A 112,642-nucleotide genomic window follows, 5' to 3' on the forward strand; every position below is an offset into this window, starting at 1 on the left:
GTGCGGAACTCGACGGGCTCGATCGGGCCTTCGCCAGGAAGAATCGGTTTTGTCGTCATGGGGCATCCCTACAGCGCGGCCCCGAGGCTCTCAAGCCCGCCATGGGCCTCGCGCTGCCGCTTTATGAAAACCGTGCTATTTGGGCGCAAGCCCTGTGAATAATGCGCCGATGCCATGGCTGGTGCATCATTCGCCAACAGATTGATTTCCCACGAAACAGGACCGATGCGGATGGCGGCGCTGGTGCCGGATTTACCCAAGGTTGAACTGCAGATCGTCGAAATGACCAACCAGGTTCGGCGCGAGCAGAACCTTCACGCCCTGCGCGTCAATGCGATACTCGCCAAAGCTGCACGCGCCTATGCCGAGCGGCTTGCGCGCAGTGGACAGTTTTCCCACACCGCCGACGGCGGCAACCCCGGCAAACGCGCGGAAAGCGCCGGCTACAAACCGTGCGCGGTTGCCGAAAACATCGCCATGGACCGTAACAGCCAAGGATTCGATACCGGCCAGCTCGCGATGCAGGCCGTCGCCGGCTGGATGAATTCCGCTCCCCATCGCGCCAATATCCTGATGCCATCGGCGACCGAGATCGGCGTTGGCGTCGCGAAGTCCTCCGACCCCGTGCCGAAATTCATCTCCGTCGAGATGTTCGGGCGTCCTGCGAGCGAAGGCGTTAAGTTCGAGGTCGTCAATGCCTCGGCGGCGGTTGTCGCCTATGGGTTTCTCGGCAAGACGCGCGACCTCAAACCGCGCATGACCATCACCCAAAGCTCCTGCGGCATGGGCGAAATCACCTTCACGACGCCTGCCGGATTTCTGTCGACCGGCAGCGAAATCGCACGCTTCAAGGCCGAGAACGGTAAACGCTACATTCTGAAAAGCGGCGTGAACGGCACGATCTCGGTCGAGATCGGCATCAACATCAAGTCGCGCTGATTCCTGTAAAGCCACGCAAAATCCGGGATCTGGAACATTTTGCTTCGCTGAGGCGTTCTGCTGGCCGGAATTGACAGCAAGCGAGGTTTCAAAATGGATAGCGCAAGGCTTGGCAGCATCGCATTGGTCGTTGTGCTTTTCGCCCTGCTCGTTGGCGGCGTTTACGCCTATCAGCGCTCGCAGACGGAAGTCCTCGTCGATAGCCCGGCAGTCCGCGTCGAAACGAACAAGGCGACGGGCGAAACAACCGTCGACGCACCATTCGCGCATATCGAGAAGGACAGCAGCGGAACGCACGTGCAGGCGCCAGGCGTCGACGTCAATGTTCCGAAAGACCCGCCGCCAAATCCGTAAATCATCTTTACCACGCGTTTGTGCACGCCGCCCTTTCTCTCGGGCGGCTTTTTTTTTGCTCAAGCGACTGAGCGCTTACGCGCGCCTTCGCTCTTTAATGCCACCGTTATGATAACGTTGAATGCGCCAGTTGTCGGCTTGGCCGTGCATGCTAACATCGGCTGGAGTAATAAAATCGATCGTGTTGCAACCGGCGCATAAGGCAAATCGTGCGAGCAATCATTCGCCTCATCCAGCGCTTGACGATCCTCGCGCTCGGCATTGTCTGCATTTGGCTGATCGTCGACGTCTTCAAGTTCGTCGACCGCCGGGCGCCGACGATACTTGCGCTATGTCTGACTTACGCCCTGGCAGCCTACATCATCCTGCCGCGCGCCGTCTGTACCGGACTGAAGGTCCTCCAGCGCAATCACGTGCCACGCTTCACCGTCACCGGAGATGGACTTCCCGGCGATCCCGTCAATCTTGCGCTCGTCGGCACATTCGATCAATTGCGCGGCGCCTTTGCGAAGGCCGGATGGATTGAAGCCGCTCCATTGAATCTCGCCAGTTCGTGGCACATGGCGCGGGCCTTCGTTCTGAACCAGCCCTACCCCGCTGCACCATTCAGCACTCTATACCTCTTTGGCCGGGGTCAGGATGTCGGCTTTCAGAAAGCGATCGGCGACAGCCCGCGCAAGCGCCATCACGTTCGCTTCTGGGCACAGAACGACGAAGCTCAGAACGGCTTGACCCTCATGACGCATGACCGACGCGCCCTTTGGGTCGGGGCCGGAACGCGCGACACCGGCTTTTCGCTGACCCGACTTACATTCCAAATCACGCATGCGACGGATTCGGATACCAACGCTGAGCGGGATTTCATCATCGACGAACTGACACGCTGCTGTGTGATCCGCCACGCGACACTATTCCAACCCGGCGACAAGCTCGCACGCGTCAATCATTACATTGCTGACGGCGAGATTGCCGTCGCCGAAATTGCCGTCCCAGCTTCACCGTCTGAGTTGACCGCCGACAGAGGTGAGACGCAACGGCCCTAAGCCATTTCAACGCCAGGGCTCGTAGAGATAGGGATCGTCATTATCGTCACCCCGGCCATCGTAGCCTCGGCGCTCGTAACGCTGCGCACGCTGCCTGCTCGCGGCGGACTTCACGTTCGCTGGCTTCGAACTCGCCGCCGATGCGACCCGGCCGTCGAGCGAACGGACCACGGTCACTTCTGTTCCGACGCGCACGAGCGACGCCAGATGCAGCACGTTCTCGTTCAACATGCGGAAGCAGCCTGAGGACTCCGCCCGTCCGATCGACTTCGGCTCGTTCGTGCCATGAATGCGATAGAGCGTGTTGCCGAGATAGATCGCCTTTGCACCGAGCGGATTGCGAATTCCGCCGAGCATACGCGTCGGCAATTCCGGTTTGCGCCGGCGCATGTCGGCCGGCGGATACCAATCGGGCCAATCCGCGATGCGCGACACCTTTTCCTTGCCCGACCAGCCGAAGCCCTGGCGTCCGACACCGATGGAATACACATAAGCCGACGTTGAACTCAGCACATAGTAAAGTTTGCGCTTGCCCGTATCGATGACGATCGAGCCCTGAGCATAGGGACCGCTGAACGCCACGACAGGCGGCGCAACCGCTTGAATATAAGGTCGGTTACCGCCGTTCGTGCCCGGCGCTTTGCTGAGCTGCTGCTCTTCGTCCGGCTGCGGCGCGGCATCCCAGGCGCCATAGCCATCGCGATCATTGGAGCGGCGATCGTCGAAATAGCGCCGGTCATCGTAACGATCGTCGCGCCGGTCGCTGAAGTCGCGCCCGCCGTTGTAACGCGGATCGTAGCGACGGTCGTCATTCTCGTCGAAGCGCCGATAGACGCGAGGCCCGCCGTAGCGATTGTCATCGTAGTTGCGAACGTCGCGATCATCGTCTTGATCGCCGTAGACCTGCGCGCGCCCGCCGTCCCACGGGTCCTGCTGTTGTGCAGAAGCGAGTGTTGACCACGTCATCGACAGCAACAGTGCAGCAACGGTTGAGATGAGCGTTTTCATGGCACCCCGCGATGGTCATTCCGACAGTGCCCACAACAAGCCTGCGAGCCTATCGTTCCGTGGGGTGTATGTCGCGCCCGAACGCGACTTTCGCGTGGCGAATCGATGGCATGGCGCAGCCTGCGACATTACAAATTGAAGGCGCGGACTATCGGCGGTTACCGCGACGATCGCGCCAGCACGTCCATCAACTCCGCAACCTTGCGCCGCTGCTCCGCAGCGTTTCCGCTCGCGATCGCATGCTCGACGCAGTGGGCGACATGATCGCGCAGCACTTCCTCCTCGACGCGGCGTAGCGCCGCGCGCACGGCGGAAATCTGCGTGACGACATCAATGCAATAGCGATCGTCCTCGACCATCTTGGCGAGGCCACGCACCTGTCCCTCGATACGGTTCAGGCGTTTCAGACACGAGGATTTCATCGACTTGTGCATGGCTTGACTCATACCCTATAGGGGTATACGTGTCAAACGATAGGTATACCCCTATAGGGTATCGAGCATACGGAACTTGCAATGGCAGCGGACCACAACGGATCGGACGGACAGCCGGGACACGCGGAGCAGGGCAAAAGCTGCTGCGGTTGTTGTCATGAGCCCGCGCCGGCAAAGGCAGATGTTAAGCCCGAGCATTTGGAAAAAGACCCCGTGTGCGGAATGAACGTCGATCCGCACACTACCAAGCATCGCGCCGACCATGCCGGACGCACGTATTATTTCTGCGCCGCCGGCTGCCGCACGAAATTTCTCGCCGATCCTGATAAATATCTCAGCCCCGCTGAAGCCGCGGCCGAACCCGTGCCGGAAGGCACGATCTACACCTGCCCGATGCATCCCGAAATCCGGCAAGTCGGCCCCGGCCCCTGCCCGATCTGCGGCATGGCGCTCGAGCCGGACATCGTCACGGCGGACGCTGGCCCCAATCCCGAACTCGCCGACATGACGCGCCGTCTCTGGATCGGCCTCGCGCTCGCAACACCTGTCTTCATTCTCGAGATGGGCAGTCATCTGTTCGGGCTGCATCATCTCATCAATCCGACCGCCTCCAACTGGCTGCAGTTTGCTCTCGCGACCCCGGTCGTTCTGTGGGCGGGCTGGCCGTTCTTCGAACGCGGCTGGAAATCGATTCAAACGCGCAACCTCAACATGTTCACGCTCATCGCCATCGGCACCGGCGTCGCATGGACCTACAGTGTTGTCGCAACCTTTCTTCCGGGTGTCTTTCCACCGGCGCTGCGCGGCCATGACGGCGCGGTTCCCGTCTATTTCGAAGCCGCCGCCGTCATCACGGTCCTTGTCCTCGTCGGCCAGGTTCTCGAACTCCGGGCGCGCGAGCAGACCGGCGGCGCCATTCGCGCGCTGCTCAATCTGTCTCCGAAAACCGCGCGGCGCTTGACTGCGGGCGACAGCGAACAGGAAATCGAAATCGACGCCGTTTCCGTCGGCGACCCTCTGCGCGTGCGCCCCGGCGAGCGCATCCCCGTCGATGGCGAGGTGATCGACGGCAAGAGTTTTGTCGATGAATCCATGGTAACGGGCGAATCCAATCCCGTCGGCAAAGCAACCGGCGCCAAGCTCATCGGCGGAACGATCAACGGCAGCGGCACGCTGGTCATGCGCGCGACCGGCGTCGGCCGCGACACGATGCTGGCGCGCATCGTGCAAATGGTCGCCGAGGCGCAGCGCAGCCGTGCTCCGATCCAGCGCCTCGCCGATCAGGTCGCAAGCTGGTTCGTGCCGCTCGTCATTGCAGCGGCTGCCCTGGCGTTCATCGCCTGGGCAACCTTTGGACCGGAGCCGCGCTTTTCATATGCTCTGATTGCAGCCGTATCCGTGCTGATCATCGCGTGTCCCTGCGCGCTCGGCCTCGCGACGCCGATGTCGATCATGGTCGGCGTCGGACGTGGCGCGCAATCCGGCGTACTGGTTAAAAGCGCGGAAGCTCTCGAGCGCATGGAAAAGATCGACACGCTCGTCATCGACAAGACCGGAACGCTGACCGAAGGCAAGCCGAAGGTGACCGCCGTGCGCGCGGCATCATCCATCAGCGAAACCGATCTCCTGAAGTTCACGGCAAGCCTCGAACACGCGAGCGAGCATCCGCTCGGCGCCGCCATCGTCGCGGCGGCCAAAGAGCAAAACATAGCGCTGGCTGCCGTCTCGGACTTCGACGCTCCATCCGGCAAAGGAGTGACTGGCGTCATCGAGGGACGTCGCGTCGTCGTCGGCAACCGCCGCATCATGGCCGAAGCCGGAATAGATACGGCTGCGTTCGATGCCGAAGTCGAGCGTTTGCGAAGCGACGGCGCAACGGCGGTTTACGTCGCTCTCGACGGCAAAACTGCGGGCGTCATCGCCGTCGCCGATCCGATCAAGGCGACGACCGCATCTGCGCTTCGCAAGCTCGCCGACAGCGGCGTCCACATCATTATGCTGACCGGCGACAACGTCACGACGGCGAACAGCGTTGCCGCCAAGCTCGGCATATCGGACGTCAAGGCCGACGTGCTGCCGGAAGACAAAGCGAAGATCGTCCAGGAGCTCCGGCGCAATGGACATGCCGTTGCCATGGCGGGCGACGGCGTCAACGATGCGCCCGCGCTGGCAGCCGCCGATGTCGGCATTGCAATGGGAACCGGAACCGATGTTGCGATCGAAAGCGCGGGCATCACGCTTTTGAAAGGCGATCTCGAAGGCATCGCGCGCGCGCGGCGCCTGTCGGAAGCGACGATGGCGAACATCAGGCAGAACCTGTTTTTCGCGTTCATCTATAACGCCGCCGGCGTGCCGATTGCGGCCGGTGTTCTCTATCCGGCGTTCGGGCTTCTGTTATCACCGATCATCGCGGCGGTGGCGATGTCGCTGTCATCGGTCAGCGTCATCACGAATGCGTTGCGCCTTCGCCATACCGACATCGGCTGAGCGGCCGTCTCTGCCTCACACGGGATCGGGTTTGAATGACGCCGCAGCAGACACCGGAGCCGTTCCGGGTCTGCCGAGCGACAGTACGAGCAACGCCGCGACGAGGCATGCTGCGCCCGCTACGTAGAATGCCGGCAGATACGTTGACAATTCCGTGCGTGTCAGGCCCGCGCCATACGCAGCAGCCGCAGCGCCGAGCTGGTGGCCTGCAAAGATCCATCCGAACACGACGTTCGTGCGCTCAGTCCCGAAATAACGCGACGTGAGCTTCACCGTCGGCGGCACGGTTGCAATCCAATCGAGGCCATAGAACATCGCAAACAATGACAAGCCGTAAAAGGTGAAATCGGTGAACGGCAGATAGATCAGCGACAGCCCGCGTAAGCCATAATACCAGAATAGCAGCCAGCGATTGTCGAAGCGGTCGGACAGCCAGCCCGATCCGATCGTACCAAAGAAGTCGAATATGCCCATCATCGCAAGCACGCTCGCGGCTTGGACCGGCGCTAGGCCGTAATCACCGCAGAGCGCGATGAAATGCGTCTGGATCAAACCGCTTGTGCTGAGCCCGCAAATGAAAAACGTGCCGAACAGCACCCAAAAGACTGCGCTTCGCATAGCGTCCTTGAGCACGAGAAGCGGCGACGCTAGAAGCGTTCCCATGCCGCCGCTATGCTGGAATTCAGGCACGATTTCCGTGGCGCCATAGGGCGCTAGGCCAATGTCGGACGGCCGATTGCGCATCAGCAGCAGCACGAGCAGCGTCGCTAGAACCAGCATCGCACAGACGAAACAAAGCGCCGTACGCCAGCCATAGGCTTCCGTCAGCTTCGCAAGCAGGGGCAGAAACACGAGCTGGCCCGTCGCCGTGCTCGCCGACAGCAGTCCCATCGCGAGCCCGCGCCGTTCGGAGAACCATTGCGTCGCGACCGTGGCGCCGAGCACCATCGCGGTCAGTCCCGTGCCGATGCCGAGCCCGACACCCCAGAACAGCACGAGCTGCCAGACATTCGTCATCGCCAACGACGCAACGAGCGTCGTTATAATGATACCGAGCGCCAACAGCACGATGCGGCGAACGCCAAAGCGATTCATCAGAGCGGCCGCGAACGGCCCCATCAGCCCGTAAAGCAGAAAGCGCAGGGCAAGCGCCGAGGAGATCTCCGAGGTCGTCCAGCCGAACTCCCGTTCGAGCGGCACGATGAACACGCCGGGCGCACCGACCGTTCCGGCCGTGACCAGCATCGTCAGGAACGTAACTGCGGCGACGATCCAGCCGTAGTGCACGTTTCTTCGCGCCAGCGCGGTTGTTAGTGACCACGACGTCATGTCAGTTCACGATCACTCATGTCAGCAATCCCGGCGAATGCGTACGCGTCCTCAAGCTGTCTCAACGCAACCCCTCAGCCACCATTTCGAACGACTGGAGATCATACGTTTTCGCCAGGACATCGAGCAGCGCAGGCGGTTTCCCGTCAATTTCCGTCTGCTCCCATAGCACTTCGAACGTCAGACGCCTGCGGTTGTTACCGGCATCCGATTCGCCCAGGAAATTCGCGCGGTATCCGGCCGTCCGCAACGTATCGTAAAACTGCGAGAGCGTTGGGGCATCGCGCGTGCCCGCGATGACGACATGCGCCCGGCGCTTGCGCGCAACCCGCACATCCACCCATTTGAACCCGATGAGCGTCAGGAGAATGAGGCCCGTCCCGACGCAACCGAGGACGAGATTGCCGCTGCCGAAGCACAACCCGACGACGGTCACAGCCCACAGCGTCGCGGCTGTCGTGACGCCCGAAATCGTATTGCCGTGTTTCAGGATGGCGCCGCCGCCGATAAACCCCATCCCAGTCAGGATTCCGAGCGGCAGACGCATCGGATCCATGGTGGCGAATGACACCGGCGTCTTACCGCCGACTTCGAGCATCGCGTTGGCGAGGATCATCGCGAGCGACGCCGCCAGCGCCGCAAGCACGGTGGTCCGGAACCCCGCGCTATGCCCACCCGCTTCCCGGTTAATGCCGATCAAAGCGCCCGCGACAACCGTTAGAAAAAGCCGAAGCGCGATATCGATGGCACTCGGATGAAGCGGCATTTCCATTCCTGAAGACTCCGGAAACTAGCAAGAAAAACGATGAGCTTATCCGCTCCGCGCCGGTCCCGAAAGCCGCTATTGATCGCCATTTCAACGCCCTGCGCAACTGCGGTATGCTGAAATTCATACTTGCCGAGCTGACCATTGAAGGTTTGGATCACGCGCAAAATCAAAGGGCTTGCGAAATGCAGATCGGACTTATCGGCTTGGGGCAAATGGGCACCGGGATCGCTGACAATATCCTCAAGGCCGGACACGAGCTGACAGTGTACAATCGAACGCGCTCGAAGGCGGAAGCATTTGCATCTCGGGGCGCCAAGGTCGCGGACCGCCTTGCCGACGCCTGCCGTGGCGACGCCGTCATCACGATGCTTGCCAACGACGACGCCGTCGAAAGCGCCGTCTACGGCGAGGGCGGCGTGCTCGCGAGCCTGCCGAAGAGCGCCGTCCATATCTCATCGAGCACGATCAGCGTCGCGCTCTCGACGCGCTTGGCCGCACACCACGCAGGCCGAGGCCAACGCTACGTCGCGGCACCTGTTTTCGGGCGGCCCGAAGCGGCAGCAGCAGCCAAGCTGTTCGTCGTTGCCGCGGGCTCACCCGAAGCAGTCAAAACCGTGATGCCGGTTTTCGATGCCATAGGGCAGCGAACATTCACGGTTTCGGAAGACGCCTCCGCTGCAAACATTATCAAGCTCAGCGGCAACTTCCTGATCGCCTCTGTCATCGAGTCGCTCGGCGAAGCGATGGCCCTCGTTGGCAAGGCTGGCATCGACAAGCATCAGTATCTCGAACTGCTGACATCGACGCTGTTCGGCGCGCCGGTCTATAAGACATACGGCACGCTGATCGCGGATGAAAAATTCTCGCCCCCTGGATTTGCCGCGCCTCTCGGCCTGAAAGACGTTCGTCTGACGCTTGCTGCCGGCGACGATCTTCGCGTGCCGCTTCCCCTCGCGAGCCTTCTGCGCGATCGCTATCTGACGCTGCTCGCCAACGGCGGGGAAAATCTCGACTGGTCGGCCATCGGCGCATTGGCGGCGAAAGACGCGGGCTCGAAATAGCGGCCTCGAGTGCGCGTCAGTGATTGGCCGGCATTTCGCTTTGGAGCGCGGAATTCGCGGGCATGCGCGGAAAGCGACGGTGCTCGACGAGGTTTCGCCCCAGAGAACCCGCATAGCAGCCCCAGCGGAACGCACTCCACAGCGCCGTCTGCCCGAGAGTGCTGCGCTTCGCGAACAGCGACGTCTTGAGCGAATGGGCGTCACACGCTGTTTTCAGCGGATCGCGATAGAACGCGGCTATCTTGTCGGCATCCATTCCTGGCGTCGATAGCCAATTCGGGACATGAACGTTGCAGAGACGCTCGGTATCGAGCAGGGCCTTGCTCGCGCCCGTGCCGCTCACCGGGCAAGCCGTCGAAAACGCGTCGCCGACGAGCGCGATACCCGGTTGCGCCGCATTCTCGGTGGCGATCAAATCGACCGGCCGGATCTTGACCGCCCCGCGCACGCGCAAGCGGCCGGTCAAACGTTCGAGACGCGGCAACGCCTCCGCAATCGCTTCCATCGGACTGATGCGAAGCCGCCTGACCCACGGATCATCGAGATCATGATAGGTGAAGATATTGACCCTGAGACCCGACGCCAGCGGAAACAGAGTGATGTACGCGACGCGATGCGACGGATCTTCGCCGAAATACGTAAGGGAATCGAACGGCAGATTTTCCGAGTCCGCATCGAAACCGATCGACAGCGAATGACATTTTGAAATTTCACGCCGGTGCATATCGATGCGGTCGAGAAATCCCGCACCAAGACCGGTCGCCCCGATGATGAGACGCGCCGAAATCTGGTCGCCGCTGAGAAGCGTCAGTGTCTGGCGTTCCGGCGTCAGCGAGAGCGAAGCGACCTTGTTGTGCACGAAGACGACTTCGGACGGGATCAAGCGACGGATGCCGTTGACGAAGTCGCCGTAGGCGATGCCGTATTCGACGATCGGCTTGATCTCGGCGAGACGTCCAAGGCGCGCGACCCAGACATTCTCATACCGGCGCGCGGCCGGTAAAATTTCATCGAGCACGCCAGCTTTAGCGAGCGAGTCGGCGTGCCGGTCTTCGATCTTCTCGCAGCGGAAATCGGGACGCGCGTGCTCGAACGGGTCGATCAGCGCCACCGAAACGCCGCGACGCCCTAGCATCGTCGCAGCAAGAGAGCCCGCCAGGCCCGCCCCCACGATCGCAACGTCGGTCTCAACCACGGGCTATTCCCCAGATTCTTCCAGGGAGAAGCTACGCCCCCAAAAGTTACGCGCAGTTTAAGACGGTTGCAGCGCGCACATGACAAACGCGCATGGTTGATAAACTCTTACCGCCCCAAGCGGACTCGCCGCTTCCGGCCGGCTATGCGAAGCACCGTCGGACGCGGCAATCATCAAAGCGGAATGTTGTCGTGTTTCTTCCAGGGATTTTCGAGCGTCTTGTTGCGCAGCATGTTCAATGCCCGGCAGAGCCGTTTGCGCGTCGTTGACGGCTTGATCACTTCGTCGATGTAACCGCGCTCGGCGGCGACGAAGGGATTGGCGAAGCGGTTCTTGTATTCTTCGATCCGCGCCTCGATCTTTTTCGCGTCTCCAAGCTCGGAGCGATAGAGAATCTCCGCCGCCCCCTTCGCACCCATGACCGCGATCTCGGCCGTCGGCCAGGCGTAGTTCACATCGCCGCGAATGTGCTTCGAACTCATCACGTCATAGGCGCCGCCGTAAGCCTTGCGCGTGATCACGGTGACTTTAGGAACCGTCGCCTCGGCGTAAGCGAACAGCAGCTTCGCGCCGTGCTTGATGAGCCCGCCGTATTCCTGCGCCGTACCCGGCAGGAACCCCGGCACATCAACGAAGGTGACGATCGGAATATCGAAGCAATCGCAGAAGCGCACGAAGCGCGCCGCCTTGCGCGATGCATCGCTGTCGAGCACGCCCGCGAGCATCATCGGCTGGTTCGCGACGATGCCGACGGTGCGGCCTTCCATGCGCCCAAAGCCGGTCACGATGTTCCTGGCGAACGCTTCCTGAATTTCGAAGAAGTCGGCCTCGTCGACGACTTTGAGGATCAGCTCCTTGATGTCGTAGGGCTTGTTCGGATTGTCCGGAATGAGCGTGTCTAGCGAATAGTCGATGCGCTCCGGCGTGTCTTCCGTCGGGATTTCGGGAACGCCCGTCTTGTTGCTCGACGGCAGGAAGTCCATCAGCCGGCGCATCTGCAGGAGCGCCTCGACGTCGTTCTCGTAGGCGTGGTCGGCGATCGACGATTTCGTCGTGTGAACCTTGGCGCCGCCAAGCTCTTCCGCCGTCACGGTTTCGTTCGTCACCGTCTTCACGACGTCCGGACCGGTCACGAACATGTAGCTCGTGTCTTTGACCATGAAGATGAAATCGGTCATCGCCGGCGAGTAGACGTCGCCGCCCGCGCACGGCCCCATGATGAGCGAGATCTGAGGGATGACGCCGGAGGCAAGTACGTTGCGCTGGAAGACCTCGCCATAGCCGCCGAGTGCGTCGACGCCTTCCTGAATACGCGCTCCGCCCGCGTCGAACAGGCCGATGATCGGCGTGCGGTTCTTGAGCGCCATGTCCTGGATCTTGGTGATCTTCCGGGCGTGCGTTTCGCTCAGCGACCCGCCCATCACCGTGAAGTCCTTGGCGAAGACATAAACCGTTCGGCCGTTGATCGTGCCCCAGCCGGTCACGACGCCGTCGCCAGGAACCTTCGTCTTTTCCATGCCGAACTCGGTGCAGCGGTGCTCGACGAACATGTCGAACTCCTCGAACGAGCCCTCATCCATCATCAGTTCGATGCGCTCGCGCGCCGTCAGCTTGCCCTTCTTGTGCTGCGAGTCGATGCGGGCCTGGCCGCCTCCCAGACGAGCATTGGCGCGCCGCGTCTCAAGCTCCCCGATGATGTCTTTCATGAAATTGCCACCCTGCCTTGCCGTGATGAATGCGCTGGCTCTCTAGCACGGCCTCGGGAGAGCGCAAATGTTGGAGAAATCGCGGCCAGCCTGCCGCATCTGAAGCGATCATTAATAACGGAAAGCGGTCCGATGTGGCGTTTACGCTGACGTTTGCGCCGCGGCAAGTTGGCGCCCGAACTCGCCGATCTTAACCTCGAGAAACCCCGCCCCCGCGATCGGCTCGATGGCGGCGGCATGGGCGCGCGATGCGGCCCAAGGCAAGGTCTGGCCCACAAAATCAACGATCGAAACGGCAATGACGCGCTTGCCGCCCGCCTGCTTCAGATGCCGTTCCGCTTCGGCACGCGCCGCGAACACATGCAGCAAGTCGCCCGATGGCGCCCACGGCCCGGCTGGCGTCAGGATGGGGCCGGTTTCGTCGCCAACGAGAAAAACCTCGCCCCGCCCGCTCGCCGCCGAGGCGTAGTACGGAACGGCTTCCGTCTTCAGGCGGATCAGCAGATCCACCGGATCAACCTCGGCTTCGATCGGATCGGAAACCCAATCGGTCCCGGCGAACCCTTTGCCCTTGGCGATGCCGGGCAGGATTTCGACGGCGAAGGTCACGAGACCAATGTCCTGCAACTCGTTGTTGCCCGCCAGTGCCTCGGCCCAGCGTGTCGCTTCGATCGGGCTCGACCAGAAAAGCTGCACTGTCCGACCCTTGACCTTCTGCGACGGTACGGACGCGGTTTCCTCATCGGCGAACGTCAGCACACGCCCTTCGCTGACCGCCCGGCGAATGAAGCGGTCGCGTTGCGCAAGTTCGGGAATGCGCGGCCTGTGCAGCATTGGATCAGCCTACGCTCCTGCGAATCATTTGGCATAATTTTCGATGAATTGCTTACGGAGAGCAACCGTTGAGAATGAAGGGCAATTGACCGTTGTACAGCCGGGATACGCTCAGATGAGCGCATCCGAGGCCAAGGCCCTTGATCCGGCTGCACCCGCGACCTATGTTTGGCGATCACTGAACAATAGGAGTGGCTCGGACGCGATTCCGCCAGCCGAAATCTCGTGATCGAGCTACTGATTGTCCTGGTACTGATTGGCCTTAACGGTCTTTTTGCGCTTTCTGAATTGGCTATCGTTTCAGCCCGCCGCCCACGCCTGAAGGCGCTGGAAGCTTCAGGCCGCGCGGGCGCCCAAAGCGCTCTCGCGCTATCCGACGATCCAGGCCGGTTCCTGTCGGCCGTCCAAATCGGCATCACTCTCATCGGCATCATTAATGGCGCCTATTCCGGTGAGACGTTCGGCGAGTACGCGTCGGAATACCTGTTGAGCCTCGGCCTGAGCCCATCGCTGGCGCATCCGCTAGGATTTGGCGCCGTCATCGCGATCATCACCTATCTCTCGGTCATTGTCGGAGAACTGGTTCCGAAAACCTTGGCGCTTCGCAACGCCGAAGGCATCGCCTGCGTCGTCGCGCCGATCATGACCGGCTTTGCCAGGTTTGCGAGCCCTATCGTTGGGCTGCTCGATGCGTCGACGCGTTTCGTATTCCGCATCTTTGGGCTTTCGCCGCAAAGGGAAAGCCGGGTTACCGATGAAGAAATCAAGACTGTCATCGCCGAGGCCGAAACCGCCGGCGTTCTCGAAAGCGGCGAAGGCGATTTGATCTCGGGCGTCATGCGCTTGGCGGACCGCGCCGTTGGCGGCCTGATGACGCCGCGCACGGACGTCGATTGGATCGATATCACAGCGTCCGACGACGTCATCAAGGCGCGCTTGATTTCGACACCGCACTCTCGCTTGCCGGTTGGCGAAGGCTCTGCTGACAAGCTGATCGGCGTTATTCAGACGCGCGCCCTGCTTTCGGGTCTTCTCGCGGGCAAGCCCTTCGAAATCGGCGCTTACATCCGCAAAGCACCCGTCATTCCCGAAACCAGCGACGCATTGGGCGTTCTGGCCGTCTTGCGCGACGCCGAAGTTCCGATGGCCCTCATCCACGACGAGTACGGAGACTTTGAAGGTCTGGTGACGCCCGGCGACATCCTCGAAGCCATCGCCGGCACATTCAAATCCGATACCGAAGGCCTCGATCCCTACGCCGTCGAACGCGACGATGGATCATGGCTTCTCTCTGGCGCGATGCCCGTCGATGAAATGGCCGATAAGATCGGAATCCCTCTTCCTCCCAACCGCTCTTACGAAACCGTCGCCGGATTCGTCCTCGCCGTTCTCCAGCACATCCCGAAGACGGGAGAACATGTCGACATCAGCGGTTGGCGGTTCGAGGTTGTGGATCTCGACGGCCGCCGCATCGACAAGGTTCTGGCGAACCGCCTTGCTAAAGTACGCAGGCGCGTCCCTTAGAGTGCTTCCGAAAAAGTGGAAGCCGGTTTTCCGATAAGACGCACGACAAAATAAAGACCGAGAGCCGATCCGCGTTTCAACGAAAAGCAAAAAGGCTCTAGGCTTGCAGAAGCTCCAGCCACTGGCAGGCGGCATCGAATTCAGCGCGACGGCCATGGCGCCGGGCGGCGGCTTCCGTGTCCTCGCCCCAGACCGAGATCTGATAATTCTCATCGACATGCGCCGCTCCCCACGCCGCATCGGCCGATAAACCTCCGCGTGCGAGTGCCAGGGCCAGCAGCGCAGAACCGGTCAGCGTCGTCAGAACATGCAGCCCCGTCAGACGGAACGCATCGTGCGGCGTCAGCGCATTTGCGACGGCCTCCAGCGCGGCGTCAGGCTGCTGGACGTGGACGACACCGGGCACGACCCTGAATGTGGCGTGGAGTGTGCTGTCCGCCCAGGCGACGACCGGATTCCAGTCACGGGATTGAAGCGCAACAAGCTCGTCGGGCGCCTCGGCGCGATAGCAGATGAGATCGCTGCCCGCGTAGGCGACGATATCGGCCGCAACCGCATCCAATGTTTCGCTGACGGCGTCGATGGCGGTGTTGGCGAAGCGCGTCAGCGGCATTCGCGACGGATCGACCAACTCCTGCTGCGCCTGCCATTCTCGCGCGATGGCATCGGCCAAGGCTTTTGTCGGAACAGCGAGCGCACGCTTCTTCGGCGTCTTGACGGCCCGTCCATCGAGAAAAATCTGGAACGGCGACGCATCACCCGCGCTCGCGTCCTTATAAAAACGGCGTGCGAGAGGTTTTGCGAGGCTGTCGCTGATGGCGCCGCGCGGACCTCCGGACGCTCGCTCCAGATCCGCGCGATGGCTATCGTCGCCGTTACCGTTTGACTCCGTGCCGCTCATGCCGCGCAGCTCTTGCTGCCGAGCGCGATGTCGATCGCATCGGGAAGATCGACAAAGCTCTCGACAATCCGGTGCGCACCGGCGTTCGTCAGCTCCGCAACGCTGTGATAGCCCCAGGCGACGCCGATTGCCGAAACGCCCGCAGCGCGCGCCATATCGACGTCATACGTCGTATCGCCGACCATCACCGTATCGGCAGGCTCGACCCCGGCGTCGAGCATCGCTCTCAACAGCATAGACGGATGCGGCTTCGACGGATGATCGTCCGACGTCTGAATGGTCACGAAACTCGATTGCCAGCCTTCCCGCTCGCACATCCGCTCGACGCCGCGCCGTGACTTGCCGGTCGCAATCGCAAGCAGATGATCGTCGCGCGCTGCCAAATGCGCGATCGTTTCCTTGGCCAGCGGAAAGAGGATGTCGGCATCCGACGGATTGCGGTCGAGTTCGCGGAACGCCGCCTTGTAGGCTTCTGTCAGTTCAACGCACGTCCCGTATTCCGCCTCAGGGGCCAGCGCCGAGCACGCTTCGAGCAGCGACAGGCCGACGACGGCAAGCGTCTGCTCGCGCGTCGGCGGGATCATGCGCAGCGATTTGAAGGCATGCTCCATCGACAGGACGATCCCGGCCTGGCTGTCGACGATCGTGCCGTCGCAATCAAAAACGATGAGTTTCATGACTGCGTTCTAGCACGCTCCAATTACGCCGCAAATTCCGCGACGCGCAGGATCGCGACGGGCGACGCCACGCCGCGCCGAGGGTCGTTCCCCGGCTGGCTTTGCGTTCAGGGCCGGCCGATCCGGTATTGCAGCCAAAGCAGCGTCAATCCGATCAGCGGAATGGCGATATCCATATAGAACACCACGCCCGCATTGCCCGGCGCGAAGTTATGCTGCGTGATCATTTGATAGGCATGACCCGCCGCCGCACCGAGCATGAACAAGGCCGGTCCGACGACCGCCGCCAGACGAAGATCGAAACTTCGGAATGCCGCGATAAAACCGACGGCGGAAAAGCCGAGGCTGGCGGTCGCCACTTCAAACTGGAACGGGCTATCCGCCCAGCCAATGAAGGAGGCCACCATGTCTCCAAAGAAGGCGTGCATCACAAAATTATAGAAATAGCCGACGCCGATTGACCAGAAGACGTACCAAGCCAGCAGCTTTTCGACCACGTTAGCGGCCGACACCGGTTTCGGCGCACGCGCGATGGCAGCCAATGCAAAGACAAACCCGACGACGAGAAACGTCAGTGAAAAATTCGCCAACACGAAGCGGATGATGGAAGCGATCGCGTCAGCCATGTCTCACCTCCGCGCGTTGCGAGAGCCCGGCAGACCGGGCGTCATCCTTCGAACATGTTGATGTCGAAGCCGAGCAAGTCCCACGTTGCCAGCATATGTGCTGGCAGCGGCGCCGAGACATCGATGGTCTTGCCGCCCTTCGGATGCGGAATAACGAGGCGACGGGCGTGCAAATGCAGCTTCTTCTCGATGTTCTCAGCCGGCATGTGAACGTCGCCTTCGTACTTGTTATCGCCGACGATCGGATGCCCGATGAGATGCATATGCGCACGAAGCTGATGCTGACGCCCGGTGACCGGCTTCAGCGAAACCCACGACGCCTTGTGCGCGGCGCGGTCGACGACCGAATAATGCGTCGTCGCGTGCATGGCCAGCTCCTGCTCGCCGGGCCGTGCCTTGCGCACACGGTCGCCGTCGGGGCCTGACGCTTTAACCAGCGCCGCCTCGACCTTGCCCTGCGGCGGCTTCGGAACGCCTTTGACGAGCGCCCAATAGGTCTTGGCCGCCGAGCGCGTCTGGAATGTGCGGCCGAGCTTTGCGGCAGCCTCCCGCGTCTTGGCGACAAGCAGCACGCCCGTCGTGTCCCGGTCGAGGCGATGCACGAGACGCGGACGTTCGCCACCGAAACGGTCCGCCATGCCTTCGAGCATACCGTCGATGTGCTTCTTGGTGCCGGTCCCGCCCTGCACCGCGAGACCGAACGGCTTGTTCAGGACGAGCACATGCTCGTCCTCGAAAAGGATCATTTTCTCGATGGCGTCGCGGTCGCCCTTCGAAACGCCGAGCGCCGGCCTGCCTGTCGGGCCTGGCTTCTTCGGCTCGCGCACGATCGCCGGAACGCGGATTTCCGCCCCCGCGCTCAGCCGGTCGTTGGCCTGCGCCCGCTTGGAATTGACGCGCACCTGCCCCGAGCGCAGCAGCTTCTGAAGATACGTGTACCCGACCTCAGGAAAATGCACGCGGAACCAGCGATCGAGGCGCATATCGGCCTCGCCATCCGCGACTGTGATTGTCTCGACGCTCATGGATATGGCAGAGCCCGGAATTCGCCCCGAGGTCAAGCGTGGCATCCTCGACCGGAGCCGCGATCAACGCCTTTTTTTGCGGCTCGATACACGCCGAGAATACCGCTGGAGCGTGCATAGGGTTAACGCACGGCCACCGTCACGGTCGAGACAAAATCGTGGCCGACCCTGGACGCTTGTAATGCGTGTCAGGGGGAGTTCCGGCGATGGCTGATATGCGAGGTGTTTTGATCCTCGGCGAAGGCGCTGTTCTGAAAGGCGAAGTCAAGCAAGGTCGCCGCGTTGAAGTCTGGGGCTACGTGGAAGGTGGCGTCACGGCATCGGAACTCGTGGTTCAGGAAGGCGGCAAGGTCTTCGGCAACGTCAAGGCCGACACCGCAGAAGTCTACGGAACACTGCAGGGCGACGTCCGCGTGCAGCAGCTCTTTTCGCTGAAAAGCACCGGCACCGCGGCGGGCAAGATCAGGTACGGCCGCCTCGCCATGGAGAAAGGCGCCGAGCTTTCCGCCCATGTCCGCAATATCCCGCCGGCGATCGCGGGCGACCTCGACCTGACCGTCGACAAGGGCCGCTCGGTCCGCATCACACTCGCCGATTTGAACGCCGTCGACCCGGACGACAAGCCCGAGGACCTGACATTCTCGGTCTCGAACGCCAGCGGCGGCTTCGTTTCGCTGGCCGCAACCCCGAAGGCGCCTGTCGCGACCTTCTCCCAGGCCGACCTTGCAGGCGGCCAAGTCTATTTCTCCCACGACGGTTCCGAGGGATCCAAAGCCCATTTCGACGTCGCTGTGACGGATGCCGCAGGCGCCAGCTCCGGCCCCGCCATGACCGTGAATGTCGCCGTCCGGACGTAGCGCCCGCGCCTTCCACCATCGCGCCCCGTCATCCGTCGAGATGGGGACGGCAGAGGGCGGGCGACGCTTCGCGTTTGGAACGGCGCGCACGGCCCTCTATATATGCGCGTCATGACCAATCTCTTTGAAGCCGCGGGACTGGAAAAAAGCGCGCCGCGTCCGCTTGCCGATCGCCTGCGCCCGAAAACTCTCGATGAGGTCGCGGGCCAGGACCACATCGTCGGCCCCGAAGGAACGCTGACCCGCATGCTGAAAAGCGGCCGTGTGCCGAGCCTCATCTTCTGGGGGCCACCGGGTTCCGGCAAGACGACGATCGCGCGGCTGCTCGCGAATGAAACAAACCTCAACTTCGAGCAGCTCTCGGCCATCTTCTCCGGCGTCGCCGATCTGCGCAAAGCCTTCGAACGCGCCAAGATCATGCGCGAGCAGGGCAAGGGCACGCTGCTCTTCATCGACGAGATCCACCGCTTTAATCGCTCGCAGCAGGATTCCTTCCTGCCTCACATGGAAGACGGCACGATCACGCTCGTCGGCGCAACGACCGAGAACCCATCATTCGAGCTCAACGCCGCGCTTCTGTCGCGTGCCAGCGTGCTCGTCCTCAATCGTCTCGACGACGCGACGCTCGAAACGCTTATGCAGCGGGCCGAGGCTGACGTCGGACGCCCTCTGCCCCTCGATGCCGACGCGCGCGAAGCCTTGAAAGGCATGGCCGACGGCGATGGCCGCGCCATTCTCAATCTCGCTGAAGATGTTTTTGCGGCCGTTGCGCCGAAGGGCAAAACGCTCACCCGCGATGCGCTCATCAAGCTCGTGCAGCGGCGTGCGCCACTCTACGACAAGTCGCGCGAAGGCCATTACAATCTCATCTCAGCGCTGCATAAAGCCGTTCGCGGCTCCGATCCCGACGCCGCGCTTTATTATTTCTGCCGCATGCTCGACGGCGGCGAGGATCGCCTGTTCATCGCCCGCCGCGTCGTTCGCATGGCGGTCGAGGACATTGGCCTTGCCGATCCGCAGGCGCTCATCGTCGCCAACGCAGCCAAGGAAGCCTTCGATTTTCTCGGCTCGCCGGAAGGCGAACTGGCGCTCGCCGAGGCCGTCATCTACATGGCGACCGCGCCGAAATCGAACGCCAACTACGTGGCCTTCAAAGCTGCGATGCGCGCCGCCAAGGAACACGGATCGCTCTCGCCGCCAAAAACGATCCTCAACGCGCCGACGAAACTCATGGAGGAGGAAGGCTACGGCTCCGAATATCTTTACGATCACGATCAACCGGAAGCCTTCTCAGGCCAGAACTATTTTCCCGACGAATTTAAAAGACGTCCGAAATATTACGATCCGCCCGAGCGCGGCTTTGAACGTGAAATCAAGAAACGTCTCGACTATTGGGCCAAGCTCCGCGCCGAACGCAACCGCCGAACCTAGTCGGTAGTAAGGATGGTCATCATGGCTGAGCCTCACGCAACTGCCCCCTCGCCGACCCTGCACACGGTTTCGATCTCCGACCTTCGCCCGACGCAAATGACCGTCGGCATGCGCGAGGTCGAGGAGAAGCGCAAAGCGTGGCGCGGCCTCGACATCAAGAAATCAGCAGGCTTTCTTGGCCGTCACATGATCCCCGTCGTGCGCGGCCCGAAGGACAGGCTTTACGTCGTCGACCATCATCATCTGTCGCGCGCCCTGCACGACGAAGGCGTCGACGAGGTGCTGACGTCGACGCTGGCCGACCTGCGCACACTCGACAAGGATGAGTTCTGGCGCTTTCTCGACAATCGCGGCTGGATGCATCCCTTCGACGCCGACGGTGTTCGCCAGCCGCGCACGGAACTGCCCAAGACTGTCGCCGACCTCGAAGACGATCCCTATCGCAGCCTCGCGGGCGAATTGCGTTTCGCAGGCGGCTACGCCAAGGACGCAACCCCCTTCAGCGAATTCCTCTGGGCCGACGCGCTACGCCGCCGTGTCGAGACGAAAACCGCGAAGAATGATCCCGAAACCGCGCTCGAGCAGGCGCTCGCCTTCGCCAAGAGCAGCACCGCCTCATACCTTCCAGGCTGGTGCGGCCCGCATCAGCGATCGTAGCGAAACGGCGGAGGCCCGGACGATCGCGCCTCCGCGAATGATGTGCAGGCTCACGCGAGCTTCACGTCGTCATGGAACTGGTTGCTGACGAGCGTCGGTTTCACGTAACCGGCACGGATCGTGAAATCTCCGAAATGCTCGCCCTTCTCGCGGTCTTTCGCGAAGTGCTGCAAGATGGGCTCGAGCAGCGCCAGCGCTTTTCCTTCGTCGACATCTTGCGCATAGAGCTTGTTCATCCGCGCTCCGTCGAACGCCGCGCCGAGATAGAGATTATAGAGACCGGGCGACCGGCCGACGAACCCGATCTCGCCGAGATACGGACGCCCGCAGCCGTTCGGGCAGCCGGTCATGCGCACGACGATTTCTTCGTCTGTAAGACCCGCCTTGTCGAGAAGGCTTTCGAATTTCGTCAGGAAGTGCGGCAGGTAGCGCTCGCTTTCGGCAAGCGCCAGGGCGCACGTCGGCAACGCCACGCACGCGATGCTGTTTCGCCGCGCGCCGGATAGGGACTTCGGCGCCACTCCATGCTCGGCCAAAACCTTCTCGACCTTGGCCTTGTTGCGCGCGCCGATGTTCGCGAGGATGAGGTTCTGGTTGGCCGTCATCACGAAATCGCAGACGTCGAGATCAGCGATCGCCCGCATCGCGCTTCTCAGCCGATGCCCTGGCACGTCCTTGATCCGTCCGCTTTCGACGTAAAGCGTCAGGTGCCACTTCTTGTCTTCACCCTGGACCCAGCCGATATGATCGCCGTTGCGCGTGAACGTATAGGGCCGCGCGGGCGCAAGATCGTAGCCGAGCCGCTTGTTGATCTCGGCCTTGAACTTCTCGAGCCCGTGATCCTCGATCGTGTACTTGAGGCGGGCGCGCGCACGGTTCGAGCGATTGCCCCAATCGCGCTGGATCTTGAGGATCACTTCCCCGACCTCGATCGCTCTATCATGGCTGCAATAGCCGAGCACGTCTCCGAGACGAGGAAACGTCTCCGGCACGCCATGCGTCATACCCATGCCGCCGCCAGCCGTCACGTTCCAGCCGACGATCTCGCCGTTCTCGACGATGGCGATGAAACCGCAATCGTGCGCGAAGACATCGACGTCGTTGTCCGGCGGCACGGCGAACACGAATTTGAATTTGCGCGGCAGATACGTCTGACCGTAAATCGTTTCCTTCTCCGGCTTCGTCGTCTCCTTGCCGGGAATGCGCTCGCCGTTGAGCCAGATATCGCTGTACGCTTCCGTCTTCGGCAGGAAATGGAGACTCGTGCGCTTAGCGAGTTCATATGCCTCGCGATGCACCTTCGAGAGATACGGATTGGCGATCGACATGACGCCGCGCGTCACGTCTCCGCAAGCCGCGATCGAGTCAAGTCCGGACGCATAGATCGCCTGCATCGCGCGCTTGAGATTCGACTTGATGATGCCGTGAAACTGGAACGTCGCGCGCGTCGTGATGCGCAGTGAGTTATTCCCGTAAGTCACCGCGATGTCGTCGAGCTGGCGCCACTGCGAGGCCGTCACCAGTCCGCCCGCGATGCGCAAGCGCACCATGAAACTGTAGGCTTTGTCGAGCTTCTTTTTTCCACGCTCGCCGCGAACGTCACGGTCGTCCTGCATGTAGGAGCCGTGGAATTTGATGAGCTGCGTATCGTCATCCGCGATCGCGCCCGATTCAACGTGAACCAGTCCTTCACTGATCGTGCCGCGAAGAAAGTGGCTGGCTTCCTTGATATCTTCCGTTTTCGATGGCTTGCCGTCTGTCATTGTGATCTCCGCGGAGCGAAATTTGCCGCGCACAGTCCTCTGCTGCAGTGTGATTTCGATCTCAATAAACGTCGCGCTGATAACGCCCGGCCTTGGTCAGCTCCTTGAGCCTGGCGCGGCCGGCGTCTTCATCGCCCTTTGCGGCTTCGGCAAGGATTTTGACGAGCGTCTGATCGACGTCCTTCGCCATGCCCTTCTCGTCGCCACAGACATAGAGATGCGCGCCGTCCGCTAGCCAGCCGGCGACCTCGGCCCGGCGTTCCCACAAACGATGCTGAACGTAGATCTTCTCCGGCTGGTCGCGCGAGAACGCGACATCGATCCGCGTCAGGTCGCCGGAGGAGAGATAGTCCTGCCACTCGAGCTGATAGAGAAAATCGTTCGTGAAGTTGCGTTCGCCGAAGAACAGCCAGCTCTTGCCCTTGGCGCCTGTCGCGACCCGTTCCTCGATGAACCCGCGATAAGGGGCGACGCCCGTTCCCGCACCGATCATGATGATCGGCGTATGCCCGTCTGGCGGCAGACGATAGTGCCGGTTTGGCTTGACGTAGATCCTGGCCGTCGATCCGGCCTTGCGACGCTCGCCGAGAAAAGTCGACGACACGCCTTTGCGCACCTTGCCGTGCGATTGCCAACGCACCGCGCCGACAAGAAGGTGAGCTTCGCCCGGATGCGCCTTGAGGCTCGAGGCAACCGAATACAACCGCCCGGGCAATGGACGAAGCAGACCGACAAGTTGGTCCGCCGTCAGCTTTTCCGGATATGTCTCGAAAAGGTCGACGAGCTGCCGGTCGGCTGAGAACTTCGGATACGCCTCGCCCTCGAGCAGCGCCTTGACGTCGCTGCGCCCGGTGAGCTTGGCGTAATTCTCGACCGCCCCGCGCGACAGTGTCGTCACGTCGTAGGACTTCTGCAGCTTGAGCAGCAGCGCCGCATCCGACGACAACCCAACCGCCTTCAGAACCTCATCGACAAGAACGGGATCGTTCTCAGGAACGAGCCCAATCGCATCGCCCGGCTGATAGCTGAAGGCCGGATCTTCGAAGGCGAACTCCGCATGCCACGTTTCGCGCGACGACCCAGTGCCGTTCAGATTGACTAGGCCCGCGATCTCGGCTTCCAACGGATTTTCAGCTGTGTAGCGCGGTTCGTCGTCGTCGCCGGCCGGCGCCACCGCACCGCCGAAATCGACATGCACGACAGTGCCGCCCGCCGGGGCATCAGGCGGAGCCAGCTTCGTGAGGGATTTTTCGGTCCACTCGACGGCCTGCTTGGCATAATCTAAATCGAGGTCGGCCCGGTCCGCGACGCGAACCCCGCCCAATTCCTCGAGCCGCGCATCGATCGCCTTGCCGGTGGCGCAGAACTGCGTATAGGCGCTATCGCCGAGCGCCAGCACCGCGAAGCGGACGCCGTCGATCCGAGGCGCGGCATCACTCATCAGTGCCTGATAAAAGTCGACGGCCCGGCTCGGAGGATCGCCCTCGCCCCAGGTTGCCGCATAAACGACGAGATTTTTCGCCTTCGGTAGCGACGACAGGTCGGCGTCCGCCATGTCGAAGACCTTGCCGTCGAGGCCATGTTTCTGCGCTGCTTTCTTCGCCTTAGCGGCAAGAGCCTCGGTATTGCCGCTCTCGCTGGCGTAAAGGATCGTCAGCGGCTGCCGCGGCTTCGCGGCCGGAATGCCAGGCTGCCCCGTCCCGCTGCCCTGCGCTGCTTCAAAACCCGCAAAAAACCCGGACAGCCACGCGCGCTGCTGAGGAGTTGTCTTGGCAACAACTTTATTCAGCGTATCGATGTCTTCCGGCGCAAACGGTGCGTTGTGCGGAAGCAGTGGAATGGCAGTCACCGCAGGTTCTCCTCGTCAGACTTGGCGGATGCCGGACGGCGCTGCAGCGCACATTCGAGCAACCGGAAAATAACCATGGCCAGCAAGACTTTCCGTGGCTTACAGGCTGGATATAAAAAAAACAGTCCATTGCAATGGAATCGCGAGAAGCCCGAAGCTCACAGTCACCGGGAAGCTTCCGCGCATCCGTTTAAGCGTATTCTACGTCTCATTGGAAGATTTTTCTACACCTATGCGGCATTCAACCCCGAATATAAGAATAATATTCTAACATACCAGTCATATTTCTAGCGATGTATATGGCTTCTAAGTGGCCCGGGATTTGCCGGCTGACCTGGAAATCAAGTTGCCCTCGTGCCACCGGCATACGAGGTCGGCATACGCGATAGCTTGCAAGTGGTCGCCGCGATCCGACTTGCGACGACAAAAATCCGAGGCGGTGGAACACCCGACGACATTGCGTTGCGACAGCACTCACACGCAGACGTGATAGACATTGATTTGAAAAGTTCTAGCGCAGGGTGATCTTTGCTAAGCAACCCGGAGCGATCTTGACTTTGGTCGATCGATCCGCAGATTGGGCACGCACAAGAAACGTGCCTGCACCAATCGGGTGGGCCCTCGGCGGGGCTTGCAGGACTGGAAGCAGTTACCGCTTTGGAGGAACCACTATGAAAATCTGGACGAAGCCCGCTGTGCGCGAGCAGGAAGTTGGTCTCGAAGTGACGAGCTACCTTCCGGCCGAAATCGACCTCATCTGAGGATCGGTTTCTTCGGTCTCACAACACTGGTGAGATAACGGCGCGGCGGTCGGTGGGGCTCATCGGCCGCCGTAATCTTATCCTTGCAAACTTCGATGCGCAGCCGCTTCGGCGAGACGGCGAGCGCAACTGCACCGGTATCCATGATCATCAAAGTGCTAGGGTCCGCCGCTGGGGGTGGATTCCCGCAATGGAATTGCAATGGCGCGCAGTCGGCCAAGGTTCGGTCCGGCGCGGCCGGATATAAGGCGCGGCTGCAATCGTCCCTTGCCGTCTCGAGCGACGGTAAGAGCTGGGCGTTGCTCAATGCCTCCCCCGACATTCGCCAACAGATCAATGAAACGCCCGAGCTGCACCCCGACGCAGCAGGCGCGAAACGCAATTCGCCGATCAAGGCCGTCGTCGTCACCAACGCCGACGTCGATCACATTGTTGGATTGATCGGCCTTCGCGAAGGCCAGCCGTTTTCGATCTACGGCTCAGACCTCGTGCTCGCGACGCTGAAGGCGAATTCCGTCTTTAATGTCTGCAATCCTGAGATCGTCCCGCGCATCGAATTGCCGTTCGACGAACCGACCGAGCTTCACGGCGCCGGCCTCGATCTCGGCCTGACGGTCGAAGCCTTTCCGGTCTCCGGCAAGATCGCGCTCTTCCTGGAAAAAGGCGGCGCGGACGCAAACTACGGCAGCCGCGACGGCGACACCATCGGCCTCAAGGTGACGGATCGAAAAACCGGCAAGGCATTCTTCTACATTCCAGGATGCGCCGAAGTTGATGCGCCTTTGGCTGATCGCATCCGCGATGCCGAACTCGTCTTCTTCGACGGCACGCTCTACGTCGACGACGAAATGATCGTTCAAGGATTGTTGAACAAGACCGGCAAGCGCATGGGCCATATTTCCGTGTCCGGTCACGAAGGCTCTATCGCAGCTTTGAGCCATCTCAAAGTTCAGCGAAAAATTTACGTTCACATCAACAACTCAAACCCGATCCTGGATGAAAATTCGGAAGCTCGAAAAGCTGTCGAAACGGCCGGGTGGGAAGTTGGTTTCGATGGAATGGAGGTCCGCTTATGAATCCGGTCAGCGTTGGAAAGAGAGCATCAGAGCTTCGCGGCGACGAGTCGCCGATGTCGGTTGCCGAATTTGAAGCGGCCATTCGCGCCGTCGGACCGGAGCGCTATCATGATCTCCATCCCTTCCATCACATGCTTCACGGCGGCAAGCTGAACAAGGGACAGGTGCAGGCCTGGGCGCTCAACCGCTTTTGCTACCAGTCCGCCGTTCCGCGCAAGGACGCCGCGCTGGTGAGCCGGGTTTACGACCGCGAGCTGCGCCGCGAATGGACGCATCGCATTCTCGATCATGATGGTCTTCTCCCCGATGAAGAAGGCGGCATCGAACGCTGGCTCGTGCTGACCGACGGACTCGGCCTCGATCGCGAGTACGTCATCTCGCGCCGCGGCGCGCTTCCCGCGACCGTCTTCGCCGTCGAAGCCTACGTCACGTTCGTGCGCGAGCAGCCGCTGACGATCGCCGTCGCTTCCTCGCTGACTGAGCTTTTCGCGCCGAAGATTCACAAAGAACGCATCTCCGGCATGCTCGAGAATTACAGCTTCATCGACGACACGGTGATGACCTATTTCAAGCGCCGCCTGACGCAGGCCCCGCGCGACGCCGATTTTGCATTGAACTACATCCTGAAGAACGCCCGCACGCGCGACGAGCAGCAAGCCTGCATCGACGCCGTGCGTTTCAAATGCAATGTTCTCTGGGTACAGCTCGACGCGCTTTACCACGCTTACGTCGACGGACACATTCCTCCGGGAGCCTTCCGCCCGGAAAGTTAATCGAGGCTTAGGTATGAACGCAGAAGCACCGCGCAAGCGCGTGATGGTTGTCCCGGAGTCCAAGCCGGGACTGCCACCGCACATCAAGCTGCGCCACGATGCCGGGCGCGGTCGATGGCACGTGCTTGCTCCCGAACGCGTGTTCGAACCCGACCCCATCGCTATCGAGATTTTGAAGCGCTGTGATGGCGCAACGACGGTCGAGGAAATCGCCAGCGAGCTCGCAAAAGAGTACAATGCACCGCTGCAAGAGATCCTCGCCGACACCATATCCATGTTGCAGGAACTCTCGGATAAGGGCGTCGTCAAAGCCTAAGGAAATCTGGGAAAGAACGGAGCCGATGTCATGAACGAAATCGCACCGTTGGAGCAGTTTTCAGCGGCCCCCGTGGCCGAGGTTTGCGCACGCGCTCCGGTCGGCTTGCTCGCGGAGCTGACGCATCGCTGCCCGCTCCAGTGCCCTTATTGCTCGAACCCGCTGGAGCTTGACCGCGTCAATACCGAATTGACGACGGCCGAGTGGCAGGACGTCATGCGCCAGGCCGCTGAGCTTGGCATTCTGCAGATCCATCTCTCGGGCGGCGAGCCCACGCTTCGCAAGGATCTCGAGGATATCGTCGACGTCGCGGCGAAGGCTGGTCTCTACACCAACCTCATCACGGCCGGCGTGACGCTGACCGAGGACCGCCTGAAGAAGCTGCAAGACCTCGGCCTCGACCACGTCCAGCTTTCGATCCAGGATGTCGATGACGCCAACGCCGAGCGCATGTCGGCCTATAAAGGCGGCCTCGCGAAAAAGCGCGAAGTCGGCAAGTGGGTGCGCAAGCTCGGAATGCCGCTCACCATCAATGCACCGATCCATCGCCACAATATCGAGAACCTGCCGAACATCATCGACTTTGCGGTCGAGATGGGCGCCGGTCGCATCGAGGTCGCGAACATCCAGTATTATGCCTGGGCCTTGAAGAACCGGGCGAGCCTGATGCCGACGCGCGCGCAAGTCATCAAGAGCGCCGAGATCGTCGAGGAAGCCAAGGAACGCCTGAAGGGCATCATGGTCTTCGATTTCGTCGTGCCCGACTACTACGCGAAAACGCCGAAGCCGTGCATGGGCGGCTGGGGTCGCGGCGTCATGAACGTCACCCCGCAAGGCAAGGTGCTGCCTTGCCATGCCTCTGAAGGGATCCCCGGGCTCATCTTCGATAACGTCAGGACTCGGCGCCTCGCCGATATCTGGCTCAACGGACAAGCATTTGAGAAATATCGTGGCACGAGCTGGATGAAGGAGCCCTGCCGCAGCTGCCCGCGCGCCGAAATCGACTTCGGCGGTTGCCGCTGCCAGGCCATGGCCTTCACCGGAGACGCCGCCAATACAGACCCGGCTTGCAAATTTTCCCCTCACCATGCCGCGTTCGTGGCGGTGGCCGAGCAGGAGAGCGCGGAAGCAACCCCGCCGCAGTTCGTTTATCGGCGCATGGGTCCTTCGAAATCGACGCCGGAGAAATAGTGATCAGGAGCGCCGCTCACGGCAGTTAACTTCGCTCAGTGCGTCATTCTGTTCGTCTGGCGTTCAGAAAAAAAATGCCATTCTTCGCGCACTAAGTTATGAGTTGCAGCGTTTAGATGACGTTGCTTAAAGGCGAAACGGGAAGGAACCTCAAAATGCGCAAGTGGATTTTGGCGGCCGCCATGATCACCGCAGTGCCGGTCGCAGCCGTAGCTGCAGACGCGGACGCGGGCAAAACGGTTTTTAACAAGTGCAAAGCCTGCCACCAGGTCGACAAGAACGCCGTCGGTCCCCACCTCGGCGGGATCGTCGGTCGGAAGGCTGGCTCGCTCGAAGACTACAAATATTCGGATGCCCTCAAGAAGTCGGGCATCACCTGGGATGAAGCCGCTCTCGATAAGTGGCTGCAGGGTCCTGCCAAGGACGTTCCGGGCACGAAGATGATCTTCGCCGGCATCAAGGAGCACGAGGATCGCGAAAACCTCATCGCGTATCTGAAGACTCTGAAGTAGGCTTCGGTGGACTGATCGACGCAAGCGCCGCAGAGGAGTTTCTCCGCGGCGCTTTTTTATGTCCTCGCACGTACAAAATGTCCGCGCCTCGAACCGCCCTGCCTAGCTTCGACGGCAACGCGACGTCACGGCTCACCGAGCGGCCGCACGTCGCTGGCGTCAAGCCTCGAGAGCATCTCGTCGATCGACGCTCCGCCGATCCTCACATCCGGCGCGACATCCCTCAGCGGCACAAGCACAAACGCTCTCTCGGCGATCCGTGGATGCGGCACGATGAGATCCGGCTCGTCGATTTTTTGATCGTGATACGTCAGGATATCGACGTCGATGTTGCGCGGTCCCCAGCGCTGCGTGCGAATGCGCGCCATGCCGTTTTCCACCGCCTGACATCGGCCCAGCAGACCGCGCGCCGTGACGTCGGTCTTGATCGCGATGCAGGCATTGACGAACCAGTCCTGGTCCGTCACCCCCCACGGCGCGGTGCGATAGAAACGCGAGCGCGCGACGACTTTGACGACGCCATCCGCAGTCAGCCGTTCGATGGCTTCCTCGATGTTGCGAACTCTGTCGCCCATGTTCGAGCCGAGCCCCAGTGTTGCATCGAGTGTTGCATCGGGTGTTGCATCGAGCGGCAAACCGCGCTGGCGTTCAACCGTCGGACGTGGCTCAGATTGCGACATGCAGCCCGCCGCTCAATCATACTTGATATATGCGAACCGTTGATCGCTATGCGGCGTACCTTCGAGGCCCTTGCCCTCTTTGCCCGGCTGCCAGTGCACCACGTCCTCGATCTTCTTCGCCAGTTCGAGATCCTTCGCCGTGATGCCTTTGGCCGAATGCGTCATCAAACGCACTTCCACCCAGGCATAGGAAGCCGTGATATCAGGATGATGCCAAGCCGCTTCGGCAAGGTGTCCGACGGTGTTGACGACCATCAGCGTTCCCTTCCAGCTTGCCGTCTTGTAGGTGCGGCGGATCCAGCCGTCCTCGAGCTTCCAGGCCGGTAGATTGGCCTGCAACCAAGCCTTAACATCGACTTCAGACATCGCTTTTTCACGTTCCGCACTCATCTTGCCCTTATTCTCCTTTTGTCGGACAACTCGACCCGGAGCCTAGCGCTCCTTCCCCCGCCAACGCAAACCCGATGCAGCTGCTTGGAAACCACCAAGGAAAGGAATTCCGCTTCGTGAGTCTCTCATCCGCGTCTTCGGCAACGATCCGCGTCAGGGCTCCGGCTCGGCTGCATCTTGGCTTCCTCGACTTGAACGGCACCATCGGCCGGCGTTTCGGCAGCATCGGTCTCGCCGTCGATCAGCCGGAAACCGATCTCACGCTAAGGCGTTCGGCTCAGCACGAAGCGCATGGACTGGAAAGAGCGCGCGCCTTGGCGCTTGTCAAAAAATTCGCAGGTAATGAGAAGGGCAGCGGCTTCGCGGTCGATGTCCGCAAAGCCATCCCCGCCCATGCCGGCCTCGGCTCCGGTACGCAACTCGCGCTTTCAATCGGCGCCGCGATCGCGCGCATGCAGGGACGAACGCTGTCGCCGGAAGATATTGCGCCCCTCGGCGAACGCGGCGCGAGATCCGGCATCGGCCTCTCGGCGTTTGCGTCAGGCGGCTTCATCGTCGATGGCGGCAAGGGCTCCGATGACAAGCCTCCGCCCTTGACCGTTCGCTGCGACTTCCCCGACGCTTGGCGCATCATGCTGATCTTTGAAAAGGACAGCGCCGGCGTTTCAGGCGAAGCCGAGACGACGGCTTTCGCCGACCTGCCGGAATTCCCGCAAAGCGCCGCCGCGCACATCTGTCACCTCGTATTGATGAAACTTATTCCGGGATTGAAAGAGACTGACCTTTCTGCGTTCGGCTCGGCACTGACGGAAATTCAACAGATCGCCGGGGGCTACTTCGCCAGCAAGCAAGGCGGCAGCGTCTGGACGAGCCCCGCCGTCGGACGGCTGGCGCACCGCATGCGCGACCTCGGCGCGCAAGGCATCGGACAGAGCTCCTGGGGGCCGACCGGGTTCGCTTTCGTGGACACCCCGGATGCTGCACAACGCCTCTATGATTCTTTAGTCGAAGAGGCTAAAGGCGACGGTCTCAGTATTCTCGTTGCGCGAGGCCGCAATACCGGCGCCAGCGTCGAAATCATTTAAAGCCAAAGAAACGGAGCTTGATAAGTCTATGAGCGAGGCAACCCCAATTCTGCACATGCTGGCGCCGCAGAAGCACATGAGCCCCTTCGACGTGAACATGGCTGCCGACGCTGGCTACAAGGTCATCGTGCCGTACATCAATGTCGAGCTGAACGAGGTTACCGGGCTCATCCAGGACGCCATCTTCTCGCGCCCCCCGAATTACGGCGTGCGCACCGGATTCTTCATGGGCGGTAAGGATGCGCTCCTGGCTCTCGACATGATTGAAGCCGCGAAGAAGGCAATGGTGCCGCCGTTCGAATGCTCCGTTTTCGCGGACCCGGCCGGATCGTTCACCACGGCAGCCGCGATGGTCGCCTGCGTCGAGAAGGTTCTGAAAGATAAGTTCAACACGGGATGGAAGGGCGTGAAAGTCGCGGTCTTCGGCGCAACCGGTGTCGTCGGTTTCGCGTCCTCGATCATCTCCGCTCTCGAAGGTGCCGACGTGCGTCTCGTCGCCCATCGCGGCGTTGACCGCGTCATCAAGAGCGCCAAAATTTCGAAGGAGCGCTTCGGCGTCGATCTCGAAGCCGTCGCCGGTGAAACACCCGAGCAGAAAGCCGACATCATCGCCAACGCCGACGTCATCTTCGCGGCTGCGGCTGCGGGCGTGCAGGTCGTCTCGGGAGAGCACAAGAAGCTCGCGAAGCATCTGAAGGTGATCGCCGACGTCAACGCCGTGCCGCCCGCGGGCGTCGAGGGCATGGAACTGTTCATGAACGGCGACAAGCTGCCGGGCTGCGATGCGCTCGGCGTCGGCCCGCTCGCGATCGGCGACATCAAGTACAAATGCGAATCCGGTCTCTTCAAGCAGATGCTGGCGTCCGACAAGCCGCTGGCGCTCGATTTCCGCCATGCCTACGCGAAAGCGAAAGAACTCGTCGGCATTTAAGAATGTGGCTGGCGAAGCGGTCCTGATCGCTGCGTTCTCCGGGCGGGCTCTCGCGCAGTCCGCCCGTCGAGCAGGCTACGTGCCGCTCGTCGCCGACGCGTTCGGCGATCTCGATACCCGCGACTCCGCCGCCGCCGTTCACGTCATTGACGGCGCGATGGCGGCGGGTTTTCGAACCAGACCGCTGATCCATGCGCTTGATGCGCTAGCGCAATCCATCAGCATACCGCCCATCGGTCTCGTTCTCGGATCAGGCTTCGAGGACAAACCGCGCCTCATCGCGGCGCTCGGCCATCGCTACCGGCTGATCGGCAACGAAGCCGCGACGTACAAAGCCTGCAAAGACCCGGCGGTCTTCTTCGCCAGGCTCGACGAACTTGGCATCGCGCATCCCACGACGCAGCCTTGTCCTCCCGACACGACCAAAGGCTGGCTGACGAAACGCGTGGGCGGCAGCGGCGGCCGTCACATCCGCAGTTGCGACGCGGCGGCAGGCGAACGCCGCCGTCGCTATTTCCAGAAGCAGATTTCGGGCGATCGTCTCTCGGTCGGCGGCGTGTTCGGTACGGAACACGCGCACCTCGCGCTGTCGCGCCAGTGGATCGCGCCCTCGCCCGATCAGGCGTTCCGGTTCGGCGGCGCGGTATCGATGCCGGACGTTGCTCCAGACCTTCGCAGCAAGCTCGAAAGCGCGGCGCGCGACGTCGCGTCTGCGTTCGGCATCGTCGGCATGGCGTCATTCGATTTCATCATATCCGGCGGCACACCGCACCTGCTGGAAGTCAATCCGCGGCCCGGCGCATCCCTCGATGTGCTCGACGATGAACAAGGCGCGCTGTTTCGCGCCCATATCGCGGCATGTCTCGGCATCTCCCAAGCTGACGATCCGCCGCTCACGCCCAAAACGGCTCGCGCCATGGCCATCCTGCACGCCGACCGAGGTTCGTTAACACTCGGATCGACACCATGGCCCGCCTGGAGCGCCGATCGCGGCCAGCCCGGAACATACATCCCCAAAGGAGCCCCGATCGCCAGCGTTTTCGCCGAGGCCGCAAGCGCGGATGCGGCAGAAGCCCTCGCCCGGACGCGCTTGGCTGAGCTTGAAGACCTGATATACGAACACACCCAATCCTGACGCCGACTGGAGCTTCCAAGCAATGACGTATGCCAAACAACCGAGCGTGTCCGCGCGTGCCGCCAAGCTCGTTGACGCGATGGTCGCTGACGCCGACGCGCTCCGCATTTCCGTTTCAACGGGCAGCCACGGCGAACGCATCATCGATCTGGGCGCCAACGTCGTCGGCGGACTCGAAGCCGGACGCCGTCTCGGCGAAGTCTGCATGGGCGGCCTCGGCACCGTCGCCTTCACGCAATCCTCAGGATTGACGAACTGGCCGCTCGGCGTTGTCGTCAGCTCCAATCACCCGGTCATCGCCTGCCTCGGCAGCCAGTACGCGGGCTGGACGATCACGGATGAAGCATCGGGCTTCTTCGCCCTCGGCTCGGGTCCGGCGCGCGCCCTGTCGCGTGTCGAGGAGCTTTACAAAGAGCTCGGCTACGTCGACAGCAATCCGCAGACGGCCCTCGTGATCGAAGGCGACAAGGCGCCGCCCGCCGCGGCAATCGAGCATATCTCGAAGCATTGCGGTATCGATCCGAAAGGCTTGTCGATCCTTTACGCGACGACGTGGAGCCTCGCAGGCACCGTGCAGATCGCCGCGCGCGTTCTGGAGGTCGCAATTCATAAGGCACACGCTCTGCATTTCCCGCTCGAGAACATTCTCGACGGCACCGGCACGACGCCGATCGCCCCGCCCTTCCCGGATTTCGTCAAGGCGATGGGCCGCACCAACGATGCCATCATCTACGGCGGCCGCATTCATCTCTTTGTCAAAGGCCCGGACACCGACGCCAAGCGGCTGGCCGACAACCTGCCGTCGAATACGTGCAGCGCCTATGGCAAGCCATTCGCCGAGATTTTCGCCGACGTCAAAGGCGACTTCTACAAGATCGATCCGATGCTGTTCTCGCCGGCCCAGGTCATCGTATCGAATGTCGAAACCGGCAACTCTTTCCACGCAGGCAAGCTGGCGCCGGAGATCGTCGATGCGAGCTTCCGTTGAGGCTGAGGCTGACATGCGTCTTCCAGCCGGCTCCGCAGAGCGGAGTGGGAAGGCGCAAACAGAGACTTTGCATCTCGCACTGCTGATCGAAGAGGGACGCGGCGAGTGGCATGCGCGCCGCATCGTCCGTTCGCTCGAAGCCATGGGCGCGCGCGTCACGGTTTCGTCGTTGCCTCATTGCGCGTTCGATACCTCGCTCGCCTCCGGCATCGATATCCCAGGCTTCGGCGGCGCGCTCCCGGACGGCGTTTTCGTCCGCTCGATTTCCGCCGGCACACTCGAGCAGATTACGTTTCGCTTGGGGCTCCTGCACGCGCTGCGCGAAAGCGGCGTCCGCGTCTGGAACGATGCGCGCGCCATCGAACGCTGCGTCGACAAATCCCAGACGACATTTCTGCTGCATAAAAACGGAGTCGCGACGCCACGCACGCGCGTTTGCGAGACGCTTCCGCACGCACTCGAATATACCGAAGGTCTCGTTCGCCCGCTGGTCATGAAACCGTTGTTCGGCAGCCAGGGGAAAGGCATCGGCATGATCGCGTCGCAAAGCGAGCTGCCGTCGCCCGAGTCTGTTGACCAGATGTACTACATGCAGGATTACATCGCGCCGAAGGACGGCATCTTCGAAGACTGGCGCGTTCTCGCCAGCCGCCATCGCATCATCGCGGCGATGACGCGACGTGGAACGAACTGGGTGACGAACATCCATCAAGGCGGCAAGGCGCGCGCCCATCTCCCCGACGAGGAAATGGCGGCGATCTCTATGTCTGCCATGCGCGCCGTCGACGCCGATTACGCCGGTATCGATTTGATCCGCACGCCCGCCGGCCAGTTGCAGGTTCTCGAAGTCAATTCCAACCCCGCCTGGCGCGGCTTGCAAAGCGTCGCTGACGTCAACATCGCCTGGGCGATCGCGGAAGACTTTCTGAAAACCGTCATCGCGCATCGGGCATCTCTCGGACTTGCCGCACCGATGACGCTCGCCGCCGCGTCATGACGGCGGCTCTGACTCCGAAAAAAATCTCAGCTGTGTTCCTCGCCGCTTGCCGCGCCGAACTCGACGCGCTGAAGCCGGGCAATGTTCATCGCCACTCGGCCGGGCATGGAATGGACGTCGCGCATTTCGAGCGCGCCGGTGAAGCCGCCGCCGGACCGATCGCCGATCCGTCTCTGAGCGTTGGAAAACGCATTCTCAGCGCGACCGACGCCAGCGTCGCCGCGACCGGCCTCAACACCAACCTCGGCATCGTGCTTCTTTGCGCGCCGCTCGCCAAGGCCGCAGGCGAAACGACGTTTGCAATTGGCCTGCGCCGCCGCCTCGACATGATCCTCGCCGCGCTCGATGAGCAGGACGCATCCGACACGTTCGCGGCAATCCGCATTGCCAATCCCGCCGGCCTCGGCCACGTCGACGAAGGCGATGTCCGCGATAACCCCGAGCACTTGACGTTAATCAAGGCGATGTACCTGGCGGCGGAACGCGATCGCATCGCCAAAGCCTACGTCACCGCGTATTCCGATATCTTCGATTTCGCGCTGCCCGTTTTGCAGGATGCCCGCAGACTTGCGAGCGATTTCAATCTTGCAGTTACGACGCTGCATATGTCGTTGCTGGCGGAATTTCCTGACACGCATATCTCTCGCAAATACGGAGACGCAGCGGCCGCCGAGGTGCGGCAAGACGCGCGCGCATTGAAAGCGCAATGGTCACCTGTTGCGACTGCGAAATCGATTTCGGCTTTAATAGAATTCGACGCAAAAATGAAATCAAAGGGCCTCAATCCGGGCACGACCGCAGATTTCGTCGTCGCCACGCTCTTCGTCGCAGGGCTAATCGACCGGAAACCAGCGTGAACCTGCCAAAGTCCTACTAAAGGACTTGTCTCGGTCGATAACCTGAGGCTAATACAGGCCCGTGTCCGCAAAGGATCGCGGATCTGTCCAACACGGCTGGCGCTGGTACTCATGACACCTGGGCACCGACGTTCTTGGATATTCATCGCCCGAGCAGTTCAGCGAAGTCCCGGCTTCTGACGGGGGAGAGTTGGTGCTCGTATCGTTTTATTCGTGGGAGGAACCCCCCTTATGGCCAAAATCAACAAAGTCATGGTTGGCGAGTCGCTCGTCGGCGACGGCAATGAAGTTGCTCACATCGACCTCATCATCGGGCCGCGCGGCTCGGCAGCCGAAACGGCTTTCTGCAACGCGCTGACCAACAACAAGGACGGCTTCACGACGCTTCTCGCCGTCATCGCGCCGAACCTGGCCTGCAAGCCGAACACGATCCTTTACAACAAGGTCACCATCAAGGACGCCCGCCAGGCCGTTCAGATGTTCGGACCGGCTCAGTACGGCGTTGCAAAGGCCGTTCAGGACTCGGTTGCCGAAGGCGTGATCCCGGCCGCTGAAGCCGACGATCTCTACATCTGCGTTGGCGTGTTCATCCACTGGGAAGCCGCAGACGACGCGAAGATCCAGGACTACAACTACCGCGCCGTGAAGGAGTCGATCGCACGCGCCGTCGCCGGCAAGCCGACTGCTGCCGAAGCGACCGCTCAGCGCAACTCTGCGACGCACCCCTTCGCTGCTAAGACTTGAAGCGGAAACCGTCCTCAGCAGGTCGAAAACAATAATAATTCTGCCCCTCCCATGAAGGGGGGTCTGCTGCAGCGATTGGGTAGACTGCTCTCGGGCCGTTACAGCGGTTAAGATAAGAACCGGAGCCGCACAGTACCGCGGTTTCCAGGTTCGCTGGAGCGGCTGCCAACCGTCAAAATTCTACCGGCCGGCGATCTCCTTGAGGTCGCCGGCCGAAATTTTTTGAGCATGCAGAATGGATGCGACGAGCGCGCCGGCGGCGCCCGCTTTCCCGATGCGATCGAGATCGGCGCGGTCCCGAATGCCGCCCGCCGCATAGACCCGCCGCCCGCCTGCTCGCGCCGCGATCGTTTCAAGAAGTCCGATGTTGGGTCCGCCCTCGCTCGCAATGCGATCGAGCGTCATCACGATCACACGTGTCGGCCACAGCGCAGCATTGGCCAGGAGCGCTTCCGGCCCCATGAACTCTTCGCCGCGAAAATCGAGCGACAGCACCGTGCGCGCCGGCGCCTCAGCCGAAATCTCATGCCACGCCTGCACGCTTTCCAGGCTTTCCGAGCCGACGACGAGCGTCGCGACCGGCGCCGCGAGAACAGCCCGCGCCGCACTTCGCGACCCCGTACCGGCATCGATCCAAAGCTCAGTGTGCGGCATAGCCTGGCTCAACTCCGGAACGAGATGCGTGTTCCGCCCTCGCCCCTCGATACCGTCGAGATCGGCGACATAGGCCCTGCGGAATGGATAAAGCGATCGCAGGCCGCGCGCGACGTCGCTCGGTTCCGGCGTTGCCGCCAACGGCGTTTCAATGGGCAGATATGCCGCGCGCTTCCCCTGGATGGCGCGCACGACCTTTCCGCGCGACACGTCGATAACCGGAATGATGTCCACAGCTTGCCTCCTCGCCGATTGAGTGTATCACGAGGTCTAATGGCGAGGTGAAGACGATATGACGATTGTCGCCGGTTATGATGTCGGTGGCGCACATTTGAAAGTTGCGCGCATCGAGAATGGCGGTCTCTCCGCAGTCCGGCAGATCGCATGCCCGCTATGGCAAGGACTCGATCATCTCGATGCCGCGCTCGCGAGCGTTGAACCGATCGTCGGCGGCGCGGCAACCCATGCCATCACGATGACAGCCGAGCTGACGGAAATTTTCGCCAGTCGTGAAGAGGGTGTCATCGCGCTGCTTGAGCGACTGCGGCAACGCATCTCCGGCGATCTCAGGATATTTGTCGGCCTCAAAGGATTCGCCGATGTGCAGGCGGCGCGCGGCGATCCGTTATCGGTCGCCTCCGCGAACTTTCTCGCGACCGCCCGCCTCGTCGCCCATCGGCAGCCGCAAGCATTGCTGATCGATTTCGGATCGACGACGACCGACATCGTCGCATGCGACCGGCCACAGGGCTTGAGCGATGCCGAACGCCTGCAGACAGGCGAGCTTGTCTACACCGGCCTGACGCGAACGCCGGTGCCGTCAGTCGCAACGCGTGCGCCGCTCGCAGGCCAATGGCAGGGACTGGCACGCGACACCTTCGCGACAATGGCGGACGTGCGGCGCATTCTCGGCGAGCTTGCCGATGACGTCGATCTTCACGCGACCGCCGACGATCGCGGCAAATCTCTACCGGAAAGTCTTGCACGCTTCGCACGCGGCTTCGGACGCGACGCCGACATGCGCCACCTGTCGACGTGGCGCGCCTCCGCCGCCTATGTCGCCGAGCGCCAGCTGCGTTCTATTCATGATGGCGTACTGCAGGTTCTCTCGCGCCCGGGCCTCGCGGCAAAATCTGTCATCGCCGCCGGCATCGGCGCGCCGGTCGTGACGCAGATCGCATCGCGCCTGAATTTGCCCGTCACCGATTTCGGAACTCTCATCGCTGCGCCGGACGACCTTGGCAACTGGGCGACGCGCTGCGCACCCGCCGTCTCCGTCGCGTTGCTGCAAGCGACGACATCCTGAAACAAAAACGGCCGCGGCAATCGATGCCACGGCCGCTCGAAGTCATCACGTCAGAGCGATTAGTCCCGCTCGCGCTCCAGCCGCACGATGTCGAACGTGCCGGCTTCGAGCTTCAGATCGTACTGATGGCCGTTCTCGCGGCGTGCATCTTCGATCTTCCAATAGCCGTGATCCCATTTGACGTAACGCCAGGAAACGAATCCCATGCGGTGCAGGCGTTCGGTGACGACACCCGGATCGTCCCGCACCACGTCGTGGCCCGCAAGAACCGGGGTGGACATCGCGACCGCCACGGCGGCGACTGCGAATGCCCGGCGCGCAAAGCGAGAGACTTCATTCATCGAACTCTACCTTCTTTTGGAAATTCTGGTCGGGAGGGGCATGCTGACAACCGTTGCAGTGCAGCATGGTTCCCGAGTCATGACGCCAAGAACGGCACGAGACAATATCCCATCGGTACACTCGCGATCATTCGACACCCTTAAGTTGCGCCACCAAGTGATGAGTCTCAAAGCCAGTCGCCCGTTTCAACTCCTGATACTGGCGCATTGCGCGATCGCGATTGACGCTCCCCGATTTGGTCGCCGCGATGAGAATATTTTTTGCTGTGTGCTCGGTTGAGACAAATTCGATCACCTTAACTTTGTATCCCGACGCTTCGAGCAGCAGCGCTCGGGCTGCATCCGTGACGAGATCGGCTTGGCGCTGTTTCAGCAGCGGATATTTGGTGATGCCGGCTAGGCCCGCGTTCGCACCGCTGATTTGCGGCGCGAGTTCGTGCTGACAGCAGGGCGCCGCGAGGATCATTTTCGCATTCGCTCCGATGCCGAGCGCCATCGCATCGTCGGTTGCCGTATCGCAGGCATGCAGCGCGATGACGACGTCGGCGGCGGCGCGCTTCTCCCCGGCTTCGGCCGCATCGAAAGAAAGACCTGAGAACGCCAATGTGCGCGCAAGATCGTTGCACAGTTTCACGAGATCGCCGCGCACCTCGATGCCGGTCATCCGGCAATCCAGTCCGAGCGTGGTGGTCATGTGATCGTAAAGCGCAAACGTCAGATAGCCTTTCCCCGATCCGATATCGAGGATCGACAGCCGCCCCTTGGCGTCGCTTCGATCGCTTTCCTTCAACAACCCGTCGAAGATTTCGATGAACCGGCAGATCTGGCGATACTTGCCCTGCATCGTCGGCTTGACGCACCCGTCCGCGTCCGAAACCTGCAACGCCTTGAGATAAGGCCGGTCCGGCGGTACGAGATACGATTTGGCGCGATCGTGTGCGGCGGGTGCCGACGCGTTCAATGTCGGCTTGCCCGACGTCAGATGCGGCTCGCGCTTTCTACTGTACGTCAGCGTCACGTCACGGTCCGCGGCAAACAGCGTCGCGCTGAGATACGTCTCGCCAATCTCCGACTTGATGTAATTGATGCCGTCGTTGATCGAAAACGTCTTGGTGTCGTCCTTGCGCGCGAAGCTTGTGACGAGCTTCAGATGCGGAATATCCTTCAAGGCGACCAGCGTCGCGACGGCCTTTCCCGGATCGCCCTCGCCCCGGAATTTGCCGAGCGTCAACTTGATGAATGTCTTGCCTTCGAGCGCTGCGGCAAGCGCCGCGATGAACTCGGATTTCTGGGTGTCCTTGCGCGTCATGGGGCGTCGTCGGATTTATCGAAACGGGCCTGCCGCCAGGCGTTGATTTTTTCCATCAGCCATTCCCAGGCTTCTTCTTCGCGCGGACCGGCAGTCTTCGCGATCGCGATATCGAGATACTTCAATTCGTTTTCGACTTTCTCCGGCGGCAGCATGTTGAGACGCGTCGTCAGCACCGCCAATTCGAGCACGGCGGCTTGCGCGCGGTTGAACCCTTCCCAAATCTTGTGCGTCTCGCTGTGCACGATAGCGCACGCGAAACGCGGCCGCTGTTCGTGTTCGATAATGCGCTCGACTTTCATCTCCCAGTGCGACACGCAATCGGCAAGGCGATGACCCTTGATCGTCGTCGTCGCTTCGAGCGGCCAGAGCTTGCGACCCGTGACGCCACCAGCAAAAACGCGCACATCGTCCGTATGGCTTGCGACCGCGAACGGATGCGCGCGCAAATTCTCGAGTGTACGCGACGGCTTGAATGGCGCGATGATCCAGTGCGGCCCATCCTCGATCAGCCCGAGCGGCGCGATGTAGGGGTCGCCCGCAGCATCGACGGTGGTGATGATCGTTTCGACGATGCGCGGCATCAGCGCTCTCCTTCGCCATCGAGGATCGTGCGCAACCGCGCGTCATCCAAGGGCCCTAAAATGGACCATGAAAGAGCGCCGCGCGCAACGATCGACGGAAAGATCGGATCGACAACGCCACGGCGGGCCAAGTCATCGAGCTCGGCGCCGGGCTCGACATCGATGGATTTGAGAAGCACGAGGGGCGCGCCGAGAAGTTCCGCGAGCCGCGCCGCCAGACTATCCGACGTCGCCGACCAGCCGGCGGGAACGGCAGCATCACCAGAGATCGTGCGCAGCGGCGCCCAGACCGGCACCTTGCCGTCACTCAGCACATCGGAAATCTCGGCAAGAGATTGTGCAACCACGAAACGTTCGTTCTGCGTAACGATCAACTCGCCCATCTGATGCATCGCCAGCATCGCCAGACGATGCGCCAGCGCCTCGTCGAATTTCATCGTCGGCTGAAGCGCACGGATACTGTCGGCGAACGGACCGCCGCCCGGAACGACGACGACCGGCACGCGCGCCGCCGCGATCAGCGCAAGAACCGACGGCATGCGGCCCGTTTCCGCGAGGCTGCCGCCGACCTTGACGACGAGCGGAGAAACGCTCCCCGCCGGTTTCTCAACCACGGCCGAACTCGCGCGCCGCTTCCCGCGTCGCGGGGCGGATGATCTCGACGCCGCGCAGCGGACCGCGCTCCAGCTTTTCAAGCATCACGCGCACCGCGATGATGCGCGCATCCGAAAGAACGTTTTCGGCAATGCGCTCGGCGAATGTCTCAACGAGATTGATATGCCCGCCACGCGCAAGCGCCACGATAAAGTCGATGATGTCGGCATAGGACGGTACGTCCGCCATGTTGTCGTCGACAGTGAAGACGTCGCGCGCTAGGCGCGCCTCGACGGTAAAGCGCACGCGCTGCGTGACGCCCTGCTCCTCCGCATAAACGCCGACATTGCAATCGACAATGAAGTCACGCACAAAAATGCTGTCGCCGATCTGGCGGGATTTGGCGGCGGCTCGTCTGAGCTTGGCGGATTTATCGTCGCGAACGGCCTTCGCGGTCTTTTTCTTTTCCGTCATGCTACCGATTTCTCCCGTGCCGTCTCGATGGTTTGTACACGGTCGATTTCGCGTCGGATAGCGGCGACTCGTGCCGGATCAATTTTGCTCGCGCGGCCCGTCTCGCAAAGCGCACCGCGAAAACCCAGCACATCCGGAGCAAGGCTCGCGAGCGTCGCGATGTCGTCCCTCTTGAGCGACCCGGCAAGGCCCGACATCAATCCCGATTTCCGCGCCGTCAGCACGAACTGCGCAAGTCCGCCGACCGGCATCACCGTGGTCAAACGCCCGGCCGACTTGTTCGCGGTGTCGAGCATCACACCCGCGAAACCGTTCGCCGCGAGATACGCGATAAGATCAAAGTCGGGAGCTTGATCGGCCATCAGCACGGCGACAAGACGGGCGCGCGCGAGCGTCATCCGGCCGAGCGCCGCAATCGCGGGGCGCGCGTCGTCATCGCCGAAAAACCCGATCTTGACGATGTCGACGCCGGTCGCGGCCATCGCGGAAACGGCTTCGACGAGAACGCCGGGCTCCGGCGCCAGATCGCCGACGGTCGCGCTCACTGGAAGCCGGCCGGCGACTTCGACGGCGACGTCGCGGACAACGGCGAACGACAGCGCCCCCAGCGCGCCCGCCGACGGGTCCTTGCAATCAATCAGGTCCGCGCCGCCCGCGAGCGCCAAGCTCGCTTCCTCGGCGCTCGTCACGCTTGCCAGAAAGGCAGGACGCCGCCGTATCAAAGCATCAATCATTCAATCGTCCGAGCTAATGAAACCGCAGACCGGTGGATCAGGTGGCGAAGATGCGGCTCTGCTCCTGGAGCACCGCTGCCCGGTCGTGGCGCTGAGCATCCGTCAGGCTCACGGCCGCATCCTGGGCGACACTCGCCTGTCCCGGCGCGAGGCGCAAGATGCGCGTCCCGAGTTGTATTGCCTCGGATCGGTCATGGGTGACGAAAATCACAGTCGTCGGCTGCCGCCGCCAGAGATCCATTAACAGCGCCCTGAGGCTCGCCGCCGTCGGATCGTCGAGCGACACGAACGGCTCGTCCATCAGCAGGATTTTGGGTTCGAGAATGAACCCTCGTGCCAGCGCCGCCCGCCGCTGCATCCCGAGCGACAGCATTTCGGGATAGGCGTTCTGCGCCTCGCTCAGCCCGACCCGCTCCAGCATCGCCGGAATTTGCGCATGTCGTGGATCGCCGTCAGGAAGCGCGAGCGCGATGTTTTCATAAAGCGTTCGCCACGGCAAAAGGCGCGGCGTTTGAAAAATGAACGTCACGCCGTCTTTCGCAGGCCCGAGATCGACGGCCCCGTCGTAGTCCTTGTCGAGCCCGGCGATGATGTTGAGCAGCGTCGACTTCCCGCACCCTGATGGTCCGGTGATGACCAGGAACGAGCGCGGCGCCACCTCGAACGCAATGTCCTGCAGCACAAGCTGCGCTTCGCGATCGCCGACCGCCGGAAAAACTTTGCGCTTGATCACGACGCGGATCGCTCCGCCTGCGTCTTGTCCGTTCAGCGGCGCCATGCATTCATCCGGGTTTGCAGCGGTTGCAGCACCGCGAATTCGATAATTTGCACGATCAGGATGAAGGCCAGCGCGTAGGCCAGGATCGTGCCGACGTCAAATTCCTGGAACGCGATCGCGAGACGATATCCGACACCGTTCGAACGTCCGAAGGCTTCGACGACGAGCACGATCTTCCAGACGAGCGACAAGCCCGATCGCGCGGCGGCGGCAAAGAATGGCGCGAGTTGTGGCAACGTCACGTGCCGGAGCGTCTTCCAGTTCCCGAACTTGTACATCACCGCCATCTCGGCAAGGTCCTTCGAGAGGCTGCGCGCCCCCTCGCGCATGTTGACGGCGACGTTCGGGATTTTGTTCAGCGCCACGGCGAGGATCGCGGCGACATCCGTCAGCCCGAACCAGATGTAGCAGAGCGTGATCGTGACGAGCGCCGGCAGGTTGAGAAACAACGTCAGCCACGCATCGAAAAACTTATCGGCGGTTTTGTACTTGCCGAGCGCGAGGCCGATCGCCGTTCCGATGAACATCGAGAAAATGAAGGCGATCGCAACGCGCATCAAGGTTGCCGACGTATGCTTCCAGAGGTCGCCGTTCTTCGCTTCTCTGAGCATGATGTCGAAAACGGCGAGCGGCGTCGGCAGATACCTGTTCTGAAGCACGACCGCGAGCACGTGCCAGAAAAGACCGAGAACCAGCAGCGATCCCGCCATCCAGGCGAACCGCTCGATTGCCGAATTGAAGCCGAGGGCGCGCGCCGGCCTAGGTATGAAAGAGGTTTTGGTCGAAACGGGTGCCATCGCCTACGAGTTCCGCGTCTCCGAGTTCAATGAGAAGATTCGTCAGCTTTTCCGCAGCTGACGTCTCTGCTGGTCCCCAGGCTCCGGTAATGCCCGAACGGTAATAATCCCGGATCGCCACGAGTTCAGCATCCGAAGCCGGTTTGATCAGCGGCCGCAGCCGCTCCCACGCGGCGTCGGACTTTGCCAGTACCGCATTCGCATCGGCAACTGCACTCAAAAGAACGTCAACGGGAACGCTTCTGTCCGCCACCGCCTTCTCGGACCAGATGAACCCGACGAGCGCCGGTGTCGGACTGACCCCCAGACCTTTGACGACGTCCGCCATCGAGAGAACTTCCCGGGCGCCATCGGCACGCAGGCGCGCCGCATACGTCCAGAAGTTCAAAACAGCGTCGAGCCGCCCGCTTTTGAATTCGGCGCTAACAAGCGGCGCCGCGCCAAAAACCGGATCGGCGACATTCGCGATATCCTTGCCGATGACCTTGCGCGAATAGGCTCTGAGCAGGATCCAGCTTTTGTCGATGCCCGTCCCGGCAACGCCGATCTTCTTGCCGACGAGATCGGCAAAGGATTTGATCGGACTGTCCTTCGGCACCATCAGGCTGCCGAGGGCCGCCGAATACGGAGCAAACTTCAGGTCGTCACCCCTGGCGCGCTGGCGCAGCGCCCAGGTCCAATCGCTGACGATGACATCGGCGCTGCCCGAAAGAAGCGCAATCGGAGCCGCCGGATTGTTCGCGACTTCGACGACCTCGAGATCGAGCCCGTGCTTTTTATCGATGCCTTCGGCGCGCATCGTATCGATGAGCCAGCTCACCGAGCCGAATTTGACCGACGTCAGACGCACCGGCGTAGCGGCTCGCGCGAGACGCGGCAACACGCTCGTCGCGGTCAGCGCAAGCCCGGCGCCAAGCGCTTGCCGGCGAGTGAGAACGATCATTTCTGTTCGGCCTCGGCGTTGAAACGGTTCTTCCATAGATAACGAACGCCGCGCAACCACATATCGTCGGTGTTACCGCTGATCGCAGCTGACATGGTTTTTGTCGGCTTACCCGTCGCCGAGTCGCGAACGATGATCTGCAGATTGAGCGCGGCGCTCGACAGCTTGTCGACGTAACCGGTGACGGCGATGTCGGCGCCAGCATCCTTCGCAATCGGCGCTTCACAGCCGTCACATTTATAGAAGGGCGACGCCGCATCAATCGCTTTGGCCTTCGACGAAAGGTCCACGACGTCAAAGCGGTCGTCTTTCTGCATCAACGATCTCAGCTCGTCAGCCACGAGTTGCAGCCGCCGCAAATCTTCAGGGTCGTTCTGCGGAAACATCTCGCCGTCCTGTTGCGCGTCGTGGAAGTCGAACGGAAAGACTGCGGCCTTCGTGGTAGCCAGAGCCGGGGTAACCATCAGAACCACGGCAAAAGCCAAGAAAAGACGCTGCATCATAGGCGGTTCGGTCCATTTCGATTGCAAGCCGGGCTCTGACGTGGGCCAGGCTCGGAGGGTGGGTCATTGCGCTCGGCCGAAGCGCTCCATCTCATACGTGCTCGTTCCCCCTAGCGCATTGCAAGAGGTTCCTTCGGCGTTTAGCAAAAACGCCCAGTAACAAACGCGCGAGCCAAGGGCGCCGACCTTGACAAGCCGATGCTACGGCCCCTTTTACAGTAATACAGTAACACCCGGATCGATCGGCGGCCGGCCTCGCGCTTACCTGGCCGGAAAGTCAAACTGGAGTTGGATCCTTGGTTTTCCCAACAGCCTGCTCTGCCATGCGAACGCAGTCGTGGAGGGCCGCAGCCTCGAGCATTCTTGCGGGATGTATGGTGATCGCCAGCCCCGCAGCTGCTCAGGATGCTGCGCCGCAACCGGCTCAACCTGCGGCAGCCCCGGCCCCTCAACAGCAGTCCGCCAATACGGATGCGGATAAGAAAAAAATCACGATATCCATCCTTTACGCCAAACAGGACCGTACCGAGGAGGAACTGCCTCTTTCGATGCTCGACCTCCCTGCGGCGGACGACGGCATCGCAGGAGCCAAGCTCGCGATAGCCGACAACAACACCACGGGCCGCTTCCTCAATCAGGCATACAAGCTCGACATCCTTAATGGCAGCGTCGACGATCTGATCCAAGGTGCGACTGAAAAAGTCGACGCAGGCGACAATTTCATCATCGCGGATATGGAGCCCGATGCTCTGCTGAAATTCGCCGATGCGCTGAAGGGCAAGAACGCCCTGATCTTCAATGTCGGCAACCCCGACGACCGGCTTCGGGAAGAGGATTGCCGCGCCAACGTCCTCCACGTTGCGCCGACGCGCTCGATGCTGACCGATGCGCTTGCTCAATACTTGGTCTGGAAGCAGTGGCGGAATTGGCTCCTCGTCTACGGCCCCACGCCGGAAGACAAGCTGCTGGCGGATGCCTATCGGCGATCGGCCAAGAAGTTCGGCGGCAAGATCGTCCAGGAACTCGAGTTCAAGCAGGACACCGGAAGCCGTCGCGCCGATGGCGGTTACGAGCAGGTGCAGCAGCAGATCCCGACATTCCTGCAGAACGCCAAGGATCACGATGTCATCATCATCGCTGATGAAAAGCATCTTTTTGCCGATTATTTTCCATTCCGGACATGGGTCCCGCGCCCCATTGCAGGCTCTGCTGGGCTGACGGCGGCAAGCTGGCATCCGGCGCTCGAATTCTGGGGCGGCACGCAATTTCAGCACCGCTTCCGCAAGCTGAACAGCCGCCTGATGCGAAACATCGACTACGATGCCTGGGTTGCGACGCGGGCGATTGGAGAAGCCGCGACACGCAAGCACGCCGGTGATTTTGAATCGCTGCGCGCCTTCATCAAGTCTCCGGACTTCGAGGTTGCCGCCTTCAAAGGCGTGGCGACGAGCTTCAGAACCTGGAACGGACAGCTTCGTGAGCCGCTCATCGTCGGCACGGCAAAACTGCCCGTCAGCGTCTCTCCGCAAGCCGGGTTCCTGCATCAGACAAGCGTTCTCGATACGCTCGGATACGATAAGCCGGAAACCAAGTGCAAAGCCTACACGCAATGATGTCGATGCCAGCAACCGGCGCCAGCCACGGGCGAACGACGGCAGCCCCAGTTCACCTTAGTTATCGGAGACTAGCGATGTCGCGATCTTCAGCGATTTTTACGGCGTTCCTGTCGGCGGCCGCCATCGGCTCGACCGCCGGCACGGCCGACGCATATACGGCTTACGTCACGAACGAGAAAGACAACACGGTCAGCGTCATCGACACCGAAAAGCTCGAGGTCATCAAGACGGCAAAGGTCGGTCAGCGTCCGCGCGGCATCGTCATGTCGAATGACGGCAAATGGATCATCATCTGCACGAGCGACGACAATGACGTGAAAGTCTACGACGCCAAGACGCTCGAATACGTCAAGTCGCTGCCCTCGGGGCCTGATCCCGAGCTTCTGACGCTTCATCCCGATGGCAATCGCCTTTACATCGCCAACGAGGATGACAACCTCGTCACCGTCGTCGACATCCATACCTCGCAAGTCGTCACCGAAATCCCGGTCGGCGTCGAACCCGAAGGCATGGGTATGAGCCCCGACGGCAAGGTGCTGGTCAACACGTCGGAAACGACGAACATGGCGCACTTCATCGACACGACAAAGCATGAGACGTTCGACAACGTGCTCGTCGACAGCCGCCCGCGCGTTGCGATGTTCAATTCCGCGCAAACGCAGCTCTGGGTCTCATCCGAGGTCGGCGGCACCGTGACGGTCATCAATCCCGCCGATCGCAAGATCATCGGAAAAGTCACTTTCGACATTCCCGGAATAACCAAGGAAGCAATCCAGCCAGTCGGCATTCGCATCACGAAAGACGACAAGATCGCATTCGTCGCGCTCGGACCGGCAAACCGCGTCGCCGTCGTCGACACCGCCACTCTCAAAGTTTTGAAATACATTCTCGTAGGCCAACGCGTCTGGCAGATGTATTTCACCCCGGACGGCAAGCAGCTTTTCACGACCAACGGCGCCTCGAATGATGTGACGGTGATTGACGTTGCCAACCAAAAGGCGATCAAGTCGATCAAGGTCGGCCGTTATCCCTGGGGCGTGGTCATATCTCCTGACTGAACGGGCATTCAACCGGATTGCGAGACCCGAGAACAATGACGACGACAACGACAGCCTCGAAACCAGCCCCGGCTGAAATCGGCCGGACGCCGACACTCGTCGTCGACGGCGTCAGCCACAGCTTCGGGGACAAGAAGGTCCTCGACAACGTCTCGCTGACCGTCGAGCCGGGCGCATTCGTGATGCTGCTGGGTTTGAACGGCGCGGGAAAATCGACGCTGTTCTCGCTCATCACCCGCCTTTACGACAATGTCACGGGCGAGATCGAAATCTGCGGCTACGACGTGCGCCGCAAGCCGTCGCAGGCTTTGCAGCGCTTGGGCGTCGTCTTTCAAAGCCGCACGCTCGACATCGATCTCACGCTGACGCAGAACCTCAAATATCACGCGGCGCTGCATGGATTTTCCAATCGCGAGGCAACAGAGCGTGCGCACCTCGCGCTCGAACTCGTCGGCCTCGCCGATCGCGGAAGTGAAAGAGTTCGCGCCCTTTCCGGCGGCCAGCTTCGCCGCGTCGAGATCGCGCGCTCGATGATGCACCGGCCCGACTTGCTTCTGTTGGACGAGCCGACCGTCGGCCTCGACCTCGGCTCGCGCGAAGGCGTGATCAAAATCGTCCGCGATCTCGTGGCCAAGGAACACCTCGGCGTTTTATGGGCCACGCATCTCATGGACGAGGTTTTGCGGACGGATCAGGTTGTCGTCCTTCACAAGGGTGTTGTTCTTTTTAACGGCGGCGTACCGCAACTTCTCGCGCAAACCGGCACGACCAGCGTTCGCGAAGCCTTTCGCGCCATCACCGGCACCAAGGCGGCGGTCGAGGAGGCTGCCTGATGGCATCGTCCGCCTTTTCAACCGCGGCATCGGAAAGCCTCGCGGAGACCGACGTTGCCGCGCGCCGCCGGCTCGGCTTCAGTGGTTATGCGGCCTGCTTCAAGGGCATCGTCTGGCGCGAGATTCTGCGCTACCTGCATCAACGTGAGCGCTTTCTTTCAGCACTCGTCCGGCCACTGATTTGGCTTTTCATTTTCGCAGCCGGATTTCGCCAGACGCTCGGCGTCTCGATCATCCCGCCATATGAAACCTACGTGCTCTACGAAGAATTCATCGCGCCGGGCCTGATCGCGATGATCCTGCTCTTCAACGCGATGCAATCGTCGCTCTCGATGGTTTACGACCGCGAAACAGGCACGATGCGGACGCTGCTGGTTAGCCCCTTCCCGCGCTCTTTCCTGTTGCTGTCGAAGCTTCTCGGCGGTGTATCGGTCGCGTTGCTGCAATCGTTCGCCTTCCTGTTCGTCGCGTATTGGTGGGGCATCGAGCCGCCGCCGATCTCAGAGGTCAAGGTCTTCACCTTCTTCGATCCGCCAAGCTGGGCCGGCGCCGCAATCCCGAAGATGGCCGATCCGATCGTCCACACCCTGTTCTCGGTCCCGGACTTCATTCAGCCGTTCCTCGGCTACATCACGGTGATCCCGGCGATCATTCTCGGCGGCCTGATGCTCGGCGCGCTGGCGCTGTTCATCTCATCGGTCATCAAGCAGCTCGAGAACTTCGCGGGCGTGATGAACTTCGTCATCTTCCCGATGTTTTTCGCGTCGTCGGCTCTTTACCCTCTTTGGCGCATCCGCGAGGCGAGCCCGCTTCTTTATGAAATCTGCCGCCTCAATCCTTTCACCTACGCGGTTGAACTGGTTCGCTTCGCGCTGTACGGACAGATCGACACAATTTCGCTCGCAGTCGTCGTAGGCTGCACGGCGCTGTTCCTGGGCGCGGCGGTGTTTGCCTATAATCCCTCGAAGGGCTTGATCGCCCGCAGAGGCGGGCCGGGCGGCCCAGCATGATGAGGTGCGTTATGATCACAAACTTCGTTTTCCGCATGTTTGGCTGGACCGTCTCCGGCATCGCCGCAATGGCGACGGTCGCGCTGATCGCCGCTCCGACGTTTGCCGAAGATGCAAAGCCCGAACTCAAAAAAGACGAGTGGCCGTGCATCTATCGCAAGGTGCCGCAACTCTCCGCCGCGATGATCTGGGACGGCCCCGAGATCACTGATACGGCGAGCTGGCACAAGGACGACGCGATCCGGAAACTTTCGCAGTACGTGATTTCGCGCCGCGTGAAGGTCGATGAAGCCGATGCCGCCATCAAGAAATACGCGGCTGGGCTTCCTGAAGATCAGCGCGACGCCAAACTGACCGAACTATTTTCCGCCGTGCTGACACGCACCAACGAAGATCGAAAGACCGTGATGAACGGCATCGAGAAGTTTCATAAACGCCAGGTCGAACGCTCAAAAGATATCGAGAAAGAAGCCTTGGAGCTTCAGCCGGAGGAACAGGCAGCGGCCGAAGACCCGGCGGCCGACGTCGGCGTTGCCGGTCGGGCATCGGATGCCGAAGAAAAGTACAAGTGGGAAATCCGCGCCTTCCAGGAAAAGCAGGCCAACATTCCGATTGCCTGCGAAATCCCGCAGCTGATCGATGAGCGCGCCGGCGAAGTTGCGCGCGCCATCCGGGCTGAGATGAAAAGCTGACTTCCCAGTCGCTCCTTCCGATCCCACTGGTGCTACATCGCTTCGAGCGTAACGAGTTGAGCGCGAGCATCGATCGCGCTGTGGATGGCCGCCTTCGCGGCCACGACGAAAGAATGGCGGCAGTATAGGCGGATCGGGCAGCGCAATTGGTATGCGCCGTCGGATCAGTCGAGTTCTTTCCAAAATTGAACTGACAATGGTGGAGGTCCGAGTTCCCACCACCCTTCCGTCATGCCCGCGAAGGCGGCCATCCACGTCACGTGCAGCTATTTCTCATTCGAGCGAAGGCACATAACGGCTCGCGCGTTGGCGAAGAAAAAGTATTCACACCTCGTTAGCCTTAACGCGCCCTTAACTAAGGTTGACATATCCTCAACGCATTCGATCCACGACTCTTTCCGGTCCCTGCGATCGACAAATGCAAGTGATGTGTCGTCTCCCCGTTTCGCGTTTTGTGAGGTTGACAGATGCAATATGAATTTGTTTCGCGTGCCCTTGCCTACGTTTCCTGTCTCTCGACAATGAGCCTGTTCATGACGTCGATGGCGATCGCAGCCATCAATGTTGGAAAAGCCCAACCCTCGCTCGCCTGCCCATCCCACGCCTGCACGGCCGGCATCGTCGTTGCCGACAGCGCGGAATTCAGCGATTTCTCGAGCCAAGCTCAACTCGATCGCCTGGCGATGAAATTCTGGTCCGCAAAAATCTAAGGGAATACTCGCGCCAGTCCCTGACACGGCTTCTCCATTGACCGTGATGGTCACGCAGCTGGCGAGAGCGTCAAGCGCATAAAGCATTCGTAGCGCTGCGAATGCCGGCACGAGCAATCACACCGCGATCACCGCCTGCGCAGAATTCCGCGCAAGCACGAAACAAGCGCGAGACCTTAAGCTTGGCTCGCGCTCTTTTTCTTCACGACCCGATCGATCGCCTGAAGCTCGGAAACAAGCGCCGCGAAATCTTTCAGCGGAACCATATTGGGACCATCCGACGGCGCATGATCCGGGTCCTGATGCGTCTCGATGAAAAGACCCGCGACGCCTGCCGCGACCGCCGCGCGTGCGAGCACGGGCACAAAGCGCCTGTCGCCGCCTGACGACGTCCCTTGCCCGCCCGGCTGCTGAACCGCATGCGTCGCATCAAAAATGACGGGTGCGCCCGTCTCCGCCATTTGCGGCAACGCCCGCATGTCGACGACGAGCGTGTTGTAGCCAAAGCTCGACCCGCGCTCGGTGACGAGCACGTTCGGATTTCCCGAGCCCGTGACCTTCGCGACGACATTCTTCATGTCCCATGGCGCGAGAAACTGACCCTTCTTGATTTTGACGACGCGGCCGGTCTGGGCCGCGGCGATCAGCAGATCCGTCTGTCGGCACAAAAAGGCGGGAATTTGCAGAACGTCGACGACTTCGGCGACCCGCGCGCACTGCTCCGTCTCGTGTACATCGGTCACGATCGGAAGCCCGAAACGCTCGCGGATTTCAGCGAAGATCGGCAGCGCCGCGTCAAGCCCGATGCCCCGCCGCCCCGAAAGCGAGGTGCGATTGGCCTTGTCGAACGACGACTTATAGACGAGGCCAATTCCGAGCGTCTTCGCCGCCTCGGACAAAGCCGCCGCCATCTCCAGCGCGTGCGCCCGGCTCTCCATCTGGCAGGGTCCGGCAAGCACCGAAATCGGAGCATCATTGGCGAAGAGTACATTCCCGGCGCGAACCTGCGTCGCGGGCTTCAGCGGTTCATGGTGAGTCATGCGAGCGTTATAGCGGCGCCCTCGACGCACTGCGAGCCCTGCGGCGCATCCCATCCCGCATAAACAAAAACGGCGGCCGAATGGGCCGCCGTTTCAGGAACCTGAAGGTTCAAATTCGTTAGATCAGATCGATCTCGGCCGGGAGATAGCTCGTCACTTCGAGACCAACTTCCTGCTCGCGAACTGCCGGTTTTGTCCAGACTTTCATGGTGTGTCCTCCTCGGTATTCGACAGGTTGTTCCTGTTGTGAATGTACTTAGTGAGCTAACCTATAAAAGACCAATCTCTTTTCGCTAACGGCGTTCAAACTTTTCGTGATCACGAAAACGCGAACTGTTATAGCATTTCATATAGTTATGCCGTGTGAGCGATCATGATCGGAGTCGCTTCGATGCCACGGGCTTAATCGACTTTCGCCGTTGCCCAGCAGCGTTCTTCAGGACTTAACGGAGCTGATAAGGCACCAGAAATAGAACCTATAGACGCATGTTATATAACGATAAAAACAGACAGCGCTGGTGTCGCTAGCGCATCACGACTGGCCGCCGTTGACGCCTTATTGTGCAACGCCATAGGCCAATTTCCACCCGCCATGCTATAAAACGCGTGCAAGCCGCGACTCGGGAGGCGGCAGTAAACAAAAGGGAATGGGGACTAGCATGCTTGAGCAATATCCGTGGATTGAGCCTGTGCTGATAGGCGCCGTGATCGTGTTCGTTCTCGATCTGATCGGCAATCTGATTTCATTCTCCAACCGCTTCTTGAATGCGCTGGTGACAGCGGTCGTGTTCGCAGTCGTGTTCGGCGGTTTGCTCTATTCGGGCGCACTGCGCCTCGACGTCACGACAGTGACCGCACCGGCCGAAACGAGCGCACCTGTCAGCGCTCCGGCCGCACCCGCCACGACGACGCCATAGCGTCCACACGCGGCTCACGAGATCAAAGACAAATCCCGGCCTCATCCGCCGGGATTTTTTGTCAGCGCAATTTCAACCCCTGAATATCTCGGAGCTTATTTGAACAGCCGGATGGCATCGTCGCCGAGCACGCCACCGGTGACATCGATTGATGCGAATGGCGCCTTTGCTGCGATATCCTCTGCGGTCAGCATGATCTGGCCGATCTTGGCCGCGAGCTGAGAAATCGAGGCCGCGAAGACGACCCGTCCAATGCCGCACCAGATGATCGCGCCCATGCACATGCAGCACGGCTCACCCGATGTGTAGAGCGTGCTGCCCTTCAGCGCGTCAGCTCCGTGTTGCGCAAGAAAGGCACGAATGGCGACCATCTCGCCATGAGCCGTCGGATCGCGCTCGGCGTCCGTGCGGTTGTGCCCTCGCGCGAGCACCTCGCCATTCTTCACGATCACTGATCCGAACGGAAAGTCGGCCTTCGCCGCCTCATCGATCGCAAGCTGCATGAAGCGCGCGTCATCCGGCAACTCCGCCGCGGACCGCGCACGCGCTTCTCGTCCTGAGGTTATGGCGACCGCGACAAGCGCGGTTCCGCCTTGGAGCAATGTTCGCCGATGCATGGGTGTTTTCCCGCAGAGCAAAACGAGCGGCATAAAAATGCGCGCGCTTCGGCTCAAGGTCGAGGGCTAATCCGCACCCTCCGACATTCTCGGCATAGAAAACACCGACCCGCGTTTCGCCGAGGCAGTGGCGTCCCTCGGATTGCCCCTAGAGTGCTTCTAGAAAAGCGGGAACCTGTTTTCCGCTAAGAAGCACGGCAAAGCAAAGAGCTAGAGCCTTTCCGCGATGCCACCAAAATCGGAAAAGCTCTAGACGAGCCGGCTCTGCTCCACGGCTGCTGCAATGAAACTCGCGAACAGCGGATGCGGATCGAACGGCCGCGACTTGAGTTCCGGATGATACTGGACGCCGATGAACCACGGATGATCCGGGTATTCGACGGTTTCCGGCAGCAGTCCATCCGGCGATAGACCGGCGAACCGCAAGCCCGCCCGCTCGAGCGCCTCGCGATAGCGCATGTTGACTTCGTAACGGTGCCGGTGGCGCTCCGAGATGGTCGTCGATCCGTAGACCTTGGCGATGTGGCTACCGGGTTGCAGCTCGGCCGCGAAGGCGCCGAGGCGCATCGTGCCGCCAAGCTCTCCACCCAGGCGGCGCTGCTCGAGCTCGTTGCCGCGCATCCATTCCGTCATCATGGCGACGACGGGTTCGGTCGTTTCTCCGAATTCGGTCGAGCTTGCGTCGTGGATCTCCGCGAGATTACGCGCTGCTTCGAGGCAGGCCATCTGCATCCCGAAGCAAATGCCGAAATAGGGAACGCCGCGCTCGCGCGCGAATTTCGCAGCCAGCACCTTGCCTTCCGAGCCGCGTTCGCCGAAGCCGCCCGGCACGAGAATGCCGTTGAGCCCTTCGAGATACGGCGCCGGGTCTTCACGCTCGAAGATCTCGCTTTCGATCCATTCCAGGTTGACCTTGACGCGGTTCGCGATGCCGCCGTGAACGAGGGCCTCGTTGAGCGATTTATAAGCGTCCTTGAGGCCGGTGTACTTGCCGACGATGGCGATCGTGACCTCGCCCTCGGGCTGCGCGATACCGCGTGAAATCGTCTCCCAGCGCACGAGATCGGGCTTCGGCGCACCGGTGATGCCGAATGCGGCGAGAACTTCGCGGTCGAGCCCCTCGCGGTGATACGCCAGCGGCACGTCGTAGATCGAGGCGACGTCGAGCGCCTGAATGACGGCCTCGGGGCGGACGTTGCAGAACAGCGCGATCTTCTTGCGCTCGCCGACCGGAATGTCGCGATCCGAACGGCAGAGCAGAATGTCGGGCTGAATGCCGATCGCCCGCAGCTCCTTGACCGAATGCTGCGTCGGCTTGGTCTTGAGTTCGCCCGCCGATGGAATGTATGGCATCAGCGTCAGGTGGATGAACACCGAGGCGCCGCGCGGCAGCTCGTTGCCGAGCTGGCGGATCGCTTCGAAGAACGGCAGTCCCTCGATGTCGCCGACCGTGCCGCCGATCTCGACGAGCACAAAATCCACGTCCTCGTTGCCCGACAGTACGAAGCTCTTGATCGCATCGGTGACGTGCGGAATGACCTGCACCGTGCCACCGAGGAAATCGCCGCGACGCTCTTTCGCGAGAATATCCTGGTAGATGCGCCCCGTCGTGACGTTGTCCGACTTTTTTGCCGGAACGCCAGTGAACCGCTCATAATGGCCGAGGTCGAGGTCCGTTTCGGCACCGTCATCGGTGACGAAAACCTCCCCATGCTGATACGGGCTCATCGTGCCCGGATCGACGTTCAGGTATGGATCAAGCTTCTTGAGCCGAACCGAGTAACCACGCGCCTGAAGAAGCGCGCCAAGGGCGGCGGAAGCGAGACCTTTTCCAAGGGAGGAGACCACGCCGCCGGTGATGAAGATATACCGTTGCATGGGCCTTGCTTCTCGCACAGCCGGACCCGGATTCGGAAGCGGCTTTTTTGCACCTTCACCAACCGAAAAGGTCGCAATCCCGGCACATTGCCTCTTGAGACCACGTTGCAGCTACCTGCCGCAGTGCTGCGCGACCTCCTGAGAAGCCGCCGCCTCGACCTCAGGCGGCACGGATTCGGATTGAAGTTCGGCCTTTAGCGCCAAAGCCGTCTGTCGCGTCGGGCGCACGTCGGCCCCCTGCTCCTTCGGCTCATAGGTAACGTCGACCGCGACGATCCGGTAGTCCAGCGGCTTGACCGAGATCTGCCCGTCCTTGTTGGAAACTTTGGTCTTGCCGCAGGTGATGCCGATTTGCGCCGCGGTCGCTTTGAAGGTCTTCGCACGCTGCTCGTCGCCGTATTCCGCCGCCCGCGCCAGCGCAATCTTCTCAAGTCGCGTCGCGGGCGTGCCGGGAGGGCCAGCAGCCGTGACGTGCAGGCTGCCGTCGGCATTGGCTGAAACGCTGTATCCATTGGGCGAAAAGAGACTGGCGGGCTGATAGGCGGCAATCGACGCCGTCGAAGCATCCGCCAGGTTCGCGCTACAGCCCCCGAGCAGCGAGGCGGCTGCCCCCGCGATCAAAACCGAACGCTTTCCGAGCCGATAACGGCCGCGGCACAAGCCAGATTGAAAGCAGTTCCGCGCGCGCGCCACGATCATCTCCACAGCCCCCCGATGCCCTGATAGTTTTACAGGGAACGTAGCGGTGGTCCATCGGCCATCGTCAGACGACAGCCGCTATGAACAGAGCTTTTCGCAGATAGCGCTTACTGGTTCTGCGGAACCGCCGGCCCCGACGGCTGCAGTTTATCCAGGATACCGCCGCGCCCTGCTGGGGCGCTCTCGCCCGGCGTGGCTGGACCGGTCACCGGCGCACCGGCCGGACGGGTCGCATCGAACACCGAGCCTGCGTTTCCGGAGTGACGCGCCAGCAACGTCAGCGCGATGCTGGTGAGAAAGAACGCCGCTGCCAGAGCAGCCGTCGACCGCGTCAGCAGGTTCGCCGTGCCGCGCCCGGTCAGGAAACCGCCGCCGCCACCGCCACCGCCGATTCCCAGCGCGCCGCCTTCAGACTTCTGGAGCAGGACAACTCCGACCAACGCCGTTGAAATCATGAGGTGAATGACGAGCAGAACGGTGGCCATAGCGGTCTCGAATCCAGCAATTTAGCGTTGTCGAACAGGGCGGTTTTACCCGCGACGGGCCGCTATACACCAGCGCGCCGCATCCGGCCAGCCCCAGGTGGCCAAAATCACGGCCCCGAATGCGGCAGCACCATGGTCTCACCGAACCCGAACATCAGCTGATTGGCGCCTTGCCCTGCCGAAACGTCGGGGGATTGCACCGTCGAACCCGTCCGTTCGGGCGCCGGCGTCGGCGCTTCAGCCGCAGCCGCCCGGGCTGCGGGCTTCGCACCTTCCGGCGGCTCGAGGCTTCCCGATTTCGGATCGCCGGACTTGGGTTTTTTGCGCGTGGTCTTGTTCGCGGGCTGCTTTTTGGTCGTAACGGCGGGCGTCGCGCCGGGCTTCACCGGGTCCTTGACCACCGGGATGGTCGGGTCGGCGTCCGAGTTGATCTCGATGCGGGCCGCGGCTTCACTCGCTTTCTGAGCGTCGACCGAGAGCCGGGCATCCCGGCAGCCAAACTGAACCTGCTCGTCGAGTTCGATATAGTGCTGCACTTCGCGCAGCCGCTCCGCCGACAAGTTGGCCTTTGCCCAGTCCGCCCCCTTGCTCATGTCGCTGAGGATGCCGGCCTGACGGAATTTCTTTTCCTCCGCACGTAGTTGCGTACAGGCGTCGCGATCGAGCTTTGCCTTCGTCGCGTGCGCGGCGACCGGCGCGAGCAGAGCAACCCCGGTCAGGCAATGGATCAGGCAATGAAAACGTGCGGAAAGCATCATCGGCCCTCATAAGCCCGAAGTATGGCCAGAAAATCACTTGCTTTCAAACTCGCCCCGCCAACGAGCGCACCGTTGACATTTGGAATCGCCATCAGCTCCGCCGCATTATCCGGCTTGACGGAGCCGCCGTAAAGAATGCGCGTGCTGGCGCCTTCCGTGCCAGCCACGTCGGAAAGATCACGCCGGATCGCGGCATGCACAGCCTCGATATCGGCCGGCGTCGGCGTCAGGCCCGTGCCGATCGCCCAGACGGGCTCATACGCAATGACGGTGTTCGCGGCCGTCGCTCCGTCCGGCAGCGAAGTTTTGAGTTGTCGCGATACGACCTTCAGCGTCGCCCCGGCAGCGCGCTCACCCTGCGTTTCACCAATGCAAACGATGGCGATCAGCCCGGCTCGATGCGCGGCGGCCGCCTTCGCCTTGACGTCGGCGCTTGTCTCTCCGTGATCGGCGCGGCGCTCGGAATGGCCGACAATGACGGCCGCTGCACCCGCATCCTTGAGCATCTCCGCCGCGATGTCGCCGGTATGCGCGCCCGAGACTTTCGCATGACAATCCTGCGCCGCGATCCCCAGCCGAGAGCCGGATGCGGCTTCGGCGAAGGATGCAATGAGCGTCGCCGGAGGCGCGATCATGACATCGGCGGCTATCGCAGCCGAGGGCCCGGCAAGCGCATCGCGAACCGCCACGGCCTCGGCCAGGCTGCCGCGCAGACCATTCATCTTCCAGTTTCCGGCAACGAGCGGCCGAATAGTGTGTCCTTGCCCTGCCATCGTGTCCCTTTTTTAATGTTGGACCTGCAGTTTTCTGCGCGGCTTTCTCCGGATCGGCATTCGGGCACCCTGCACCCTTGCAATCTGCGGCAGCCTGCGCTTCATATCACGCTGATCCGCCCCGTCACGTGGGGCTGTCCGCCACGAAGCCGTTTGACCCTACGCTCTCCCGCGCGGCAGCGTCACGCTTCCATCAACGGGAATTTCTATACCCATGCTCGACGCAATGAGACGCGGCGCCCAGACACCGGTCGCCAAGCTGCTGTTCGGACTTCTTTGCGTAAGCTTCGCGATCTGGGGCGTCGCCGACGTTTTCCAGGGCAGGGGGCGGGGTGCGGTCGCCAAGGTCGGCCACACGGAAATTTCCGCGGAAGAATTTCGCCGCTCCTATCAGAACGAGCTGGATCGTATTGCGCGCCAGTCCAATCAGCGCATAAGCGCCGAGCAAGGTCACGCCTTTGGCCTTGATCGCCAGGTTCTGGCTCAGATGATCGCCGGCGCGGCGATCGAAGCGCACGCCGACCAGCTCGGCTTGGCGATTTCGGACAAGACGCTCGCCGAAGGCATCCAGACCGATCCGAATTTCCAGACGGACGGCAAATTCAGCAGGCAGGGCTTTGAAAATCTGCTGCAGCAGATCGGGCTCAGCGAGCAAGGCTTCCTCAATCTCCGCCGCAAGGATGAGTTGCGCGGCGCAATCGTCGGCGCCCTGATCAAAAGCCAGTCTGTCCCGAAGCCGCTTCTCGATGAGATGCACGCGTACAATCAGGAGAAGCGCGTCATCGAATGGGTCAAGATCGACCCCGACGCAGTGACCGTCGCGGAGCCCGACGAGGCGACCCTCAAGAAGCGCTACGAGGACGACAAGGCCAAGTACATGACACCGGAATACCGCAAGGTTCAGGTGCTGATGTTGACGGCCGATGATCTCAAGAAAAACATCGCCATCAGCGACGAGGACATCGCCAAGGCCTACGACAACGACAAGGATAGCTATAACACCCCCGAGCAGCGTCGCGTGCAGCAGATCGCGTTCAAGGATCGTGCGGCGGCCGAGGCGGCGCTGAAGGCCCTGCGCGACGGCACGAAGTCGTTGGCCGATGTCGCCAAGGAAGCGGGCGCCAAGGATACCGACGTCGATCTCGGCCTCATCAACAAAAAAGCTCTGATCGACCCGAAAGTCGCCGACGTCGCCTTCTCGATTGAGAAGGATAAGTATTCAGACGTCATCGATGGACGTTTCGCGACCGTCATCGTGCGCGTCACGCAGATCGAACCTGGCACGACGAAAACGCTCGCCGACGTCAAGGATCAGGTACGCGACAAGCTCGCAAACGAAAAAGTCCACGGCGATCTGCAGACCAAGCGCGACGATGTCGAGGATGCGCGGCTCGCCGGCAAAACGTTGAAAGAGGTCGCCGATCAGTTGCACCTCACGTTCAAGGAAATCGCCGCGACCGACGCGACCGGTCTGGGGCCTGACGGCAAACCTGTCCTTGAGACGCCCGACGTCCGTAAAATCACGGCGCGGGCGTTTGCTCCCGACAGCAGCGACGACTCCGCAATCGACCTTTCCAACGACGGCTACGCGTGGGTGAACGTCCTGTCGTCGGACGCGCCGAAGCAGAAAACCTACGACGAAGTCAAAGACGCCGTGAAGCAGGACTACATGTCCTCCGAGCATCACCGCCTGCTCGACGAGCTTGCCAAAAAGCTCACCGACAAAGTCAACGCCGGCGAGCCCATGACCGCGATCGAAGCCGAGGCGAAAGGCAAGGTGGAGAAAACAGAACCGATTACGCGCAAGACGATCCCGCAAGGCATCAGCCAGTCGATGGTTTCGCAGGCGTTCGGATTGGCGAAAGGAAAAGCGGGGCACGGGGCCGCGAGCGACAACACGACCGAAATCGTATTCCGCGTCGCCGACGTTACGCCCGCCGCCGCACCGACGCTGACGGAAACCGATGAGCTGACCCGCCGCCTGCAGGACGAATTGGCCAACCAATCGCTCACCGAATACACCGAGGCATTGAAAAAGCGCTTCGGAGCCTCGGTAAATCAGGCCGAGTTGAACTCGGCCGTCGGCGTCAGCCAAGAATAGATCAAGAGTAGATAACGTGACTACATTGTCGTCAGCGCCGTCGGCGAACGATGCCGGGTCCGGTTCCGGGTCCGCATCTGGCGCCGAGGTTTTTCCAAGCCTCGGCGACTTCTCGAGCGCGTATGGCAAAGGCACGGCGCAAGTCGTCTGGACCCGCCTTGTCGCCGATCTCGAAACGCCGGTTTCAGCATATCTGAAATTGTGCGACCGGCGACCGATGAGCTTTCTGCTCGAGTCGATCGAGGGCGGCTCGGCACGCGGGCGCTACTCCGTCATCGGGTTCTCGCCTGATCTCGTCTGGCGCGCCGACGGCGACACCGCCAGCATCAACCGGTCGCCGATGACCGACCCGGCCGCGTTCGCCCCGGACGATCAATCGCCGCTGCCGTCGCTACGCCGGCTGCTCGCCGAAAGCGCCATCACGCTGCCCGAAGCCTTGCCGCCGATGGCCGCCGGAATCTTCGGTTACATGGGCTACGACACGGTTCGCTTGATCGAACAGTTGCCCGAGATGACACCCGACACGCTCGGCGTGCCCGACGCGATCCTCATTCGCCCGACGTTGATGCTCATCTTCGACAACGTGAAGGATGAGATGACGCTCGTGACGCCGGCGCGTCCCGCTCCCGGCATCTCGGCCGACGACGCCTATGCAAGCGCCATCGCCCGCCTTGAGGCCGCGATCGAAAGCCTCGACGTGCCGCTGCAGCATGGTTCGTCCGCTGCCGCCACGACGGCGGCGCTTCCCGAGCCGCAGTCGAACACGACGGCGCCCGAATACATGGCGATGGTTGCGAAAGCGAAAGAGTACATCAAGGCTGGAGACATCTTCCAGGTCGTCCTCTCGCAACGCTTCTCGGCGCCGTTCGCGCTGCCCTCGTTCGCGCTTTACCGCGCGCTGCGTCGGCTCAATCCGTCGCCGTTTCTGTTTCATCTCGATTTCGGCTCGTTCCAACTCGTCGGCTCGTCGCCTGAAATCCTCGTGCGCGTGCGCGATGGCGAGGTCACCATTCGCCCGATCGCGGGCACGGCCCGGCGCGGCGCCAACGAAGCCGAGGACAAAGCGCTGGCCGCGGCGCTCCTCGCCGACCCAAAGGAACGCTCCGAGCATCTGATGCTGCTCGACCTCGGCCGCAACGACGTCGGCCGCGTCGCGACGCCGGGCACCGTCACGGTGACCGACCAGTTCGTCATCGAGCGCTACAGTCACGTCATGCACATCGTCTCGAATGTCATCGGAACGCTGGACGAAACAAATCACGACGCGATCGACGCACTGATGGGCGGCTTCCCGGCGGGGACCGTATCGGGCGCGCCGAAAGTCCGCGCCATGGAAATCATCGCCGAGCTTGAGAAGGCCAAGCGCGGCCCTTACGCCGGCTGTGTCGGATACTTCTCCGCTGGCGGCGAGATGGATACCTGCATCGTGCTCCGAACGGCCATCGTGAAGGACGGCGTGGTCCACGTGCAATCCGGCGCCGGCATTGTTCACGACAGCATTCCCGAGAACGAGCAGCAGGAATGCATCAATAAGGCGAAAGCCGTGGTCAGGGCCGCTGAGGAAGCCGTGCGCTTTGCGTCGAAGGGCACCGTGACGTCCGGCCTCGGCGGCAATGGCGGCGTCTTCGGCTAACGCCGACGATCTTCGAGCCCGGCTCAGCTCTTCGGCTGCAACTGCGGTTCCTTGCGCCAGCGCCTGCCCCACGCACGCTGCCACGGCGACCAGCGCGGCCGCCACAGCAGACTGACGATACTGTGCCAGATCGCATAGAGCACGAACCAGAACAGCACGCGGACCGGCACGACGCCCAACGCGAAAATCCAGCGTTGCGCCCGCTTCGATGCCTGCGATCCGTATTTTTGCGTTCGCACCCGCACCCAGGCGCGCACCTTTTCCTGCCCCAGCACCCGTTCGCTGACCCGCAGGGCGACGAACGCGATGACGAGGAGCGGAAGCACCAGCCACAGCAAGATCCAGAGAACTTGCGTGACGATCCAGAAGATGATGCTAACCAAAACTCCAATGAGCCAGAGGAAGGGTGCGAGCACGTAGTCCATCTGTCACGAGCCTCTCATTGCGGCAGTGCGAACTTTGACCTACCCGCTTAACGGCACCAGCGGCGTGCTGTAGACTTAGCGCGACCCGCCGCAACGCCAGCTCCGGATTAGAATGCTTTCCCTCGCACTCCTTCGTCATGCAAAATCGAGCTGGGACGCCAGCGACCTTGAGGATTTCGACAGGCCGCTCAACGCGCGCGGCCGCGCGGCAGCCCCCGTCATGGGTGACGCGCTCCGCGATTTTCCATTCGCACCTGAAATCATCCTCTGTTCCCCGGCCAAGCGCACGCGCGAGACCTTGCACCTCATCGATCCGAATCTCAGCGAGCCGCGCGACGATGTTCGCTTCGAACAACAGTTGTATCTAACGAACGCCGAAACCCTTCTCGAGCGCCTACGCCATGTACCTGCGACCGCCAAAACGGTCCTGATCGTCGGCCACAATCCCGGCCTGCACGAACTTGCATTGATGCTGGCCGGACGTGGCGATGCCAAATCGATATCGCGCCTCGAAGACAAATTTCCGACCGCCGCCCTGGCGGTCCTGACCTTTCCGCAAACGGCTTGGCGCGACGTCGGCCCCGCGTCCGGTTACCTCGAGGGGTTCATCACCCCGCGCGATCGCGGTTGAACCTTGTTTGAAGAGGCGCTTTAGGACGACCATATTCTTGTGTCGCGCCCCGCCGCGTGTCTGCTAGATAGGTCGGAAATCCTCTTGCGGGATCGCACGAAGCCATCCGGAGCACAAAGGCCAACATGCTGATTCTGATCGATAACTACGACAGCTTCACGTACAATCTCGTCCACTACCTGGGCGAGCTTGGCGCCGAAAGCGTGGTGATCCGCAACGACAAGGTGTCGGCCGAAGAGGTTCTCGAAAAGAAACCGCAGGCGATCGTGCTTTCGCCCGGACCGTGCACGCCGAACGAAGCCGGAGTTTGTCTCGATCTCATCAAAAAGGCCGGTCCGGCGATTCCGCTACTCGGCGTCTGCCTCGGCCATCAGGCCATCGGACAGGCTTATGGCGGCAAAGTCGTGCGCGCGCCTGTGCCGATGCACGGCAAGCTCTCGACGATCAGAAATACCGGCGAAGGCATCTTCAAGGGCTTGCCGAAGACATTCAATATCACCCGCTATCACTCGCTGATTGTCGATCGCGCGACGCTGCCCGATTGCCTCGAGGTGACCGCCGAAACCGACGATGGCATCATCATGGGATTGCAGCACAAGACGCATCCCGTGCACGGCGTGCAGTTCCACCCCGAGAGTATCGCATCCGAGCAGGGCCACGCGCTGCTTGCAAACTTCTTGCTGCTTGCAGGCTTCACGCCGAAAAGCCGGAAGGCGGCATAACCCGTGACCACAGCGCCCGACATGACAGCCGTCGCGAATCCGGCACGCGAGCTGAAACGCCTGATGAACCGCATCGCCGACGGCGAGACGCTGGGCGAGGATGGCATCCAGGACGCTTTCGATCTGCTGATGTCTGGCATCGCGCCGCCGGTCGCAATGGGTGCGTTCCTGATGGGTCTTCGCCTGCGCGGAGAGACGACGGAAGAAATCACTGGCGCCGCCAAATTCATGCGCAGCCGCATGACGACGGTCGATGCGCCGCCCGGATCGATCGACATCGTCGGCACCGGCGGCGATAGCCGCGGGACCTACAATGTATCGACCGCGGCAGCGCTCGTCGCGGCCGGTGCGGGCGCGATCGTCGCCAAGCATGGCAACCGGGCCGTGACATCGCTTTCCGGAGCATCCGATGTTCTCGCGGCGCTCGGCGTCAAGCTCGACGTGCCGCCGGTCATCGTCTCGCGTGCGATTGCGGACGCAGGCGTCGGATTTTTGTGGGCGCCGCTTTATCATCCCGCGATGAAAGCCTGGGCTCCGGTTCGCGCCGACCTCGGTCTGCGCACGATCCTCAACCTCCTCGGACCGCTGTGCAATCCGGCCGAGGTCACGCGCCAGATCCTCGGCGTCTACGATAAGAAGCTCGTTCGGCCTCTTGCCGAAGTGCTTCGCAAACTGGGCTCCGAACATGCCTGGATCGTGCATGGCGCTGACGGTATGGACGAGTTGACGACGACCGGCGTCACGCACGTCGCGGAGCTGAAGCGCGGCGATATTTTCGCGTTCGACCTGACGCCGGAGGACGCAGGGCTGGCGCGCAGCGACATCGCCGCGCTCAAGGGCGGCGACGCGGCAACGAACGCAACGGCAATCCGCACGCTGTTGCAAGGCGAGCCGGGTCCTTATCGCGACATCGTTCTTCTGAACACGGCCGCCGCCTTGATCGTCGCCGGAAAAGCCGACGGATTGCCGGACGGCATCGCAAAGGCCGCCGCGTCCATCGATAGCGGCCGCGCGGCGCAGGCACTTGACCGTCTCGTCGCCGTCACCAACGATACGGTGTGACCGATGGCTGACATCCTCGAGAAAATCACCGCCTACAAGCGCAAAGAAGTGGCCCGCGCCAAGACCCTCAAACCGCTGCGCGTCATTTCCGAGTACGCACGATCCGCGCCACGCGTGCGTCCGTTCGCAGGCGCGATCGAAGCGAAACTAAAAGCCAAAAAGCCCGCGCTCATCGCCGAAATCAAGAAGGCCTCGCCGTCGAAAGGGCTGATCCGCGCCGACTTCGATCCGCCGACGCTCGCCAAGGCTTATGAAGCGGGCGGCGCGGCTTGCCTGTCGATCCTGACCGACCGGCCGTCGTTCCAGGGCGCACCTGATTTCCTGACCGCCGCGCGGGCGGCAACGCACCTGCCGGTGCTGCGCAAGGACTTCATGATCGACACCTATCAGGTCGCGGAGGCCCGCGCCTGGGGCGCCGATTGCATCCTGATCATCCTCGCCGAAGTCGACGACGCGATAGCGCGCGACCTCGCAACCGCTGCGAAGGATTGGGACATGGACGCCATCGCGGAAGTGCACAACGCCGAAGAACTCGACCGCGCGCTGAAACTCGATTGCCGCCTGATCGGCATCAACAATCGCAATCTCAAGACCTTCGAGGTGAGCCTTGAAACAACGGAACAACTCGCACCGAAAATTCCGAAGGATCGCATCGTCGTCGGTGAAAGCGGCATCTTCACGCCCGCCGATATCGCACGCCTCGCGAAGGCGCACGTCCACACATATCTCGTCGGTGAAAGTCTCATGCGCCAGGCCGACGTGACGGCGGCGACGAAAACCTTGCTCGGCGGCGGCGCGGCTTCGCCATGAGCAAGCTTTCCCATATCGGCGACAAGGGCGAAGCCCGCATGGTCGACGTGTCGGATAAAGCCGCGACGGATCGCCGTGCCGTCGCCGAGGGCTTCATCCGCATGCAGCCCGAAACGCTCGCCCTCGTCGAAACGGGCGAGGCGAAAAAAGGCGACGTCATCGGCGCGGCGCGGATCGCTGGCATCATGGCCGCCAAGAAAACGCACGAGCTGATTCCGCTCTGCCATCCGCTCGCAATCACCAAGGCGACGCTCGAGTTCGAATTTTCAACATCGCCGCCCGGCATCCGCGTCTTGACCGAGGTCAAGGTCTCAGGCCCGACCGGCGTCGAGATGGAAGCGCTGACGGGCGTATCGGTCGCATGTCTGACGCTTTACGACATGCTGAAAGCGGCCGACAAAACGATGACCATCGAAGACATACGGCTCGTCGAAAAGACGGGTGGAAAATCGGGACCGTTCAAAGCTCCCGCACGACCCAAAGGACGTTGACGACATGGCGTTGCTTCCCGTCGCCGAAGCGCTGAAGCACATTCTCGAAACAGCAAATACCCTCGAAACGGAAAACGTCTCCCTTCGTCAAGCGCTCGGACGCACGATTGCGCATCCCGTCGAGGCGCGCGTCGACAACCCGCCGTTCGACGCTTCCGCGATGGACGGATATGCGGTGCGCGCCGAGGACGTCGCCAAGGCGAATGTCACGCTGAAATTGATCGGCGAAGCCGGCGCCGGCCAGCCGTTTCCCGGAAAAGTCGAACGCGGTCACACGGTGCGCATCTTCACCGGTGCGGCATTGCCCGAAGGGGCTGACGCCGTCGTCATCCAGGAAGACGTGATCGCCGACGGCACCGACATCACCTTCCGCGAACCCGCCGATCGCGACGATAACGTCCGTCCGAAAGGCCAGGACTTCACCAAAGGCCGTTCGCTCTTCGAAAAAGGCCAGCGCCTGACAGCGCGCGACATTCTTCTTGCGGCGGCGGCAGGACACGGCACGCTCCCCGTCGTGCGCAAACCCGTCGTCGCGCTACTTGCGACCGGCGACGAACTCGTCGAGCCGGGAACGCCGCTCGGACCGGGACAGATTTCCGCTTCAAACTCTTTCGGCCTCGCGGCCGTGGTCGAAGCCGCGGGCGGCGAAGCACGTCTGCTCGGCATCGCACGCGATACGCTCAGCTCCCTCGCCGAAGCCATCGGCCGCGCCGAGGATGCCGATATCCTGGTGACGATCGGCGGCGCATCCGTCGGCGACTACGATCTCGTTCGCCCGGCGCTCGAAAAAGCCGGAGCCAAGCTCGCGTTCTATAAGATCGCGATGCGGCCAGGCAAACCGCTGTTCTTCGGATCACGGACAGCTGGCGGAAAGCAGCAGCATTGCCTCGGACTGCCAGGCAATCCAGTGGCTTCGCTGATTTGCTCGCGCGTGTTTCTCGTTCCGCTGCTCGGGCGCTTGCTCGGCCGCGATGTTCCGCTCGAGGCGATCGACGCCGTGCTTGGCGATGCCCTTCCGGCGAACGGCCCGCGCGAGCACTACATGCGCGCTCGTCTCGATCATACCACCGCGCCGCCGAGCGCCGTGCCGTTCAAGAACCAGGACAGCGGCCTGATCACGGCCCTGCAGCACGCCGACTGCCTGATCGTCGTTCCTGTCGACGCCCCCGCGCAACCGGCGGGAACGCCCGTGAAAGTGTTAAAGCTCGACATCTGACCATCGCGCGCCGCGCGTGAGCTTGCGCGGTGCGACCGAGATGAACCCGATCAGTCCTTGGCGCGCTCGACATAGGAGCCGTCGACCGTCATCACCACGACGCGCGTGCCCGTGCCGATATGCGGCGGCACCATCACGCGGGCGCCGTTCGAAAGCTTCGCCGGTTTATAGGACGACGATGCCGTCTGGCCCTTCACGACCGGGTCGGCTTCGATGATTTCGAGCGTGACGCGCGCCGGCAGCTCGATCGAGATCGGGTTGCCTTCATGCAGGGCGACGAGACACGTCATGCCGTCCTGCAGCCATTGCCCCTGGTCGCCGACGACGTCCTTCGAGATCGTGATCTGATCGAAGGTTTCGGGGTGCATGAAATTGAACCCCATGTCGTCTTCATAAAGATAATTGAAGTCTTTTTCGTCGAGGTAGGCGCGCTCGACCTGATCGGTCGTCCGGTAGCGCTCGGTCACCTTCACGCCATCGGCGATGCGGCGCATTTCGAGATGCGTGACGGGCGTTCCTTTGCCGGGATGGATGTTTTCCGCGTGCATGACGACGGCAAGCTTTCCGTCGAGATCGAGCACATTGCCTTTGCGGACCGAGCTTGCAATAACCTTGACCACCTAACGTCTCCGTTCTCAAATTCAAAAAAAGCCGCGTTCGCCGCATTGGCGGCCGGTCGGCGGCAACCCCTTCGGGGAATCTGTCGCGTCGTCTTACCTGCTTACCTTTCTGCCGCCAAGTGCGGCAACGGCACCGCGAAAGCCCATTTTTCAGCCATGTCCCAAGCGTCGCCCTGGTGGAATCCCGACCGGCATTCGGATCGCCGGCCCTTTCTTGTGGCCCGAGGGCGCATCAAGACAGCGTTAAGGGATTGGTTCGCTTCACAAGGTTTTCTCGAAGTCGAGCCTGGATGCCTGCAGATCTCTCCCGGCAACGAGACGCATCTGCACGCCTTCCGGACCGAACTCGTCGGCACCGATCTATCGCGCCGGGACCTCTATCTCCATACCTCGCCCGAGTTCGCGATGAAGAAACTTCTCGCAGCCGGAGAGACCAAGATCTTCGCGTTCGCCCCCGTCTTCCGCAATCGCGAGCACGGCAGGCTGCACGCGCCGGAATTCACCATGCTCGAATGGTATCGCGCGGGCGAGAATTACGAGACGCTGTGGGAGGACTGCGCGTCAATTTTGGATATCGCCGCCCGCACCTGCGATCGGATGCAATGGTCGTATCGCGGCAAGCCGTGCGATATTACGAAGGGCTACGACTGGACGACGCTCTATCAGGCCTTCGGGCAGTTCGCGGATATCCCGCTACACGAGACGATGACCTCGTCGTCGGTCGATCGCGATAAACTTGCGGCGCTCGCGCAAGCGCAAGGCATTCGGATTGGCGCGGACGAAACCTGGTCGGATATTTTCAGCAAGGTCCTCGTCGAGAAAATCGAGCCGGGGCTTGGAGTCTACCGGCCGGAGATCCTGTGCGAATACCCGATTACGGAGGCCGCGCTGGCACGACCGACCGTGCACAATGCCGCGGTTGCCGAACGCTTCGAGCTATACGTTTGCGGCGTCGAACTCGCGAACGGATTTGGCGAATTGACCGATGCTGGTGAACAGCGCCGCCGCTTCGAGGCGTGGATGGCCGACAAGTCCCGCATTTACGGAGAGCGTTATCCCATCGACGAGGATTTCCTGAGCGCGCTCGCGGCAATGCCTCCGTCCTCCGGCTGCGCTCTCGGGTTCGACCGGCTGGTGATGCTTGCGACGGGTGCAGAGCGGATCGAACAGGTCATCTGGACGCCGCTGCAGGAAGCAGGCAAGTAAACGCAACGATCCACATTCCCTCACCCTAACCTTCTCCCATTCGAGCGCAGGCGAATGGGGACAGGGAGACAAAATGGCCAACGAAACGCATTCCGGCGGATGCCAATGCGGCGCAGTGCGTTTTCGCGTCGAAGGACTTTTAGACGATGCGTCCATCTGCCATTGCCGGATGTGCCAGAAGGCCTTCGGCAATTTTTACGCGCCTCTGGTTTCGGTGCGCGACGCGCAACTCATCTGGACACGGGGTACGCCGAAGACCTTCCGCTCATCGAATTTCGTCAGTCGCGGCTTCTGCGCCGAATGCGGCACGCCGTTGACGTATGAAGCGCCTGACGGCGTCGCGCTGGCGATCGGCGCATTCGATCATCCGGGCGAGATCGCGCCGAAATTGCAGTGGGGCATCGAAGGCAAGCTGCCTTACGTCGATGCGATCGCGAGTCTTCCCGCGCACCACACGCTGGCGGATACGAACGCCGTCCCCTTCTTGAAAGACTTGGTGTCTTACCAGCACCCGGATCACGACACCGACCATTGGCCCGAACGACAGCCCAAGCGATGACGCGCCTGCAAAAAAAACTGACGTCGGTCGATGACCTGATTGCGGCGGACCTGGCGCCGCAATCCGCGCGCGCTGCCTTGGACAAGGTTGGCGCGCGCTACGCCATTGCCGTAACCTCCGCCGTCGCCGCCCTCATTGACCGAACGGATCCAAACGATCCCATAGCGCGGCAATTCCTGCCGGATGCGCGCGAGCTTGAGACACACGCTGCGGAACGCGCCGACCCGATCGGCGATCGCATCAAGAGCCCAGCGCCGGGCATCGTCCACCGCTACCCCGATCGCGTCCTGCTGAAGATCGCGAGCGTCTGCCCGGTCTACTGCCGCTTCTGCTTCCGCCGTGAGATGGTCGGACCAGACAACGGCGAAACGCTGTCTGCTGATGATCTCACCGCTGCTCTCGCCTACATCCGCGCCACGCCCGCCATCTGGGAAGTGATCCTGACCGGCGGCGATCCGCTTATTCTGTCGCCGCGCCGTATCCGTGAAATAACCGATACGCTGACCAGCATTCGGCACGTGAAAATCCTGCGCTGGCATACGCGCGTTCCCGTCGTCGATCCCGATCGCGTGACGGATGAACTGGTCGCGGCCCTCAAGTCGACGACCAAGACCGTCTTCGTAGGCCTCCATACCAACCATGCGCGTGAATTGACGGCATCCGCACGCGCCGCCATTGCAAAGCTCATTGACGCGGGCATTCCGCTCGTCAGCCAGACGGTGTTGCTGCGGGGCGTCAACGATGACGCCGACACGCTCGAAGCTCTGATGCGCGCCCTCGTCGAACTGCGTGTGAAGCCCTATTACCTCCACCACGGAGACCTCGCGCCCGGCACCGCGCACTTCCGCACCACGATTGCTGAAGGACAAGCGCTGATGCGCGAATTGCGTGCTCGGCTCTCAGGACTTGCACTTCCGACTTACGTGCTCGATCTGCCCGGCGCGCACGGCAAGGTGCCATTGGAATCCTATGCGGCCGTCGATCCTTCGGGACGCACGCGCCTCCGCGACGCGCACGGCCAGGACCACATCTACGACGATTGCTGCTCGGCGCCGGACGTACCCTGACCAGCTGGAAAAGCCACGGTATTTTCCTAAGCGCGCCGCCATTGGCCCGAAAGATATTTCGCCGGCGGATCGACGCCTTCCGCGAGGTCCAGCGCATCGACCGCGTCGAACCACCTGTCGCGAGCGCTCTCCGGCAATCGCGTTCCACACCAGGGACAGTGATCGATCAGAAGGTACGACGCGCTACCGTCGTGGATGACGAGACCGTATTCGTCCATCACTTCATTATAGACGATCAGGGAATCCGCACATTCGAACGGATCGATGTGCTGCTCGCATTCGAATTCGAGCGCCTTCACCATCGCGGCGCAGCAATGCGCGGCGGCAACCGAAGACGGCCGCCAATCTCCGAGCGGCATCCAGAGAACGCGTCGGTCAGGAAAAAGTGCTTTCGTCACGAACGGACCACTCCTGACATACCGTTACCCTGGCCGATGACGCTGCGACATTCGACTGAATCATAGATTGTCATAGAAAATCAGCAAATTGGGAGAGCTTTCTCAAGCTTTATGTGGCAGCGCGAAAGGCCGAACGAAATATCGATTTTGCTTGGGCTTGGCAGACTCTAGTGCCAAATTGGCGCATGCAAAATGCGTAAAAGACCCCCAAAGGGGCGGCCGAAAAAGCGGGAGGAAACATGAACGAACAACTGAAACGCGAAACTTTCTTCGGGGCATGTCCGCACGACTGCCCCGACACGTGCTCGATGATCTATGAAGTCGTCGACGGCCGGCTTTCTTATGTTCGTGGCAACAAAGAACATCCGATGACGCGCGGTGGCCTCTGCGTCAAGCTCAAGGATTTTCACGATCATCACGCCAATCCGGACCGGCTGACATACCCGCTCAAACGTTCCGGCCCCAAGGGCTCGAAACGGTTCGAGCGCATCACCTGGGACGAAGCGATTTCCGAGATCGGCCAGCGCTGGCGTTCAATCATCGCCGAATACGGCAGCCAGGCGATTATGCCCTACAGCTACCTGGGCAATATGGGTCTGGTACAGGGCATTAATTCCGGCGATCCATTTTTCAATAAGCTCGGATCGACCGTCAATGAGAAGACATTCTGCGCTTCCGGATCGTCGACGGCATGGCTTCTGACGGTCGGGCCGACCGGCGCGGTCGATCCAGAAAGCTTCGTCCATTCGAAATATATCGTGATCTGGGCGTGCAACTCGATTTCGACCAACCTGCATCATTGGCCGTTCGTTCTTGAAGCGCAAAAGCGTGGCGCTAAGATCGTCGTCATCGACTCCTATCGCTCGCGCACGGCCAAGGCCGGTGATTGGCATATCTGCCCGCGACCCGGCACCGACGGCGCGCTGGCGATGGGCTTCATCAATTCGATCATCGCGCAAGGGCTCGTCGATCAGGACTACGTCGACAAGTACACCTACGGCTATCCGGAGCTTAAAGAACGCGCTGCCGAATTCACGCCCGAATACGTCGAGAAAGTCACCGGCGTAAAGGCGGCCGACATCGCCAAATTCGCGCGCGAGTTCGCGACGGCGCAGCCATCGGTCATCCGCCTCGGCGTCGCATTGGAAAGAAGCATCGGCGGCGGCCAAGCGATCCGCGCCGCTTGCTGCCTCCCCGCACTCGTCGGCTCGTGGCGACACGTCGGCGGCGGCCTATTGCAAATGCCGCTCTGGGATTTTCCGATCGACTGGGCGAAGGCCGCCCGTCCCGATTGGATCAAGCCCGGCACGCGTGTCGTCAACAACCTGAAGCTTGGCGCGGCGCTGACCGGCGAAATGCCGCTCGATCCGCCGATCAAGAGCCTGTTCGTGTTCTGCACGAACCCGGTTTCGCAGGCGCCCGAGACCAACAAGATCGTCCATGGTCTGCAGCGCGAGGACCTGTTCACGGTCGTCGCCGAGCACTTCTTGACCGACACCGCGAAATACGCCGACATCGTCCTCCCCGCCGCGATGGCTGGCGAAGCCGAAGACATGATGTGGTCGTGGGGTCATTTCTATCTGACCTACAATCAGAAGGCGGTCGAGCCTCCCGGCGAATGCAAGCCGACGAGCGAGGTGTGGCGCCTGCTCGCAAAGGAAATGGGGTTCGACGATCCCGTTTTCAAAATGACCGATAGCGAGCTTTGCGCGGAATACATCAACTGGTCCGACCCCAAGATGGGCGGCATCGATATGGAGTATTTCAGGACGCACGGCTTTTATAGAATCAACGTCGGTGATGCCGATACGCGGACCCCGCACGCCGAGGGCAACTTCCCGACGCCCTCGGGTAAGGTCGAGTTTCTGTTGCACGACGCCAAGAATTTCGTCGCGGGTCCGTTCCGCGCGATGTACGATGGCGAGCAGTCCGGCGAGCCGGTCGATCCGTTGCCGGGTTTCGTCCCGGCGCGCGAGCGGCCCGAGACCAATCCCGAACGCGCCAAGCTCTACTCGCTGAATATCATCTCGCCGAAGAGCCACGCGTTTCTCAACTCGTGCTATGCGAACGAGCCGCACAAGATCAAAGCTCAAGGTGATCAGTTCGTATTGATCTCGCCCGGCGACGCGACGCGGCGGTCGATCCGCGAAGGCGATCCGGTGCGCGTCTATAACGACCGCGGCGACTTCGAGGGCCTTGCGCACGTCACTGAAGACGTGCCGAACGGCGTCGTGGTCGCGACGCTCGGCTATTGGCGCTCGCTCAACCGCTCCGACGGATCGGTCAACTGCATCTCATCCGATGCGTGGTGCGGCCTCGGCCGTGCCCCGACATTCTCCGACAATCTCGTCGAGGTGCAGCGCGTCAACTGACGCCACGAGAAAGCGTGCACAAGAGACAGGCCGTTCCGGGCGACTAGCCAAAGCTCGGAACGGCCTTATTTTCTCAGGACGCTCCTTCAGAACGAAAAGCGCCGCCCTGTCCTGAAATCCAGCCGCCTGTTCCTTGCGTGACAGCCCGCGGCGACCTGCTTCGCTAACCATGAGCCGGTGAAAAAAAGACGCCGCCTGATCTTCTTCCGGAACCGAGCATTTCGTAAAGACTAAGAAAGCCAGGCCGCTTCAGCACTGGATGTCCATGTCACCTGCGCATGCGGCGCTCGCCGCCATAACGTACCTGCTGGCCAAGCATGCCGTCGCGGATTTCTGTCTGCAGACGCCGCTGATCTATCGCCAGAAAGCGATCTACGGCGCGCCCGGCGGCCTGCTTCATGCCTTGCTGCATATCATGTTGACGGCGCCGGTTTTTATCCTGTTTCCCGGCGGCGGCGCCGGACTTGCGGTCGCATTGCTTGCAGGTGAATTCGCGGTTCATTACCACATCGATTGGCTGAAGGAGCAGATCGTCCGCCACTACGGCTGGAAGTTCGCCGACCGCCAATACTGGTGCGCGCTTGGCTTCGACCAGTTTCTGCATGGGCTGACCTATGTGGGCATCCTCTGGCTCTGGCTTCCGGCAACGTAATCCGTCGCGGCCTCCCCTTGCGGACCGAGGCAGCTCGCTGCCATATGCGGCGGACGCCTAGGCCCGGACTGCTGAATAGACAAAGCCGCTGTAACGTTTGCACGCACCCCAACGAAACTTAAAAAGGCGAGACTTTGGACCGAAAGGCTCGAGACGCGGAATGGTCGGAGCTGATGCGCGCCGCGATTGCGGGCGATGAAGCAGCGTACCGCAAGCTGCTCGGGGAGCTTTCGCGCTTTTTGAGAGGCGTCATGCGGCGGGGCTTTGCCGGCGTCGGCGTGCCGCGCGACGATGTCGAGGATGTGGTGCAGGACGTATTGCTGGCGATCCATCTGAAGCGGCACACCTGGGACCCTGCGATGCCGCTGGGTCCGTGGGTTCTTGCCATCGCACGCAACAAGATGATCGACGATCTCCGCCGTCGCGGCCGCCGCCCCGAAGTGACGATCGACCTGACGCAATTCGACATCGAGGGCGAGGATCAACAGGCTTCGATCGACGCCCAGGATGTCGCACGCATTTTGAACGGCCTGTCGGAACGCAACCGCGACATCGTGCAGTCGATCAGCATTGACGGGCATTCGGCGCGGGACGTCGCGGATCGCTTGGGGATGACGGAGGTTGCCGTCCGCGTCGCGCTGCATCGTAGCCTGAAGGCACTCGCTGATACCTATCAAGAGAAGACGCAATGAAGACTGACGATCTCATCAATGCCCTCGCGGCCGACGCAAAAAGCGTCGAGCAGCCGATTGCGCGGACGCTAGCCGTCGCAGTCGGCATCGGGGCGTTGCTGTCGCTCGCAGCCTTCCTCGCGACCCTCGGAATGCGCCCCGATTTTGCGCAAGCTGCGTCGACGTCAATCCGCTTCCTTTTCAAATTTGCCGTGACGCTGAGCCTTGCCGTTCCTGCGTTCCTGCTTGTTCGCGGGTTATCGCGCCCTGATTTCAAGATCGACAACCGCTTGTGGTGGCTGGCTCTTGGGCCGGTACTGCTGATCGGCGGAATTGCGCTCGAACTGATGTCGGTTCCGGCCGACGACTGGCACGCGCGCATGATCGGCCATAACTCATTCTACTGCATGATTACGATTCCGCTGCTGTCGCTGGCGCCCTTCGCGGCGGTGCTCTACGCCTTGAAGTGCGGGGCTCCGGCGAACCCGACGGTCGCTGGCGCCGTCGGCGGCATCCTGTCGGCGGGCATTGCAGCGACGCTCTATGCCAGTCACTGCGCCGACGACAGCCCGCTGTTCGTGGCGCTATGGTATCCTGTCGGTTTCGTTCTCATGGCCGTTCTCGGCGCGATGATCGGGTCGCGTTATCTGCGCTGGTAATCGGTCCCCAAAATGCACCGTCGCTATCGGCGTGGATGGCCGCCTTCGCGGCCATGACGTTGAGGGATGGTTGCTGGCCCATCATCTCTCGCCATGCTGTGAATGCGTGGAAGCGTATCTGCTCACTCTCACGCCATGGCCGCGCAGGCGGCCATCCACGGCGCTATCACCAAGCATTCACGCGCGATCGGCTCAAAGTCCAATGCACGCTTCTATCGCGAGGGATAAGCGGCCGCCTTCAGCCTAAAACAGATCGCGCAGGCGGTAATAAAGCATTCCAAGCGCAAGCATCTGATTGCCGAACAGATCGCTCAGCGGCAAGCGCGTATGCTGGATACGGTCGAAAAGATCAAACTTTTCGGTCACGCCGCAAATGGCATCCGAAACGATTTCCGCCGCGATGTGGGTCGCGTTGACGCCGTGGCCCGAATAGCCTTGCAGAACGTAAAGGTTCGGCTCAAGGTGCTCGATCACCGGCACGCGGTTCATGACGATCGCGATCCGTCCGCCCCAGGCGAAGTCGATCTTCGAGTGTCTGAGCTGCGGAAAAATCTCGACCATGCGTGGCCGCATCGACGCGCCGATGTCTTCTGGATCGCGGTTCGAATAGTTGCACCGGCCGCCGAACAGCATCCGGCGATCCGCTGACAAGCGATAATAATCGAGCACGACATTGCTGTCGCAAACGGCGAGGTCTTGCGGATTGATCTCGGCCACGACGGCCTCGCTCAACGGCTCGGTGGCGATGATGTAGCTCCCCGTCGGCAGCATCAGCCCCTTGAGCCGCTCGTGACCGAACCGGTCGAAGATTTCTCCGCCGATGACGACGGTGCCCGCTTCAACGCGCCCGCGCTCCGTCTTCACCCACGGCTTCGCGCCGCCTTCGAGCGCCACAACCTGGCTGTCTTCAAAAATCTTGACGCCGAGGTCCGCCGCGGCGCGGGCCTCTCCGAGACAGAGATTAAGTCCGTGCAGGTGACCGCTGCGACGATCGATGAAGCCACCGTGATAGACGGAGGTGCCAAGCACGCGGCGCAGGTCTTCAGACTCCACGAGTTCGAGGTGGTCACCTTCGCCTTCGCTGACGCGCTCGTCGAAATGCGCGCGCAATGCCGCCATGTGCCTCGGCCGCGCCGCAACTTCCATCCAGCCATGCTTCAGATCGCAGGCGATTCCATATTTCGCGACCCGCCCTTCGATGATGTCGTGGCCACGATAGCGGATGTCGCGCACAAGCTTGGCGCCCGCTTTGCCGAGTTGACGCTCGATCGTCGCTTCACCGCTGATGCCGCCGATCATCTGTCCGCCATTGCGGCCCGATGCGCCCCATCCGATGCGATTGGCTTCGAGCAGCACGACGGAACGCCCGCGCTCAGCCATCGTCAGAGCTGTGGCGACCCCGGAGAAACCGCCGCCGACGACGCACACGTCGGCCTTGACCGTGCCTTCGAGCGCCGGATAGCGCGTCCGGTCATTCACGGTCGCCGCGTAATAGGATTGGATATGGTCTTGAGACGTCACGGCCAGCACGATTAGCCTGCTTCGCGCGGAAGCACAAATCGTGCTGACCGATTATGACAAGCCATCAGTCCGACGCTCCAAAGGCGATGCGCCGCTCGCGCTCTTGGCGCTCCGACTGCCGCTTCGTGAAATAGGCGGCGGCAAGCACACCGACCGTCACAATGCCGATGAGGATCGTCGAAATCGCGTTGATCTCGGGCGTCACGCCGAGCCGCACCTGACTGTAGATTTTCATCGGCAACGTAGTCGCGCCCGGCCCGGTCGTGAAGCTCGCGACCACGAGATCGTCGAGCGACAGCGTAAACGACAGCAGCCATGCCGAAATGACCGAAGGCGCGATGATCGGCAGCGTCACCTGGAAGAACGTGTTGAACGGCGTCGCGCCGAGATCCATCGCCGCTTCCTCGACCGACTTATCGAAATCCTGCAAGCGAGCTTGAACGACGACGGCCGCGTAACACATCGTGAAGGTGATGTGCGCCAGCGTGATGGTCCAGAAGCCGCGATCGATGTTGAGGGCGACGAACAGCAGAAGCAGCGACAGGCCGGTGATCACTTCGGGCATGACCAGCGGCGCGAAAATCATGCCCGAAAAGAGCGTTCGTCCCCGAAAGCGCCCCATGCGGACGAGCGTGATCGCGGCCAGCGTGCCGAGCACGGTCGCAACTGTTGCCGAAAGAAACGCGACGCGGATCGTCACCCACGCAGCTTCCTTCAGCGCCGTGTTATCCAGGAGCGAAGCGTACCATTTCGTCGACCAGCCGCCCCATACCGTCACCAGCTTCGACTCGTTGAAGCTGTAGATGACGAGCAGCAGGATCGGGATATAGAGGAACGCGAAGCCGAGCGTCAGTGACGTCGCGTTGAACCAAGAAAACCGGCTTCTCATCGTCCCGCCTCCCGTTCGTTCTGTTGCTGGCGCTGGAAGAACACGATCGGCAAGATCAAAACCAGCAAGAGCACCACGGCAACCGCTGAGGAGAGCGGCCAGTCACGATTGTTGAAGAACTCGTTCCACAGCGTCTTCCCGATCATCAGCGTTTCCGATCCGCCGAGAAGATCGGGAATGACGAACTCGCCGACCGCCGGAATGAAGACCAGAAGGCTGCCCGCGAGCACGCCCGGCAGCGACAGCGGAAACGTCACCTGCCAGAATGCCTTCCACGGTCGCGAGCCGAGATCCTCCGCCGCTTCGATGAGTGTCGGGCTGATTTTTTCGAGACTTGCATAGAGGGGCAAAATCATGAACGGCAGATACGAGTAGACGATGCCGATGTAGACGGCCGTTGTGGTGTTCAGAATAGTCAGCGGCTCGTTGATGATGCCGAAGTTCATCAGGAACAGGTTGAGCAGCCCTTCCTTCTTCAGGATGCCGATCCAGGCGTAGATGCGGATCAGGAACGAAGTCCAGAACGGCAGGATGACGAGCATCATCAGCGTCGGCTGCCACGCCTTCGGAGCCCGCGCCATGCCATAGGCGATCGGATAGGCGACAAGCAGCGTCAGAAACGTCGCGACCGCCGCAATCTTGAGGCTCGACCAATAGGCATTGACGTAAAGCGGGTCGCTGAAAATGAACTTGTAGTTCTCGAAATCGAGCTTCGAGAGAAAGCCGCTAATTCCATCGTGCCAGTTGAACGTCGGCGTATAGGGCGGAATGGCGATGGCCGCGTCCGACAGCGACAGCTTGAAGACGATGAAGAATGGAACGAGGAAAAACAGGAACAACCAGAAGTACGGCGCTGCGATCACATACCAGCGCCTGAGGTTGGAGGAGTTCGGGCTTGCCATTTGAAACTCCTACCGGGTCAGAACCACGCCCGCATCGACCGGCCAGTCGAGCCACACGTTCTCTTCCCAGTTGATCGTGCGTTCGACGGCGTGCGCGGCATTCGCGCGGAGCGCAGTCACGCGTTCACCGGCGGCGGTGTGCACATGATAATGCGAGATCGACCCAAGGTAGCCGATGTCCTCAACCTTCCCCGGAATGGCGTTGACCGGGCTAGCAGGCTGGTCGTGCGCGATGCGGATTTTCTCGGGCCGGAGCGCCAGCCACACTTCCTGTCCGACGGTGACCGGTTCGGAGCTTCGCGTCTTGAATTTGTATCCGTCGTTGGCGTCGATCTCGATGCAGCCCTCGGATGCGGCGGAAACCTTACCCTCAAACACGTTCACGTCGCCGATGAAGCCCGCGATATAGCGTGTCTTCGGATTTTCGTAGATATCGCCCGGCGTCGCGACCTGCACCAGATCGCCCTTGTCCATGACGGCGATCCGGCTTGCGACCGTCATCGCTTCTTCCTGGTCGTGCGTCACGATGATGAAAGTCGTGCCCGTCGTTTCCTGAATGCGCATCAGCTCGAACTGCGCCTGCTGGCGAAGCTTCTTGTCGAGCGCGCCCAAAGGCTCGTCGAGCAGGACGATGCGCGGTTTCTTGGCGATGGCGCGTGCCAGCGCGACGCGTTGCTGCTGGCCGCCTGAAAGCTGGTTCGGCTTACGCTTGGCGAAGGGACGCAACTCCAGCATCGCCATCGCTTCATCGACGCGCTCAGCGATTTTGTCTTTCGCCATGCCCTCCTGGCGAAGGCCGAAGCCGATGTTTCCTTCAACTGTCATATGCGGAAAAAGGGCGTAGGATTGAAACATCATGTTGACCGGACGCTCGTAGGGCGGAAGGTCCGTGATGTCCTGGCCGGCGACGATGGTGCGCCCGTCCGTCGGTTTCTCGAATCCCGCGAGCATGCGAAGCAATGTGCTCTTACCGCAACCGGACGGCCCGAGCAGCGCGAAGAACTCACGTTCGTAAATATCGAGCGTCACATTCTTGACGGCGACGAAGTCGTCGAATTTCTTGGTTACGTTTTCAAAGCGGACGATCGGCGACTTGGAGGGATCTTTCCAGGGCGCGAAGCCCGATTGCGGGGCCGCCGTGCGCGGACCGGCGCGCTGCGGCGTGGCGCCTGCTTGCTTCGCCTCACCGACTGTCCCGACCGCCATGACGAATTCCTTTTGGGCTGAGCTTACTGGCGCGCTGGAGAAATCCCAGTGCTATCGAAAAGGGCCCGATCACCGATCGAGCCCCGCATTCTCCGACCTGTTATTGTCCTGTCACGACCTTCGTCCAGGTTCGCGTGACGAGCCGCTGCGTCTTTGGATCGTAGGCCGTTTTGACGAACAGCCGCTTCATCCCTTCGGGATCGGGATAGATGGATTTATCCGAAGTGATCGTTTCGTCGATGAGCTTTTGTGACGCCAGATTTCCGTTCGCGTAGGACACGTAGTTCGAAGCCTTCGCGATCACATCCGGCCGCATCATGTAGTTCAGAAACACGAGCGCCTCTTCAGGGTGCTTCGCGTCCGCCGGAATGGCCATTTCGTCGAACCACATCTGCGCGCCCTGCTTGGGCAGCGAATAGCCGATCTCTTGGCCATTCTTGGCTTCCTGGGCGCGTGTGCGCGCCTGCAGGATGTCGCCCGAATATCCGACCGCGATGCAGATATCGCCGTTCGCCAGCGCGTTGATGTACTCGGAGGAATGGAATTTCTGGACATAGGGGCGTATTTTTTCCATGAGCGCCCCCGCCTTCTCCAGATCTTCCGCTTTGCCGCTGTTGGGATCGAGTCCCAGATAGTTGAGCGCCGCCGGCAGAATATCGTCCGGCGCATCGAGCAGCATCACGCCGCAATCCTTGAATTTCGAGAGGATCTCGGGCTTGAAGATCAGGTCCCAGGAATCGACCGGCGCGTCGGCCATGCGCTCCTTGACCTTGCCGACGTTGTAGCCGATGCCCGTCGTGCCCCACATATAATTGATGGCGTAGTCGTTGCCGGGATCATAAATCGCCAGCTGCTTCATGATCTCGGGCCACATATTGGCGAGGTTCGGGAGCTTGGATTTATCGAGCTTCTGGAAAACACCCGCCGTGATCTGGCGCGAAAGAAACGGTCCGGTGGGAACGACGACGTCGTAGCCGCTGCCGCCCGCAAGCAGTTTCGTTTCCAAAACTTCGTTGCTGTCATAAACGTCGTAAACGACTTTGATGCCGGTTTCTTTGGTGAAATCAGTAAGAATTTGCGGATCGATATAGTCGGACCAGTTGAAGATTCTGACTTCCTTGTCCGCCGCCTGAACGGCCGGTCCGGTAATCAGCGTTGCAAAAGATAAAACGGCATATGCGGCGTACCGAGCCGCTTTCCCGAACGTCACCATCGGTATTTCTCCACGGACTGGTATGCCCTAGCCGACCCCGCCCGCGACCTTCCCGCCAAGACGGAGCGGTCGTGCCGCGTCGCACGGCCTTTGCTAAACGAAGACTATTCTGCGCAGGAAAAATGCGAAGCACAATATTGTCCGCGCAGCAAAATGCATGGGCGTTTGCCTAATCTTACGTCATGGGGCGAGCGGCACAGGTCCCGTCGCGTGTCAAGCACGCCGGATAGCAAGACTGTCATTTTGTCGATGCACGCAACGTTAGGCAGCCTTGAGCTTCGAACTCGTTTATGATGACTATAGAAAATGGACGGCACGGGCTCCGTTAAGCCTTCCGGCTGTCCTAATCTTAAGTCGACGTGACAACGATCGGCGGAAGCGCTCATCTGCGTCACGTACCTTGCGTCACGTACCTTGCGTCACGTACCCAGGCGGCTCGGATGGCGCCCGTCATTTGACGCCGCTTCATTCGACGCCGTTCGAAATCGAAAAAACACCCAGGTGCCATCATGACTGCCCCACTCGGAGGGACACCCAGCGAGGACGGCGAATTCGGCGTCGGCTCGACACCCGAGACCCTGCGCCATTGGCTGCGCCAGCACCGCATCGAAGAGATCGACTGCGCGGTCCCCGACATCGCCGGCGTCGCGCGCGGCAAGACGATGCCAGCCGAAAAATTCGTCAAGCTCGATCCCGTGCATCTGCCGATCTCGATCTTTCACCAGACGATCACCGGCGACTATGTCGGCTTCGAGGAAGACGGCCAGCAGCTCTACGCCGAAAGCGACCTGATGATGGTGCCGGATCTTTCGACGATCCGGCCCGCACCCTGGGCATCGAGCCCGACGGCTCAGGTCATTCACGATGCGCTGTGGCAGAGCGGCGGCCCCGTTGAGATCGCGCCGCGCAATGTGCTGAAGCACATCGTTGAGCTTTATGAGAAAGAGGGCTGGCGCCCGGTCGTCGCCCCGGAGCTCGAATTTTATCTGACGAAAACAAATCCCGATCCTGATTATCCGCTCGAGCCGCCGACGGGACGCTCGGGCCGCCCCGGCGCGGGCAGGCAGGCCTACAGTCTCGGCGCGGTCGACGAATACGATAAGATCGTCGACGACATCTACGAGTTTGCCGAACGCCAGTATTTGAAGATCGACACGATCATTCAGGAAGGCGGCGCAGCCCAGCTCGAGATCAACCTGCTGCATGGCGACCCGGTCGATCTTGCCGATCAGGTCTTTCTCTTCAAGCGCACGATTCGCGAGGCCGCTTTCACGCACAACTGCTACGCTACGTTCATGGCGAAGCCGCTGGCCAATGAGCCGGGCAGCGCCATGCATGTTCATCAGAGCATTGTCGACATCAAGACCGGCAAGAATATTTTCACACTCGGCAACGGCGAACCGAGCAAGCTCTTTTTCAACTTCATCGGCGGACAGCAGACCTATTTGCCGGAAGCCATGTGCTTGTTCGCTCCCTATGTGAATTCTTACCGCCGCCTCGTCCCGAATGGCGCGGCCCCGATCAATGTCGAATGGGGCTACGACAACCGCTCCGCCGGACTGCGCATCCCTGTTTCACCCGAAAGCGCGCGACGTGTCGAAAACCGTCTTGCAGGCGCCGACTCCAATCCTTATCTCGCGCTCGCCGCAAGTCTCGCCTGCGGCTACCTCGGCATGAAAAACGCCATCGAGCCGCGCCCGGCAGTCGTCGGAAACGCCTATCGCAACGATCGTCAATTGCCTCGCGGCCTGCTTGAATCGCTAACAGCATTCGAGGAAAGCAGTCTGCTGCACGAGGTGATGGGCAAGCGGTTCTCTCACGTCTATCTCGCGTTGAAGCGCAGCGAATTCGAGGAGTTCATGCGCGTCATCAGCCCGTGGGAGCGCGAGCACCTGCTGCTGAGCGTGTAATTAACGCCGCATTGACGGTACCGGCGCATGACGACCGCGCCGTCCGCCCCATCGTGGATCGCGCCGACAGGGTTATTTAAGCTTACGGCCAGTTACCTATAAATCTCGTTCCAATGACGCATTGATTCAAATTGCATAGACTCCGATTTAACGCATCGAGAGCGACTTTGGCATGCATATCTAATGCGCCCGCGAGACGCGGCGAGAGGCTGGTCCCCGATGAATATCAGGCAGGCAAGTGAGGCGCCGCGCGCCGGGACGATCCTTTTCGTCGACGACGAACCACTGTCGCTCAAGTACTTCAAAGCCTCGGTCGGAAAATACGCCAACGTCATGACGGCTGACTCCCCCGAAGCCGCGCTCAAGATCCTTGCAACAAAGGGCGACGCGATTTCGGTTGTTGTCAGCGACGAGCGCATGCCGCGCGACAGCGGCGTCTCGTTCCTGAGCGACGTCCGTAAATCATGGCCGTCGACGGTCCGCATCCTGACCAGCGCCTACGCCAATATCGATCTGGAACAGGCGATCAACGCCGCCGCTATCCACCGCTTCGTGCCGAAGCCCTGGGATCTCGATGAATTGTGCGCGGCGATGCAGGAAGCGCTGCACACCGAACCCACGAGCAACGACACCCCTGTGCCGACTTTCGACGGCGAGGAACGGGCCGACGCCCAGCACGCAAGCGTCGAATTGCTGGCCGTTCTTGCGCGAGAGCTTTCGCGACCGCTCCAGTCTCTCGAGTCCGCGGCGCTGAACTTGTCGGCATTGACCGGAATGCACCCCATCGCTCACGCGCCGCACGGAGCATCGCAGAGCGCAATTTGGCCGGCCCGATATCGCGACGGCAAGCTTGCCGCGGCGGCCAATCAGATGCATCGCGATATCGCATATTGCAAGGCTCTGGCCGAACCCATCACAGCCCTCAGCGAAAGTCTCTCGGATCTGGTCGGGACAAAGACCTATTCGATGGCGGAGACAGCGGAGGAAGCGCTTGAAAAGATCGGCCGCCGTTCCAGCCGCAATCTCATCGAAATCGATGCACGCAACGATTTCCAATATCGCATGCCCAAGCAGGTTGTGACCTTCGTTCTGTCGAACCTTCTGCGGAGCGCGACCGACCGGCTTCAAGACAGCCGCGCCGGCATTTCTATCGCGTTCGTTCGCGGCGGCGATTGCAATGAAGTCAGAATAACGACGCCAGACCTCGCGCGGCACGGAGAGGCTGAGCACGACACCGAACGCGTCAACCGAAGTGCACTCTGGGCATTTGGCGGCGAATTGTTGTTTTCAAGCGACAAAACCCAAGGTACGCAAACTGCGTCGATATGCCTGCCGCACATGCCAAATGAGACGGCTCGATCAAGTCATTAACAAAACTTAAAAAAACGATCTAAACGGGATATTAATCTGACGCCCCAAAACTGGACGATGTGGTAGGGTTGACCCTTCAGGCCACATCGACAGGGAATGGGAGCGGATCATTGCGTATCGAGCGAGACATCGACCGCACGGTCTCCTTTAAGAGCAGTCAGGGGACAATCGTACGCGGCACGCTCAGTAAGCTTTCCAGGCGGAACATCGTCTTCGAGATCTACAATCCTTTCTCGCCCATCCAGACGAGCGAAGTATTGAGCGAGCTCCGTGTCCGCCGCGGCAAGAACCTGGTCTACGAGGGCGACGCCGTCGTCACCGGCGTCGTCAGCACGAGCATCCTCGTCGTCGTTTCCGCGACCCTCGTCAACAAATGGACGGCGCTCGATCAGGCCGCCCCGGAGCCAACCACCCTAAGGTCTGAGGTCGCGCGTTTCGTCGACGAATGGGAGCGACTGAATAAGCTCGACCCGAATTATCAGCTCAAGGTCGCCGACCTGAGATCGTTTTTGAGCGATCTGAGCTTCTGGCTCGATCAGGTCGATCTCGCAGCCGAAGGCGAGCAAGCAACCGCGCCGTCTCAGCTCGATGCCGAGAAATTTGAGGAAATCAAAGGTCCCGTGATGCCGCGCCTGACGGCGCTGTTCATGGAACTCGAGGAAGCCTGCCGGCAGCTGGAAGCCGACGAAGTCGAAAATCACAAGCAGCTGGCGCAGCGTGACCTGCTGCCGTTGATGATGGCATCGCCCTTCTTCAACCGGGTCTATTCAAAACCCCTCGGCTACGCGGGCGACTACGAGATGGTCAACATGATGTTCCGCAAGGAGCGGGGCGGCAAGACGACCTATGCGCAGATCGTCAACGAGTGGCTGTTGAACGGAGGGCCCCCGCAGGCTCACCGCAATCGCATCTACCTTCTGGAAAAAATGCTGGAGCAGGCCGCCGACGAGGCGGCCAAAGGCAACAAGTGCCCGCGCATCCTGAACGTCGGCTGCGGCCCCGTGCAGGAGCTTCAGCTTTTCATCTCCAAAAACAAATCGGCGCATCGCTTCTCGTTCGACCTGCTCGACTTCAATTCCGAGACGCTTGCTTATGCAAAGCGCCAGATCGAGACCATCACGGCCGGCCGCGCCGAGGCGCCGAAGATCACCTATATTCTCAAGACGGTGCAGGAGCTGCTGCGTCAGGCCATCGAAATGCCGGCCAACTCACAGACCTACGACATCATCTACTGCGCCGGATTGTTCGATTACCTTTCGGATCGCGTCTGCGCCAAGCTCGTCAAGCTCTTCTGCGATTGGTGCGAACCGGGCGGTCGCGTTATCGTGACAAACGTACATTCGTCAAACCCTGTGAAAGGTTTGATGGAGCATATTATGGAATGGCATCTGGTGATGCGTGACGAGTCAGATATGTTGCGCCTAGCACCCGATCCGGAATCGGCAAAAATATATACGGATGACACCGGCATTAACGTCTTTTTGGAGATTGTTAAGCCGATAACTTAGACTGATGGAAGAAACACTAAGACTTCGGCAGGCCTTTGAAGCGGAAGAACACGAGCTTCGACTAAGGCAGTCGAAGGTAGCGTGTATTTTGGGCATCGTACTGATTCCCGCAGGCATCACGCTCGACTACATCTCTTATCCCGATCAGCTGTTGTCGCTCGCGGCCATCCGCTTGGTGGCCGCGGCGCTTATCGCGGTCATCTACGCGCTGCACTTCTGGGATAAGACGACGCAATATGTCCGCTATCTTACGATGGCCGGACTTCTGGTTGCCGTTGCCTCGATAGTGCTCATAATCGCACTAACAGACGGCGCCACATCGACGTATTACACGGGACTGTTTCTCATCCTCTTCGCGGTCGGCGTCCTGGCTCCGATGCAGCCGTTCGAGGCGACGCTACTCTGTATCGCGACGCTCTTCATCTACATCATGGGCTGCTCGTTTCCGCCCGCGCATGCGGCCAATGCGAAAGCGCTTCTGAACAACCTCTACTTCCTTGTACTTACGTGCATCATTTCGGTGACAGCCGTCCATTTCAACTACCGGCGCCGCTTCAACGAATTTCAGCTAAAGTACAAGCTCGAAGCCCAGCACCAGGAATTGTCGGCCCTCGACCGGCTCAAGTCACAGTTCTTTGCGAATGTCAGTCACGAGCTGCGCACACCGCTGACGCTCATCCTCGCCCCGGTTGAAAAGCTGAAAAGCGACATCGCGTCGTTGGGCGCCCCGGCAGCCGAACTGCTTGAGGTCATCGAGAACAACGCCCTTCGGCTGTTGCGTCTCGTCAACGATATTCTCGGCCTTATCCGGCTCGAGGAAGGCCGCGCCTCGCTCGTCAAGAAGCCGATCGATATGGCGCATTTTCTGAGCCATACCACCGCATCGATGAAGCACCTCGCGGCGATGAAGGGCATCGAACTCAATCTCACCGAGCCGCAAGGCGACCTCAAGATCGATGCCGACCCCGACGCGCTCGAAAAGATCATCGGCAACGTCATCGCGAACGCGATCAAGTTTACCCCGCCTGAAGGGCGGATCGACGTCGCTGCCGCGCATGAAGGCGACATGGTGACGGTTCGCATCGCCGACACCGGCATCGGCATTCCGCCGGAGCAGCTTCCACACATTTTCGACCGCTTCTACCAGGTCGACGGCTCCGCCACGCGACGGCACCAGGGTCTGGGTCTTGGATTGGCGCTGGTCCGCGAGCTGATAACACGGCACGGCGGCGACGTGGCGGTCTCGAGCGACTCAGGACGAGGCACGACATTCGTGCTGCGCTTCCCGCAAGCGGACCAAGAAAGCCAGCAACTCGCCGGCCAACCCGAAGCCTCTCCCGACCGGCTGCTCAACGACCCATTGCGGGCATTCGACCGCAAGGCGTCGGCAAAGGCGCTCGAGGGCGAGAAACCGGTGCCAAAACCTTCCGATACGCCGATCCAAGTGGCCCTTCCCAACACCCGTTCCGATTTGCCGCTGCTTCTCGTTGTCGACGACGAACCGGATATGCGCCGCTATCTCGTGACGATGTTGCGGGAAACCTACCGCGTCATCGAGGCGGAAGACGGGATCAGCGCACTCGAGAAGGCCCGCGCCGTGTTGCCGGACCTCATCCTTCTCGATGTCATGCTTCCCGGTGTCAGCGGCCTCGAAGTGTGCCGCTCCCTGAAGGAGCGCTCCGAAACGCGCGCCATCAAGATTATCGTTCTCACCGCCCGCGCCGACGAAGAAGCCAAGATCGTCGCGTTGAAGAACGGCGCCGACGACTTCCTGATCAAGCCGTTCAGCGGCATCGAAGTCCGCTCGCGTATCGCAAACTTCATCCGCGCCGCCCAGCTCGAGCGCGATATCCAGCGCACCAACGTCGAATTGAAGCACAGCCTGCAACAGTTGCGTGAAACCGAAGCGGCCCTCGTCCAGAACGCCCGCCTGAGCGCGCTCGGAACGATGGCGGCAGGCCTGCTGCACGAGATCGGCAATCCCTTGAATTTCATGGGAACCGCGTTGCAGCTTGCGGCCCGGGACCCGACGATCCAGGGCGACCCCGATACCGCCGACACCATGAAGGATATCCAGGCCGGCTACGACCGCATCCATCGGGTCGTGACCGATCTTCGGGGCTTTACGGCGCCGCAAAAGCCCGAGCACCCGCGGCCATTCCCCTTCGACTCCGCGATCGACCATGCGCTCCGTTTCACGGCACACGTTCAGAAAGGGATAAACATAACGCGAGATGTCAGCGAGAACGGCATCGTATTCGGATCCCAATCGACGATCACGCAGGTCCTGGTTAACCTGATCGCCAACGCGGTAGCCGCCGTCCGCACCATCGAAGAGCAGCGCCAACCCGAAATCCGCATCAGCTCATGGCTTCAAGGAAAAGAGCTTTTCGTGTCGGTTCGCGACAACGGCACGGGGATCGACCCCAAGATCCAGAGCCAGATCTTCGACCCCTTCTTTTCGACCAAGGACGTCGGCGAGGGCATGGGCCTCGGACTGGCCGTCAGCCACCGGATCATAGCGAATCACGGTGGTTCATTGAGTGTTAAGAGTTCCCTAGGAGAGTGGACCGAGTTCCGTTTCAATCTGCCGCTTTCGACAGAGAAAGAAGACCAGGTCCCTCATGGACTCGTTTCGTATTGATCAACCTGTCGAGATCTTGATCGTTGACGACGAGCCACAGGCGGTAAAATATTTCAAGAAAGCATTCGGCACCAAGTACGATGTCTTGACCGCAACAAGCGCGGATGAAGCCGAAGCCATTGTTCTCTCCGGCAATCACAATATCGGGCTCGTCATCACCGACCAGCGCATGCCTGGCCGCAGCGGCGTCAGCCTGCTCAATCGCATCCGCAGCGAGCGCCCCGACATCATCCGCATGTTGACGACGGCCTATGCCGATCTCGACAGCGCGATCGACGCCGTCAACAAGGGCGAAATCCTTCGCTACATTTCAAAGCCGTGGGACCTGCGCGTCCTCGAGGCCGAGATCGATCAGGCCATCACGTTCTTTCTGCTAAAGAACGAATACGATCTGCTCCTGCGAGATAAGCTCAGCGCCCTGCACCGGACGCTTCTGCGCGACCGCATGAACGGTTTGGCGGTCATGGCGGGAACGCTCCCCTACAATAACGCGCCGCTGACGATGTACCATTATCTGAAGGACGCCCTGGCGGAGCCCTCCTGGCGCTCGATCGTCCGCAAGCAATGGTCGCAACTGAGAGTTCAGGACCATTGGCGCATTCCGGTCGACGAGACGCAACGCGCCATCAACCTGACGGAAGACCTGATGGACCGCGCGCTGTTCGCCAACAACGACGCCGGCGCCAGCGCGGACCTCGTCGCCATCGCCAACGGCTGTGCCGATAGCATCAACGAGGAGCACGGCGAAACCCACGTTAGGATTTCAAGCGACACGGATTCGATCGTCATCGAGACGAGCCCGTTCGTCGTCCAATCCATCCTCCAGCGCCTGATGGAACCGGCAAGCCGCTGGGCGGCCCCAGGCAGCACGTTGCAGGTCAACATCAGCCGCAACGATAAAGGCGAAGCCAGCGTCCACCTCGAAATGCGCAATTGCGAGCCGGGCAAGGCGCTGCAGGATTCGGTGCTGTTCACGCCCGCCATGCAGGTGACGCCGAAGAGTGCGAGCGACTTCCTTAAAGCGGCGCTTGCGATCGGCCATCTCGGCGGCAGCATCAGCTCGCCCCCGATGGAAAACGGCTACAAACAGGTCCACGTCAACCTGCCGGTCAAACCATCCCAGCGTGGCGAACCGGCGGTATTCCCGACCGAGTGGATCGAAAACCTGAGCAGCGACTACGAAAAGTGGGTACTCGGAACCCTCGATATTGCCGCCTAGAGTGCTTGCGGAAAAGCGGGAACCGGTTTTCCGCTAAGACGCACGGCAAAGTCCGAGCATTAGCCCATCTTACGCCGCAACGCTGCGAGACCGCCCGCGTCTGCATTTCGCCAAAATCCAACATCAGAACCGAGGTAAGCCCTCGGCTTGCCCGCGAACGCCAGTATGGTTAAAGCGGGAGCAGCGCAGCTGCATCCAGGGAACCGATCTGGCCGGCGAAACCTTGTGCCCGGCGCGGCGACAGGCCGTCGCCACAACCTGCAGGGGAGACAGGTTTTGATGACAGCCCACGTTCTCGTCAAAGACGAATTCCTGCTAAGTCGGATTTTGTCGAGGCAAAGAACTGCATTTGATCGCGATGGCGCACCCGCTCTTGATCAGCGGAAGGCCGACCTCCGCAAACTCAAAGCCGCCGTACTGGCGCGCCGGAAGGAGATCGAAGACGCTCTGAATGCCGACTTCGGCAATCGGTCCGCTTACGAAACCCGGATCATGGAACTGGTTCCAATCATCCAGAGCATCAATTACTTGAAACGTAATCTCAGAGCCTGGATGCGCCCGGAGCGTCGCCGCGTCGCGATCCACTTCACCGGCGCCAGAGCCTACGTCGTGCAGCAACCGCTCGGCGTAATCGGCATCATATCGCCCTGGAATTATCCGCTATCGCTGGCCTTGATCCCGCTCGCAACCGCACTTGCAGCCGGCAATCGCGTGATGCTGAAACCCTCAGAGCTGGCGCCTGCAACGGCGACGTTCCTGAAGCGCATGCTGGAGGACCTTTACGGAGAAGATCGCGTCTCCGTCGTCACCGGCGGCGCCGACGTCGGCGCAACGTTCGCGAGCCTGCCCTTCGACCACTTGGCATTCACCGGCAGCACGTCCGTCGGCAAGCTGGTGATGAAGAAGGCGGCGGAAAACCTCGTGCCCGTGACGCTGGAGCTCGGAGGAAAATCGCCGGTCGTCCTCGGCCCCGATGCGGATATCGAAACGGCGGCGATGCGCATCGCCTACGGCAAGCTCGCCAACGCCGGGCAAACCTGCATCGCACCCGACTACGTTCTCGTGCCGGACAAGAACGCCGAGACATTTCTCAGCGCCTACCGCGCGTCCGTTGCCACGCTTTATCCCAACGGCATCGCAAGCGACACCTACACCTCAATCATCAGCACACGCCATCTCGACCGGCTGCGTGACCTCGTCGCCGACGCGAAAAAGAAAGGCGCACGCATCGTCGACGTTGCCCCAAGCACAGACGCTCGCAACGAGAGCCGGAAATTCACCCCCGTCGTGATCCTCGGCGCGACCAGCGACATGGCCATCATGCGCGAAGAAATATTCGGGCCTGTGCTGCCTGTCGTAACGTATCGCAACATCGACGGAGCCATCGCTTTCATCAACGACCGGCCACGGCCGCTGGCGCTCTATTATTTCGGCGGCGACGGCGAGGCTCGTCGCAACGTGCTGGCGCGCACGACCTCGGGCAATGTCACCATCAACGACACGCTGATGCATTACGTCCAGAATGCACTTCCGTTCGGCGGCATCGGCGGCAGCGGCATGGGAGCTTATCACGGACCGGAAGGCTTCAAATCATTCAGCCATGCCAAGGGAATTTTCGAGCAGTCCCGCTGGAATCTCGGCGGAACGCTGCGTCCGCCGTTCGATCGTCTGACGGACATGGCCATCCGCTATCTGCTCTGGTGATTGAGAGCGCCTCCTACGGCCCCATGCAGCTGTTTTCAAAGTCGGTCGCGGCTTTTGATTTTTCCTCGTGCGATTGCGGCCGCCCGCGTCCCAACGCGCCGTCCGACCGGGCGCGAAGATAAACGTAGATATCATCGATATAACACATGACGTTCTTGTTATCGCCGAAGGCCGGCATGACGAGCGTCTGCGCGGTGTTGACGTCTTGCTTACCGCCCGCGACGGTGGCCAGGAACTGAGAATACGTCAGCGATTTGAGCGAACTTGTAAGATCCGGCCCGAAACTCGAACCCGCGCCGTCCGGACCGTGGCAGACATCGCACGTTCCGTTGTAACGTCGGAAGCCGGAAAACGTGTACCAATCGACCTTGCCGTCCGCGCCGATCTTGTAGGTCGGATCGCCATTGGCGTCGAAATATTTTCCGCCCTCCTCTTTGACCGCCTTTGACGATGCCGGGATGGCCGCCTCGGCGACGCCAGATGCAAATATCAGTAGAGCGCCAAACACGAAGCAGAGATGCGGGGCAAGCTTATGGTATGTCATCCTGATGTGTCCTTGAAATGGGGGCGCGACACCTGACAAGCACCGTCGTTCAATCCCTTCGAGCGGCCTTACCGGCACCGGGAGCCCCCCGCAGCGAATTCGAGGCCGACCCTAGCCGGACTACTAGTGACGATAACGTTCGGAGAGATTGCATTCCAGCCGCGCATAAGCGACGCGCGCGCGGCAAACTTAGTTCCGAATTGGCTATTTACTTTCTTGTAACCTCAGCAAAAAAGACATCCATCCGAACCGGCGTCAGAGGACGATGTGGCGGAAATTATTTGGTCAGGGGAATCCTTCGTGGAACAGACAGTCGTCAGGGTCATTTGCGCAATCGGCCAGTCGGGACAGCTCGGACTCGACGGCGTGCTTCCGTGGGAAGGCAATCCATCACCGGAATATGTCGCCGACGTCGCACGCTTCTTCGACATCACCCGCGGCCACGTTCTGCTCGCCGGACCGAAGACCATCGCCAGCGTACCAAAGTTCGCGTTCGCCGACCGGACGATTGCCGTGCTCCGCTCACACATGGACCCCGAGCAAACGCTGAAACACTACGCCGGGCGCGTCGTCTTCATCGGCGGCGGACCGCCGGTATGGGATATCTACGCTCGCTATGTCAGCCACTGGGACGTGACTCGCCTGCCCTACGATGGCCCCGCCGATCGCTGGTTCAATCCGCAATGGCTGACGTGCGGCGAGCGCCAGCAACGCTGACAAATCGGGCGCCAAAAAAAGGGACGATGCAATGCATCGCCCCTCATGAACCCAATGAACCGGTTCGATAGCCGCGTCGCGAAAATCAGTGCCGTGGTTCCTGGAATGTGAATTCGAAATCGTCATTGATATTTTGCGCCGCCTCACGCCAATCGGCGCCGCCCGCGGTGTTATCGACTTCAGGTTGCTCGTAAGGGCGTTGCTGATCGATCGCCGCGACCGTCGCGCGCGCCGCGTTCCGCGCAGGCAGCGCGCACAGACGCGTCGCGAGAGTCTGCAACTCGCCGACAATCGCCTCGCGGCGCATTTCATGCTGGATCGTCACATTGCGCACTTCACGGAGCAATTGCTCGTCGACGCGACGGATCGCGTCGCCAAGAGCGCGGATCAGCTCCATCTCGCCCTGTGACTCTTCCGTCAGCCGGACGAGCATCTCATCAACATTCTGATGTATTCGAGTCATTGATTTCTCGCTCCTAGAACCCCTTATGAAACCTCGTGATTCTAGTGGCGAAAAAAAGATCGGCGACGCCACATCGTAGGCAAAAACGCAATCGCCTACACAGGTTTAGCAGGACGTCGAGTTAGTCTCAGAGGGCAACTAAGCGCGTTGTCAGCTATGTTTGTGCAAGCGCGACGCTGACGACCCGGCGCAGATAGCGCCGGGCCGATCCGGATAATCCTAGAGAATCTTGAATGTGCGTTCCGCCGGGTCTCCGGAATTCTTGAGCGGTTGACCTGCGTGTTCGATCACCGCCTCAAGCCTCGTACCCGCTTTTGGAAGCGGACTGAGCGAAACACCGACGTCGCGATGATCTCCGGCAGTCAACGTAACTTTACCGACGGGCGTATTTCCAATTTTGCCGGAAGAACCGATGGGGAAAACGGCAAGCGTGCCGTCCTGCGGTAAGTATGCGTAGGTGATCGAGACAACATCACTCTTCGGCTTCTGGCTCATGGCGATGATAGACGCCGGAGTCGTGCTCGCGGCCGCAAGCGCGGCACCGCTTGCGAGCAGCGTCACAAGAAGCAAACCGCTTAATATCGCGACCGGCCGTTCATAGGGGGAGGCATGAATTTTTGACATGGCGATATCTCTCTTTAACTTTGCGAGTTCCGCAGCTGGCTTAGGTCAGCTGCCTGGGTCGCTTCGGATCGAACCGCCTCCGGCTCCCAAAGAGACTCGGCGATCCGCCGCTCCCTGCGTTCGATGTGGCGCTGATGAAAGAAACGACAAGCGATATCGCAGTATGCATACGAAAGCGTAAGGCGCAGAGGGCGCACATCTGCGTGACTGCGCGCTCTCACGCTTTCGTCATTCACGCTCCTCCGAGAGCCAAGACGATGCTGGTGTCGCCGTTATCGATCCCAAACGAACGTGCTTGATAATGCAGTCGACGGAGGTTAATGCCTCCATTCATCCGCGCTGCTGGATCGCTTGATCGGCAGTTTCTCGTATAACCCCTTTGATCGTAAGGCCGGTCGACCTGGCCAAGAGGCTCCTTTTGCCGTTGTCGGAAAACACCTTCGCTCCACCCCCAACGTTGTCCCACGCTGCGCCGCTTCTCGCGCGCTACGATGTGATTTTCTGCGACATCTGGGGCGTCGTTCACAACGGCCTGACCGCCTTCGAAGGCGCATGCTCCACGCTCGCAAGATTTCGCGGCAACGGGGGCACCGTCATCCTCGTTTCGAACGCGCCAGTTCCCAAGCGCCGCGTCGCGGAAACGCTGGAGACACGCAACGTTCCAGCGTCGGCATGGGACGACATCGTGTCCTCGGGCGATATCGCCTTGGCGCACGTCGGTGAGCGTCGATTTGAGCGCCTCTATTGCATCGGACCGCAGGATCGCGACGAGGCCCTCTTCCGAGCCTTGACCGCACGATCCGTTCCGCTGGCGGAAGCCGAAGCGATCATCTGCACAGGTCTTAATTTCGATCGCAGCGAAGTGCCCGACGATTATCGTCCGCTCCTGCAAGACGCGCTCGAGCACCGCCTGCCGTTCGTCTGCGCCAATCCCGACTTCGTCGTCGACGTGGGCGGGACGTTGCTCTATTGCGCCGGCGCTATCGCCGACCTTTACGCCAACATGGGCGGACAGGTCTTCTGGGCAGGCAAGCCTCACCTCAACGCCTATGAAACGGCGCACGCGAAAGCCGAAGCGCTGCGCGATAAAAACGTGCCGCGCGAAAAAATCCTCGTCATCGGAGACTCGCTTCGAACCGACATGAAGGGCGCCGAGAATTTTGGCTGCGACGCGCTTTTCATCGCGTCGGGCATCCATCGTCACGAAACGATGGATGAAATTAGCCTGTCGCCGAAACGCCTCAAGGAACTTTTTGTGCCAGGCTCCCCGCCCGCCATCGGCGCCATGGCCGAGCTCGCCTGGTAGGCGAAGGGCTCGGCCATCAGCCCATCAGCATTACGGCTTCGATACCGGCTCCGGCGGAGCCTCGCTCTTCGGCCGCTTTGGTGACGGTCCGTCCGCGAAACTGTTGAACACGAGATCGGGCGACGTCGTATTGTGCTGCGATGGCGTCAGACGCCCGATCCAGATATCGGTCGCGCGCGCGTGATCGAATTTCATGATGTTGTCTTCCCGCCAGCCCTTGGCGCCGTGCTCGCGAACGGCAATGCGCGCCGTGTCGTTGTTGAACTCAGTGACATACATCGACCGCAACATAGCAAACGGACCACCATCGATCGGCTGATCGAATGAAACATCGAGCGCGATACGATTCTCATCGACCCCTGCAATCTTGAGCGTCGCCGAACCGCCTTTGACGAACTTCAGCGAGAACGATCGCTTCTTGGGATCGATCGTCACGTCTTCGATGTTCACCAGGGGACGGACATCATGTTGGATAGGGCCGATCAGGAACGACGAGCCATAGGCGGTCATGCGCATGTTGTCCGGCGTCATGGGCCGCGGACGCCAATAGCCGTCTTGCGGATAGAGCACGAGAACCTCTTCCGCGCTGTCGGTCCCGCGAATCCAGAATTGCAGCATGTGGATGTTGTCTTCGACGCGATCGCCGATGCGCACCTTGGCGGTCGCCGGCCGCCAGAACGTCGGAAACGTGTACCCGATCACCCAGACCGACGGATCTTCGTAGAGCGTCACTTTCCGAGGCTCGCTCGCCGGTTTGAAATTCGGGTCCGAGGCCATATCGCACGCTGTCCAGTCGGGCTCGAGATTGTTGCGCATGGAGGACGACATATAGACGGGATGCGCGGCCTCGATGCGAAACGCGCGGACGTCCTTGCTGGCGAAGGAAATGGCGACGTTGTCCTTTTCCGCGCAGAGCACTGGTTCGCTCTCGTTTTTCACGTCGACGCCAAGGCCGTCGAGCGACGCGGCCTGCGCCACGGAGAGGAACGGCACAACAAGCAGAAACGATAAGACGAGGGAACGTAAGCACAACGGCATTTAGAAACTCCGGTTGGAAGGGTGACAAGTCTTAGATTTCCGAGGCGAGCCTTGCGTAAACGTCGCCCGAGTTTGCTTCATGCGGTAAATTGAAAAGATGCTTCGCTATTTCGGCATCCGAAAGCCAATTTTCAAACCCCAGAAGCTGGGTTTCGCCGAGAGCGAAGTTGTAACGATAGTCACCGAGCAGCGCCAACCGCTCGAGGCACGCTATAGCCGTATCTCGCATGATTGTCGTAAACTCGAATGACAGCGCCTTCACCGGATGCGACAGACCGTGAAGCACGGCGTCTTCATAACCTTCGACGTCGATCTTGATGAAGGCTGGAATGCCGAAGCGTGCAAGCAGCGCATCGAGCGTCACGACATCGACATCAACGTCGTCATCCCAGCTTTGCCCTTCCCATCCCTGCGCGTGTCCGGCGCGTTGCAGGAAGGCGTCGGAAATCGTCGACACCGTCGGATTATCCGTGTTGAGATGAAATGCCTGCCTGCCGCTCCTCGCGCCCAGCGCCCGCGGCAGGATCACCACGTTCGCATCCCGGCCGTGAATGTGCGTCAGCACGTCGACCAGCAGAGACTGTGGCTCGATGGCGACCACGCGCGCACCCAGGCGCCGGAACGATGAAACACGATCGCCGACATGAGCGCCGACATCGAACACGAGATCACCCGGTTGCATGAAACGGCGATAGAGCGCGTCCATCGCAGCGCGCGGAGCGTCCGGCCCCTGATAGATGCGCAGCGAACGAAACACCCCCTGCAGCGCGCGCGAGACCATAACTCAGACCTCGTCGGCCGATTGCAACGCCCGAATTTCCGGCGGCGGCGCGAAATCCTCCGGAATGGCCGCAATTCCCCGCCGGCGCAAAAAGTCGCCAACCGCTGGACTGGCAGTCAGAACGGCGAACGGGATCGCGCCAAGAAAGCACAATACCAAAGGCAAACTCCAAAAAAACAGATGCGGCGCCAGCGTCGCGAAGGCACAACCTAGACCGACGCCGAACAGCGCCTGCGGCCAAAAGCGCGATACCGCCTCCGCCCAAGAAAGCGCGCCGCCATCGCGCGCTTGCACCGCCCATCCAGTCGAGCGACCGAGCAGAAGGCCGATCATGAAGATCGCCGTGCGGAGCGACGTCGCCGCCGACAAGAACAGCGAGAACAGCATTTCGAGCACGGCGCCGAGCGCGAACCGTGCGCCGCCGCCGAAACGCCGGACCTCTCCAGGCGTCAGCAGCACATTCAAGGCGGCCGAAAGTTTTGGCGCGAGATTCATGAGCAACAGGACGAGAGACAACGCGACCGCGGAGCCGACCGGAAAATCCGCAATGTTGTTGGCGTCGGCGGTTACGAACGGCAGCAATCCGAACAGCATGATCCAAGCCGGTACGCCGAGGAACATCAGCACCGCCCAGACGAGCTGATAGCGGCTGACAGGCGTGAGACCCCTGAGCCCAATGAGCTTCAGATACTGCAGATTGCCCTGGCACCAGCGCGCGTCCCGCTCCGCGAACGCCACCGCATCCGGAGGGTTGTCTTCGAACGATCCGATCTCGACAGGAAGCACACGGACTTCGAAGCCGCCTTTGCGCATCAGCGCCGCTTCGACCTGATCATGGGACAGAATATGACCTCCAAGGGGCGGCCTGCCATGCAGCGTCGGCAACGCGCAATGCGCGACGAACGGCGCGATGCGCACGACCGCGTTGTGACCCCAGAACGGCCCGCAATCGCCAACCCACCACGCTTGCCCCATCGTATAAGTTCGCATGCCGAGCCGCATGCCGAACTGAAAAATGCGCGCGAACGCAGATGCAGCCGGCGTCCCGACGACAAGACTTTGCAGAATCCCGAGATTGGGATGACGCTGCATGATGCGCACCAGCTCGAGGATCGCCGTGCCGGTCATCAGGCTGTCGGCGTCGAGCGGCAGCATCAGCTCGAAGTCGCGGCCGGCCGTCGTCGCGAAGTTGCGGACGTTTCCCGCCTTGAATCCAAGATTGCGATCGCGGCGGCGATAGACGATCCGTTCGCGATCCGCATCCTGCGCCTGCCAGACCGCGACGGCATCTTCCTCACGCCGCGCGATATCGGGGCGGTCCGTGTCGCTCAGCACGAAATAGGAAAACTGCTGTCCCTCACCCGTCCGGTCGAGACTATCCTTAACGATCCTCAGTCGTTTGAGCGCGCGGAAGGGATCTTCGTTCCGCAGCGTCATCACGACCGCCGTCTTAACCGCGATGGAACCCGGCGTTTCAGGCTCCAGCATCGAAAGCGCCGTCGGATCACGCTGACTGCTGAGCTGCCACAGCCCGATGGCGGCGTTCCAGAAGCCGAGCACCGGCCACGGCGCCGCGAGCCCGAGGCAGACCAGGACGGCGCCGTCGAGCCACGTCCAGCCCCCGCTTGCGAGGACCGCGCACGCCCAGAGCATCAGCGCCGCCCATGTCGCGAGATTGACGACGAGCACGATCACACGCCGCCGGGCGAGCGTCGCGATTGCCTCGAAGCCCGCTGGTGTCGTAAGGCATGGCTCCAGCACCACTGGCCAAGAGACGGCCTCGGGTATGGCTTTGCGATCGCAATCGATCGTCATGACAGGGTCAGTCTCTCATAATGAACGACCAGCGCAGCACACCCGATCTCGACCCGCCCCGGATGCGCCGCAGCCAGGGCCAGATCATCGTCGCACGCGCGCTTTGGTACACCAAACCGGGTCAGGCTGAACTCCGAACTGAGCGTCTGGCCCCGCCCGCCCCCGGGGAAGCGCGCGTCGCCACGGAATACTCCGCGATCAGCCGCGGCACCGAGCGACTCGTCGCACAAGGCGAGGTGCCGCAAAGCGAATGGTCCCGGATGCGCGCGCCCATGCAGGCGGGGACGTTCTCTTTTCCGATCAAATACGGTTATTCGGCGGCTGGACTTGTAACGGCCGGTTCAGACAAGATCGTCGGGCGGCGCGTCTTTGCGTTGCATCCACATCAGGATTATTTCCAGACCCCGGAAGACCATCTGCTTGCGATCCCAGACGCCGTTCCCTCGCGACGAGCCGTTCTCGCGGCGAATATGGAAACGGCGCTCAACGCTCATTGGGACGCAGGCACATCGCCCGGCGATCGCATCGTCGTGATCGGAGCGGGCGTTGTCGGGTTGCTCATCGCCTACCTGGCGCGACGCATCGCAGGCACGGCCGTGACGATCGTCGACGTCGATCCCGCGCGCGCGAGCTTCGCCGAAGCCCTCGGCCTGGCATTCGCGGTTCCGCAGACTATTCCTGCCGACAATCGCATCGTGTTCCACACCAGCGCCACCGGAGCCGGGCTCGATGCCGCAATCGAAGCTTGCGCGTTTGAAGGCCGGGTCATCGAGATGAGCTGGTACGGAACCCATCCCGTGACGCTCAATCTCGGCGCAGCCTTCCATTCGCGCCGCCTGCGGATCATATCCTCGCAGGTCGGCCACGTCGCGCCGAGCCATCGCAGCCAGATCAAACATCGCGACCGGCTCGAGCGCGCGCTCGCTCTGCTTGACGATCCCGCGCTCGACATCCTGATCTCGCAGTCCGTCGCGTTCACTGAATTGCCGAAATCACTCGCCGATATCTGGTTGTCACCGGGGCTCCCCCCCGTCGTCCACTATTCATCCAAATGAAATGAGCCGTGCCGATGTTCTCCGTTGAAGTCCGAGACCGCATCATGATCGCCCACTCTCTGCCCGATCCGTTTTTCGGACCGGCGCAGAATTTGCACGGCGCCACCTACGTCGTCGATGTCGCATTCTATCGAGAGAAACTGACCGCCGAGAACGTCGTTGTCGATATCGGAGCAGCACTTCGCGTGCTCGGCGAAACGCTCAAACCTCTCGGTTATCAAAACCTTGACGCTTTACCTCAATTCAAGGGCCAACTAACGACGACCGAGTTTCTCTGCAAATATATCTTTGATCGCATGGCCGAAGCTGCCACATCGGGTAAACTCGGCGCGGAAGGTCAATGGCTTTCCCGTATCCGTGTGACGCTCTCGGAAACGGATCTTGCGCGAGCCAGCTACGAGGGCCCAATCAGTGGCTGATGTCGTCTTCGCGATCCCCGGCGATTTGAAGAGCACGACCGGCGGCTATGCCTATGACCGGCGCGTGATCGAACTGCTGCCCGACTTCGGCGTCCACGTCTCCGTGTTGCCGCTCGCCGATACCTTTCCCAATCCGGGCGAACGCGACCTCGCGGAAACCGCCCGCTTGCTCAAAGCCAAACCGCACGATGAAGTCCTCATGATCGATGGCTTGGCATTCGGCGCCTTTACCGATGATGTCCTCAGCTGCCTCTCAGGACGCATCGTCGCCCTTGTCCATCACCCGCTGTTCCTCGAAACCGGACTGCCCCACAGCCGCAAGGTCAAAATCAAGGCAAGCGAGGAAAACGCGCTCCAGCACGCCGGCCACATCGTCGTCACCAGCCGCGTGACGAAGCGCATCCTCGTCGACACGATGGGCTTATCGGCTGACAAGATCACAGTTGCCGAGCCCGGAACCGATCCCGCCCAGCGCGCCACCGGAACCGGCGCGCCGTTTCAGATTCTCGCCGTCGGCGCCGTGCTGCCGCGTAAAGGCTATCACTTGCTCGTCGAAGCTCTTGCGCCGCTGAAGCATATCGACTGGCGACTGACGATCGCCGGCGCGCTCGACCGTCACCCCGAAGCTGTCGCTAACGTGCAAAAGGCAATTTCTGCCAGCGGCCTCGAAGACCGGGTGACACTTGCGGGAAAAGTCGTGCCCGCGACGCTCGAGCGCTATTACGAAAGCGCCGACCTCTTCGTCTCGGCTTCGCTCTTCGAGGGCTACGGCATGGTGCTCGCGGAGGCCATGGCGCGCGGCCTGCCGATGGTCATCGCGGCGGGAGGGGCGGCAGCGGAAACGGCGGGTCAAGCTTCGGCTCTGCACGTCGAAGCCGGGAACATCCCTGCCCTCACAGACGCGATCGAACGCGCGTTGACGGATAAGAAATTGCGCGACCGATTGGCGGACGCGGCGTGGGAAGCGGGGCGCACCTTGCCGACATGGCACGAAACGGCACGGCGCATCGCCGCCGTCATCCTGGGCCTCAGGCCGTGAGCGAATTCTCTCCGGAATGGCTCGATTTGCGCGAGCCCGCCGACCGGCGCGCCAGATCCGGCGACGTCGCGAATGCAGTCAGCGCCCGCTTCGCGCTTCGCGACGAGGTCAGCGTTCTCGACCTTGGCTCGGGAACGGGCTCAAACCTTCGCGCCACGGCGCCGCTATTGCCGAACCGGCAAAGATGGAAACTCGTCGATCACGACGCGTCGTTGCACGAGGTGGCCAAGACACGGCTCGCCGCCTGGGCGGACGCAGCGGAGATCTCAGACGATGGCCTGCGGCTGCGCAAGGACGGCCGGGACATTGACGTCACCTTCACGGTTGCCGAACTTGCATCCGAAACGAACAGTCTCGTGGATGAACCGCCGAACCTTGTCACCGCGTCGGCCTTCTTCGATCTCGCATCTGAAGACTATATCCGCGCCCTCGCGAAAGCCGTCGCCGAGCGGCGGATCGCGTTCTACGCCACGCTGACTTACAATGGCCAGCGGCGCTGGACACCGCACAGGCCCGCCGACAATCAGATGGCGTCCGCGTTTCACCGCCACCAATTGCGCGACAAAGGTCTGGGACTGGCCGTCGGCCCAATGGCGCCGGCTCATCTCGCAGACCAGTTCCGGCTCAACGGGTATTCGGTGATCGAAGACGACAGCAATTGGCGTCTCGATCGCAACGACCGTATGCTGATCGAAGAACTCGTGCGCGGCCACGCCGTTGCCGTATCGGAGGTCGGCGGCGTCGATGCAAAAACCATCGTTGATTGGATCAACGTCTCGCGAAGCGGGGTCGCGATCGGTCATACCGATACGTTCGCCGCGCCCGCGTCCTGACTCTGACGGCGCGCCACGAGCCGTCAGACATCGAGCGATCGTTTCGGCAGCATCCGCTCGACGACGCGATCCTTGCGGATGAACCGGTGATAGATCGCGGCCGCGACATGCAGCGATACGAACAGCAGAAGCACGAAGGCGGCCCGCTCGTGCCATTCGAAGATCGCCTTCGACATGTCCTCGTTTTTCTCGGTGACGGCGGGCAGCGAAATGCCGAACACGTCGAGATAGCGACCATAGGAAATCCCGCGATACCCCATGATCGGAACCACGATGAGCAACGCATAGAGCGCCCAATGGACAAGATGGCTGATGCCAATCAGCGGCTTGGGGACCGAGGGGTCGGGGCGCGGCGCACCGCGCGTCAGCCGGTAAGCGAGACGGATCAGCACCAGGAAGAAGATCGAAAGTCCGATCACCTTGTGCCAGCTGTAGAAGAACCCGGTTATCTCGTCGAAGACGCCTTTGACCGCTTCGCCTTTGTCGTTCACCGCCGGCATTTCATAGCCGCGATAGGTCATGTAGAAGGCGATCGGAAACTGGATGATGATCAGCAGCGCGATCAGCCAGTGCAGGCGCCGCGCCGCCGGCGTGTAGGTGGGAAGCTGATATTTCGGATCCTGGGCCATGGCTTTTCTGCCTCCCGGGCACTCGCGTTGAGCGAGCATCGAACAGACGCACCCGGCCGTCAAGGATGGCCAGCATTCTGCCCGATTTACTGATGCTTATTCTCCGCCCAGTGCTATAGAGCGGCCAGGGTCAACGGTTCATCAATCAGGCATGCACATGGGGCTTCAGCAAGTCCTTCGGTCCGTCACGGCTGCGGCGCTCCGGAGATGAAGGCATGACGACCAAGCCGTTGAACCTTTTCCAGATCTACGTCCGCGCCCTGAAACTACTCGAGTCCGAAAAATACCTTGCGATCGGACTAGCCGCCGCCAGCATCGTCATCGCGGCCATCCAGCTCGCTGAGCCGATCCTCTTCGGACGCGTTGTCGACGCGCTCGGGAGAGGCGAAAGCGCATTCGGCTATATCGGCCTCTGGGCCGTCCTCGGACTGTTCGGCGTCATCGCCGGCGTGATCGTCAGCATCAACTCCGATCGCCTCGCCCATCGCCAGAAGAATGCCCATCTCGCCACCGTCTTCGAGAAGGCGATGGCCCTGCCGCAGAGCGTGCATGCGACGCGCGGCAGCGGCGCGACGATCCGCACCATTCTGGCCGGAACAACAGCCCTGTTCTGGCTCTGGCTCGGAGCAATGCGCGAACACTTCACTGCGCTATTCAGCATCATCCTGCTTGTCCCGACCGCGATCACCATGGACGCCCGCATGGCGACCATTCTCGTCGCGCTCGCCGCCACGTACACGCTGATGAACGTTCTCGTGATGCGCAAGACGACCTACGGGCAGGCCACCGTCGAACAGCATGAAACAGCGCTGTCGGGACGCGTGGTCGACGTCATCGGCAACGTCATGGTGGTGCAAAGCTACGCCCGCCTGCAAGCCGAAGCCGAGGCGATGCGCGGGCTTTCGCGCGATCTGCTGGCCGCGCAATTTCCGGTCGTCACCTGGTGGGGCATCCTGACGGTCATGCAGCGCTCGGCCGCGACGCTGACGATGGTCGTGATCTTCGTCGCGGGCGCCGTTCTTGTCGGACGCGGAGAACTGACGGTCGGCCAGATCGTCAGCTTCGTCGCCTTCGCGACGCTGCTCATCGGCCGCCTCGACCAGCTTTCCGCGTTCGTCGTGAAAGTTCATCAGCAAGCGCCGACGCTCACCCTGCTGTTCGAACTGATGGACGAAAAAGCCAACGGCGAGGATAAGCCCGGCGCCAAGCCTCTGGAGGACGTCGCGGGCACCATTACGTTCGAGAACGTCAGCTTCCGCTATGGCAGCAGTCCGCAAGGCATCACGGACGTAACCTTCAAGGCGAAGGCGGGCGAAACGGTTGCCCTCGTCGGGCCGACCGGCTCCGGTAAGTCGACGGCCATCGCCTTATTACAGCGGTTTCAAACGCCGTCCTCGGGGCGCATTACCATTGACGGCCAGAACATCGCCGACGTCACGATCCAGTCGCTGCGCCACGCAATCTCCGTCGTCTTCCAGGACGCCGGACTTTTCAATCGCACGATCGGCGACAACATTCGCATCGGCAAGCCGGACGCAACCGACGCCGAGGTCGAGCGCGCCAGCAAGCTCGCCGAAGCCCACGACTTCATCATGAGAAAGCCCGGCGGCTACGACTTCATGATCGGCGAGCGGGGCCTCGCGCTGTCAGGTGGTGAACGCCAGCGCATCGCGATCGCGCGCGCCATCTTGAAGGATGCCCCTATCCTGATCCTCGACGAAGCGACGAGCGCGCTCGATTCCGAAACCGAAGCCAAGATCAAACGCGCCCTCGACACGCTCAGAACCGGGCGCACGACGTTCGTGATCGCCCATCGCCTGTCGACGGTTGCCGATGCTGATGAGATCTTTGTTCTCGATCACGGCGAGATCGTCGAGCGCGGTCGCTTCGATGACCTGGCGCAAGGCACAGGGCTTTTCGCGCGTCTCGTCGCGGAAGGCGGCTTCACTGTGCCGAAAACCACAGAAACCCCGCCCGACACGAACGGCAAACGCTAAGCGATCGCCCGCGAGACTCTGAGCGAGGAACCGCTCAGCGATACAGATCGGCGCGCGTCGGCGGCAGCGGCGGCGGCCGCTTGGCAGTCTTCGACGCCAGCGTCTGGTAGAGCCGTAGCGACCCGCGCGAAAAGGCGAGGCTGACGCCTGCGAGATACGCAACCCAGATCCGGTATTTTTCTTCGCCGACGAAGCTAATGGCTTCGTCCTTGCGCGCCGTCAGACGCTCGCACCAGAGCTGGCACGTGCGCGCGTAATGCATGCGCCACGCTTCGACATCGTGCACCTCAAAGCCAGCGCGTTCCATGGCGTTGACGGTATGCCCGATATCGTCGAGCTCTCCGCCCGGAAAAATATATTTCGCGATCGCTTTCTTTTCGGGCCGCGTCAGCCACTTCTTCACGTTTTTCGGTGCGCGGTGCGAAATCGCATGATTGAGAAACAGGCCGTCATCGCTCAGAAGCGAGCGCACCTTGCTCATGTAGCCGGGAATGTTCTTGAGCCCGATGTGTTCGTACATGCCGATGGACGCGATCTTGTCGTAGGTGCCTTTCACGTGCTGATAGTCGGCAAGCTCGAACGTGACGCGATCCGCAAGGCCGAGATTTTTGGCCTTCTCACGCGCAAATGAAAGCTGTTCCTCGGACAGCGTAATGCCATGCGCGGTCACGCCGTGGGCTTGCGCCGCATGGCAGAGCAGCCCGCCCCACCCTGCTCCAATGTCGAGCATCCGGTCGCCCGGCTTAAGCCTCAGCTTGCGGCAGATCATCTCGAGCTTGTCGCGCTGCGCTTGCTCGACGCCGTTCGACCAGTCCGTATAGTACGCACACGAATAGACCATCTCCGGATCGAGAAAGAGCGCGTAGAAATCGTTCGACAGATCGTAATGGAATTGAATGTAGTCTTTGTTGTCGGCGGTCTTGCGGTTGACGCCGGACTCATCCCCGCTGAATCCGAAGGCGTCGCGCGCCGCCTTCTTCGCGAACACAAACGGCAACAGATTGCGGCCAACTTTCGCGATATCGCGCCCTTTGACTTTCGGCGCCTTGTCGTTCTTCTGAAGATCGCGTCCGAAGTCGACCAGCGTTCCGCCCGAAAAATCGATCCCCTTCTCGATATATTGTCGGATGATCGTATCGAGCCGCGGGCTGCGCACCAGCGCTCCAATCACGCCCGGATCGCTGATCGCAATTTCGAAATTCGAGGTCGGAGCTTTCCCGAGCGGCAGACGCGATCCATCCCAGAGCCGCGCCCAGGCATTGAGATCGAAGCGATCGGCAACGTCGCGCACAAGCGAGCGCGCCGCTTCGAGTTGCCTATCCTGACCTGTCCCGCCTGCCATGCGCACGCCCCTCAGCCTCACCTGTCGCGAGGTGCATAGCTCATTCAGGACCGCCCGTCTCGCGTTGCGGTCGCGTTATTCAGGCCGCGGCGCGGGCTTCGATCGATTTCGGCGCTTCCAGGATTGCGGCGACGCCCATGCCTCCGGCGGTGCAGATGGAAATCAGCCCGCGACCGCCGTTGGTCGACAATAGTTTCGCAAGATTGCCGACGATGCGCGCGCCGGTTGCGGCAAATGGATGCCCGAAGGCCAGCGACGAGCCTTTGACGTTGAGCTTGGCGCGATCGATCGCGCCGAGCGCCGCATCCTTGCCAAGGACTCTCTTACAGTAATCGGCATCTTCCCAGGCTTTCAGCGTGCAGAGAACCTGCGCCGCGAACGCTTCGTGGATTTCATAGAAATCGAAGTCCTGGAGAGTCAGCCCGGCGCGGTCGAGCAGTTTCGACACCGCGATCGTCGGCGCCATCAGCAGCCCGTCGCCGCCGACAAAATTGTTGGCGATGTGCTGGCCGTAGGTGAGATACGCGAGCACCGGCAGATTATGCGCCTTGGCCCACTCTTCAGATGCGAGAAGCACGGCCGAAGCGCCATCCGTCATCGGCGTCGAGTTGCCAGCCGTCAGCGTGCCGCGCTCCGATTTCTCGAACGCAGGTTTCAACGAAGCGAGCTTTTCAATCGAGATGTCGGGGCGAAGATTGTTGTCTCGATAGACGCCCGCGCACGGAACGACCAGATCGTCCATGTAACCTTCGTCATAAGCAGCCGCGCCCTTCTTGTGGCTTTCGAAGGCAAGCTCATCCTGAGCGGCGCGGTCGATCTTCCATTCCTGCGCCATCAGCTCGCAATGCTGGCCCATCGACAGGCCCGTGCGCGGTTCGGAAACGGCGGGCGGCTGCGGCGTAAGCTCGGACGGCGAAAGCCCCTTGAAGACGCGAATTTTATCGAGTGCCGTCTTGCTCTGCCCGACCTGCACGAGGCGCTTTGAGAATTTCTTCGAAAAAACGATCGGCGCATCCGACGTCGTATCGGAACCGACCGATATCGCGCTTTCGATCTCGCCGGTTGCAATCTTGCCCGCCGACATCAGCGCCGATTGCAATGACGTCCCGCATGCCTGGATCAGGGTTACGCCCGGCGTCGATGGCGCGAGCTTCGACGACAGCACCGCTTCGCGCGCCAAATTGAAGTCGCGCGAGTGCGTGACGACCGCGCCGCCGACGACTTCGTCGATGTGCTGTCCCTTGAGACCGAAACGGTCGACCAGACCATTCAGCGCCGCCGCCATCATCTCCAGGTTCGAGAGATCGGCATAAAGGGTATTGGACCGACAGAACGGGATGCGGACACCGCCGATCACCGCAACGCGCCGAAGCTCTCGTGTCATCTCAATCTCCAATGTTCCCCCTCTCTCCACCGCACTTTACGATGGGAAGAGGGCCGGCGTGAGGGGCAGCCGATTGCACATTGTTGCGGCACCTCACCCTGACCCTCTCCCCGTAAGAACGGGGAGAGAGAATAATCTTATTCCGCCGCGGCACGTGGCACAGCTGCCGCCTCCGCGTCCGGATGAGTCTTCTTGTAATGCAGCGGCCCGCCGCGAAACGGCGCGAAGCCTGTCCCGAAAATCATGCCGGCATCGACGAGATCGGCGGACTCGACGACGCCTTCGTCCAGCGTCTTCTGCGCTTCCGCAATCATCGGCTCGACCAACTCGCGGCCAAGCTTGTCGAGATCGGCCTTCGCGAACTTGGCGTCCGACTTGACCGGCTTGCCGTCTTTCCAGACGTAGAAACCTTCGCCCGTCTTCTTGCCGAGCCGCCCGGAAGCAACAAGGCGATCGAGCCGCGAGCCTTCGCTCGACTGACCGAGAATTTTCGCGACATGGGCGCAGATATCGAGGCCGACATTATCGGCAAGCTCGATCGGCCCCATCGGCATCCCGAATGCGCGCACGGCTTCGTCGATCTTCTCCTTGTCCTCACCCTCTTCGAGGCGCTTCATCGCCGCAAACATGTAGGGCGTCAGAACCTTGTTGACCATGAAGCCGGGGACGTCCTTCGTGATCAGCGGGAACTTGTCGATGGCAGTGACGAATGTCGCGCCCTTTTTCACTTCCTCGTCGCGTGTTGTCGCGCCACGCACGACTTCGACGAGCGGCATCTGCGGCACCGGCGAGAAGAAGTGCAGGCCGATCAGGCGGCCGGGATCTTTCAACGGCGCGGAAATGTCTTCGAGCTTCAACGATGAGGTGTTCGTCGCCAGCACAGCGCCGGGTTTGATCTTCGCCTCGAGATCCGCGAACAGCTTCTGCTTGATGTCTAGCCGCTCGACGATGGCCTCGATGATGACATCGGCTCTCGCGACGCCTTTACCCTCGGGGTCGGCGATCAAACGCGTCTTGGCGGCATCGCGCGTCGCCTTCGTCTTGAACTTGCGCGCGAAGAGCTTGCCTTGCGCCTTGATGCCTTTTTCAAGCTGCTCGGGCGAAATATCCTGCAGCGTTACTTCCATACCGGCGGCGACACAAACGCCCGCGATATCGGCGCCCATCGTGCCCGCGCCAATGACATGAACGCGGCTCGGCCGCCATTTGAAACCCTTCGGCGCCTGCGCCTTTAAAAGCTCCGTCAGACGGAACACGCGGCGAAGATTGCGTGAGGTTTCCGAAACCATCAACGGCGCGAACGCCTTCGTCTCGGCCTTCTTCATCGCATCAAGATCGCCGCCCTCCTTCTCGAAAAGGTCGATCAGCCGGAACGGCGCGGGATAATGATCCTCGCTAACCTTTTTCGCGGTTTCCTGACGCATCTTACCTGCCAGAAAACCGCGCGCCGGCCACTTGGTCAGAAGCCGCTTCGCGAAACCCGCCGATGGCGAGCGCCGGTTCTGCAGAACCGCTTTCCGCGCCGCCCAATGCAATTCACCCGGACTGCTGACGAGCTGATCGATAAAGCCTTGCGCCTTAGCAACCGTCGCGCGGATCATGCCGCCGGTCAGCATCGCCTGCATGGCCGCCATCGGACCCGCCTGCTTGATCGAACGCGCGGTGCCGTTGAAGCCTGGGAAAATACCGAGCTTGACTTCGGGAAAACCAATACGCGTCGAGTCATCGCGCGTTGCAATCCGGTAATGGCAGGCAAGGATCAGCTCCAGCCCGCCGCCGACGCAGACGCCATGGATCGCCGCGACCACCGGAACGGGCAATTTCTCGATGCGGTCCAAAAGTGCGTTGACCGGCTTCAACGCGTTGACGACGTCCTGCTCGTTCTGAAACGTCTCGAACTCGCGGATGTCGGCGCCGACGATAAAGCCGCGCTCCTTGCCCGACATGATGACGAGACCGCGAACGGTCTTGGCGCGCGCTTCCGCTTCGACGCGCTCGATGATGGCGTCAAGTTCCTCAATCGGCCGCCGGCCGAGCGAATTCGCGCTCTCGCCTTCCCGATCAAAAACGGCCCAGGCGATATTTTCGCCGTCGATCGAGAAGCGCCAATCCTTCAAGTGCGCCGCATTCACGTCCGCCGTCGCTTCACTCATTGCACACCTCAAACTCTGAAATCGGCGATAGCTTTTTCCGAAGCCAATGTTTCCGAACCGCGAACGTTGTGGCCGAGCGTCGCATAATTCGGCTTCACCTCCGCCGGATCGAAATGATCGACCGCGATGACGCGCGCGACGAGTTGCTCGACCTCGCGAAGCTGGTCGGCCTCCGCCGTCGTGATAATGCCCTTCTCCGCGGCTTCGGCAAACCAGTCGATGCCGTGATAGCGGCGCACCAGCCCGTCGCGAATGGCCTTTTCAAGCTTCTTTTCGATCGGCTCGGCCGCGATCACCTTTTCCAGCGTCACCTCGAGGATGCCGGTTGGATCATTGACGTCCCGGGACACGAAAATATTCCGGGTCAGCCGGTCGCGAACCTCGCCCGGTTGCAAGACGTGCCGCGCCACCTGATGCCCAAGCGCGTCCGATGCGGGCTTGAAGCGCCGCCCGAGCGGGAACACGATAATTCGCATCAACGGCCGCGCCCAGCGAACGGGGAAATTGTCGATAACCCCGCCGACCGCCTCCTGGAAGCGCCACAGACCGTTCTGCGCCGCAAGCTCCACGATAAGCTCATCGCCTGTTGGACGGCCATCATCCTGATAACGCTTCAACGTCGCCGACAGCATGTAAAGTTCAGCCAGCGCGTCCGCCATGCGCCCGGTGATCTTCTGCTTGATCTTGAGACCGCCGCCGAGCAGCGCCACAGTGAGGTCCGCGACGAAGGCATACGACCGGCAGGCACGCGCAAGCTGCCGATACCAGTGCGACATCCCGAGTGCATCATCGGGCGACGACGCCAGTGCGCCACCTGAGATGTTATGAACAAAAGCGCCGGTCGCATTCGACAGCGAAAAGGCGATGTGGCCGTTGAACGCCGTCTCGAAGGCATCGAGGCCGCGCTGCTTGTCGGTGTCTTGCGCCGCCTGCACCTCCTTGTAGAGGAAGGGATGCGAGCGCAGCGCACCCTGCGCAAACGTGATCAGCGTGCGCGTCAGAATGTTGGCGCCCTCGACCGTGATGCCGACTGGAACCATCTGATACGCTGACTGCAGATAGTTCGACGGACCGTCGCAGATGCCGCGCCCGCCGTGAATGTCCATCGCATCGTTGACGGCGCGGCGCATCTTTTCCGTCGTCTGGTATTTCATCAGCGCAGAGATCACCGACGGCTTCTCGCCGCGAGAAACCATCGCCGCCGTCATCGCGCGGGCAGCCTCGTTGACGTAGGCCGTCTCAATGATGCGCACCAACGGCTCCTCGACGCCCTCCATGCGCGACACCGGCAAGCCGAACTGCTTTCTGATCCGCCCGTAGGCCGACGTGACGCGCAGCATCATTTTCGCGCCCGCTGTCGCCGACGACGGCAGCGAAATGGCGCGCCCCGCCGAGAGGCATTCCATCAGCATGCGCCAGCCGTTGCCGACCATCGCCTGCCCGCCGATGACCCAGTCCATGGGAATGAAAACGTCGCTGCCCCAGTTCGGCCCGTTCGGAAAAGCCGCGCCGGACGGCAGATGCCGGCGCCCGATATTGACGCCCGGATGATCGGCGGGAATGAGCGCCAGCGTGATGCCGACGTCCTCGCCCTTGCCGAGCAGGTTGTCCTTGTCGAACAGCCGGAACGCGAGACCGACCAGCGTCGCATTCGGCCCGAGCGTGATGTAGCGCTTTTCCCACGACAGCCGGATGCCGAGCGTATCCTTGCCCTGATGCGTGCCGCGCGTGACGTACCCGATATCGCGCATCGTGGCGGCGTCCGAGCCCGACGTCGGACCCGTCAGCGAGAAGCACGGCACTTCCTCGCCCTTCGCGAGACGCGGCAAGTAATAGTGCTTCTGCTCATCGGTGCCGTATTTTTCAATGAGTTCACCCGGCCCGAGCGAGTTCGGCACCATGACGATCGTCACGACATCGGGAGATCGCGACGCGATCTTGCCGAGGATCAACGACTGCGCCTGGGCGGAAAATCCGAGACCGCCATGTTCCTTGGAAATCAGCATGCCGAGGAACCCGTGCTTTTTGACGAAAGCCCAGATCTCGTCCGGGATCTCGCGCAGCGTATGGCGAATCTGCCAGTCGCTGATCATGCGGCACAGCTCTTCCGTCG

Annotated in this window: 112 protein-coding genes (2 of these 112 running past the window's edge); 58 read left to right on the forward strand and 54 right to left on the reverse strand. The window is 61.2% G+C overall.

The window, feature by feature from the left end; all coding sequences use genetic code 11:
* On the reverse strand, positions 1–59 hold the 5' end (the start) of the coding sequence (parC, locus tag WC026_RS01160; protein ID WP_372708966.1) for a DNA topoisomerase IV subunit A. The gene continues 2,191 nt to the left of window position 1, outside the view; the window shows 59 of its 2,250 coding nt (coding positions 1–59); the start codon lies at positions 57–59; the stop codon falls past the left edge of the window.
* A gap of 115 nt (positions 60–174) precedes the next feature.
* Between parC and WC026_RS01165 the strand changes: the two genes are divergently transcribed.
* From WC026_RS01165 to WC026_RS01175, 3 genes are all read left to right on the forward strand, one after another.
* Positions 175–939: a CAP domain-containing protein gene (locus WC026_RS01165; protein WP_372708967.1), complete on the forward strand. Its 765-nt coding sequence runs from the start codon at positions 175–177 to the stop codon at positions 937–939.
* A gap of 93 nt (positions 940–1,032) precedes the next feature.
* A complete protein-coding gene (locus tag WC026_RS01170; RefSeq protein WP_372708968.1) occupies positions 1,033–1,293 on the forward strand; it encodes a hypothetical protein in 261 nt (86 codons plus the stop codon).
* A gap of 209 nt (positions 1,294–1,502) precedes the next feature.
* The gene (locus WC026_RS01175; protein ID WP_372708969.1) at positions 1,503–2,336 is read left to right on the forward strand and encodes an LssY C-terminal domain-containing protein; all 834 of its coding nucleotides are present in this window, start codon (positions 1,503–1,505) and stop codon (positions 2,334–2,336) included.
* Positions 2,337–2,342: 6 nt separating this feature from the next.
* Here the strand turns inward: WC026_RS01175 and WC026_RS01180 are convergent, their stop codons facing one another.
* Both WC026_RS01180 and WC026_RS01185 read right to left on the reverse strand, forming a co-directional pair.
* Positions 2,343–3,344 carry a L,D-transpeptidase gene (locus WC026_RS01180; RefSeq protein ID WP_372708970.1) on the reverse strand — a complete coding sequence of 334 codons (1,002 nt, stop codon included), beginning with the start codon at positions 3,342–3,344 and terminating at the stop codon, positions 2,343–2,345.
* A 158-nt stretch (positions 3,345–3,502) separates the two neighbouring features.
* A complete protein-coding gene (locus WC026_RS01185; RefSeq protein WP_372708971.1) occupies positions 3,503–3,778 on the reverse strand; it encodes a metal-sensitive transcriptional regulator in 276 nt (91 codons plus the stop codon).
* A gap of 81 nt (positions 3,779–3,859) precedes the next feature.
* Between WC026_RS01185 and WC026_RS01190 the strand changes: the two genes are divergently transcribed.
* On the forward strand, positions 3,860–6,265 hold the full coding sequence (locus WC026_RS01190) for a heavy metal translocating P-type ATPase (RefSeq protein WP_372708972.1): 2,406 nt from the start codon (positions 3,860–3,862) through the stop codon (positions 6,263–6,265).
* 15 nt (positions 6,266–6,280) lie between these two features.
* Here WC026_RS01190 and WC026_RS01195 read toward each other — a convergent pair whose 3' ends face one another.
* Both WC026_RS01195 and WC026_RS01200 read right to left on the reverse strand, forming a co-directional pair.
* Positions 6,281–7,594 (reverse strand): MFS transporter, encoded by a 1,314-nt coding sequence (locus WC026_RS01195; protein ID WP_372708974.1) that lies wholly within the window; start codon positions 7,592–7,594, stop codon positions 6,281–6,283.
* 61 nt (positions 7,595–7,655) lie between these two features.
* Positions 7,656–8,366: an MgtC/SapB family protein gene (locus WC026_RS01200; RefSeq protein WP_372708975.1), complete on the reverse strand. Its 711-nt coding sequence runs from the start codon at positions 8,364–8,366 to the stop codon at positions 7,656–7,658.
* Between the two features lie 179 nt (positions 8,367–8,545).
* Here WC026_RS01200 and WC026_RS01205 point away from each other — a divergent pair, with 179 nt between their 5' ends.
* Positions 8,546–9,424: an NAD(P)-dependent oxidoreductase gene (locus WC026_RS01205; RefSeq protein ID WP_372708976.1), complete on the forward strand. Its 879-nt coding sequence runs from the start codon at positions 8,546–8,548 to the stop codon at positions 9,422–9,424.
* A 16-nt stretch (positions 9,425–9,440) separates the two neighbouring features.
* Here WC026_RS01205 and WC026_RS01210 read toward each other — a convergent pair whose 3' ends face one another.
* The 3 genes from WC026_RS01210 to WC026_RS01220 form a co-directional block, all read right to left on the reverse strand.
* On the reverse strand, positions 9,441–10,619 hold the full coding sequence (locus WC026_RS01210; RefSeq protein WP_372708977.1) for an FAD-dependent oxidoreductase: 1,179 nt from the start codon (positions 10,617–10,619) through the stop codon (positions 9,441–9,443).
* Between the two features lie 173 nt (positions 10,620–10,792).
* Complete coding sequence (locus WC026_RS01215) at positions 10,793–12,325, reverse strand: acyl-CoA carboxylase subunit beta (protein WP_372708978.1); 1,533 nt, start codon at positions 12,323–12,325, stop codon at positions 10,793–10,795.
* Between the two features lie 141 nt (positions 12,326–12,466).
* Positions 12,467–13,159, reverse strand: a complete 693-nt coding sequence (locus tag WC026_RS01220; protein WP_372708980.1) for a DUF2750 domain-containing protein — start codon at positions 13,157–13,159, stop codon at positions 12,467–12,469.
* 225 nt (positions 13,160–13,384) lie between these two features.
* Here WC026_RS01220 and WC026_RS01225 point away from each other — a divergent pair, with 225 nt between their 5' ends.
* Positions 13,385–14,683: a hemolysin family protein gene (locus WC026_RS01225; protein ID WP_372708981.1), complete on the forward strand. Its 1,299-nt coding sequence runs from the start codon at positions 13,385–13,387 to the stop codon at positions 14,681–14,683.
* Positions 14,684–14,780: 97 nt separating this feature from the next.
* On the opposite strand, the gene WC026_RS01230 is transcribed toward WC026_RS01225, so the two are convergent.
* From WC026_RS01230 to WC026_RS01245, 4 genes are all read right to left on the reverse strand, one after another.
* Positions 14,781–15,584: an ATP12 family chaperone protein gene (locus WC026_RS01230; protein ID WP_372708982.1), complete on the reverse strand. Its 804-nt coding sequence runs from the start codon at positions 15,582–15,584 to the stop codon at positions 14,781–14,783.
* Complete coding sequence (locus WC026_RS01235; protein ID WP_372708983.1) at positions 15,581–16,261, reverse strand: HAD-IA family hydrolase; 681 nt, start codon at positions 16,259–16,261, stop codon at positions 15,581–15,583. The genes WC026_RS01230 and WC026_RS01235 overlap by 4 nt, the downstream gene beginning before the upstream one ends.
* A gap of 107 nt (positions 16,262–16,368) precedes the next feature.
* A complete protein-coding gene (locus WC026_RS01240) occupies positions 16,369–16,887 on the reverse strand; it encodes a DUF6790 family protein (RefSeq protein ID WP_372708984.1) in 519 nt (172 codons plus the stop codon).
* Positions 16,888–16,928: 41 nt separating this feature from the next.
* On the reverse strand, positions 16,929–17,912 hold the full coding sequence (locus tag WC026_RS01245) for an RluA family pseudouridine synthase (RefSeq protein WP_372708985.1): 984 nt from the start codon (positions 17,910–17,912) through the stop codon (positions 16,929–16,931).
* 206 nt (positions 17,913–18,118) lie between these two features.
* Between WC026_RS01245 and WC026_RS01250 the strand changes: the two genes are divergently transcribed.
* The 3 genes from WC026_RS01250 to WC026_RS01260 all read left to right on the forward strand — a co-directional run bounded on the left by WC026_RS01250 (position 18,119) and on the right by WC026_RS01260 (position 20,857).
* Positions 18,119–18,769, forward strand: a complete 651-nt coding sequence (locus tag WC026_RS01250) for a polymer-forming cytoskeletal protein (RefSeq protein ID WP_372708986.1) — start codon at positions 18,119–18,121, stop codon at positions 18,767–18,769.
* A 111-nt stretch (positions 18,770–18,880) separates the two neighbouring features.
* Entirely contained in the window at positions 18,881–20,200 is a 1,320-nt protein-coding gene (locus WC026_RS01255) for a replication-associated recombination protein A (RefSeq protein WP_372708987.1), read from the forward strand.
* A gap of 21 nt (positions 20,201–20,221) precedes the next feature.
* Positions 20,222–20,857 (forward strand): ParB-like protein, encoded by a 636-nt coding sequence (locus tag WC026_RS01260; protein ID WP_372708988.1) that lies wholly within the window; start codon positions 20,222–20,224, stop codon positions 20,855–20,857.
* A gap of 50 nt (positions 20,858–20,907) precedes the next feature.
* On the opposite strand, the gene WC026_RS01265 is transcribed toward WC026_RS01260, so the two are convergent.
* Together WC026_RS01265 and WC026_RS01270 are read right to left on the reverse strand one after the other, a co-directional pair.
* Complete coding sequence (locus tag WC026_RS01265) at positions 20,908–22,620, reverse strand: NADPH-dependent assimilatory sulfite reductase hemoprotein subunit (protein ID WP_372708989.1); 1,713 nt, start codon at positions 22,618–22,620, stop codon at positions 20,908–20,910.
* Between the two features lie 61 nt (positions 22,621–22,681).
* On the reverse strand, positions 22,682–24,469 hold the full coding sequence (locus WC026_RS01270; RefSeq protein WP_372708990.1) for a sulfite reductase flavoprotein subunit alpha: 1,788 nt from the start codon (positions 24,467–24,469) through the stop codon (positions 22,682–22,684).
* A 671-nt stretch (positions 24,470–25,140) separates the two neighbouring features.
* On the opposite strand from WC026_RS01270, the gene pqqA (WC026_RS01275) reads away from it, so the two are divergent.
* From pqqA (WC026_RS01275) to WC026_RS01300, 6 genes are all read left to right on the forward strand, one after another.
* On the forward strand, positions 25,141–25,230 hold the full coding sequence (gene pqqA, locus WC026_RS01275) for a pyrroloquinoline quinone precursor peptide PqqA (RefSeq protein ID WP_041921595.1): 90 nt from the start codon (positions 25,141–25,143) through the stop codon (positions 25,228–25,230).
* A 143-nt stretch (positions 25,231–25,373) separates the two neighbouring features.
* Positions 25,374–26,306: a pyrroloquinoline quinone biosynthesis protein PqqB gene (gene pqqB, locus WC026_RS01280; RefSeq protein ID WP_372709082.1), complete on the forward strand. Its 933-nt coding sequence runs from the start codon at positions 25,374–25,376 to the stop codon at positions 26,304–26,306.
* Positions 26,303–27,079 (forward strand): pyrroloquinoline-quinone synthase PqqC, encoded by a 777-nt coding sequence (gene pqqC, locus WC026_RS01285; protein ID WP_372708991.1) that lies wholly within the window; start codon positions 26,303–26,305, stop codon positions 27,077–27,079. Before pqqB ends, pqqC begins: the two co-directional genes overlap by 4 nt.
* 13 nt (positions 27,080–27,092) lie before the next feature.
* The gene (pqqD, locus tag WC026_RS01290) at positions 27,093–27,395 is read left to right on the forward strand and encodes a pyrroloquinoline quinone biosynthesis peptide chaperone PqqD (RefSeq protein ID WP_372708992.1); all 303 of its coding nucleotides are present in this window, start codon (positions 27,093–27,095) and stop codon (positions 27,393–27,395) included.
* Between the two features lie 30 nt (positions 27,396–27,425).
* Positions 27,426–28,586 (forward strand): pyrroloquinoline quinone biosynthesis protein PqqE, encoded by a 1,161-nt coding sequence (pqqE, locus tag WC026_RS01295; RefSeq protein WP_372708993.1) that lies wholly within the window; start codon positions 27,426–27,428, stop codon positions 28,584–28,586.
* A 155-nt stretch (positions 28,587–28,741) separates the two neighbouring features.
* Positions 28,742–29,098 carry a cytochrome c family protein gene (locus WC026_RS01300; protein WP_372708994.1) on the forward strand — a complete coding sequence of 119 codons (357 nt, stop codon included), beginning with the start codon at positions 28,742–28,744 and terminating at the stop codon, positions 29,096–29,098.
* Positions 29,099–29,223: 125 nt separating this feature from the next.
* Here WC026_RS01300 and folK read toward each other — a convergent pair whose 3' ends face one another.
* Entirely contained in the window at positions 29,224–29,778 is a 555-nt protein-coding gene (folK, locus tag WC026_RS01305; RefSeq protein ID WP_372708995.1) for a 2-amino-4-hydroxy-6-hydroxymethyldihydropteridine diphosphokinase, read from the reverse strand.
* Positions 29,779–29,790: 12 nt separating this feature from the next.
* On the reverse strand, positions 29,791–30,168 hold the full coding sequence (locus tag WC026_RS01310; RefSeq protein WP_372708996.1) for a 4a-hydroxytetrahydrobiopterin dehydratase: 378 nt from the start codon (positions 30,166–30,168) through the stop codon (positions 29,791–29,793).
* Between the two features lie 116 nt (positions 30,169–30,284).
* Between WC026_RS01310 and WC026_RS01315 the strand changes: the two genes are divergently transcribed.
* From WC026_RS01315 to fae, 7 genes are all read left to right on the forward strand, one after another.
* The gene (locus WC026_RS01315; RefSeq protein ID WP_372708997.1) at positions 30,285–31,253 is read left to right on the forward strand and encodes a beta-ribofuranosylaminobenzene 5'-phosphate synthase family protein; all 969 of its coding nucleotides are present in this window, start codon (positions 30,285–30,287) and stop codon (positions 31,251–31,253) included.
* A gap of 28 nt (positions 31,254–31,281) precedes the next feature.
* Complete coding sequence (locus WC026_RS01320; protein WP_372708998.1) at positions 31,282–32,184, forward strand: NAD(P)-dependent methylenetetrahydromethanopterin dehydrogenase; 903 nt, start codon at positions 31,282–31,284, stop codon at positions 32,182–32,184.
* Between the two features lie 4 nt (positions 32,185–32,188).
* Positions 32,189–33,319, forward strand: coding sequence for an ATP-grasp domain-containing protein (locus WC026_RS01325; RefSeq protein ID WP_372708999.1), 1,131 nt, complete (start codon positions 32,189–32,191; stop codon positions 33,317–33,319).
* A gap of 22 nt (positions 33,320–33,341) precedes the next feature.
* The gene (gene mch, locus WC026_RS01330; RefSeq protein ID WP_372709000.1) at positions 33,342–34,307 is read left to right on the forward strand and encodes a methenyltetrahydromethanopterin cyclohydrolase; all 966 of its coding nucleotides are present in this window, start codon (positions 33,342–33,344) and stop codon (positions 34,305–34,307) included.
* Positions 34,291–35,304, forward strand: coding sequence for a RimK family alpha-L-glutamate ligase (locus tag WC026_RS01335; protein ID WP_372709001.1), 1,014 nt, complete (start codon positions 34,291–34,293; stop codon positions 35,302–35,304). Before mch ends, WC026_RS01335 begins: the two co-directional genes overlap by 17 nt.
* On the forward strand, positions 35,301–36,161 hold the full coding sequence (locus WC026_RS01340) for a triphosphoribosyl-dephospho-CoA synthase (RefSeq protein ID WP_372709002.1): 861 nt from the start codon (positions 35,301–35,303) through the stop codon (positions 36,159–36,161). Before WC026_RS01335 ends, WC026_RS01340 begins: the two co-directional genes overlap by 4 nt.
* 231 nt (positions 36,162–36,392) lie before the next feature.
* Positions 36,393–36,905: a formaldehyde-activating enzyme gene (fae, locus tag WC026_RS01345; protein WP_372709003.1), complete on the forward strand. Its 513-nt coding sequence runs from the start codon at positions 36,393–36,395 to the stop codon at positions 36,903–36,905.
* A gap of 180 nt (positions 36,906–37,085) precedes the next feature.
* On the opposite strand, the gene WC026_RS01350 is transcribed toward fae, so the two are convergent.
* Positions 37,086–37,793 carry a HisA/HisF-related TIM barrel protein gene (locus tag WC026_RS01350; RefSeq protein ID WP_372709004.1) on the reverse strand — a complete coding sequence of 236 codons (708 nt, stop codon included), beginning with the start codon at positions 37,791–37,793 and terminating at the stop codon, positions 37,086–37,088.
* A gap of 58 nt (positions 37,794–37,851) precedes the next feature.
* Here WC026_RS01350 and WC026_RS01355 point away from each other — a divergent pair, with 58 nt between their 5' ends.
* On the forward strand, positions 37,852–38,865 hold the full coding sequence (locus WC026_RS01355) for a hydantoinase/oxoprolinase family protein (protein ID WP_372709005.1): 1,014 nt from the start codon (positions 37,852–37,854) through the stop codon (positions 38,863–38,865).
* Between the two features lie 59 nt (positions 38,866–38,924).
* Here the strand turns inward: WC026_RS01355 and WC026_RS01360 are convergent, their stop codons facing one another.
* From WC026_RS01360 to WC026_RS01405, 10 genes are all read right to left on the reverse strand, one after another.
* Complete coding sequence (locus WC026_RS01360) at positions 38,925–39,206, reverse strand: PepSY domain-containing protein (protein ID WP_372709006.1); 282 nt, start codon at positions 39,204–39,206, stop codon at positions 38,925–38,927.
* A 127-nt stretch (positions 39,207–39,333) separates the two neighbouring features.
* Positions 39,334–40,515, reverse strand: coding sequence for an SAM-dependent methyltransferase (locus WC026_RS01365; RefSeq protein ID WP_372709007.1), 1,182 nt, complete (start codon positions 40,513–40,515; stop codon positions 39,334–39,336).
* Positions 40,512–41,099, reverse strand: coding sequence for a DUF447 domain-containing protein (locus WC026_RS01370; protein ID WP_372709008.1), 588 nt, complete (start codon positions 41,097–41,099; stop codon positions 40,512–40,514). The genes WC026_RS01365 and WC026_RS01370 overlap by 4 nt, the downstream gene beginning before the upstream one ends.
* The gene (locus tag WC026_RS01375; RefSeq protein ID WP_372709009.1) at positions 41,099–41,713 is read right to left on the reverse strand and encodes a uridylate kinase; all 615 of its coding nucleotides are present in this window, start codon (positions 41,711–41,713) and stop codon (positions 41,099–41,101) included. Before WC026_RS01375 ends, WC026_RS01370 begins: the two co-directional genes overlap by 1 nt.
* Positions 41,706–42,167, reverse strand: coding sequence for a dihydroneopterin aldolase (locus WC026_RS01380; protein ID WP_372709010.1), 462 nt, complete (start codon positions 42,165–42,167; stop codon positions 41,706–41,708). The genes WC026_RS01375 and WC026_RS01380 overlap by 8 nt, the downstream gene beginning before the upstream one ends.
* A complete protein-coding gene (locus WC026_RS01385) occupies positions 42,164–42,901 on the reverse strand; it encodes a (5-formylfuran-3-yl)methyl phosphate synthase (protein ID WP_372709011.1) in 738 nt (245 codons plus the stop codon). Before WC026_RS01385 ends, WC026_RS01380 begins: the two co-directional genes overlap by 4 nt.
* Positions 42,902–42,938: 37 nt before the next feature.
* Positions 42,939–43,679 carry an ABC transporter ATP-binding protein gene (locus WC026_RS01390; protein WP_372709012.1) on the reverse strand — a complete coding sequence of 247 codons (741 nt, stop codon included), beginning with the start codon at positions 43,677–43,679 and terminating at the stop codon, positions 42,939–42,941.
* Positions 43,667–44,476 carry an ABC transporter permease gene (locus WC026_RS01395; RefSeq protein WP_372709013.1) on the reverse strand — a complete coding sequence of 270 codons (810 nt, stop codon included), beginning with the start codon at positions 44,474–44,476 and terminating at the stop codon, positions 43,667–43,669. Before WC026_RS01395 ends, WC026_RS01390 begins: the two co-directional genes overlap by 13 nt.
* Entirely contained in the window at positions 44,439–45,419 is a 981-nt protein-coding gene (locus WC026_RS01400) for an ABC transporter substrate-binding protein (protein WP_372709014.1), read from the reverse strand. The genes WC026_RS01395 and WC026_RS01400 overlap by 38 nt, the downstream gene beginning before the upstream one ends.
* Positions 45,416–45,922, reverse strand: coding sequence for a DUF3280 domain-containing protein (locus WC026_RS01405; RefSeq protein ID WP_372709015.1), 507 nt, complete (start codon positions 45,920–45,922; stop codon positions 45,416–45,418). The genes WC026_RS01400 and WC026_RS01405 overlap by 4 nt, the downstream gene beginning before the upstream one ends.
* Before the next feature lie 374 nt (positions 45,923–46,296).
* Here WC026_RS01405 and WC026_RS01410 point away from each other — a divergent pair, with 374 nt between their 5' ends.
* The 6 genes from WC026_RS01410 (at position 46,297) to WC026_RS01435 (ending at position 51,841) form a co-directional block, all read left to right on the forward strand.
* The gene (locus tag WC026_RS01410) at positions 46,297–47,535 is read left to right on the forward strand and encodes an ABC transporter substrate-binding protein (RefSeq protein ID WP_372709016.1); all 1,239 of its coding nucleotides are present in this window, start codon (positions 46,297–46,299) and stop codon (positions 47,533–47,535) included.
* A 77-nt stretch (positions 47,536–47,612) separates the two neighbouring features.
* Positions 47,613–48,596 carry a PQQ-dependent catabolism-associated beta-propeller protein gene (locus WC026_RS01415; protein ID WP_372709017.1) on the forward strand — a complete coding sequence of 328 codons (984 nt, stop codon included), beginning with the start codon at positions 47,613–47,615 and terminating at the stop codon, positions 48,594–48,596.
* Between the two features lie 35 nt (positions 48,597–48,631).
* The gene (locus tag WC026_RS01420; protein WP_372709018.1) at positions 48,632–49,429 is read left to right on the forward strand and encodes an ABC transporter ATP-binding protein; all 798 of its coding nucleotides are present in this window, start codon (positions 48,632–48,634) and stop codon (positions 49,427–49,429) included.
* Positions 49,429–50,439, forward strand: a complete 1,011-nt coding sequence (locus WC026_RS01425) for an ABC transporter permease (protein ID WP_372709019.1) — start codon at positions 49,429–49,431, stop codon at positions 50,437–50,439. The genes WC026_RS01420 and WC026_RS01425 overlap by 1 nt, the downstream gene beginning before the upstream one ends.
* Before the next feature lie 11 nt (positions 50,440–50,450).
* Positions 50,451–51,131 carry a hypothetical protein gene (locus tag WC026_RS01430; protein ID WP_372709020.1) on the forward strand — a complete coding sequence of 227 codons (681 nt, stop codon included), beginning with the start codon at positions 50,451–50,453 and terminating at the stop codon, positions 51,129–51,131.
* 467 nt (positions 51,132–51,598) lie between these two features.
* The gene (locus tag WC026_RS01435) at positions 51,599–51,841 is read left to right on the forward strand and encodes a hypothetical protein (protein WP_372709021.1); all 243 of its coding nucleotides are present in this window, start codon (positions 51,599–51,601) and stop codon (positions 51,839–51,841) included.
* A gap of 176 nt (positions 51,842–52,017) precedes the next feature.
* Here the strand turns inward: WC026_RS01435 and kdsA are convergent, their stop codons facing one another.
* Together kdsA and pqqA (WC026_RS01445) are read right to left on the reverse strand one after the other, a co-directional pair.
* The gene (gene kdsA / locus WC026_RS01440) at positions 52,018–52,881 is read right to left on the reverse strand and encodes a 3-deoxy-8-phosphooctulonate synthase (protein ID WP_372709022.1); all 864 of its coding nucleotides are present in this window, start codon (positions 52,879–52,881) and stop codon (positions 52,018–52,020) included.
* 118 nt (positions 52,882–52,999) lie between these two features.
* Positions 53,000–53,089, reverse strand: coding sequence for a pyrroloquinoline quinone precursor peptide PqqA (gene pqqA, locus WC026_RS01445; protein WP_015597947.1), 90 nt, complete (start codon positions 53,087–53,089; stop codon positions 53,000–53,002).
* A 451-nt stretch (positions 53,090–53,540) separates the two neighbouring features.
* On the opposite strand from pqqA (WC026_RS01445), the gene WC026_RS01450 reads away from it, so the two are divergent.
* On the forward strand, positions 53,541–53,798 hold the full coding sequence (locus tag WC026_RS01450; RefSeq protein WP_372709023.1) for a hypothetical protein: 258 nt from the start codon (positions 53,541–53,543) through the stop codon (positions 53,796–53,798).
* A gap of 95 nt (positions 53,799–53,893) precedes the next feature.
* On the opposite strand, the gene WC026_RS01455 is transcribed toward WC026_RS01450, so the two are convergent.
* The 6 genes from WC026_RS01455 to tpiA form a co-directional block, all read right to left on the reverse strand.
* Positions 53,894–54,415 carry a nucleoside deaminase gene (locus WC026_RS01455; protein WP_372709024.1) on the reverse strand — a complete coding sequence of 174 codons (522 nt, stop codon included), beginning with the start codon at positions 54,413–54,415 and terminating at the stop codon, positions 53,894–53,896.
* Positions 54,416–54,664: 249 nt separating this feature from the next.
* Positions 54,665–56,293, reverse strand: coding sequence for a CTP synthase (locus WC026_RS01460; protein ID WP_372709025.1), 1,629 nt, complete (start codon positions 56,291–56,293; stop codon positions 54,665–54,667).
* 111 nt (positions 56,294–56,404) lie between these two features.
* Complete coding sequence (locus WC026_RS01465; protein ID WP_372709026.1) at positions 56,405–56,992, reverse strand: hypothetical protein; 588 nt, start codon at positions 56,990–56,992, stop codon at positions 56,405–56,407.
* Positions 56,993–57,099: 107 nt separating this feature from the next.
* The gene (gene secG, locus WC026_RS01470) at positions 57,100–57,477 is read right to left on the reverse strand and encodes a preprotein translocase subunit SecG (RefSeq protein ID WP_372709027.1); all 378 of its coding nucleotides are present in this window, start codon (positions 57,475–57,477) and stop codon (positions 57,100–57,102) included.
* Between the two features lie 107 nt (positions 57,478–57,584).
* Positions 57,585–58,235 (reverse strand): hypothetical protein, encoded by a 651-nt coding sequence (locus tag WC026_RS01475; RefSeq protein ID WP_372709028.1) that lies wholly within the window; start codon positions 58,233–58,235, stop codon positions 57,585–57,587.
* Entirely contained in the window at positions 58,232–59,008 is a 777-nt protein-coding gene (tpiA, locus tag WC026_RS01480) for a triose-phosphate isomerase (protein ID WP_372709029.1), read from the reverse strand. Before tpiA ends, WC026_RS01475 begins: the two co-directional genes overlap by 4 nt.
* Positions 59,009–59,222: 214 nt before the next feature.
* Between tpiA and WC026_RS01485 the strand changes: the two genes are divergently transcribed.
* Positions 59,223–61,109: a SurA N-terminal domain-containing protein gene (locus WC026_RS01485; protein WP_372709030.1), complete on the forward strand. Its 1,887-nt coding sequence runs from the start codon at positions 59,223–59,225 to the stop codon at positions 61,107–61,109.
* 16 nt (positions 61,110–61,125) lie between these two features.
* Positions 61,126–62,742: an anthranilate synthase component I gene (gene trpE / locus WC026_RS01490; RefSeq protein ID WP_372709031.1), complete on the forward strand. Its 1,617-nt coding sequence runs from the start codon at positions 61,126–61,128 to the stop codon at positions 62,740–62,742.
* A gap of 23 nt (positions 62,743–62,765) precedes the next feature.
* On the opposite strand, the gene WC026_RS01495 is transcribed toward trpE, so the two are convergent.
* Complete coding sequence (locus tag WC026_RS01495) at positions 62,766–63,167, reverse strand: hypothetical protein (RefSeq protein ID WP_372709032.1); 402 nt, start codon at positions 63,165–63,167, stop codon at positions 62,766–62,768.
* 112 nt (positions 63,168–63,279) lie between these two features.
* Between WC026_RS01495 and WC026_RS01500 the strand changes: the two genes are divergently transcribed.
* From WC026_RS01500 to glp, 6 genes are all read left to right on the forward strand, one after another.
* Positions 63,280–63,798, forward strand: a complete 519-nt coding sequence (locus WC026_RS01500) for a histidine phosphatase family protein (protein ID WP_372709033.1) — start codon at positions 63,280–63,282, stop codon at positions 63,796–63,798.
* A gap of 125 nt (positions 63,799–63,923) precedes the next feature.
* Positions 63,924–64,520, forward strand: coding sequence for an aminodeoxychorismate/anthranilate synthase component II (locus tag WC026_RS01505; RefSeq protein ID WP_372709034.1), 597 nt, complete (start codon positions 63,924–63,926; stop codon positions 64,518–64,520).
* Positions 64,521–64,541: 21 nt separating this feature from the next.
* Positions 64,542–65,582 (forward strand): anthranilate phosphoribosyltransferase, encoded by a 1,041-nt coding sequence (trpD, locus tag WC026_RS01510; RefSeq protein ID WP_372709083.1) that lies wholly within the window; start codon positions 64,542–64,544, stop codon positions 65,580–65,582.
* 3 nt (positions 65,583–65,585) lie between these two features.
* The gene (trpC, locus tag WC026_RS01515; RefSeq protein ID WP_372709035.1) at positions 65,586–66,392 is read left to right on the forward strand and encodes an indole-3-glycerol phosphate synthase TrpC; all 807 of its coding nucleotides are present in this window, start codon (positions 65,586–65,588) and stop codon (positions 66,390–66,392) included.
* Positions 66,389–66,883 (forward strand): cyclic pyranopterin monophosphate synthase MoaC, encoded by a 495-nt coding sequence (gene moaC / locus WC026_RS01520; RefSeq protein WP_372709036.1) that lies wholly within the window; start codon positions 66,389–66,391, stop codon positions 66,881–66,883. Before trpC ends, moaC begins: the two co-directional genes overlap by 4 nt.
* 4 nt (positions 66,884–66,887) lie before the next feature.
* Entirely contained in the window at positions 66,888–68,099 is a 1,212-nt protein-coding gene (gene glp / locus WC026_RS01525) for a gephyrin-like molybdotransferase Glp (RefSeq protein WP_372709037.1), read from the forward strand.
* Positions 68,100–68,149: 50 nt separating this feature from the next.
* On the opposite strand, the gene efp is transcribed toward glp, so the two are convergent.
* Entirely contained in the window at positions 68,150–68,719 is a 570-nt protein-coding gene (gene efp / locus WC026_RS01530; RefSeq protein WP_372709038.1) for an elongation factor P, read from the reverse strand.
* 156 nt (positions 68,720–68,875) lie between these two features.
* On the opposite strand from efp, the gene epmA reads away from it, so the two are divergent.
* The 3 genes from epmA (at position 68,876) to WC026_RS01545 (ending at position 71,551) form a co-directional block, all read left to right on the forward strand.
* Positions 68,876–69,925, forward strand: coding sequence for an EF-P lysine aminoacylase EpmA (gene epmA / locus WC026_RS01535; RefSeq protein WP_372709039.1), 1,050 nt, complete (start codon positions 68,876–68,878; stop codon positions 69,923–69,925).
* A 73-nt stretch (positions 69,926–69,998) separates the two neighbouring features.
* Positions 69,999–70,484: a GFA family protein gene (locus WC026_RS01540; protein ID WP_372709040.1), complete on the forward strand. Its 486-nt coding sequence runs from the start codon at positions 69,999–70,001 to the stop codon at positions 70,482–70,484.
* Complete coding sequence (locus WC026_RS01545; protein ID WP_372709041.1) at positions 70,481–71,551, forward strand: lysine-2,3-aminomutase-like protein; 1,071 nt, start codon at positions 70,481–70,483, stop codon at positions 71,549–71,551. Before WC026_RS01540 ends, WC026_RS01545 begins: the two co-directional genes overlap by 4 nt.
* A gap of 26 nt (positions 71,552–71,577) precedes the next feature.
* On the opposite strand, the gene WC026_RS01550 is transcribed toward WC026_RS01545, so the two are convergent.
* Entirely contained in the window at positions 71,578–71,949 is a 372-nt protein-coding gene (locus WC026_RS01550) for a hypothetical protein (RefSeq protein ID WP_372709042.1), read from the reverse strand.
* A 239-nt stretch (positions 71,950–72,188) separates the two neighbouring features.
* On the opposite strand from WC026_RS01550, the gene WC026_RS01555 reads away from it, so the two are divergent.
* From WC026_RS01555 to WC026_RS01570, 4 genes are all read left to right on the forward strand, one after another.
* Positions 72,189–74,321 carry a molybdopterin-dependent oxidoreductase gene (locus WC026_RS01555; protein WP_372709043.1) on the forward strand — a complete coding sequence of 711 codons (2,133 nt, stop codon included), beginning with the start codon at positions 72,189–72,191 and terminating at the stop codon, positions 74,319–74,321.
* Positions 74,322–74,580: 259 nt separating this feature from the next.
* A complete protein-coding gene (locus tag WC026_RS01560) occupies positions 74,581–74,973 on the forward strand; it encodes a DUF3307 domain-containing protein (RefSeq protein WP_372709044.1) in 393 nt (130 codons plus the stop codon).
* A 134-nt stretch (positions 74,974–75,107) separates the two neighbouring features.
* Complete coding sequence (locus tag WC026_RS01565) at positions 75,108–75,665, forward strand: sigma-70 family RNA polymerase sigma factor (protein WP_372709045.1); 558 nt, start codon at positions 75,108–75,110, stop codon at positions 75,663–75,665.
* Positions 75,662–76,303, forward strand: a complete 642-nt coding sequence (locus WC026_RS01570) for an NrsF family protein (RefSeq protein ID WP_372709046.1) — start codon at positions 75,662–75,664, stop codon at positions 76,301–76,303. The genes WC026_RS01565 and WC026_RS01570 overlap by 4 nt, the downstream gene beginning before the upstream one ends.
* Before the next feature lie 243 nt (positions 76,304–76,546).
* On the opposite strand, the gene WC026_RS01575 is transcribed toward WC026_RS01570, so the two are convergent.
* The 5 genes from WC026_RS01575 to WC026_RS01595 form a co-directional block, all read right to left on the reverse strand.
* The gene (locus tag WC026_RS01575) at positions 76,547–77,833 is read right to left on the reverse strand and encodes an NAD(P)/FAD-dependent oxidoreductase (protein WP_372709047.1); all 1,287 of its coding nucleotides are present in this window, start codon (positions 77,831–77,833) and stop codon (positions 76,547–76,549) included.
* A gap of 55 nt (positions 77,834–77,888) precedes the next feature.
* Complete coding sequence (locus WC026_RS01580) at positions 77,889–78,713, reverse strand: ABC transporter permease (protein ID WP_372709048.1); 825 nt, start codon at positions 78,711–78,713, stop codon at positions 77,889–77,891.
* The gene (locus WC026_RS01585) at positions 78,710–79,615 is read right to left on the reverse strand and encodes an ABC transporter permease (RefSeq protein WP_372709049.1); all 906 of its coding nucleotides are present in this window, start codon (positions 79,613–79,615) and stop codon (positions 78,710–78,712) included. The genes WC026_RS01580 and WC026_RS01585 overlap by 4 nt, the downstream gene beginning before the upstream one ends.
* Before the next feature lie 9 nt (positions 79,616–79,624).
* Positions 79,625–80,821, reverse strand: coding sequence for an ABC transporter ATP-binding protein (locus WC026_RS01590; protein WP_372709050.1), 1,197 nt, complete (start codon positions 80,819–80,821; stop codon positions 79,625–79,627).
* Between the two features lie 100 nt (positions 80,822–80,921).
* The gene (locus WC026_RS01595; protein WP_372709051.1) at positions 80,922–82,034 is read right to left on the reverse strand and encodes a polyamine ABC transporter substrate-binding protein; all 1,113 of its coding nucleotides are present in this window, start codon (positions 82,032–82,034) and stop codon (positions 80,922–80,924) included.
* Between the two features lie 509 nt (positions 82,035–82,543).
* On the opposite strand from WC026_RS01595, the gene WC026_RS01600 reads away from it, so the two are divergent.
* The 6 genes from WC026_RS01600 to WC026_RS01625 all read left to right on the forward strand — a co-directional run bounded on the left by WC026_RS01600 (position 82,544) and on the right by WC026_RS01625 (position 92,390).
* Positions 82,544–83,944 (forward strand): glutamine synthetase family protein, encoded by a 1,401-nt coding sequence (locus WC026_RS01600; RefSeq protein WP_372709052.1) that lies wholly within the window; start codon positions 82,544–82,546, stop codon positions 83,942–83,944.
* Positions 83,945–84,163: 219 nt separating this feature from the next.
* Positions 84,164–85,315 (forward strand): response regulator, encoded by a 1,152-nt coding sequence (locus WC026_RS01605; RefSeq protein WP_372709053.1) that lies wholly within the window; start codon positions 84,164–84,166, stop codon positions 85,313–85,315.
* 110 nt (positions 85,316–85,425) lie between these two features.
* Positions 85,426–86,823: a class I SAM-dependent methyltransferase gene (locus WC026_RS01610; RefSeq protein WP_372709054.1), complete on the forward strand. Its 1,398-nt coding sequence runs from the start codon at positions 85,426–85,428 to the stop codon at positions 86,821–86,823.
* An 88-nt stretch (positions 86,824–86,911) separates the two neighbouring features.
* Positions 86,912–89,467 (forward strand): ATP-binding protein, encoded by a 2,556-nt coding sequence (locus tag WC026_RS01615; protein WP_372709055.1) that lies wholly within the window; start codon positions 86,912–86,914, stop codon positions 89,465–89,467.
* Entirely contained in the window at positions 89,448–90,686 is a 1,239-nt protein-coding gene (locus WC026_RS01620; RefSeq protein WP_372709056.1) for a response regulator, read from the forward strand. Before WC026_RS01615 ends, WC026_RS01620 begins: the two co-directional genes overlap by 20 nt.
* A 279-nt stretch (positions 90,687–90,965) precedes the next feature.
* Positions 90,966–92,390: a coniferyl aldehyde dehydrogenase gene (locus tag WC026_RS01625; protein ID WP_372709057.1), complete on the forward strand. Its 1,425-nt coding sequence runs from the start codon at positions 90,966–90,968 to the stop codon at positions 92,388–92,390.
* 13 nt (positions 92,391–92,403) lie between these two features.
* Here WC026_RS01625 and WC026_RS01630 read toward each other — a convergent pair whose 3' ends face one another.
* On the reverse strand, positions 92,404–92,934 hold the full coding sequence (locus WC026_RS01630; protein ID WP_372709058.1) for a c-type cytochrome, methanol metabolism-related: 531 nt from the start codon (positions 92,932–92,934) through the stop codon (positions 92,404–92,406).
* A gap of 300 nt (positions 92,935–93,234) precedes the next feature.
* Between WC026_RS01630 and WC026_RS01635 the strand changes: the two genes are divergently transcribed.
* Positions 93,235–93,651: a diacylglycerol kinase gene (locus tag WC026_RS01635; RefSeq protein WP_372709059.1), complete on the forward strand. Its 417-nt coding sequence runs from the start codon at positions 93,235–93,237 to the stop codon at positions 93,649–93,651.
* Between the two features lie 85 nt (positions 93,652–93,736).
* On the opposite strand, the gene WC026_RS01640 is transcribed toward WC026_RS01635, so the two are convergent.
* Entirely contained in the window at positions 93,737–94,114 is a 378-nt protein-coding gene (locus WC026_RS01640; RefSeq protein ID WP_372709060.1) for a hypothetical protein, read from the reverse strand.
* Positions 94,115–94,333: 219 nt separating this feature from the next.
* Complete coding sequence (locus WC026_RS01645) at positions 94,334–94,738, reverse strand: hypothetical protein (protein ID WP_372709061.1); 405 nt, start codon at positions 94,736–94,738, stop codon at positions 94,334–94,336.
* A gap of 418 nt (positions 94,739–95,156) precedes the next feature.
* On the opposite strand from WC026_RS01645, the gene WC026_RS01650 reads away from it, so the two are divergent.
* On the forward strand, positions 95,157–96,044 hold the full coding sequence (locus tag WC026_RS01650; protein WP_372709062.1) for a TIGR01459 family HAD-type hydrolase: 888 nt from the start codon (positions 95,157–95,159) through the stop codon (positions 96,042–96,044).
* A 30-nt stretch (positions 96,045–96,074) separates the two neighbouring features.
* Here the strand turns inward: WC026_RS01650 and WC026_RS01655 are convergent, their stop codons facing one another.
* The 3 genes from WC026_RS01655 to mdoH are packed head-to-tail and all read right to left on the reverse strand — an operon-like array spanning position 96,075 to position 99,678.
* Positions 96,075–97,082, reverse strand: coding sequence for a hypothetical protein (locus tag WC026_RS01655; RefSeq protein WP_372709063.1), 1,008 nt, complete (start codon positions 97,080–97,082; stop codon positions 96,075–96,077).
* A gap of 31 nt (positions 97,083–97,113) precedes the next feature.
* Entirely contained in the window at positions 97,114–97,863 is a 750-nt protein-coding gene (locus WC026_RS01660; protein ID WP_372709064.1) for an FkbM family methyltransferase, read from the reverse strand.
* A gap of 3 nt (positions 97,864–97,866) precedes the next feature.
* Positions 97,867–99,678, reverse strand: a complete 1,812-nt coding sequence (gene mdoH / locus WC026_RS01665; RefSeq protein ID WP_372709065.1) for a glucans biosynthesis glucosyltransferase MdoH — start codon at positions 99,676–99,678, stop codon at positions 97,867–97,869.
* A 20-nt stretch (positions 99,679–99,698) separates the two neighbouring features.
* Between mdoH and WC026_RS01670 the strand changes: the two genes are divergently transcribed.
* The 4 genes from WC026_RS01670 to WC026_RS01685 are packed head-to-tail and all read left to right on the forward strand — an operon-like array spanning position 99,699 to position 103,024.
* Positions 99,699–100,733 carry a zinc-binding alcohol dehydrogenase gene (locus WC026_RS01670; protein ID WP_372709066.1) on the forward strand — a complete coding sequence of 345 codons (1,035 nt, stop codon included), beginning with the start codon at positions 99,699–99,701 and terminating at the stop codon, positions 100,731–100,733.
* A 14-nt stretch (positions 100,734–100,747) separates the two neighbouring features.
* Positions 100,748–101,152, forward strand: coding sequence for a 6-pyruvoyl tetrahydropterin synthase family protein (locus tag WC026_RS01675; RefSeq protein ID WP_372709067.1), 405 nt, complete (start codon positions 100,748–100,750; stop codon positions 101,150–101,152).
* Entirely contained in the window at positions 101,145–102,191 is a 1,047-nt protein-coding gene (locus tag WC026_RS01680) for a glycosyltransferase family 4 protein (RefSeq protein WP_372709068.1), read from the forward strand. Before WC026_RS01675 ends, WC026_RS01680 begins: the two co-directional genes overlap by 8 nt.
* A complete protein-coding gene (locus WC026_RS01685) occupies positions 102,188–103,024 on the forward strand; it encodes a class I SAM-dependent methyltransferase (protein WP_372709069.1) in 837 nt (278 codons plus the stop codon). The genes WC026_RS01680 and WC026_RS01685 overlap by 4 nt, the downstream gene beginning before the upstream one ends.
* A 23-nt stretch (positions 103,025–103,047) precedes the next feature.
* Here WC026_RS01685 and WC026_RS01690 read toward each other — a convergent pair whose 3' ends face one another.
* Complete coding sequence (locus WC026_RS01690) at positions 103,048–103,653, reverse strand: cytochrome b (RefSeq protein WP_372709070.1); 606 nt, start codon at positions 103,651–103,653, stop codon at positions 103,048–103,050.
* A 215-nt stretch (positions 103,654–103,868) separates the two neighbouring features.
* On the opposite strand from WC026_RS01690, the gene WC026_RS01695 reads away from it, so the two are divergent.
* Positions 103,869–105,650, forward strand: a complete 1,782-nt coding sequence (locus WC026_RS01695) for a glucan ABC transporter ATP-binding protein/ permease (RefSeq protein ID WP_372709071.1) — start codon at positions 103,869–103,871, stop codon at positions 105,648–105,650.
* A gap of 34 nt (positions 105,651–105,684) precedes the next feature.
* On the opposite strand, the gene WC026_RS01700 is transcribed toward WC026_RS01695, so the two are convergent.
* The 4 genes from WC026_RS01700 to WC026_RS01715 form a co-directional block, all read right to left on the reverse strand.
* Positions 105,685–106,992: a class I SAM-dependent methyltransferase gene (locus WC026_RS01700; RefSeq protein ID WP_372709072.1), complete on the reverse strand. Its 1,308-nt coding sequence runs from the start codon at positions 106,990–106,992 to the stop codon at positions 105,685–105,687.
* 79 nt (positions 106,993–107,071) lie between these two features.
* Positions 107,072–108,376, reverse strand: coding sequence for an acetyl-CoA C-acetyltransferase (locus WC026_RS01705; protein ID WP_372709073.1), 1,305 nt, complete (start codon positions 108,374–108,376; stop codon positions 107,072–107,074).
* 137 nt (positions 108,377–108,513) lie between these two features.
* A complete protein-coding gene (locus WC026_RS01710; protein ID WP_372709074.1) occupies positions 108,514–110,529 on the reverse strand; it encodes a 3-hydroxyacyl-CoA dehydrogenase NAD-binding domain-containing protein in 2,016 nt (671 codons plus the stop codon).
* A gap of 8 nt (positions 110,530–110,537) precedes the next feature.
* Positions 110,538–112,642, reverse strand: the 3' portion of a protein-coding gene (locus WC026_RS01715; protein ID WP_372709075.1) for an acyl-CoA dehydrogenase. The gene runs 397 nt beyond the window's last position; 2,105 of the gene's 2,502 nt are visible here — the last part of the coding sequence; the start codon falls outside the window, past its right edge — the gene reads right to left on this strand; the stop codon is at positions 110,538–110,540.

Origin of the sequence: Hyphomicrobium sp., assembly GCF_041674905.1 — a bacterium.
Lineage (GTDB): Bacteria > Pseudomonadota > Alphaproteobacteria > Rhizobiales > Hyphomicrobiaceae > Hyphomicrobium_B.

What these genes read in the sequence shown, in the direction of transcription:
- WC026_RS01165 (WP_372708967.1), top strand. Translation starts at nt 175, where the DNA reads ATGGCTGGTGCATCATTCGCCAACAGATTGATTTCCCACGAAACAGGA.
- WC026_RS01170 (WP_372708968.1), top strand. Translation starts at nt 1,033, where the DNA reads ATGGATAGCGCAAGGCTTGGCAGCATCGCATTGGTCGTTGTGCTTTTC.
- WC026_RS01180 (WP_372708970.1), bottom strand. Translation starts at nt 3,344, where the DNA reads ATGAAAACGCTCATCTCAACCGTTGCTGCACTGTTGCTGTCGATGACG.
- WC026_RS01185 (WP_372708971.1), bottom strand. Translation starts at nt 3,778, where the DNA reads ATGCACAAGTCGATGAAATCCTCGTGTCTGAAACGCCTGAACCGTATC.
- WC026_RS01190 (WP_372708972.1), top strand. Translation starts at nt 3,860, where the DNA reads ATGGCAGCGGACCACAACGGATCGGACGGACAGCCGGGACACGCGGAG.
- WC026_RS01195 (WP_372708974.1), bottom strand. Translation starts at nt 7,594, where the DNA reads ATGACGTCGTGGTCACTAACAACCGCGCTGGCGCGAAGAAACGTGCAC.
- WC026_RS01200 (WP_372708975.1), bottom strand. Translation starts at nt 8,366, where the DNA reads ATGGAAATGCCGCTTCATCCGAGTGCCATCGATATCGCGCTTCGGCTT.
- WC026_RS01205 (WP_372708976.1), top strand. Translation starts at nt 8,546, where the DNA reads ATGCAGATCGGACTTATCGGCTTGGGGCAAATGGGCACCGGGATCGCT.
- WC026_RS01215 (WP_372708978.1), bottom strand. Translation starts at nt 12,325, where the DNA reads ATGAAAGACATCATCGGGGAGCTTGAGACGCGGCGCGCCAATGCTCGT.
- WC026_RS01220 (WP_372708980.1), bottom strand. Translation starts at nt 13,159, where the DNA reads ATGCTGCACAGGCCGCGCATTCCCGAACTTGCGCAACGCGACCGCTTC.
- WC026_RS01230 (WP_372708982.1), bottom strand. Translation starts at nt 15,584, where the DNA reads ATGAGCGGCACGGAGTCAAACGGTAACGGCGACGATAGCCATCGCGCG.
- WC026_RS01235 (WP_372708983.1), bottom strand. Translation starts at nt 16,261, where the DNA reads ATGAAACTCATCGTTTTTGATTGCGACGGCACGATCGTCGACAGCCAG.
- WC026_RS01240 (WP_372708984.1), bottom strand. Translation starts at nt 16,887, where the DNA reads ATGGCTGACGCGATCGCTTCCATCATCCGCTTCGTGTTGGCGAATTTT.
- WC026_RS01245 (WP_372708985.1), bottom strand. Translation starts at nt 17,912, where the DNA reads ATGAGCGTCGAGACAATCACAGTCGCGGATGGCGAGGCCGATATGCGC.
- WC026_RS01250 (WP_372708986.1), top strand. Translation starts at nt 18,119, where the DNA reads ATGGCTGATATGCGAGGTGTTTTGATCCTCGGCGAAGGCGCTGTTCTG.
- WC026_RS01255 (WP_372708987.1), top strand. Translation starts at nt 18,881, where the DNA reads ATGACCAATCTCTTTGAAGCCGCGGGACTGGAAAAAAGCGCGCCGCGT.
- WC026_RS01260 (WP_372708988.1), top strand. Translation starts at nt 20,222, where the DNA reads ATGGCTGAGCCTCACGCAACTGCCCCCTCGCCGACCCTGCACACGGTT.
- WC026_RS01265 (WP_372708989.1), bottom strand. Translation starts at nt 22,620, where the DNA reads ATGACAGACGGCAAGCCATCGAAAACGGAAGATATCAAGGAAGCCAGC.
- pqqA (WP_041921595.1), top strand. Translation starts at nt 25,141, where the DNA reads ATGAAAATCTGGACGAAGCCCGCTGTGCGCGAGCAGGAAGTTGGTCTC.
- pqqB (WP_372709082.1), top strand. Translation starts at nt 25,374, where the DNA reads ATGATCATCAAAGTGCTAGGGTCCGCCGCTGGGGGTGGATTCCCGCAA.
- pqqC (WP_372708991.1), top strand. Translation starts at nt 26,303, where the DNA reads ATGAATCCGGTCAGCGTTGGAAAGAGAGCATCAGAGCTTCGCGGCGAC.
- pqqD (WP_372708992.1), top strand. Translation starts at nt 27,093, where the DNA reads ATGAACGCAGAAGCACCGCGCAAGCGCGTGATGGTTGTCCCGGAGTCC.
- pqqE (WP_372708993.1), top strand. Translation starts at nt 27,426, where the DNA reads ATGAACGAAATCGCACCGTTGGAGCAGTTTTCAGCGGCCCCCGTGGCC.
- WC026_RS01300 (WP_372708994.1), top strand. Translation starts at nt 28,742, where the DNA reads ATGCGCAAGTGGATTTTGGCGGCCGCCATGATCACCGCAGTGCCGGTC.
- folK (WP_372708995.1), bottom strand. Translation starts at nt 29,778, where the DNA reads ATGTCGCAATCTGAGCCACGTCCGACGGTTGAACGCCAGCGCGGTTTG.
- WC026_RS01310 (WP_372708996.1), bottom strand. Translation starts at nt 30,168, where the DNA reads ATGAGTGCGGAACGTGAAAAAGCGATGTCTGAAGTCGATGTTAAGGCT.
- WC026_RS01320 (WP_372708998.1), top strand. Translation starts at nt 31,282, where the DNA reads ATGAGCGAGGCAACCCCAATTCTGCACATGCTGGCGCCGCAGAAGCAC.
- mch (WP_372709000.1), top strand. Translation starts at nt 33,342, where the DNA reads ATGACGTATGCCAAACAACCGAGCGTGTCCGCGCGTGCCGCCAAGCTC.
- WC026_RS01335 (WP_372709001.1), top strand. Translation starts at nt 34,291, where the DNA reads ATGCGAGCTTCCGTTGAGGCTGAGGCTGACATGCGTCTTCCAGCCGGC.
- WC026_RS01340 (WP_372709002.1), top strand. Translation starts at nt 35,301, where the DNA reads ATGACGGCGGCTCTGACTCCGAAAAAAATCTCAGCTGTGTTCCTCGCC.
- fae (WP_372709003.1), top strand. Translation starts at nt 36,393, where the DNA reads ATGGCCAAAATCAACAAAGTCATGGTTGGCGAGTCGCTCGTCGGCGAC.
- WC026_RS01355 (WP_372709005.1), top strand. Translation starts at nt 37,852, where the DNA reads ATGACGATTGTCGCCGGTTATGATGTCGGTGGCGCACATTTGAAAGTT.
- WC026_RS01360 (WP_372709006.1), bottom strand. Translation starts at nt 39,206, where the DNA reads ATGAATGAAGTCTCTCGCTTTGCGCGCCGGGCATTCGCAGTCGCCGCC.
- WC026_RS01365 (WP_372709007.1), bottom strand. Translation starts at nt 40,515, where the DNA reads ATGACGCGCAAGGACACCCAGAAATCCGAGTTCATCGCGGCGCTTGCC.
- WC026_RS01370 (WP_372709008.1), bottom strand. Translation starts at nt 41,099, where the DNA reads ATGCCGCGCATCGTCGAAACGATCATCACCACCGTCGATGCTGCGGGC.
- WC026_RS01380 (WP_372709010.1), bottom strand. Translation starts at nt 42,167, where the DNA reads ATGACGGAAAAGAAAAAGACCGCGAAGGCCGTTCGCGACGATAAATCC.
- WC026_RS01385 (WP_372709011.1), bottom strand. Translation starts at nt 42,901, where the DNA reads ATGATTGATGCTTTGATACGGCGGCGTCCTGCCTTTCTGGCAAGCGTG.
- WC026_RS01390 (WP_372709012.1), bottom strand. Translation starts at nt 43,679, where the DNA reads ATGGCGCCGCTGAACGGACAAGACGCAGGCGGAGCGATCCGCGTCGTG.
- WC026_RS01395 (WP_372709013.1), bottom strand. Translation starts at nt 44,476, where the DNA reads ATGGCACCCGTTTCGACCAAAACCTCTTTCATACCTAGGCCGGCGCGC.
- WC026_RS01400 (WP_372709014.1), bottom strand. Translation starts at nt 45,419, where the DNA reads ATGATCGTTCTCACTCGCCGGCAAGCGCTTGGCGCCGGGCTTGCGCTG.
- WC026_RS01405 (WP_372709015.1), bottom strand. Translation starts at nt 45,922, where the DNA reads ATGATGCAGCGTCTTTTCTTGGCTTTTGCCGTGGTTCTGATGGTTACC.
- WC026_RS01410 (WP_372709016.1), top strand. Translation starts at nt 46,297, where the DNA reads ATGGTGATCGCCAGCCCCGCAGCTGCTCAGGATGCTGCGCCGCAACCG.
- WC026_RS01415 (WP_372709017.1), top strand. Translation starts at nt 47,613, where the DNA reads ATGTCGCGATCTTCAGCGATTTTTACGGCGTTCCTGTCGGCGGCCGCC.
- WC026_RS01420 (WP_372709018.1), top strand. Translation starts at nt 48,632, where the DNA reads ATGACGACGACAACGACAGCCTCGAAACCAGCCCCGGCTGAAATCGGC.
- WC026_RS01425 (WP_372709019.1), top strand. Translation starts at nt 49,429, where the DNA reads ATGGCATCGTCCGCCTTTTCAACCGCGGCATCGGAAAGCCTCGCGGAG.
- WC026_RS01430 (WP_372709020.1), top strand. Translation starts at nt 50,451, where the DNA reads ATGATCACAAACTTCGTTTTCCGCATGTTTGGCTGGACCGTCTCCGGC.
- WC026_RS01435 (WP_372709021.1), top strand. Translation starts at nt 51,599, where the DNA reads ATGCAATATGAATTTGTTTCGCGTGCCCTTGCCTACGTTTCCTGTCTC.
- kdsA (WP_372709022.1), bottom strand. Translation starts at nt 52,881, where the DNA reads ATGACTCACCATGAACCGCTGAAGCCCGCGACGCAGGTTCGCGCCGGG.
- pqqA (WP_015597947.1), bottom strand. Translation starts at nt 53,089, where the DNA reads ATGAAAGTCTGGACAAAACCGGCAGTTCGCGAGCAGGAAGTTGGTCTC.
- WC026_RS01450 (WP_372709023.1), top strand. Translation starts at nt 53,541, where the DNA reads ATGCTTGAGCAATATCCGTGGATTGAGCCTGTGCTGATAGGCGCCGTG.
- WC026_RS01455 (WP_372709024.1), bottom strand. Translation starts at nt 54,415, where the DNA reads ATGCATCGGCGAACATTGCTCCAAGGCGGAACCGCGCTTGTCGCGGTC.
- WC026_RS01460 (WP_372709025.1), bottom strand. Translation starts at nt 56,293, where the DNA reads ATGCAACGGTATATCTTCATCACCGGCGGCGTGGTCTCCTCCCTTGGA.
- WC026_RS01465 (WP_372709026.1), bottom strand. Translation starts at nt 56,992, where the DNA reads ATGATCGTGGCGCGCGCGCGGAACTGCTTTCAATCTGGCTTGTGCCGC.
- secG (WP_372709027.1), bottom strand. Translation starts at nt 57,477, where the DNA reads ATGGCCACCGTTCTGCTCGTCATTCACCTCATGATTTCAACGGCGTTG.
- WC026_RS01475 (WP_372709028.1), bottom strand. Translation starts at nt 58,235, where the DNA reads ATGATGCTTTCCGCACGTTTTCATTGCCTGATCCATTGCCTGACCGGG.
- tpiA (WP_372709029.1), bottom strand. Translation starts at nt 59,008, where the DNA reads ATGGCAGGGCAAGGACACACTATTCGGCCGCTCGTTGCCGGAAACTGG.
- WC026_RS01485 (WP_372709030.1), top strand. Translation starts at nt 59,223, where the DNA reads ATGCTCGACGCAATGAGACGCGGCGCCCAGACACCGGTCGCCAAGCTG.
- WC026_RS01495 (WP_372709032.1), bottom strand. Translation starts at nt 63,167, where the DNA reads ATGGACTACGTGCTCGCACCCTTCCTCTGGCTCATTGGAGTTTTGGTT.
- WC026_RS01500 (WP_372709033.1), top strand. Translation starts at nt 63,280, where the DNA reads ATGCTTTCCCTCGCACTCCTTCGTCATGCAAAATCGAGCTGGGACGCC.
- WC026_RS01505 (WP_372709034.1), top strand. Translation starts at nt 63,924, where the DNA reads ATGCTGATTCTGATCGATAACTACGACAGCTTCACGTACAATCTCGTC.
- trpD (WP_372709083.1), top strand. Translation starts at nt 64,542, where the DNA reads ATGACAGCCGTCGCGAATCCGGCACGCGAGCTGAAACGCCTGATGAAC.
- trpC (WP_372709035.1), top strand. Translation starts at nt 65,586, where the DNA reads ATGGCTGACATCCTCGAGAAAATCACCGCCTACAAGCGCAAAGAAGTG.
- moaC (WP_372709036.1), top strand. Translation starts at nt 66,389, where the DNA reads ATGAGCAAGCTTTCCCATATCGGCGACAAGGGCGAAGCCCGCATGGTC.
- glp (WP_372709037.1), top strand. Translation starts at nt 66,888, where the DNA reads ATGGCGTTGCTTCCCGTCGCCGAAGCGCTGAAGCACATTCTCGAAACA.
- epmA (WP_372709039.1), top strand. Translation starts at nt 68,876, where the DNA reads ATGTCCCAAGCGTCGCCCTGGTGGAATCCCGACCGGCATTCGGATCGC.
- WC026_RS01540 (WP_372709040.1), top strand. Translation starts at nt 69,999, where the DNA reads ATGGCCAACGAAACGCATTCCGGCGGATGCCAATGCGGCGCAGTGCGT.
- WC026_RS01545 (WP_372709041.1), top strand. Translation starts at nt 70,481, where the DNA reads ATGACGCGCCTGCAAAAAAAACTGACGTCGGTCGATGACCTGATTGCG.
- WC026_RS01555 (WP_372709043.1), top strand. Translation starts at nt 72,189, where the DNA reads ATGAACGAACAACTGAAACGCGAAACTTTCTTCGGGGCATGTCCGCAC.
- WC026_RS01560 (WP_372709044.1), top strand. Translation starts at nt 74,581, where the DNA reads ATGTCCATGTCACCTGCGCATGCGGCGCTCGCCGCCATAACGTACCTG.
- WC026_RS01570 (WP_372709046.1), top strand. Translation starts at nt 75,662, where the DNA reads ATGAAGACTGACGATCTCATCAATGCCCTCGCGGCCGACGCAAAAAGC.
- WC026_RS01580 (WP_372709048.1), bottom strand. Translation starts at nt 78,713, where the DNA reads ATGAGAAGCCGGTTTTCTTGGTTCAACGCGACGTCACTGACGCTCGGC.
- WC026_RS01585 (WP_372709049.1), bottom strand. Translation starts at nt 79,615, where the DNA reads ATGGCAAGCCCGAACTCCTCCAACCTCAGGCGCTGGTATGTGATCGCA.
- WC026_RS01590 (WP_372709050.1), bottom strand. Translation starts at nt 80,821, where the DNA reads ATGGCGGTCGGGACAGTCGGTGAGGCGAAGCAAGCAGGCGCCACGCCG.
- WC026_RS01595 (WP_372709051.1), bottom strand. Translation starts at nt 82,034, where the DNA reads ATGGTGACGTTCGGGAAAGCGGCTCGGTACGCCGCATATGCCGTTTTA.
- WC026_RS01600 (WP_372709052.1), top strand. Translation starts at nt 82,544, where the DNA reads ATGACTGCCCCACTCGGAGGGACACCCAGCGAGGACGGCGAATTCGGC.
- WC026_RS01605 (WP_372709053.1), top strand. Translation starts at nt 84,164, where the DNA reads ATGAATATCAGGCAGGCAAGTGAGGCGCCGCGCGCCGGGACGATCCTT.
- WC026_RS01620 (WP_372709056.1), top strand. Translation starts at nt 89,448, where the DNA reads ATGGACTCGTTTCGTATTGATCAACCTGTCGAGATCTTGATCGTTGAC.
- WC026_RS01625 (WP_372709057.1), top strand. Translation starts at nt 90,966, where the DNA reads ATGACAGCCCACGTTCTCGTCAAAGACGAATTCCTGCTAAGTCGGATT.
- WC026_RS01630 (WP_372709058.1), bottom strand. Translation starts at nt 92,934, where the DNA reads ATGACATACCATAAGCTTGCCCCGCATCTCTGCTTCGTGTTTGGCGCT.
- WC026_RS01640 (WP_372709060.1), bottom strand. Translation starts at nt 94,114, where the DNA reads ATGACTCGAATACATCAGAATGTTGATGAGATGCTCGTCCGGCTGACG.
- WC026_RS01645 (WP_372709061.1), bottom strand. Translation starts at nt 94,738, where the DNA reads ATGTCAAAAATTCATGCCTCCCCCTATGAACGGCCGGTCGCGATATTA.
- WC026_RS01655 (WP_372709063.1), bottom strand. Translation starts at nt 97,082, where the DNA reads ATGCCGTTGTGCTTACGTTCCCTCGTCTTATCGTTTCTGCTTGTTGTG.
- WC026_RS01660 (WP_372709064.1), bottom strand. Translation starts at nt 97,863, where the DNA reads ATGGTCTCGCGCGCGCTGCAGGGGGTGTTTCGTTCGCTGCGCATCTAT.
- mdoH (WP_372709065.1), bottom strand. Translation starts at nt 99,678, where the DNA reads ATGACGATCGATTGCGATCGCAAAGCCATACCCGAGGCCGTCTCTTGG.
- WC026_RS01670 (WP_372709066.1), top strand. Translation starts at nt 99,699, where the DNA reads ATGAACGACCAGCGCAGCACACCCGATCTCGACCCGCCCCGGATGCGC.
- WC026_RS01675 (WP_372709067.1), top strand. Translation starts at nt 100,748, where the DNA reads ATGTTCTCCGTTGAAGTCCGAGACCGCATCATGATCGCCCACTCTCTG.
- WC026_RS01690 (WP_372709070.1), bottom strand. Translation starts at nt 103,653, where the DNA reads ATGGCCCAGGATCCGAAATATCAGCTTCCCACCTACACGCCGGCGGCG.
- WC026_RS01695 (WP_372709071.1), top strand. Translation starts at nt 103,869, where the DNA reads ATGACGACCAAGCCGTTGAACCTTTTCCAGATCTACGTCCGCGCCCTG.
- WC026_RS01700 (WP_372709072.1), bottom strand. Translation starts at nt 106,992, where the DNA reads ATGGCAGGCGGGACAGGTCAGGATAGGCAACTCGAAGCGGCGCGCTCG.
- WC026_RS01705 (WP_372709073.1), bottom strand. Translation starts at nt 108,376, where the DNA reads ATGACACGAGAGCTTCGGCGCGTTGCGGTGATCGGCGGTGTCCGCATC.
- WC026_RS01710 (WP_372709074.1), bottom strand. Translation starts at nt 110,529, where the DNA reads ATGAGTGAAGCGACGGCGGACGTGAATGCGGCGCACTTGAAGGATTGG.